General features: G+C 54.0%; 114 protein-coding genes, 2 tRNA genes and 1 pseudogene (2 of these 117 cut by a window edge). 47 read left to right on the top strand and 70 right to left on the bottom strand.

Annotated features, from left to right (window positions below; genetic code table 11):
- The 5 genes from treR to KGP16_RS02905 form a co-directional block, all read left to right on the top strand.
- Positions 1-163, top strand: partial view of a trehalose operon repressor TreR gene (gene treR / locus KGP16_RS02925; protein ID WP_223500797.1) — the end only. The gene continues 785 nt to the left of window position 1, outside the view; the window shows 163 of its 948 coding nt (coding positions 786-948); the start codon falls outside the window, past its left edge; its stop codon occupies positions 161-163.
- Positions 164-353: 190 nt separating this feature from the next.
- The gene (gene treB / locus KGP16_RS02920; RefSeq protein ID WP_021179093.1) at positions 354-1,769 is read left to right on the top strand and encodes a PTS trehalose transporter subunit IIBC; all 1,416 of its coding nucleotides are present in this window, start codon (positions 354-356) and stop codon (positions 1,767-1,769) included.
- An 18-nt stretch (positions 1,770-1,787) separates the two neighbouring features.
- Entirely contained in the window at positions 1,788-3,452 is a 1,665-nt protein-coding gene (gene treC / locus KGP16_RS02915) for an alpha,alpha-phosphotrehalase (RefSeq protein ID WP_223500796.1), read from the top strand.
- Between the two features lie 492 nt (positions 3,453-3,944).
- Entirely contained in the window at positions 3,945-5,978 is a 2,034-nt protein-coding gene (locus tag KGP16_RS02910; protein ID WP_223500795.1) for a glycoside hydrolase family 3 N-terminal domain-containing protein, read from the top strand.
- 248 nt (positions 5,979-6,226) lie between these two features.
- The gene (locus KGP16_RS02905) at positions 6,227-7,186 is read left to right on the top strand and encodes an IS110 family transposase (protein ID WP_223500794.1); all 960 of its coding nucleotides are present in this window, start codon (positions 6,227-6,229) and stop codon (positions 7,184-7,186) included.
- 188 nt (positions 7,187-7,374) lie between these two features.
- Here KGP16_RS02905 and KGP16_RS02900 read toward each other — a convergent pair whose 3' ends face one another.
- Positions 7,375-7,899 carry an NAD(P)H-dependent oxidoreductase gene (locus KGP16_RS02900; RefSeq protein WP_223500793.1) on the bottom strand — a complete coding sequence of 175 codons (525 nt, stop codon included), beginning with the start codon at positions 7,897-7,899 and terminating at the stop codon, positions 7,375-7,377.
- 104 nt (positions 7,900-8,003) lie between these two features.
- On the opposite strand from KGP16_RS02900, the gene KGP16_RS02895 reads away from it, so the two are divergent.
- From KGP16_RS02895 to nrdG, 3 genes are all read left to right on the top strand, one after another.
- The gene (locus KGP16_RS02895) at positions 8,004-8,891 is read left to right on the top strand and encodes a LysR family transcriptional regulator (protein ID WP_037376526.1); all 888 of its coding nucleotides are present in this window, start codon (positions 8,004-8,006) and stop codon (positions 8,889-8,891) included.
- Between the two features lie 311 nt (positions 8,892-9,202).
- Positions 9,203-11,341 (top strand): anaerobic ribonucleoside-triphosphate reductase, encoded by a 2,139-nt coding sequence (gene nrdD, locus KGP16_RS02890; protein WP_166733970.1) that lies wholly within the window; start codon positions 9,203-9,205, stop codon positions 11,339-11,341.
- Positions 11,342-11,851: 510 nt separating this feature from the next.
- On the top strand, positions 11,852-12,316 hold the full coding sequence (nrdG, locus tag KGP16_RS02885) for an anaerobic ribonucleoside-triphosphate reductase-activating protein (RefSeq protein WP_186486545.1): 465 nt from the start codon (positions 11,852-11,854) through the stop codon (positions 12,314-12,316).
- Here nrdG and KGP16_RS02880 read toward each other — a convergent pair.
- A pseudogene (locus KGP16_RS02880) lies at positions 12,317-12,608 on the bottom strand (resolvase); the annotation flags it as partial.
- A 465-nt stretch (positions 12,609-13,073) separates the two neighbouring features.
- Between KGP16_RS02880 and KGP16_RS02875 the strand changes: the two are divergent.
- A complete protein-coding gene (locus KGP16_RS02875) occupies positions 13,074-13,781 on the top strand; it encodes a hypothetical protein (protein ID WP_209529923.1) in 708 nt (235 codons plus the stop codon).
- Between the two features lie 255 nt (positions 13,782-14,036).
- Here the strand turns inward: KGP16_RS02875 and KGP16_RS02870 are convergent, their stop codons facing one another.
- The 3 genes from KGP16_RS02870 to KGP16_RS02860 all read right to left on the bottom strand — a co-directional run bounded on the left by KGP16_RS02870 (position 14,037) and on the right by KGP16_RS02860 (position 15,143).
- Entirely contained in the window at positions 14,037-14,513 is a 477-nt protein-coding gene (locus KGP16_RS02870; protein ID WP_094981869.1) for an Hcp family type VI secretion system effector, read from the bottom strand.
- A 136-nt stretch (positions 14,514-14,649) separates the two neighbouring features.
- Positions 14,650-14,847: a type II toxin-antitoxin system RelE/ParE family toxin gene (locus KGP16_RS02865; RefSeq protein WP_223500791.1), complete on the bottom strand. Its 198-nt coding sequence runs from the start codon at positions 14,845-14,847 to the stop codon at positions 14,650-14,652.
- An 8-nt stretch (positions 14,848-14,855) separates the two neighbouring features.
- Positions 14,856-15,143 carry a type II toxin-antitoxin system RelB/DinJ family antitoxin gene (locus KGP16_RS02860; RefSeq protein WP_021179086.1) on the bottom strand — a complete coding sequence of 96 codons (288 nt, stop codon included), beginning with the start codon at positions 15,141-15,143 and terminating at the stop codon, positions 14,856-14,858.
- Positions 15,144-15,440: 297 nt separating this feature from the next.
- On the opposite strand from KGP16_RS02860, the gene phnF reads away from it, so the two are divergent.
- Genes phnF through phnP form a run of 10 tightly spaced genes read left to right on the top strand, consistent with a single transcriptional unit; the run spans position 15,441 to position 23,087 of the window.
- Positions 15,441-16,169 carry a phosphonate metabolism transcriptional regulator PhnF gene (gene phnF, locus KGP16_RS02855; RefSeq protein WP_021807487.1) on the top strand — a complete coding sequence of 243 codons (729 nt, stop codon included), beginning with the start codon at positions 15,441-15,443 and terminating at the stop codon, positions 16,167-16,169.
- Entirely contained in the window at positions 16,170-16,613 is a 444-nt protein-coding gene (gene phnG / locus KGP16_RS02850; protein ID WP_179248704.1) for a phosphonate C-P lyase system protein PhnG, read from the top strand.
- 3 nt (positions 16,614-16,616) lie between these two features.
- On the top strand, positions 16,617-17,213 hold the full coding sequence (gene phnH, locus KGP16_RS02845) for a phosphonate C-P lyase system protein PhnH (protein WP_223498789.1): 597 nt from the start codon (positions 16,617-16,619) through the stop codon (positions 17,211-17,213).
- The gene (locus KGP16_RS02840) at positions 17,198-18,283 is read left to right on the top strand and encodes a carbon-phosphorus lyase complex subunit PhnI (protein WP_094981873.1); all 1,086 of its coding nucleotides are present in this window, start codon (positions 17,198-17,200) and stop codon (positions 18,281-18,283) included. The genes phnH and KGP16_RS02840 overlap by 16 nt, the downstream gene beginning before the upstream one ends.
- A complete protein-coding gene (locus tag KGP16_RS02835; protein ID WP_021807491.1) occupies positions 18,276-19,127 on the top strand; it encodes an alpha-D-ribose 1-methylphosphonate 5-phosphate C-P-lyase PhnJ in 852 nt (283 codons plus the stop codon). The genes KGP16_RS02840 and KGP16_RS02835 overlap by 8 nt, the downstream gene beginning before the upstream one ends.
- Positions 19,127-19,915, top strand: coding sequence for a phosphonate C-P lyase system protein PhnK (gene phnK / locus KGP16_RS02830; RefSeq protein WP_024483394.1), 789 nt, complete (start codon positions 19,127-19,129; stop codon positions 19,913-19,915). Before KGP16_RS02835 ends, phnK begins: the two co-directional genes overlap by 1 nt.
- A 13-nt stretch (positions 19,916-19,928) precedes the next feature.
- Positions 19,929-20,633 carry a phosphonate C-P lyase system protein PhnL gene (gene phnL, locus KGP16_RS02825; RefSeq protein WP_021807493.1) on the top strand — a complete coding sequence of 235 codons (705 nt, stop codon included), beginning with the start codon at positions 19,929-19,931 and terminating at the stop codon, positions 20,631-20,633.
- Positions 20,630-21,766, top strand: a complete 1,137-nt coding sequence (phnM, locus tag KGP16_RS02820) for an alpha-D-ribose 1-methylphosphonate 5-triphosphate diphosphatase (protein WP_115159481.1) — start codon at positions 20,630-20,632, stop codon at positions 21,764-21,766. Before phnL ends, phnM begins: the two co-directional genes overlap by 4 nt.
- The gene (phnN, locus tag KGP16_RS02815) at positions 21,766-22,320 is read left to right on the top strand and encodes a ribose 1,5-bisphosphokinase (protein ID WP_223500789.1); all 555 of its coding nucleotides are present in this window, start codon (positions 21,766-21,768) and stop codon (positions 22,318-22,320) included. The genes phnM and phnN overlap by 1 nt, the downstream gene beginning before the upstream one ends.
- Positions 22,321-22,337: 17 nt before the next feature.
- On the top strand, positions 22,338-23,087 hold the full coding sequence (gene phnP / locus KGP16_RS02810) for a phosphonate metabolism protein PhnP (protein ID WP_059199557.1): 750 nt from the start codon (positions 22,338-22,340) through the stop codon (positions 23,085-23,087).
- Here phnP and KGP16_RS02805 read toward each other — a convergent pair.
- From KGP16_RS02805 to KGP16_RS02795, 3 genes are all read right to left on the bottom strand, one after another.
- Positions 23,082-23,717 (bottom strand): NAD(P)H-binding protein, encoded by a 636-nt coding sequence (locus KGP16_RS02805; RefSeq protein ID WP_223498788.1) that lies wholly within the window; start codon positions 23,715-23,717, stop codon positions 23,082-23,084. The two genes, phnP and KGP16_RS02805, sit on opposite strands and share 6 nt — an antisense overlap.
- Before the next feature lie 67 nt (positions 23,718-23,784).
- The gene (locus tag KGP16_RS02800) at positions 23,785-24,840 is read right to left on the bottom strand and encodes a DUF1176 domain-containing protein (protein WP_223500787.1); all 1,056 of its coding nucleotides are present in this window, start codon (positions 24,838-24,840) and stop codon (positions 23,785-23,787) included.
- A gap of 30 nt (positions 24,841-24,870) precedes the next feature.
- Complete coding sequence (locus KGP16_RS02795; protein WP_021807499.1) at positions 24,871-25,302, bottom strand: YhbP family protein; 432 nt, start codon at positions 25,300-25,302, stop codon at positions 24,871-24,873.
- A gap of 429 nt (positions 25,303-25,731) precedes the next feature.
- Between KGP16_RS02795 and speFL the strand changes: the two genes are divergently transcribed.
- From speFL to potE, 3 genes are all read left to right on the top strand, one after another.
- Positions 25,732-25,836, top strand: a complete 105-nt coding sequence (speFL, locus tag KGP16_RS02790) for a leader peptide SpeFL (RefSeq protein WP_112363015.1) — start codon at positions 25,732-25,734, stop codon at positions 25,834-25,836.
- 286 nt (positions 25,837-26,122) lie between these two features.
- The gene (gene speF, locus KGP16_RS02785; protein WP_094981876.1) at positions 26,123-28,285 is read left to right on the top strand and encodes an ornithine decarboxylase SpeF; all 2,163 of its coding nucleotides are present in this window, start codon (positions 26,123-26,125) and stop codon (positions 28,283-28,285) included.
- A gap of 116 nt (positions 28,286-28,401) precedes the next feature.
- The gene (potE, locus tag KGP16_RS02780) at positions 28,402-29,718 is read left to right on the top strand and encodes a putrescine-ornithine antiporter (protein WP_021807501.1); all 1,317 of its coding nucleotides are present in this window, start codon (positions 28,402-28,404) and stop codon (positions 29,716-29,718) included.
- Positions 29,719-29,793: 75 nt separating this feature from the next.
- Here the strand turns inward: potE and KGP16_RS02775 are convergent, their stop codons facing one another.
- Both KGP16_RS02775 and ascF read right to left on the bottom strand, forming a co-directional pair.
- The gene (locus KGP16_RS02775) at positions 29,794-31,224 is read right to left on the bottom strand and encodes a 6-phospho-beta-glucosidase (protein ID WP_223500786.1); all 1,431 of its coding nucleotides are present in this window, start codon (positions 31,222-31,224) and stop codon (positions 29,794-29,796) included.
- A 37-nt stretch (positions 31,225-31,261) separates the two neighbouring features.
- Complete coding sequence (gene ascF / locus KGP16_RS02770) at positions 31,262-32,701, bottom strand: PTS cellobiose/arbutin/salicin transporter subunit IIBC (protein WP_059199551.1); 1,440 nt, start codon at positions 32,699-32,701, stop codon at positions 31,262-31,264.
- A 198-nt stretch (positions 32,702-32,899) separates the two neighbouring features.
- Between ascF and KGP16_RS02765 the strand changes: the two genes are divergently transcribed.
- Positions 32,900-33,919, top strand: coding sequence for a LacI family DNA-binding transcriptional regulator (locus KGP16_RS02765; RefSeq protein WP_223500783.1), 1,020 nt, complete (start codon positions 32,900-32,902; stop codon positions 33,917-33,919).
- Between the two features lie 26 nt (positions 33,920-33,945).
- Positions 33,946-34,242 (top strand): GIY-YIG nuclease family protein, encoded by a 297-nt coding sequence (locus KGP16_RS02760; RefSeq protein WP_218519941.1) that lies wholly within the window; start codon positions 33,946-33,948, stop codon positions 34,240-34,242.
- Here KGP16_RS02760 and KGP16_RS02755 read toward each other — a convergent pair.
- The gene (locus tag KGP16_RS02755; RefSeq protein WP_223500781.1) at positions 34,229-34,732 is read right to left on the bottom strand and encodes a GNAT family N-acetyltransferase; all 504 of its coding nucleotides are present in this window, start codon (positions 34,730-34,732) and stop codon (positions 34,229-34,231) included. The genes KGP16_RS02760 and KGP16_RS02755 overlap by 14 nt on opposite strands.
- Positions 34,726-35,247 carry an SCP2 domain-containing protein gene (locus KGP16_RS02750; RefSeq protein ID WP_024483381.1) on the bottom strand — a complete coding sequence of 174 codons (522 nt, stop codon included), beginning with the start codon at positions 35,245-35,247 and terminating at the stop codon, positions 34,726-34,728. Before KGP16_RS02750 ends, KGP16_RS02755 begins: the two co-directional genes overlap by 7 nt.
- Positions 35,248-35,535: 288 nt before the next feature.
- On the opposite strand from KGP16_RS02750, the gene KGP16_RS02745 reads away from it, so the two are divergent.
- Both KGP16_RS02745 and KGP16_RS02740 read left to right on the top strand, forming a co-directional pair.
- On the top strand, positions 35,536-36,531 hold the full coding sequence (locus KGP16_RS02745; protein ID WP_021179065.1) for a peptidase U32 family protein: 996 nt from the start codon (positions 35,536-35,538) through the stop codon (positions 36,529-36,531).
- Positions 36,532-36,539: 8 nt separating this feature from the next.
- A complete protein-coding gene (locus KGP16_RS02740) occupies positions 36,540-37,418 on the top strand; it encodes a U32 family peptidase (protein ID WP_223498767.1) in 879 nt (292 codons plus the stop codon).
- Positions 37,419-37,453: 35 nt separating this feature from the next.
- Here KGP16_RS02740 and KGP16_RS02735 read toward each other — a convergent pair whose 3' ends face one another.
- The 3 genes from KGP16_RS02735 to KGP16_RS02725 are packed head-to-tail and all read right to left on the bottom strand — an operon-like array spanning position 37,454 to position 40,700.
- Entirely contained in the window at positions 37,454-38,596 is a 1,143-nt protein-coding gene (locus KGP16_RS02735) for an ABC transporter permease (protein WP_021179063.1), read from the bottom strand.
- Positions 38,593-39,747, bottom strand: a complete 1,155-nt coding sequence (locus KGP16_RS02730) for an ABC transporter permease (RefSeq protein WP_021807510.1) — start codon at positions 39,745-39,747, stop codon at positions 38,593-38,595. Before KGP16_RS02730 ends, KGP16_RS02735 begins: the two co-directional genes overlap by 4 nt.
- Positions 39,729-40,700: an HlyD family secretion protein gene (locus KGP16_RS02725; RefSeq protein WP_021179061.1), complete on the bottom strand. Its 972-nt coding sequence runs from the start codon at positions 40,698-40,700 to the stop codon at positions 39,729-39,731. Before KGP16_RS02725 ends, KGP16_RS02730 begins: the two co-directional genes overlap by 19 nt.
- A 203-nt stretch (positions 40,701-40,903) precedes the next feature.
- Here KGP16_RS02725 and KGP16_RS02720 point away from each other — a divergent pair, with 203 nt between their 5' ends.
- Positions 40,904-41,929, top strand: coding sequence for an LLM class flavin-dependent oxidoreductase (locus KGP16_RS02720; RefSeq protein ID WP_059199546.1), 1,026 nt, complete (start codon positions 40,904-40,906; stop codon positions 41,927-41,929).
- A 34-nt stretch (positions 41,930-41,963) separates the two neighbouring features.
- Here the strand turns inward: KGP16_RS02720 and yedF are convergent, their stop codons facing one another.
- From yedF to rlmE, 19 genes are all read right to left on the bottom strand, one after another.
- Positions 41,964-42,203 (bottom strand): sulfurtransferase-like selenium metabolism protein YedF, encoded by a 240-nt coding sequence (gene yedF, locus KGP16_RS02715; protein ID WP_021179059.1) that lies wholly within the window; start codon positions 42,201-42,203, stop codon positions 41,964-41,966.
- Entirely contained in the window at positions 42,200-43,414 is a 1,215-nt protein-coding gene (gene yedE / locus KGP16_RS02710) for a selenium metabolism membrane protein YedE/FdhT (RefSeq protein WP_021807513.1), read from the bottom strand. The genes yedF and yedE overlap by 4 nt, the downstream gene beginning before the upstream one ends.
- A 139-nt stretch (positions 43,415-43,553) precedes the next feature.
- The gene (locus KGP16_RS02705) at positions 43,554-45,512 is read right to left on the bottom strand and encodes a DEAD/DEAH family ATP-dependent RNA helicase (RefSeq protein ID WP_021807514.1); all 1,959 of its coding nucleotides are present in this window, start codon (positions 45,510-45,512) and stop codon (positions 43,554-43,556) included.
- Positions 45,502-45,576, bottom strand: coding sequence for a protein YrbN (gene yrbN, locus KGP16_RS27635; protein ID WP_223499600.1), 75 nt, complete (start codon positions 45,574-45,576; stop codon positions 45,502-45,504). The genes KGP16_RS02705 and yrbN overlap by 11 nt, the downstream gene beginning before the upstream one ends.
- A 123-nt stretch (positions 45,577-45,699) precedes the next feature.
- The gene (nlpI, locus tag KGP16_RS02695) at positions 45,700-46,584 is read right to left on the bottom strand and encodes a lipoprotein NlpI (protein WP_021179056.1); all 885 of its coding nucleotides are present in this window, start codon (positions 46,582-46,584) and stop codon (positions 45,700-45,702) included.
- 129 nt (positions 46,585-46,713) lie between these two features.
- Positions 46,714-48,834, bottom strand: coding sequence for a polyribonucleotide nucleotidyltransferase (pnp, locus tag KGP16_RS02690; protein ID WP_021179055.1), 2,121 nt, complete (start codon positions 48,832-48,834; stop codon positions 46,714-46,716).
- 240 nt (positions 48,835-49,074) lie between these two features.
- Positions 49,075-49,344 (bottom strand): 30S ribosomal protein S15, encoded by a 270-nt coding sequence (gene rpsO, locus KGP16_RS02685; protein ID WP_010279698.1) that lies wholly within the window; start codon positions 49,342-49,344, stop codon positions 49,075-49,077.
- A 115-nt stretch (positions 49,345-49,459) separates the two neighbouring features.
- The gene (gene truB / locus KGP16_RS02680; protein ID WP_021807515.1) at positions 49,460-50,404 is read right to left on the bottom strand and encodes a tRNA pseudouridine(55) synthase TruB; all 945 of its coding nucleotides are present in this window, start codon (positions 50,402-50,404) and stop codon (positions 49,460-49,462) included.
- Positions 50,404-50,814, bottom strand: a complete 411-nt coding sequence (rbfA, locus tag KGP16_RS02675; protein WP_021179053.1) for a 30S ribosome-binding factor RbfA — start codon at positions 50,812-50,814, stop codon at positions 50,404-50,406. Before rbfA ends, truB begins: the two co-directional genes overlap by 1 nt.
- Before the next feature lie 70 nt (positions 50,815-50,884).
- Complete coding sequence (gene infB / locus KGP16_RS02670; protein ID WP_021807516.1) at positions 50,885-53,572, bottom strand: translation initiation factor IF-2; 2,688 nt, start codon at positions 53,570-53,572, stop codon at positions 50,885-50,887.
- Positions 53,573-53,595: 23 nt separating this feature from the next.
- Positions 53,596-55,104, bottom strand: coding sequence for a transcription termination factor NusA (nusA, locus tag KGP16_RS02665; RefSeq protein ID WP_021179051.1), 1,509 nt, complete (start codon positions 55,102-55,104; stop codon positions 53,596-53,598).
- A gap of 21 nt (positions 55,105-55,125) precedes the next feature.
- Entirely contained in the window at positions 55,126-55,578 is a 453-nt protein-coding gene (rimP, locus tag KGP16_RS02660) for a ribosome maturation factor RimP (RefSeq protein ID WP_024529072.1), read from the bottom strand.
- A gap of 217 nt (positions 55,579-55,795) precedes the next feature.
- Positions 55,796-55,872, bottom strand: a tRNA-Met gene (locus KGP16_RS02655).
- 60 nt (positions 55,873-55,932) lie between these two features.
- Positions 55,933-56,019, bottom strand: a tRNA-Leu gene (locus tag KGP16_RS02650).
- Positions 56,020-56,088: 69 nt separating this feature from the next.
- Positions 56,089-56,424 (bottom strand): preprotein translocase subunit SecG, encoded by a 336-nt coding sequence (gene secG / locus KGP16_RS02645; RefSeq protein ID WP_024483369.1) that lies wholly within the window; start codon positions 56,422-56,424, stop codon positions 56,089-56,091.
- Positions 56,425-56,673: 249 nt separating this feature from the next.
- Positions 56,674-58,011, bottom strand: coding sequence for a phosphoglucosamine mutase (gene glmM, locus KGP16_RS02640; RefSeq protein WP_024483368.1), 1,338 nt, complete (start codon positions 58,009-58,011; stop codon positions 56,674-56,676).
- A 7-nt stretch (positions 58,012-58,018) separates the two neighbouring features.
- Positions 58,019-58,852, bottom strand: a complete 834-nt coding sequence (gene folP, locus KGP16_RS02635) for a dihydropteroate synthase (protein ID WP_021807519.1) — start codon at positions 58,850-58,852, stop codon at positions 58,019-58,021.
- Between the two features lie 139 nt (positions 58,853-58,991).
- Positions 58,992-60,923, bottom strand: coding sequence for an ATP-dependent zinc metalloprotease FtsH (gene ftsH / locus KGP16_RS02630; RefSeq protein WP_037376529.1), 1,932 nt, complete (start codon positions 60,921-60,923; stop codon positions 58,992-58,994).
- A 56-nt stretch (positions 60,924-60,979) separates the two neighbouring features.
- Complete coding sequence (gene rlmE / locus KGP16_RS02625; protein ID WP_021179046.1) at positions 60,980-61,609, bottom strand: 23S rRNA (uridine(2552)-2'-O)-methyltransferase RlmE; 630 nt, start codon at positions 61,607-61,609, stop codon at positions 60,980-60,982.
- A gap of 143 nt (positions 61,610-61,752) precedes the next feature.
- On the opposite strand from rlmE, the gene yhbY reads away from it, so the two are divergent.
- The gene (yhbY, locus tag KGP16_RS02620; RefSeq protein ID WP_021179045.1) at positions 61,753-62,046 is read left to right on the top strand and encodes a ribosome assembly RNA-binding protein YhbY; all 294 of its coding nucleotides are present in this window, start codon (positions 61,753-61,755) and stop codon (positions 62,044-62,046) included.
- A 115-nt stretch (positions 62,047-62,161) separates the two neighbouring features.
- On the opposite strand, the gene greA is transcribed toward yhbY, so the two are convergent.
- Positions 62,162-62,638 (bottom strand): transcription elongation factor GreA, encoded by a 477-nt coding sequence (greA, locus tag KGP16_RS02615; protein WP_021807521.1) that lies wholly within the window; start codon positions 62,636-62,638, stop codon positions 62,162-62,164.
- 304 nt (positions 62,639-62,942) lie between these two features.
- Here greA and dacB point away from each other — a divergent pair, with 304 nt between their 5' ends.
- Genes dacB through pmrB form a run of 3 tightly spaced genes read left to right on the top strand, consistent with a single transcriptional unit; the run spans position 62,943 to position 66,111 of the window.
- Positions 62,943-64,376, top strand: a complete 1,434-nt coding sequence (gene dacB / locus KGP16_RS02610; RefSeq protein WP_059199541.1) for a serine-type D-Ala-D-Ala carboxypeptidase — start codon at positions 62,943-62,945, stop codon at positions 64,374-64,376.
- An 11-nt stretch (positions 64,377-64,387) separates the two neighbouring features.
- A complete protein-coding gene (pmrA, locus tag KGP16_RS02605; protein WP_021179042.1) occupies positions 64,388-65,050 on the top strand; it encodes a two-component system response regulator PmrA in 663 nt (220 codons plus the stop codon).
- Positions 65,047-66,111, top strand: coding sequence for a two-component system sensor histidine kinase PmrB (gene pmrB, locus KGP16_RS02600; protein WP_223500779.1), 1,065 nt, complete (start codon positions 65,047-65,049; stop codon positions 66,109-66,111). Before pmrA ends, pmrB begins: the two co-directional genes overlap by 4 nt.
- An 88-nt stretch (positions 66,112-66,199) precedes the next feature.
- On the opposite strand, the gene cgtA is transcribed toward pmrB, so the two are convergent.
- The 4 genes from cgtA to rplU form a co-directional block, all read right to left on the bottom strand.
- The gene (cgtA, locus tag KGP16_RS02595; protein ID WP_021179040.1) at positions 66,200-67,372 is read right to left on the bottom strand and encodes an Obg family GTPase CgtA; all 1,173 of its coding nucleotides are present in this window, start codon (positions 67,370-67,372) and stop codon (positions 66,200-66,202) included.
- Between the two features lie 16 nt (positions 67,373-67,388).
- Positions 67,389-68,360 (bottom strand): DMT family transporter, encoded by a 972-nt coding sequence (locus KGP16_RS02590; protein WP_021807524.1) that lies wholly within the window; start codon positions 68,358-68,360, stop codon positions 67,389-67,391.
- 107 nt (positions 68,361-68,467) lie between these two features.
- Positions 68,468-68,725: a 50S ribosomal protein L27 gene (rpmA, locus tag KGP16_RS02585; RefSeq protein WP_004933559.1), complete on the bottom strand. Its 258-nt coding sequence runs from the start codon at positions 68,723-68,725 to the stop codon at positions 68,468-68,470.
- Positions 68,726-68,742: 17 nt separating this feature from the next.
- Entirely contained in the window at positions 68,743-69,054 is a 312-nt protein-coding gene (gene rplU, locus KGP16_RS02580) for a 50S ribosomal protein L21 (RefSeq protein ID WP_004955927.1), read from the bottom strand.
- A gap of 269 nt (positions 69,055-69,323) precedes the next feature.
- Here rplU and ispB point away from each other — a divergent pair, with 269 nt between their 5' ends.
- On the top strand, positions 69,324-70,295 hold the full coding sequence (ispB, locus tag KGP16_RS02575; RefSeq protein ID WP_021807527.1) for an octaprenyl diphosphate synthase: 972 nt from the start codon (positions 69,324-69,326) through the stop codon (positions 70,293-70,295).
- Between the two features lie 44 nt (positions 70,296-70,339).
- Here ispB and KGP16_RS02570 read toward each other — a convergent pair whose 3' ends face one another.
- A complete protein-coding gene (locus KGP16_RS02570) occupies positions 70,340-70,714 on the bottom strand; it encodes a DNA-binding protein (RefSeq protein ID WP_094981886.1) in 375 nt (124 codons plus the stop codon).
- Between the two features lie 241 nt (positions 70,715-70,955).
- Entirely contained in the window at positions 70,956-71,312 is a 357-nt protein-coding gene (locus KGP16_RS02565) for a DNA-binding protein (protein ID WP_039995487.1), read from the bottom strand.
- A 181-nt stretch (positions 71,313-71,493) separates the two neighbouring features.
- Between KGP16_RS02565 and KGP16_RS02560 the strand changes: the two genes are divergently transcribed.
- Positions 71,494-71,754 (top strand): helix-turn-helix transcriptional regulator, encoded by a 261-nt coding sequence (locus tag KGP16_RS02560; RefSeq protein ID WP_071783710.1) that lies wholly within the window; start codon positions 71,494-71,496, stop codon positions 71,752-71,754.
- Between the two features lie 62 nt (positions 71,755-71,816).
- On the opposite strand, the gene mdh is transcribed toward KGP16_RS02560, so the two are convergent.
- Entirely contained in the window at positions 71,817-72,755 is a 939-nt protein-coding gene (gene mdh, locus KGP16_RS02555) for a malate dehydrogenase (protein WP_021179035.1), read from the bottom strand.
- Positions 72,756-73,220: 465 nt separating this feature from the next.
- On the opposite strand from mdh, the gene argR reads away from it, so the two are divergent.
- The 3 genes from argR (at position 73,221) to yhcN (KGP16_RS02540) (ending at position 74,755) form a co-directional block, all read left to right on the top strand.
- Complete coding sequence (gene argR / locus KGP16_RS02550) at positions 73,221-73,691, top strand: transcriptional regulator ArgR (protein ID WP_021179033.1); 471 nt, start codon at positions 73,221-73,223, stop codon at positions 73,689-73,691.
- A 403-nt stretch (positions 73,692-74,094) separates the two neighbouring features.
- Positions 74,095-74,358 (top strand): peroxide/acid stress response protein YhcN, encoded by a 264-nt coding sequence (gene yhcN / locus KGP16_RS02545; RefSeq protein WP_021807531.1) that lies wholly within the window; start codon positions 74,095-74,097, stop codon positions 74,356-74,358.
- A 133-nt stretch (positions 74,359-74,491) separates the two neighbouring features.
- Positions 74,492-74,755: a peroxide/acid stress response protein YhcN gene (gene yhcN / locus KGP16_RS02540; protein ID WP_021179031.1), complete on the top strand. Its 264-nt coding sequence runs from the start codon at positions 74,492-74,494 to the stop codon at positions 74,753-74,755.
- Between the two features lie 212 nt (positions 74,756-74,967).
- Here the strand turns inward: yhcN (KGP16_RS02540) and mpl are convergent, their stop codons facing one another.
- Positions 74,968-76,347, bottom strand: a complete 1,380-nt coding sequence (gene mpl, locus KGP16_RS02535; protein WP_024483358.1) for a UDP-N-acetylmuramate:L-alanyl-gamma-D-glutamyl-meso-diaminopimelate ligase — start codon at positions 76,345-76,347, stop codon at positions 74,968-74,970.
- A 170-nt stretch (positions 76,348-76,517) separates the two neighbouring features.
- On the opposite strand from mpl, the gene fbp reads away from it, so the two are divergent.
- The gene (gene fbp, locus KGP16_RS02530) at positions 76,518-77,522 is read left to right on the top strand and encodes a class 1 fructose-bisphosphatase (protein ID WP_021179030.1); all 1,005 of its coding nucleotides are present in this window, start codon (positions 76,518-76,520) and stop codon (positions 77,520-77,522) included.
- Positions 77,523-77,556: 34 nt separating this feature from the next.
- On the opposite strand, the gene KGP16_RS02525 is transcribed toward fbp, so the two are convergent.
- The 3 genes from KGP16_RS02525 to KGP16_RS02515 all read right to left on the bottom strand — a co-directional run bounded on the left by KGP16_RS02525 (position 77,557) and on the right by KGP16_RS02515 (position 79,835).
- Positions 77,557-79,110, bottom strand: coding sequence for a methyl-accepting chemotaxis protein (locus KGP16_RS02525; protein ID WP_059199539.1), 1,554 nt, complete (start codon positions 79,108-79,110; stop codon positions 77,557-77,559).
- 177 nt (positions 79,111-79,287) lie between these two features.
- Positions 79,288-79,569, bottom strand: a complete 282-nt coding sequence (locus KGP16_RS02520; protein ID WP_059199538.1) for a type II toxin-antitoxin system mRNA interferase toxin, RelE/StbE family — start codon at positions 79,567-79,569, stop codon at positions 79,288-79,290.
- Positions 79,566-79,835, bottom strand: coding sequence for a CopG family ribbon-helix-helix protein (locus KGP16_RS02515; RefSeq protein WP_059201942.1), 270 nt, complete (start codon positions 79,833-79,835; stop codon positions 79,566-79,568). Before KGP16_RS02515 ends, KGP16_RS02520 begins: the two co-directional genes overlap by 4 nt.
- A 188-nt stretch (positions 79,836-80,023) precedes the next feature.
- Between KGP16_RS02515 and ppa the strand changes: the two genes are divergently transcribed.
- On the top strand, positions 80,024-80,551 hold the full coding sequence (ppa, locus tag KGP16_RS02510; protein WP_021179028.1) for an inorganic diphosphatase: 528 nt from the start codon (positions 80,024-80,026) through the stop codon (positions 80,549-80,551).
- Positions 80,552-80,601: 50 nt separating this feature from the next.
- Here ppa and KGP16_RS02505 read toward each other — a convergent pair whose 3' ends face one another.
- From KGP16_RS02505 to KGP16_RS02495, 3 genes are read right to left on the bottom strand one after another with little or no spacing between them, the layout of a single operon-like run.
- On the bottom strand, positions 80,602-80,952 hold the full coding sequence (locus KGP16_RS02505; RefSeq protein ID WP_024483355.1) for a gamma-glutamylcyclotransferase: 351 nt from the start codon (positions 80,950-80,952) through the stop codon (positions 80,602-80,604).
- Between the two features lie 2 nt (positions 80,953-80,954).
- A complete protein-coding gene (locus KGP16_RS02500) occupies positions 80,955-84,779 on the bottom strand; it encodes a translocation/assembly module TamB domain-containing protein (protein ID WP_218519944.1) in 3,825 nt (1,274 codons plus the stop codon).
- Entirely contained in the window at positions 84,776-86,512 is a 1,737-nt protein-coding gene (locus KGP16_RS02495) for an autotransporter assembly complex family protein (protein ID WP_071682908.1), read from the bottom strand. The genes KGP16_RS02500 and KGP16_RS02495 overlap by 4 nt, the downstream gene beginning before the upstream one ends.
- Before the next feature lie 284 nt (positions 86,513-86,796).
- On the opposite strand from KGP16_RS02495, the gene msrA reads away from it, so the two are divergent.
- Both msrA and KGP16_RS02485 read left to right on the top strand, forming a co-directional pair.
- Entirely contained in the window at positions 86,797-87,435 is a 639-nt protein-coding gene (gene msrA, locus KGP16_RS02490) for a peptide-methionine (S)-S-oxide reductase MsrA (RefSeq protein WP_094981894.1), read from the top strand.
- A 175-nt stretch (positions 87,436-87,610) separates the two neighbouring features.
- On the top strand, positions 87,611-88,942 hold the full coding sequence (locus KGP16_RS02485) for a hemolysin family protein (RefSeq protein WP_021179023.1): 1,332 nt from the start codon (positions 87,611-87,613) through the stop codon (positions 88,940-88,942).
- A gap of 65 nt (positions 88,943-89,007) precedes the next feature.
- Here KGP16_RS02485 and KGP16_RS02480 read toward each other — a convergent pair whose 3' ends face one another.
- The gene (locus KGP16_RS02480) at positions 89,008-89,214 is read right to left on the bottom strand and encodes a DUF1107 domain-containing protein (protein WP_021179022.1); all 207 of its coding nucleotides are present in this window, start codon (positions 89,212-89,214) and stop codon (positions 89,008-89,010) included.
- A gap of 330 nt (positions 89,215-89,544) precedes the next feature.
- Between KGP16_RS02480 and KGP16_RS02475 the strand changes: the two genes are divergently transcribed.
- Complete coding sequence (locus KGP16_RS02475; protein ID WP_223500777.1) at positions 89,545-90,096, top strand: YtfJ family protein; 552 nt, start codon at positions 89,545-89,547, stop codon at positions 90,094-90,096.
- A 41-nt stretch (positions 90,097-90,137) separates the two neighbouring features.
- Here the strand turns inward: KGP16_RS02475 and cysQ are convergent, their stop codons facing one another.
- On the bottom strand, positions 90,138-90,878 hold the full coding sequence (cysQ, locus tag KGP16_RS02470; protein ID WP_021807539.1) for a 3'(2'),5'-bisphosphate nucleotidase CysQ: 741 nt from the start codon (positions 90,876-90,878) through the stop codon (positions 90,138-90,140).
- Positions 90,879-91,132: 254 nt separating this feature from the next.
- Here cysQ and KGP16_RS02465 point away from each other — a divergent pair, with 254 nt between their 5' ends.
- Both KGP16_RS02465 and KGP16_RS02460 read left to right on the top strand, forming a co-directional pair.
- Positions 91,133-93,085, top strand: a complete 1,953-nt coding sequence (locus tag KGP16_RS02465; protein WP_223500775.1) for a bifunctional 2',3'-cyclic-nucleotide 2'-phosphodiesterase/3'-nucleotidase — start codon at positions 91,133-91,135, stop codon at positions 93,083-93,085.
- Between the two features lie 136 nt (positions 93,086-93,221).
- A complete protein-coding gene (locus KGP16_RS02460; protein ID WP_037376531.1) occupies positions 93,222-94,052 on the top strand; it encodes a hypothetical protein in 831 nt (276 codons plus the stop codon).
- Positions 94,053-94,313: 261 nt separating this feature from the next.
- On the opposite strand, the gene KGP16_RS02455 is transcribed toward KGP16_RS02460, so the two are convergent.
- Positions 94,314-94,793, bottom strand: a complete 480-nt coding sequence (locus KGP16_RS02455; protein WP_179248721.1) for an Hcp family type VI secretion system effector — start codon at positions 94,791-94,793, stop codon at positions 94,314-94,316.
- 328 nt (positions 94,794-95,121) lie between these two features.
- On the opposite strand from KGP16_RS02455, the gene ytfE reads away from it, so the two are divergent.
- A complete protein-coding gene (gene ytfE / locus KGP16_RS02450; protein ID WP_021807542.1) occupies positions 95,122-95,787 on the top strand; it encodes an iron-sulfur cluster repair protein YtfE in 666 nt (221 codons plus the stop codon).
- A gap of 48 nt (positions 95,788-95,835) precedes the next feature.
- Here ytfE and KGP16_RS02445 read toward each other — a convergent pair whose 3' ends face one another.
- Positions 95,836-96,456 carry a peptidylprolyl isomerase gene (locus tag KGP16_RS02445; protein WP_021179017.1) on the bottom strand — a complete coding sequence of 207 codons (621 nt, stop codon included), beginning with the start codon at positions 96,454-96,456 and terminating at the stop codon, positions 95,836-95,838.
- Between the two features lie 341 nt (positions 96,457-96,797).
- On the opposite strand from KGP16_RS02445, the gene KGP16_RS02440 reads away from it, so the two are divergent.
- Positions 96,798-97,466 carry an OapA family protein gene (locus tag KGP16_RS02440; protein ID WP_037376533.1) on the top strand — a complete coding sequence of 223 codons (669 nt, stop codon included), beginning with the start codon at positions 96,798-96,800 and terminating at the stop codon, positions 97,464-97,466.
- Here KGP16_RS02440 and KGP16_RS02435 read toward each other — a convergent pair.
- From KGP16_RS02435 to KGP16_RS02410, 6 genes are all read right to left on the bottom strand, one after another.
- Positions 97,463-97,822: a DUF488 domain-containing protein gene (locus tag KGP16_RS02435; RefSeq protein ID WP_021807544.1), complete on the bottom strand. Its 360-nt coding sequence runs from the start codon at positions 97,820-97,822 to the stop codon at positions 97,463-97,465. The two genes, KGP16_RS02440 and KGP16_RS02435, sit on opposite strands and share 4 nt — an antisense overlap.
- Before the next feature lie 110 nt (positions 97,823-97,932).
- Positions 97,933-98,385 carry a 50S ribosomal protein L9 gene (rplI, locus tag KGP16_RS02430; RefSeq protein ID WP_004933629.1) on the bottom strand — a complete coding sequence of 151 codons (453 nt, stop codon included), beginning with the start codon at positions 98,383-98,385 and terminating at the stop codon, positions 97,933-97,935.
- Positions 98,386-98,424: 39 nt separating this feature from the next.
- Positions 98,425-98,652 carry a 30S ribosomal protein S18 gene (gene rpsR, locus KGP16_RS02425; RefSeq protein ID WP_000135199.1) on the bottom strand — a complete coding sequence of 76 codons (228 nt, stop codon included), beginning with the start codon at positions 98,650-98,652 and terminating at the stop codon, positions 98,425-98,427.
- 4 nt (positions 98,653-98,656) lie between these two features.
- Positions 98,657-98,974, bottom strand: coding sequence for a primosomal replication protein N (gene priB / locus KGP16_RS02420; RefSeq protein ID WP_065684090.1), 318 nt, complete (start codon positions 98,972-98,974; stop codon positions 98,657-98,659).
- 8 nt (positions 98,975-98,982) lie between these two features.
- Positions 98,983-99,381: a 30S ribosomal protein S6 gene (rpsF, locus tag KGP16_RS02415; protein WP_004933634.1), complete on the bottom strand. Its 399-nt coding sequence runs from the start codon at positions 99,379-99,381 to the stop codon at positions 98,983-98,985.
- A gap of 143 nt (positions 99,382-99,524) precedes the next feature.
- The gene (locus KGP16_RS02410; protein WP_218519946.1) at positions 99,525-99,671 is read right to left on the bottom strand and encodes a hypothetical protein; all 147 of its coding nucleotides are present in this window, start codon (positions 99,669-99,671) and stop codon (positions 99,525-99,527) included.
- A gap of 181 nt (positions 99,672-99,852) precedes the next feature.
- Between KGP16_RS02410 and KGP16_RS02405 the strand changes: the two genes are divergently transcribed.
- Positions 99,853-100,119 (top strand): DUF1471 domain-containing protein, encoded by a 267-nt coding sequence (locus tag KGP16_RS02405; RefSeq protein WP_071682913.1) that lies wholly within the window; start codon positions 99,853-99,855, stop codon positions 100,117-100,119.
- Positions 100,120-100,206: 87 nt separating this feature from the next.
- Here the strand turns inward: KGP16_RS02405 and yjfP are convergent, their stop codons facing one another.
- Positions 100,207-100,959 carry an esterase gene (yjfP, locus tag KGP16_RS02400; RefSeq protein ID WP_223500773.1) on the bottom strand — a complete coding sequence of 251 codons (753 nt, stop codon included), beginning with the start codon at positions 100,957-100,959 and terminating at the stop codon, positions 100,207-100,209.
- A 100-nt stretch (positions 100,960-101,059) separates the two neighbouring features.
- On the opposite strand from yjfP, the gene bsmA reads away from it, so the two are divergent.
- Complete coding sequence (gene bsmA / locus KGP16_RS02395; protein ID WP_223500772.1) at positions 101,060-101,368, top strand: biofilm peroxide resistance protein BsmA; 309 nt, start codon at positions 101,060-101,062, stop codon at positions 101,366-101,368.
- A gap of 66 nt (positions 101,369-101,434) precedes the next feature.
- Here the strand turns inward: bsmA and KGP16_RS02390 are convergent, their stop codons facing one another.
- The 10 genes from KGP16_RS02390 to hflX form a co-directional block, all read right to left on the bottom strand.
- A complete protein-coding gene (locus tag KGP16_RS02390; RefSeq protein WP_223500770.1) occupies positions 101,435-103,966 on the bottom strand; it encodes a filamentous hemagglutinin N-terminal domain-containing protein in 2,532 nt (843 codons plus the stop codon).
- Between the two features lie 394 nt (positions 103,967-104,360).
- Positions 104,361-105,989: an isovaleryl-CoA dehydrogenase gene (locus KGP16_RS02385; protein WP_223500768.1), complete on the bottom strand. Its 1,629-nt coding sequence runs from the start codon at positions 105,987-105,989 to the stop codon at positions 104,361-104,363.
- A 123-nt stretch (positions 105,990-106,112) separates the two neighbouring features.
- A complete protein-coding gene (rlmB, locus tag KGP16_RS02380) occupies positions 106,113-106,844 on the bottom strand; it encodes a 23S rRNA (guanosine(2251)-2'-O)-methyltransferase RlmB (RefSeq protein ID WP_021179009.1) in 732 nt (243 codons plus the stop codon).
- A gap of 59 nt (positions 106,845-106,903) precedes the next feature.
- Positions 106,904-109,423, bottom strand: a complete 2,520-nt coding sequence (rnr, locus tag KGP16_RS02375; RefSeq protein ID WP_021807551.1) for a ribonuclease R — start codon at positions 109,421-109,423, stop codon at positions 106,904-106,906.
- Positions 109,424-109,482: 59 nt separating this feature from the next.
- Positions 109,483-109,908, bottom strand: coding sequence for a nitric oxide-sensing transcriptional repressor NsrR (nsrR, locus tag KGP16_RS02370; protein ID WP_024483339.1), 426 nt, complete (start codon positions 109,906-109,908; stop codon positions 109,483-109,485).
- A 219-nt stretch (positions 109,909-110,127) separates the two neighbouring features.
- On the bottom strand, positions 110,128-111,426 hold the full coding sequence (locus tag KGP16_RS02365; RefSeq protein ID WP_218519951.1) for an adenylosuccinate synthase: 1,299 nt from the start codon (positions 111,424-111,426) through the stop codon (positions 110,128-110,130).
- A gap of 97 nt (positions 111,427-111,523) precedes the next feature.
- Positions 111,524-111,724 carry a DUF2065 domain-containing protein gene (locus KGP16_RS02360; RefSeq protein ID WP_021179005.1) on the bottom strand — a complete coding sequence of 67 codons (201 nt, stop codon included), beginning with the start codon at positions 111,722-111,724 and terminating at the stop codon, positions 111,524-111,526.
- Positions 111,725-111,830: 106 nt separating this feature from the next.
- Complete coding sequence (hflC, locus tag KGP16_RS02355; protein ID WP_021807553.1) at positions 111,831-112,841, bottom strand: protease modulator HflC; 1,011 nt, start codon at positions 112,839-112,841, stop codon at positions 111,831-111,833.
- A gap of 3 nt (positions 112,842-112,844) precedes the next feature.
- Entirely contained in the window at positions 112,845-114,113 is a 1,269-nt protein-coding gene (hflK, locus tag KGP16_RS02350) for an FtsH protease activity modulator HflK (RefSeq protein WP_059199522.1), read from the bottom strand.
- 92 nt (positions 114,114-114,205) lie between these two features.
- On the bottom strand, positions 114,206-114,996 hold the 3' portion of the coding sequence (gene hflX / locus KGP16_RS02345) for a ribosome rescue GTPase HflX (RefSeq protein WP_021807555.1). The gene runs 490 nt beyond the window's last position; 791 of the gene's 1,281 nt are visible here — the last part of the coding sequence; the start codon falls outside the window, past its right edge — the gene reads right to left on this strand; the stop codon is at positions 114,206-114,208.

Below are 114,996 nucleotides of genomic sequence, written 5' to 3'. Positions count from 1 at the left end.
CGCCATCGGTAACACTCCGATGCTCAACTTCTTGTTCCCAGAGACATTTTCCGTTGAATTAGGTTATGGCACCGCTGGGCAGCAGGCGGCCCTTCAACTGCTGGGCCAGTTGAGTGGTGAACTGAGCATCCGCCAAATCATTATCCCCTGCAAACTTGCCTGACAACGGGCGCACCATGCGGCGCCCCCTTCGTATCGTAGCCAGCATTCGTTGTGACGCTACCTGAGGCTTTCTTGTTCGTTTTGTGATCCTTACCGCAAGTTGGGAACGTTCCCATTTAATAACCACGGCCAAGTGACTAAGCTTAAAAACATCAATACCTCTGAGCCTCACTGATAACAAAGGTGCCATAATGAGCAAAGTTCAGCAGCAGGACATCGATCGCCTGATCGTGCTGGTGGGTGGCCGCGAGAATATCGCCACCGTCAGCCACTGCATTACCCGCCTGCGTTTCGTCCTTAACGATCCCGCCAAGGCCAAGCCGAAAGAGATTGAGCAGTTGCGCATGGTCAAAGGCTGCTTCACCAACGCCGGGCAGTTCCAGGTGGTGATCGGCCCCGAAGTCGGTGATTACTATCAGGCGTTAATCGCTGCCACCGGCATCAACGAAGCCGATAAAGAACAGGCCAAGCTGGCCGCCCGCCAGAATATGACCTGGTTTGAACGTGGCATCTCCCACTTCGCCGAGATCTTCTTCCCGCTGCTGCCAGCCCTGATCAGCGGCGGTTTGATCCTGGGTTTCCGCAACGTGATCGGCGATATCCCGATGTCCGGCGGCCAAACGCTGGCCCAGATGCACCCCGCCTGGAAAACCATTTACGACTTCCTGTGGCTCTTGGGCGAGGCCATCTTTATGTTCCTGCCGGTGGCCATCTGTTGGTCAACGGTGAAGAAGATGGGCGGTACCCCGGTGCTAGGCATCGTGATGGGGATCACCCTGGTCTCCCCACAGCTGATGAACTCCTACCTGCTCGGCCAGCAAGTGCCGGAAGTGTGGAACTTTGGCTGGTTCACCATTGAGAAAGTGGGCTATCAGGCGCAGGTGATCCCGTCGATCCTCGCCGGTATGGCGCTGGGCTGGATCGAAACCCGTCTGAAAAAGATCGTGCCGGATTATCTGTATCTGGTGGTGGTACCGGTAGTTTCTCTGCTGCTGGCCGTGTTCTTGGCACACACGCTGATCGGTCCGTTTGGCCGCATGATCGGTGATGGCGTAGCCTGGGCGGTGAAGTGGGTGATGACCGGTAGTTTTGCCCCAATCGGCGCGGCACTGTTTGGCTTCCTGTATGCACCGTTGGTGATCACCGGGGTGCATCAGACCACGCTGGCCATCGATATGCAGATGATCCAAAGCATGGGCGGCACGCCAGTCTGGCCACTGATTGCCCTGTCCAATATCGCGCAAGCCTCGGCGGTGCTGGGCATCATCATCGTCAGCCGCAAGGCCAACGAACGTGAAATTTCCGTACCGGCCGCTATCTCCGCCTATCTCGGCGTTACCGAACCGGCCATGTACGGTATCAACCTGAAATATCGCTTCCCTATGCTGTGCGCGATGATCGGCTCCGCCTTCGCAGGCTTGATTTGTGGCCTGACCGGCGTGATGGCTAACGGCATCGGCGTGGGCGGCCTGCCGGGCATCCTGTCTATCCAACCGCAGTTCTGGCTGATCTACTCGGTAGCCATCCTGGTGGCCGTGGTGATCCCGCTGCTGTTGACCATGATGGTTTACAAACGCAAAGCCAGCCGCGGCGAGTTGCCGGTTTAAACTGAAAGGTATTTTTTTATGAGCAATATCATCCCTTGGTGGCAGAACGGCGTTATTTATCAAATCTATCCGAAGAGCTTCCAGGACAGCACCGGTAACGGCTATGGCGATCTGGCTGGGGTGACACAACGGCTGGACTACTTGCAGGAACTGGGCGTCGATGCCATTTGGCTGACGCCGGTCTATGTCTCGCCCCAGGTCGATAATGGCTACGACGTCGCCGATTACTGCGCCATCGATCCGGCCTACGGCACCATGGCCGACTTCGAACACCTGGTGGCACAGGCCCACCAGCGCAGCATCCGTATCGTGATGGATATGGTGTTTAACCACACCTCCACCGAGCATCCGTGGTTTAAGGCTTCGCAGGATCCTGCCAGCCCGCTACGCCAGTTCTACATCTGGCGCGATGGCGAAGGTGACGCCCTGCCCAACAACTGGCGTTCCAAGTTTGGCGGTAACGCCTGGCAATGGCATGCCGACAGCGGCCAATATTACCTGCACCTGTTTGCTACCGAGCAGGCCGACCTGAACTGGGAACACCCGCCGGTGCGCGAAGAGCTGAAGAAAGTGTGCCAGTTCTGGGCAGATAAAGGCGTGGATGGGCTGCGCCTTGACGTAATCAACCTGGTGTCCAAGCAGCAGGACTTCCCAAGCGATAGCCAGGGCGATGGCCGCCGTTTCTACACCGACGGCCCGCGCATTCACGAGTTTTTGCAGGAGATGAGCCGCGACGTGTTCCAGCCACGCGGCCTGATGACCGTGGGCGAGATGTCTTCAACCTCGCTGGAGCATTGCCAACAGTATGCGGCGCAAAGCGGTGCCGAGCTGTCGATGACCTTCAACTTCCACCATCTGAAAGTAGACTATGCCAATGGGCAGAAATGGACGCTGGCCGCGCCGGATTACGTCGAGTTGAAGCAGATTTTCCACCACTGGCAGCAAGGCATGCATAACCGCGCCTGGAACGCTTTGTTCTGGTGCAATCACGACCAGCCGCGCATCGTTTCGCGCTTTGGCGACGAGGGCGAACTGCGAGTCACCGCAGCCAAGATGCTGGCAATGGTGCTGCACGGTATGCAGGGCACGCCGTATATCTATCAGGGTGAAGAGATCGGCATGACCAATCCGGGCTTCCAGCAAATCGAAAGCTATCGCGATGTGGAAAGCCTGAATATGTACGCCGAACTGCTGGCTCAGGGAAGAAACGAAGATGAACTGTTGGCTATTCTGGCCAGCAAATCACGGGACAATGGTCGCACGCCGATGCAGTGGGACGCAACAGCCCACGCTGGCTTCACCACCGGTACGCCTTGGATTGCCTGTGCAGAGAACTACCCGCAGATTAATGCCACGGCAGCACTGGCCGATCGGGATTCGGTGTTTTACGCTTATCGCCATCTGATCGCCCTGCGCAAGCAGTATCCGCTGCTGACTCGCGGCGACTATCAGGATCTGGCCCCGGCTCACCCGGCATTGTGGTGTTATCAACGGAGTTGGAATGGGCAACGGTTGCTGGTCGTTGCGAACCTGAGCCGCGAACCGTTGGCATGGGATGCCGCCGGCGTTGAGTTTTCTGAACTGTGGCGACCGCTGATAAGCAACTATATGGATGCTGCAGAGCAGCCACGGGCCGGAGTTTTGCGGCCTTTCGAAGCAAGTTGGTGGCTGCTGGAGTCCTGATTGGCCACCGGGAGTTGTTTGCTACAACCTATACATAATCGTTTGAAAAATAATGATTTTGCAGGGCTTGAACAATGAAATTGGCGCTGAGAACACTTCCTCTGTTACTCAGCGCCAGGCAGAGGCCAAAAGGCAGCGGATCTAACCGCAACGCCCTGCCGTTGAATCATATATTTAACACTGAGTAATTGACCTTTATTATTCCCCGTATAAATAAGTCACCCGGCACAATTACACTTAACTCCCCTATATTTCTTCCCAAATCATTATTACGCTATTTCAGGCGTAAAAAGATCTGTATCCAAGATTAAAATGTGAAGGATATCCCAAATTGTAAATAGATTTATTTCACGCTGTAAAAAAAACATGCAATAATAGGTAAAAACCAGATTAAAAACATAACTCAATAATAAATATAAGCATTTTAATTAAACCACCAGACTGATTTTTCCCATCGGCCTTTTTTACCTCTCGTGAAATGGAGCACTCTTTATGACCATCAAAAGGAAGTCGATATTTATAGTCAGTGGTTTATTCGCCGCCGGATTGACCGGCTGTGACAATAATGACACCCAGATTACTCCGAGTAAGCAGGCGGAGCTGGAGAGCAGAAATATTCCCACGCTTACCGTCGATGGGCTGAAATTTAAAGATCTGAATAAAAACGGCCAGCTAGACCCTTATGAAGACTGGCGTCTTGATAGCGCCACCCGCGCCCGCGATTTGACCGCCCGCATGAACGTGGAAGAAAAAGCCGGTGCCATGATGCATGGTACCATTGGCCTCGATGGTGCTGGCCGCGTCGATATCAGCGCCGCCGAAGAAGACGTGAACCAACGCTTCGTCAACACCTTCATTACCCGCATGGCGGGCGATCCACAGCATATTTCCGCCGATAACAATGCGCTGCAGGAAATGGCCGAGAAGTCTCGCCTCGGTATTCCAGTGACCATCAGTACCGACCCACGCAACCACTTCGTTAACGATCCGAATGCCACCAGCGTCGCGGCAGGCAGTTTCTCACAATGGCCAGAGCCGCTCGGCCTGGCGGCAATCGATGATACGGCACTGTCCAAAACCTTTGGTGATATCGCCCGTCAGGAGTATCGGGCCGTTGGGATCCATATGGCGTTATCACCGCAGGCCGACCTTGCCACCGAACCGCGCTGGGGCCGCATCAACGGTACCTTCGGCGAGGATAACCAACTCGCCAAACGCCAAGTGCAAGCCTATATCGAAGGCTTCCAGCATGGTGACAAAGGCCTGACCCAAGACAGCGTCATCACCGTAGTAAAACACTTTGCCGGTGGCGGTCCACAGCTTGGCGGGTTGGATCCGCATAATATCTTTGGTAAAGAGCAGGTCTATCCGGGGGACAATCTGGAATACCATCTGGTCCCGTTCGAAGGGGCATTTGCCGCCAATGTGGCCTCGGTGATGCCCTATTACGGCCAACCGATCAACCTGTGGTACAAGGATCAGCTGATTGAAGAAGTAGGCTTTGGCTTTAATAAGCAGGTGTTAACCGAGATGCTGCGTGGCCGCTTTGGCTTCACCGGCGTAGTGCTGAGTGACTGGGGCATCCTGGAAAGCTGCGAAGGTAAATGCGCCACCGGCATCAGCGATGCCGACATCGCCGCCGGAGTCTCACCTTGGGCTGCCGGGATCGGCATGTCGTGGGGCGTTGAGAATCTCACCCGCCAGGAACGCGTAGTGAAAGCGGTGGAAGCCGGCATCGATCAGTTCGGCGGTACCAGCGATCCTAGCGATCTGATAGAAGCCATCAACCAGCAACAGCTGCCGATCGCCACCATCGATGCTTCCGTCACACGTATTTTGCAGCAGAAGTTTGAGCTGGGGCTGTTTGAGAAACCTTACGTGGACGAAGCCAAAGCGGTGAAAATCGTCGGCAACGCGGAATTCCAACAGCAAGGGGATGACGCACAGCGCCGTGCGCAGATCCTGTTGCAGAATAATAATTCCCTGCTGCCATTGGCGCTGAGCGGCAAAAAGGTGTTCCTGCATAACGTCAACGCTACCGTGGCGGCACGCTATGGGTTGGAAGTCGTCGCTACGCCGCAAGAGGCGGAGATCGCCATCCTGCGAGTAGATACGCCGCATCAGAACGATCCGCACTACCCGTTTGGCGTTTCGGTCAACTTTGGTCAGCTGGGCTTTGACGATGCCGAAACCGTGGTGCTGGATGAGAAAGCTGGCACTTACAGCGGCAGTGAAGACTATAGACTGATCAAACAGGTGAAGGCGCTCAACCTGCCAACGGTGATTTCCGTTTACCTCGATCGTCCGGCGATCCTGACCAACATCGTGGATAAAACCGACGTACTGCTGGCCAACTTTGGCGCATCCGATGAGGCGGTGCTGGATGTGATCACCGGCAAGAGCAAGGCACAGGGTAAGTTACCGTTTGAGCTGCCATCCAGCTGGCAGGCGGTGCTGGATCAGAAAGAGGACGTGGCGCACGATTCTGTCGATCCTCTGTTCCCAATCGGCGCGGGTATTCTGTAATACGGCCCTCACCCCAACCCTTATGTCTTGATCTTCTCCGCCTTAGCGGAGAAGATCCCCGACTGATCATCGGGAGATAGCCGGTGAGCTCCCCCTAACCCTAGTGCCTATGAGCCCGTGGGAGAGATTGTGCCCCGGCTGTCTATTTCCCTGTCGCCTTGTAGACCGAACGGTATCCTGTGCCTATGAGCACCTACATATAAGGATGGTCCGGCGATAAATTTCAGACATGGTTATGGAGTGCCATAATGCGTAGAACCCCTGTCGGCGTTGATATCGCTAAACACAAATTTGATGTCGCCGTACTGCTGGACAATCAGAAGTATAAAACCAAAAAGTTTGCCAATACCCCTTCTGGATGCCGCGAGTTCGCAGCCTGGTTGAGCCGCTTTGGCGACTGTCATGTCTGTATGGAAGCCACCGGGAGCTACAGCACGGAACTGGCCACTTATCTGGCAGACAACAACTACCACGTCAGTCTGATGAACCCGGCGTGTATCCATTCCTTCGGCAATACAGAACTGGCCCGGAACAAAACGGACAAAAGCGATGCAGCGATGATAGCCCGCTACTGCGCACTGCATCAGCCTGCCCCGTGGTTCCCAGCCCCGTTGAGCGAGCGCCAGTTGACCGCGTTGGTCAGGCATCTTAAGAACCTGGAAGAGATGCGTCAGATGGAAGAAAATCGCCTGGAGGTGGCCGAAGCAGTCATCGTCCCTTCACTCAATGAGCACATCGCCACGTTGGATGAACTGATACGAGAAACGAAAAAGAAAATCAGTCAGCACATCGATGATAACCCTGACCTGAAACGGGACAGCGAGTTGCTAAAAAGTATCCCTGGAGTGGGAGAGATGCTGAGCTCCAGCCTGCTGGCCTTCGCAGGAAACCTGCGTCGGTTCACCAGCAGCAAGGCCCTGGTAGCGTACGCAGGACTGAATCCACAGCGATGTGAGTCGGGGATGTTTAAAGGGAAAAGCCGGTTATCGAAAGTGGGGCACGGTGAGCTGCGAAGTGCGTTATACATGCCCGCGGTAGCGGCAGGCCAATACAATGTTGTGGTTAAAGACTTAACAGAAAGGCTGAAGTTGCGTGGGAAGTCGGGCAAAGAAAGAGTGTGTGCGGCGATGCGAAAGTTGCTGCAACTGGCCTATGGTGTGGTGAAATCAGGAAAGACATTTAATGCGGAAATACCGCTTGCCGGATAGCCGACAAGACGGTATCTCTCCCAAAGGGAGAGGGAGCTGATAGCCCCTGCTCGTTTGGTAGTAAAGCGATAACCTCAGCAAACACGCTCGATCGGTCCCCTCCCACAGGGAGACGGGTTATCAAACAGTTGCCACACTTAACACCGAACAGCAAACTTCGGTGTTAAGTGTTCAGGATGTCCCCGAACTTAAAAACTTTTCACCAGCTTCACTACTTCCGCCGCTTCCTCTGCCAGCTTCTCATCGCTCATATCAAATACGCCCTGCACCAGATGCGGCGGCAAATAATCCATACCGGTCAGATTGGCGACGGCGTTAAACGGCCGCAGCAGGTCGGCTACCGGATAGCGGTTATAGCCAGCCGGTGAATAGGCCTGCGCGTTGCCCCCGGTGCTAACCACCAGTTGCAAAGGCTTACCCTGCAGCTGATTACCTTCGCTACCATAGGCGAAACCGTGGGTTAATACCGCATCCTGCCATTCGCTGAGGATCGCCGGTGAGCTGTACCAATAAAACGGAAACAGCATCACTACCACATCGTGCGCTTGCAGCAGTTCCTGCTCGCGGGCCACATCAATCTGGTAGTCCGGGTAAACGCGCATCAGTTCATGCACGGTGACGTTAGGTAAAGGACGCAGCGCCTCGATCAGCGCCTTATTGATGCGGGATTCGTCGGGGAAACGGTGGGCGGCCAACACTAAAATACGCGACATGGGGAAATCCTTGTTTATCGAAAGTAAGCCATTTTTTCATTTCCTCCGTTTCCGGTGTAGTCTGTAAACAGTCACATTAACTTCAACCTAAAGTATCAACCACTATGTCGCTGCCCATTGACGTGCACCGCCTGTTACCGGCGTTTCTCAGCGCTGCTCAAACAGAGAACTTCTCCGCCGCTGCACGCCAGTTGGGCGTGACGCCAGCGGCGATCAGCAAGAATATCCGCGTGCTGGAAGAGAAGCTGGCGCTGCGGCTGTTCCAACGTAACACTCACAGCGTGGTGCTGACTGACGAAGGCAAAGCCCTGCTGGAACAGGTAGCACCGCTATGGCAAGCGCTGACCGCCACGTTAGAGCTGGCAGGAGGCACACAACTCCCCCCCGCCGGTAGCGTGCGCGTCAGCATGATCCCAGGCTTTGGCCGCCAGGTACTGATGCCGCTGATCCCTGAGTTTTTACAACGCTACCCGATGATCGATCTGGATCTGTCACTGGATGCACGCGTGGTGAACCTGGTCGGTGAAGGTTTTGATGTGGGCATCGGCAGCCAGGTCGATCCCGATAGCCGGCTGGTAGCACGCCCGCTCTACCCGATGCAGATGCTATTGGTCGCTGCCCCCGGTTACCTTGCCCAACATGGCACACCGCAGGTGCCGGAAGATCTGCTGCAACATAGCTGCCTGCTGCACCGCAATCCGGCCACCGGGCGTAATGTAAAGTGGCCTCTGGCACACAAAACGCTGGATTTGCATGGCCGCCTGACGGCCAGCAGCCCGGAGATGTTGCTAGATTCCGCGCTGGCCGGGCTGGGCATTGCTTGCCTATCGCGCTGGTATGTGGAACAGCACTTTGCCCAGGGAACATTGCTACCGGTGCTGCCAGATCACTGGCCTAAACCCACGCAAATCTGGCTTTACTATGCCTCGGCAGATCTGCCGCCACGGGTGCGCGTCTGGGTCGATTTTTTACTGGCGCATTTTCGCCGCTAATCGGCATGATGCGATCGCAATCACGCTTTAACGATCTTTCAGATAATCGACATTTTCCATTCAAGCCGCTGATAGCAAGGGTTACAAATATTCCTGTAACGGGTAACTGTACAGCGTTCAAACTGCTCCCCCCATTCTTTGACCCACGTCAAAAAAAGCGGCACCACACCCATATATAGTGCCCCTAGAGATTCAATCACCTATATGTAGTAGTTATCCACAATATCATCCACACCCTCCGCAGCCCTTGCGCCCTGCGGTTTTGCCCTGTGGATAAGCCGACGCTCCCCCATGGGGACAGGAGTTACAACGTGAAACCAGTAGTGATTAAACGGGACGGTTGCCAGGTATCTTTTGACGAGATGCTGATCAAGCAGGCCATCGAGCGGGCCGCTTTGGCCGCTGAAGTTGTCGATGCCGACTACTGTGCTACCGTCGCCCGCGTAGTCGCTCAACAGATGGAAAACCGACCGCGAGTCGATATCCACGAAATCCAGCAGGCGGTAGAAAACCAGCTGATGTCTGGCCCGTATAAGCAACTGGCACGTACCTACATCGAATATCGCCACGATCGTGACGTCTCGCGTGAGCTGCGCGGGCGGCTGAACCAGGAAATTCGTGGCCTGGTGGAACAAAGCAACGTTGCGCTGCTCAATGAGAACGCCAATAAAGACAGCAAGGTGATCCCTACCCAACGCGATCTGCTGGCCGGTATCGTTGCCAAGCACTACGCCAAACAGCATATCCTGCCGCGCGATGTGGTGCTGGCGCATGAGCGCGGCGAAATCCACTATCACGATCTCGACTACTCACCGTTCTTCCCGATGTTCAACTGTATGCTGATCGATCTGAAAGGCATGCTGACCAACGGCTTCAAGATGGGTAACGCCGAGATCGAGCCGCCGAAGTCGATCTCCACCGCCACCGCCGTAACCGCGCAGATCATCGCTCAGGTTGCCAGCCATATTTATGGCGGCACTACCATCAACCGCATCGATGAGATCCTGGCCCCCTTCGTTACCGAGAGCTTCCACAAGCATCAGCAGGTAGCGCAGCAGTGGCAGATCCCAGACGTGGCAGGCTATGCGATGACCCGCACCGAGAAAGAGTGTTACGACGCCTTCCAGTCGCTGGAATATGAAGTCAACACTTTGCATACCGCCAACGGCCAGACGCCGTTTGTCACCTTCGGTTTCGGCCTGGGCACCAGTTGGGAATCGCGCATGATCCAGCAGTCGATCCTGAAAAATCGTATCGCCGGGCTGGGTAAAAATCGTAAAACCGCCGTGTTCCCGAAACTGGTCTTCGCCATCCGCGACGGCCTGAACCACAAATTTGGTGACGCCAACTACGACATCAAACAGCTGGCGTTGGAATGTGCCAGCAAACGCATGTATCCGGACATTCTCAATTACGATCAGGTGGTCAAGGTCACCGGTTCGTTTAAAACACCGATGGGTTGCCGCAGCTTCCTCGGCACCTATGAAGAAAACGGCGAGCAAATCCACGATGGCCGCAACAATATCGGCGTGATCAGCCTGAACCTGCCACGTATTGCTCTGGAAGCCCAGGGTAACGAAGACCGCTTCTGGCAGTTGCTGGATGAGCGCCTGCTGCTGGCCAAGAAAGCCCTGATGACCCGCATTGCCCGCCTGGAAGGTATCAAGGCCCGCGTGGCACCGATCCTGTATATGGAGGGAGCCTGCGGCGTGCGGTTGAAAGCCGACGACAATATCGCGGAGATCTTCAAGAACGGCCGCGCCTCGATTTCGCTGGGCTACATCGGCGTGCATGAAACCATCAACGCGCTGTTTGGCGCAGAAAAACACGTCTACGACGACGAGCAACTGCGCGCCAAAGCCATTGCCATCGTTGAGCGCCTGAAAAACGCCACCGAAAGCTGGAAAGAAGAAACCGGCTACGGCTTCAGCCTGTACAGTACGCCAAGTGAGAACCTGTGCGATCGCTTCTGCCGCCTGGATACCAGCGAGTTTGGCGTGGTCGCCGGGGTAACTGACAAGGGTTATTACACCAACAGTTTCCACCTCGACGTGGAGAAAAAGGTTAATCCGTACGACAAGCTGGACTTCGAAGCGCCATACCCACCTTTGGCCAACGGCGGTTTTATCTGTTACGGCGAATACCCGAACCTGCAGCACAACCTGAAGGCGCTGGAAGACGTGTGGGATTACAGCTACACCCGCGTGCCTTATTACGGCACCAACACGCCGATCGATGAGTGCTACGAGTGTGGCTACACCGGTGAGTTCTCCTGTACCAGCAAGGGCTTCACCTGCCCGAAATGTGGCAACCATGACTCGGCAAAAGTGTCGGTGACCCGCCGCGTATGTGGCTATCTGGGCAGCCCGGATGCCCGGCCGTTCAACGCCGGTAAGCAGGAAGAAGTGAAACGCCGGGTGAAACATCTGGGCAACGGGCAGATCGGTTAATTTCAGCCAGCGGCCCCTCACCCTAACCCTCTCCCACAGGGAGAGGGGACCGAATGTGCCACAACTTAACGACGGCATTCGTCCTCAACATAGCTTCTGGGCACAACATCGGGTCAGCTCCCTCTGACTAAAGGAGAGGCTTGAGATGAGAGGATGGGGCCAAATACGTCACGGGTGACTTCCATACCTGACTGCCGCACCGTACCTGCTCCTTCTCCCACAGAGGAGGGGACAGAAAGTGCCACAACTTAATTACTGCACTCGCCCTTGGTAACAAGTGAGAGGATGGGGCCATATACGTCACAGGTGACTTCCATACCTGACTGCCGCACCGTACCTGCTCCTTCTCCCACAGAGAGGGGGACAGAAAGTGTCACAACTTAATTACTGCACTCGCCCTTGGTAACAATGTTGCAGAGTAACTTCTGCACCTGAGCACAACGCCGGACCAGCTCCCTCTCCCTATGGGAGAGGGTTGGGGTGAGGGGCCATATAAAAGAACGCAACATTATGAATTTTCACCAGTATTATCCTATCGACGTGGTCAACGGCCCCGGCACCCGCTGCACGCTGTTTGTCGCAGGCTGCGTGCACCAATGCCCCGGTTGCTATAACAAAAGCACCTGGCGGCTGAACTCTGGCCTGCCGTTTACCCAGCAGATGGAAGATCAGGTCATAGCCGATCTCAACGACAAGCGTATTCCACGCCAAGGGCTGTCGCTGTCTGGTGGCGATCCGCTGCACCCGGCCAACGTCGCCGCCGTATTGCAGTTAGTCAAGCGAGTACACGCCGAATGCCCCGGCAAAGATATCTGGCTGTGGACCGGCTATAAGCTGGATGAACTGAATAGCGAGCAGATGCAGATCGTCGATCGGATTAACGTATTGATAGACGGCAAGTTTGTGCAGGATTTAAAAGACCCGTCGCTGATCTGGCGCGGCAGCGCTAACCAGGTGCTACATAAACTGCGCTAATGTTGATGTCCGTCCGGGGTTCCGACTGGCTTCGATTTGACGCTGTTTCCATGTCCCTAATAGCCACAACCAGCTGCGGGTATTTTCGCGATGGCTCCAGTTCAAAATCCCCTGGTCTTAGTGCAAGTGCTTCATTCAATCTTGCGCTGGTGTTCCATAGAGTATCAAAAAACATGCGCCGAGTTAGACCGTCAAAGTAGCTCAGCAATACGGCCACCTCTGGAGCTAGTAGATATTTCGGTAATCCTGCGCCCAACTGTGCGGCGTAATCACGCATCGATCGGACGATATCAAGCAACAGGTATCCCAGCCCCTGGGAGGTGTCGCTACATGAATTCTGTAAAAGTTCGCGGAGCGGCCACCGGCACAGAACGGGAAAGGAAAGAAGAAGAGGGCCAGCCCGATACACTACATATTGTGCGCTGGTCAGCTGCGATCGAAACCAGATGTTAATTTTTTGGGGATGGCCAAGAACGAAATGATCAACAAAGGATGTGAGCAAGTAAGCCGTACAAGGCGACATTTTAAGGCAGACAAAGAGCCTCAATTTAGAGGACTAAATTTTTGGTTTGCCGATGACATATAAATAACTAATAAATTAAAATCAAAAAATACATCATGTGAATGAAAATTTCGATCTTATCCATGCATATCAAACTATAACCTCATTTTTTCGTAAGGCTAGCTTTGAGGAATGCATTAGAGATATAATGTTTTTTTAGTACCAAATGCCGTATAAATAAAAGGAGCTTGTTAAATGGACTATAGTTACTTTCTTAGACAACAAATGCAGGCTGAAAGAAAAATGGCATTATCCCTTGATAAAGGTGTTGAGGGTGTCTATGAGAAAGCAATTGATACAACCGAGGCAATATATGATGGATTTGAAAGGCTATCATGGAGAACATCATGTTTCATAGATAAATATGAAGATGTTTGTCAAGAAATAAAAATAGAAGACGAACGGTATTTTTATGGTATTTTGGAGTTATTTGGAAAGAGAGATATACTTCTGCATATGCTGATTTTATATGTTGAGTTTGTTTTAGATGATGAGGATAGAACCCAAAGAGAAGCTAAATCAAGAACAAGAGGGACAAGTAAATTATTTGCTGCGTTTACTTCTGGAGTGCTAACTAAGAAAGCTATTGCTTATACAATAGGTAAATCTTTATCTGGATCGCCTGAAATTTTAGCCTCAATCAGGAAACAAACATATAAGAAAGGGCCATGGGCTTTAACAGGTGTTGCATTGTATGGGCAAGTTCAAAGAGCTGCTATGGCAGCAAGAAAACTAAGAACGCTTGAACCTCGCTATTATAACATACTATATAATAATAGAATTGAGATGCTATATATATATGTAGATCCAATTATAACGGCGTTAATAATGAAGCTTAAAAGTAAACATAACGCTACGCTTGAAGAAAAAATTGAAATTTTAGAAGAGGTAATTGGCTTATGATTATCGAAATATTAGAAATAATAAAAATCATGATTGGTTTTGTTTTAAAATACGTCAAACTAATTATATTTACTATATTTTTTAATTTCCTTCCAACTGCTGTCGTTATTTTATTGTATTTGCTGTATTTGGCATTCATACCAGAATATAGCGGGAGGTTATTAATAATATCAATTATTGTAGTCTTCTATTTATCTTGGAAGTATATCCCAGACAAGTATACATAAAAAGGCCGTTTAAAACGGCCTTCAATAACTAGAATACGCGCTCATCCCATATGCTGTATCCTGACGTGCCAGCTACATGAGTCCAGTCAATACTTTTATATGCTATGGATATGATTTCATAAGGCTGAACATCACTCTGTAATAGTGAGTTTGGACAGTGCTGACTAATGCTAACAATATATGCATCCTTTAGCTTTATAGTGTAAAATTTTTCAATCCTTCCAGTTGAATCTATTCGGTGCATATAAATTATAATTTGAAGTCTTTCATTTCCATCTAATGCAACCCCCAAAAGAGGCGATGACTTGTCAATAGGCTTGTTTATTACAATCGGATGGTGACAGACGTTTTGATCTCTTGTAAGGTCATGATCAAAAGAATAGATAAAAGCTTGGTCTTCATGCCCTTTTTGACTCCTATTGCCAATGGATGGTACTGATGAACAACCTGCGGAAATATGCCCTTGCTTTTCACCTTGAATATCTGCATAAATAGTTGTGGCCATTTAAATCTCCATTTTAATTAAGCGATTTAATAAAATCGAAGTTCCAGAGTAACAATCCACTCTGTGTATAATACTAGAAAGCCCAACAGTATACTTAGAGATTTACAAATGGATTTCATGAATGAAAGCTTTTTAATTATATGTTTTTATTATTGAATAATTGTGCGCTAACAAAGCTTGTGAGCCTAACCATTTCTGGGTTTTCTAGCAGAGACTCAACGGCAAGTTCAATCTCATCATCAACTTGTTCCGCGGCCAATGAATTGGGTGGATAAAGAAATTCAAAAATGCGTTCCCGATCTTGCAACGCAACGTCGTCCCATTCGATGCGCATAATAATCCTTATTTGGTTGCGTATTTCGCCCTGACTTTGGCTTTAAAGTCGCTCATTCTCTCCTCAGCTTGCCGCTGGGTAAGATAAACAGCCTCTCCTTCATGCAAACGGGCAAAGGCTGCATCAACCTTATCTTTCAACCAGTTTTCGTGTTCTTCAGCAGCACGTTGATCGTCCGCCATTTGTTGCGCTAAACGCCGACAGGCTTCACTTAAGGTCGTCCCTTTCGCTTCAGCAGCTTTCTGTGCCAACAGTTTAGTTTCATTTTCAATGCGAAACTGGATACGGCTTTCCATCTTCAAAACTCCTACATACTCCGTATTCAACATCCATAAACGTTAGCACGTTTGTGACAACAAAATAAGCCTTGTTGGTGTTTTTTCACTCAACCCAGCAAGTCAGCATCCACTCTTTACATTAATCTAAGCCATCATCTCCCTGTCCCAAATTGTTCATCAGTTCGCCACCTGCGCGTCACCTGATTGTCATCTGCCCCCGGCAACATTAGCCCAACTTTGTTACCGAGTGCCGATCATGAATGCTATCGCCGCTTTTTCGCTTTCTCCCCCAACCGAAGTGCCGAGGTATTGGCTATGACGCACTTATCTAGACATCCGACCAGTTACCCTACCCGATATCAACAGATTGCCGCCCAACTGGAGCAGGAACTGTGCAGCCAATACCGTTGCGGAGATTATCTACCTTCAGAACAACAGCTTGCCGAACGTTTTGAGGTCAATCGCCACACGCTGCGCCGCGCCGTAGACGAGCTGGTAGAGCGCGGTTGGCTGCAGCGCCGCCACGGCATCGGCATTCTGGTATTGCTACGCCCGTATAACTATCCGCTGCACGCCAACACCCGCTTCAGCCAGAACCTGTTCGAGCAGGGCAGTCACCCCACCAGTGAGCGCTTACTTGCTGTTTTACGCCCGTGTAATGGGCATATCGCCAGCGCCCTCAGCCGCGAAGAGGGGGAAACCATTATCCACTTACGCACCCTGCGCCGGGTGAACGGCGTTCCCCTCAGCGTGATCGACCACTATCTGCCCGATCTGGACTGGTGGCCCGCACTGCAACAGTTCCACAGCGGCTCGCTGCATGAGTTTATCCAACAACAGATCCACCAGCCGCTGACCCGCCGCCAGACCCGCATCAGCGCACGGCGTGCCCAGGCCAAAGAGAGCCGCCTGCTGGAGATAGCAACCCATGCCCCTTTGCTATGCGTGCGCACCCTAAATACCTGTATCGGCAGCGATTTGGTGGCGGAATACTCCGTCAGCCTGGCGCGCGCCGACATGATCGAACTGACGATGGAGCACTGAATGCAATCCTTACAGCAGAGACAACGCTGGATGTCGGTCCTGGCGCATAGCCAACCCGCCCAGTTGCGCAGCCACTGGCAGGCGCTGAACCTCAACCCAAGCTACCAGCGCCTGCGCGCCCCTGAGATTGGCCTGACACAGCTGCTAGGGCGGATGGGAGCGACCGGCCGCCGCTTTGTACTGGGCGACATGACCGTCACCCGTGCCGTGGTGCAGTTGGAAAACGGTGGCCAGGGCTACAGCTACATAACCGGGCGTGACAAGGAACATGCCGAACTCTGTGCGCTGATCGACGCCCTGCTACAACAACCCGCCAACCATGAATTGCTACAGCTTCAGCTGATTGAGCCCCTGGCCGCACTGCAGCAGGAGCAGCGTCAACTGCGCGCCCGTGCCGTAGCAGCCAGCCGGGTAGACTTCTTTACGCTGGTGCGAGGGGATTAAGCCATGACGTTATTAGCCGGTTTTGACCAGCCGATTGAGCAATCCCAGTCTGCTTTCCGTTTGATTTTAAAGGCGTTGAGTGAGCCTGGCGTGATTGTTGAACTGCCAAATTGCCCGGCATGGGGTGCGCTGAACGCCGCCAGCACTGCCGTGATACTGACGCTGGCAGATCAGGAAACCCCGCTCCAGCTCTGTGCCGACCTTAAAAGTGAGCAAGTGCTAACTAACATTCGTTTTCATACCGGTGCTCCGCTGGCGACCCGGCAGGAAGATATCCATCTGGCGGTATGGGATGACCAATTACGGCCTGCCGAGCTGAGCGCATTACCCCACGGCAATGAAGTCTCACCGGAGTTCGGTGCCACGCTGGTGGTACAGGTTACCGCATTGGCAGGCAGCCACACACTGCGCCTTTCCGGCCCCGGTATTGAAAAAAAACGGGAAATTGCCCCGCCGTTGCCAGCTGCCCTACGGGCTTATCTACTCGAACGGCCTCAGCGCTTCCCGCTAGGTCTGGACATTATCTTGACCTGCGGTGAGCGTCTGATGGCGCTGCCAAGAACCACCCGCGTGGAGGAGTGCTTATGTACGTTGCGGTGAAAGGGGGCGAAAAGGCCATCGAGGCTGCCCATCAACTACAGGAAAATCTGCGCCGGGGTGACGAAGCTGTCCCAGCACTTAGCGCGGAGCAAATCGGTGAACAGCTTGGCTTGGCGGTTGACCGGGTGATGACGGAGGGCGGTATTTACGATCGCCAACTGGCCGCGTTAGCGATAAAACAGGCCAGTGGCGACCTGGTAGAGGCTATTTTCCTGCTGCGTGCCTATCGCACTACTCTGCCGCGCCTGGCCGTCAGCGAACCGCTAGCTAGCGAGAACATGCGGTTGGAGCGGCGCATCTCAGCGGTTTACAAAGACTTGCCCGGTGGCCAGGTGCTTGGCCCGACCTACGACTATACCCACCGCCTGCTGGATTTTGCGCTGTTGGCCAACGGTGAAACACCTCCGGCACCACAGGCCGATGAGCCACTACCAGAGAACTGCGCCCACGTGTTCGACCTTCTCAACCAGCAACGGCTGGCGCTGGCAGAAGAGGATGACGGCAGCACTCCGGACGATATTACCCGTAACCCGCCGGTTTACCCCTGCTCCCGCTCGGCGCGCTTACAGCAGCTAGTGCGTGGAGATGAGGGCTTTCTGCTGGCATTAAGCTATTCCACCCAACGCGGGTATGGCCGTAACCATCCGTTCGCCGGAGAGATCCGCAGCGGTTACGTTACCGTGGAGATCGTGCCGGAAGAGTTGGGTTTCGCCGTCGATATCGGCGAGATCCTGCTGACTGAGTGCGAGATGGTGAACGGCTTTGTCGACCCGCAGGACCGGCCACCGCACTTTACCCGTGGCTATGGGCTGGTATTTGGCCGCTCGGAACGTAAAGCCATGGCGATGGCGCTGGTGGATCGCGCCCTGCAAACCGCCGAGTACGGCGAGGACGTGGCAGGCCCGGCGCAGGACGAAGAGTTTGTGCTGGCGCACGCCGATAACGTGGAGGCCGCCGGTTTTGTCTCCCACCTCAAGCTGCCGCACTACGTCGATTTCCAGGCCGAACTGGAGCTGCTCAAACGCCTGCAGCAGGAATTTGCCGCCCTTCAGGAGACCCGCCATGAGTGAAGTATTGACCGGCTATAACCTCGGTTATCTGGATGAACAAACCAAGCGTATGATCCGCCGCGCCCTGCTCAAAGCGGTGGCGATCCCCGGCTATCAGGTGCCGTTTGGTGGCCGTGAGATGCCGATGCCTTATGGCTGGGGCACCGGCGGCATTCAGATCACTGCCAGCATCATTGGCCGTGCCGACGTGCTGAAGGTCATCGATCAGGGCGCAGACGACACCACCAACGCGGTCTCCATCCGCCGCTTCTTCCAGCGCGTAGCCGGTGTTGCTACCACTGAGCGTACGCCAGAAGCCACGCTGATCCAGACCCGTCACCGTATTCCGGAAACGCCATTGCAGGCGGATCAAATCCTGATTTATCAGGTGCCCATCCCGGAGCCGCTGCGCTTTATCGAACCGCGCGAGACCGAAACGCGCAAGATGCACGCGCTGGAAGAGTACGGCGTGATGCAGGTGAAGCTGTATGAAGATATCGCCCGCTACGGCCATATCGCCACCACCTATGCCTATCCGGTGAAGGTTAACGATCGCTATGTGATGGACCCATCACCGATCCCTAAATTCGATAATCCGAAGATGCACATGATGCCCGCGTTGCAACTGTTCGGCGCCGGGCGTGAAAAACGCATCTACGCCCTGCCGCCGTTTACCAAGGTGGAAAGCCTGGACTTTGACGACCATCCGTTCAGCGTACAGCAATGGGAAGAACCTTGCGCCCTGTGCGGCTCGCGCCACAGCTATCTGGATGAGGTGGTGCTCGACGACCAGGGCAACCGGATGTTCGTCTGCTCAGACACCGATTTCTGCCAGCAACAACTCAACCAAGAGGTACCGCACTGATGACTTCCGCTCCATTGAGTGCCACGCCGTTGCTGACGGTCGACAACCTCACCCACCTTTACGCGCCGGGCAAGGGTTTCAGCAACGTGTCATTCGATATCTATCCTGGTGAAGTGCTGGGCATCGTCGGCGAATCCGGCTCGGGTAAAACCACGTTGCTCAAGTCGATCTCCGCCCGGCTGGCCCCACAACAGGGGCAGATCCTCTACCGCCCACAACCGGGGCAACAACAGGATCTGTACGCCATGGCAGAAAGCGATCGCCGCCGCCTGCTGCGCACCGACTGGGGCGTGGTCCATCAGCATCCGCTCGACGGTCTGCGGCCACAGGTGTCTGCCGGTGGCAACATCGGTGAGCGCCTGATGGCTATCGGCCAGCGTCATTACGGTGATATTCGCCAGCAGGCTAAACAATGGCTGGAAGACGTGGAGATCCCGGTTTCTCGTCTGGATGACCTGCCCACCACCTTCTCCGGCGGTATGCAGCAGCGTTTGCAGATCGCCCGCAATCTGGTGACCCACCCCAAGCTGGTGTTTATGGATGAGCCGACCGGCGGGCTGGACGTTTCCGTGCAGGCGCGCCTACTGGATCTGCTGCGCAATCTGGTGGTGGAAATGCAGCTGGCGGCGGTGATCGTCACTCACGATCTGGGGGTTGCACGCCTGCTGGCCCACCGTTTGCTGGTGATGAAGGAAGGTGAAGTGGTGGAAAGCGGTCTGACCGATCGGGTGCTGGACGACCCGCACCATCCGTACACCCAACTGCTGGTCTCTTCGGTTCTTTCGTAACACAGGTGAGATAATGACAATTAAAATCCGGGTTGAACACCTGAGCAAAACCTTTGTCCTGCACCAACAACACGGCACCCGCCTGCCGGTGTTGCAGGATGCCAACCTGACCGTCAGCAGCGGCGAATGCGTGGTGCTGCACGGCCACTCGGGCAGTGGGAAATCCACCCTGCTGCGCTCGCTGTATGCCAACTATCTGCCAGACAGCGGCAAGATCTGGATCCATCACCAAAACGACTGGCTGGAGCTGGTTCAGGCCGAGGCTCGTCAGATCCTGGCGGTGCGCCGCCACACCATCGGCTGGGTCAGCCAGTTTCTACGGGTGATACCCCGCATCAGCGCGCTGGAAGTGGTGATGCAGCCGTTGCTGGAATCCGGCGTTGAGCGTAGCGAATGCCGTGAACGTGCCGAAGCCCTACTTAACCAGCTCAACGTGCCGCAGCGCCTATGGCAGTTGGCCCCTTCGACCTTTTCCGGTGGTGAGCAACAGCGGGTGAATATCGCCCGTGGCTTTATCAAGGATTACCCCATTCTGCTGCTGGACGAGCCGACCGCCTCCCTCGACAGCCGCAATAGCGCGGCGGTGGTGAACCTGATCGAACAGGCCAAACAGCGTGGCGCTGCCATCGTCGGTATTTTCCACGACGCAGGCACCCGTCAGCAGGTGGCAGACCGTTTACATACCATGCAGGCCCCACAGGTTCTGGAGACGCCATGATTATCAATAACGTCAAGCTGGTGCTGGAACACCAGATCGTTGCAGGTTCACTGGAAATGACCGACGGCGTGATCCGCAGCTTTGCCGATACCCCAAGCCAGTTACCGCAGGCGCTGGATGGCGAAGGCGGCTGGTTGCTACCCGGGTTGATCGAGCTGCATACCGACAATCTGGACAAGTTTTTCACCCCGCGCCCCAACGTGGACTGGCCAGCGCATTCGGCCATGAGCAGCCACGACGCGCTGATGGTCGCCAACGGCATCACCACGGTGCTGGATGCGGTGGCGATCGGTGACGTGCGCGACGGCGGGCATCGGCTGGAAAACCTGCAAAAAATGATCGACGCGGTGATCTACAGCCAGCGAGCCGGAGTGAACCGGGCCGAACACCGGTTGCACCTGCGCTGCGAGTTACCCCATAGCAGTACCCTGCCGCTGTTCGAACAGTTGATGGATAAACCGGGCGTGTCTTTGGTGTCGCTGATGGACCATTCGCCGGGCCAGCGCCAGTTCGCCTCACGGGAGAAATATCGTGAATACTACCAGGGCAAATATCACCTCAATGACCAGCAGATGAGCGAGTTCGAGATAGAGCAGATGAGCCTGTCCGAACGCTGGGCCACACCGAACCGCGAGGCGATCGCCGCCCACTGCCGGGCGCGTAATATCGCCCTGGCCAGCCACGACGATGCCACCGCCGAACACGTCAGCGAATCCAGTGCGCTGGGCAGCGTGATTGCCGAATTCCCGACCACCGAAGCGGCAGCCCGGGCCTCACATCAGCAAGGTTTGCAGGTGCTGATGGGCGCACCGAATATCGTGCGCGGGGGTTCACACTCCGGCAATGTGGCGGCTCATCATCTGGCGGCCCTTGGCGTGCTGGATATTCTCTCTTCCGATTATTACCCTGCCAGCCTGTTGGATGCGGCGTTTCGTCTGGCAAACGACGATCGCAACGCTTTCAGCCTGCCGCAGGCGGTACAGTTGATCACCCGCAACCCGGCACGAGCGTTGGGTTTGCAGGATCGTGGCCTGATCGCTGAGGGGCTGCGCGCAGATCTGGTATTGGCCAGGCCGCACGGCGAGCATATCTACGTGCAAAACGTCTGGCGTCAGGGCAAACAGGTGTTCTGATGGCTTATCTCATCTATCTGATGGGCCCGTCTGGGGCAGGCAAGGACAGCCTGCTCGAGCGGCTGCGGGCAGCCACCGGTGCCGGGCCGCTGGTGGCGCACCGTTACATCACCCGCCCGGCCAATGCTGGCTGCGAGAACCATATCGCCCTGAGCGAACAGGAGTTTCTGTGCCGCCGTGCCAAGGGGTTATTCGCCCTGGACTGGCAGGCGCATGAGCACCGATACGCCTTTGGTATTGAGGTCGATCTGTGGCTATTGCAAGGGATCGACGTGGTGGTCAACGGATCCCGCGCTCATTTGCCACAGGCGCTGCAACGCTATGGCGCTCAACTGTTGCCGGTCTGTCTGCAGGTTTCCCCGACGGTGCTGCGCCAAAGGTTGGAACAACGCGGGCGGGAGAACGCGATACAGATCGAGCAACGGCTGGCGCGGGCGGCCGACTATCAGCAGACTCTGCCGGTTGGCTGCCACCTGCTGGATAACAACGGCGATCTCGGACATACCCTCAACGCACTGCTGGCCTTAACCACCGGGCAGCCTGCAATGCAGTAAGAAAAGAGGAAACCAACATGCAACTGACCTTTCTTGGTACCGGCGGCGCTCAGCAGGTGCCCGCCTTTGGCTGCGAATGCCTAGTGTGCCAACGGGCGCGGCGTGAACCAGCATTTCGGCGGCGAGCGTGCAGCGCGATGATCACATTTCAAGGGGAAACAACGTTACTGGATGCGGGATTGAGCTCATTGGAAAGGCGTTTTGCGGCGGGGGAAATTCAACGTTTTTTACTGACACATTACCACATGGATCACGTTCAGGGGTTATTTCCTTTGCGCTGGGGGTGCGGAAATGCGATCCCGGTCTACGGCCCAGCCGATGAGCAAGGCTGTGACGACCTGTTCAAACACCCCGGTATTCTGGCGTTCCAACCCCCGTTGCCCCCCTTTGAAACGGTTAAACTAGGCGGGCTGCACATCACGCCGTTACCGTTGATCCATTCCAAACTCACCCACGGCTATCTGATCCAGGCCGCAGGCAAAGCCCTGGCCTATCTGACCGACACCGTCGGCCTACCGCCAGAAACCACACGCTACCTGCAACAGGTCACTCTCGATTTACTGGTGTTGGATTGCAGCCTGCCGCCGCAGCCACAGACACCGCGTAATCACAACGATCTGCCCCGCGCGCAGGAGATCCAACAACGCTTGCAGCCACGGCGTACTCTGCTGACGCACATCAGCCATCACCTCGATTTGTGGTTGATGACCAACGAACTGCCGCCAGGCATGGAGCTGGCATTCGATAATCTGTGCGTTGAGCTATAAACGGTGCGAGCAGTGCAACTGGTCGGATTCTAAAATCTTGACGCCGCTGCCAGGGCTGAAGGCCTGTGTCAGCAGCGTTTGCGCCACATCTTTGGCAGCAACGCCCTTCCATTTGCCAGGCAGCAGGCCGAACAACGGTTGACTGAGCCGTTCCAGCAAACGCGGTTCAGCACGGGAACCGAACAACATTGAAGGACGTACCAACGTCAGGCGCGGCCAGTTCTGCTCACGCAGCGCCTGCTCCATCTGCCCTTTGGTGCGGTTGTACAGAAATAAGGATTTCGAGTTGGCCCCAATTGCGCTCACCACCAGGCAATGCTGCGCGCCGAGGCGCTGCCCGGTAAGGGCCGTTTCAACCACCAACTGATAGTCGACATGGCGGAATGCCTCCGCGCTCCCGGCCTGACTGCGCGTGGTGCCCAGGCAGCAGAATACCTCATCCACCGGCTGTGCCAGTTGCGTCAACAACTCGTGCAGATCGCCCCCGACCGGATTGTGCAATTTGGCGTGTGGTGGCAACGCCTTACGCGTGGGAGCAATGACCGAAGTGACCTGCCTATCTGCCAACAACAGACGCAGCAGTTCACTTCCCACCAGCCCGCTGGCGCCTGTGATCAGTACCCGTGCCATATGTTTTCCTCCTCACCCTCTGTTTGCCCAAGGCACAGAACCGCCCGTGGAGACTCTCTAGTTCTTTTTACTGCGCCGCTTTCACCTCGGCGACGTACGTCGGTAAATCCCAGGTTCCGCCCGCATGGATTAAACGGCACAGGCCGGTGGTGGCCTCGTTGCTTTGACGGAACGCCGTGCCATCCCATACCCAACTGGCAGTGGCCCAGCAATCACCCAATCCACGCCCCTTTTGCCCCATTGAGATTATCCCTTCATCATAGCCAGAGCCGGAATTGGTCACCAATACCGGGGCCTGCTTCAGGGCGCTGTCGATCACCCAATAACCGTAACCTTCGTTATAGGCCGCCCGCCAACACACGGCGGTGATCAGGGCATGCCCATTACCGAGCGGGGTCAGCGTGATGCCATCCTCGCTTGCGCCATCGTTATCCTCTGGGGACTGCATGCGGTCGCAATCATCCGGTTGCAGCGTCGCCAGCAGTTTAGGTGTCAGCGCGGCGATCTCGGGTGCCGTAAGCGGGCGCTCTTCCGCCTTGGGCACCTTCACTGCCTGGATCACCGGGGCAGGAATGGCTGCTGGCACGCTGCTTTCCGGCTTGTCGCCTTTTTTAGTCAAAGCACCAGGCGTGCCGATACGCCCCTGCACATCATCCATCTTCAATAAGGTGGCCGAAGCCCCCTCGCCTGACAGCACGAAAGGTGCGGGGCCGCCTTTAAATTCAACCGTGCCGCTGCCTTTGATTGCGCCGATCAGTGCCAGAGTCTGGCTTGCTGACAGGTTCCAGTTTCCCTCCTTGGTCGGTTTGAGCGCACCAGCCGACTTGCCGTTGATCCACAGCGTCAGCTTTGCCACCGCGGCTGAATCACCCTCTTCGTAGTCCGCCAAGGTCACTTCCCCCGTTGGGACAGTGCCAGGGCCAGCAATGCGCGTGATCAGCACCGAACCGTTCGAAGCGCTTGGCTCATCTTCATTAGCGTAGCCCGCCGCACGACAGGTATTGGTGTTGTCACAGGCCAATTCCCAGTTCTTATGGCTAAAGGAAACTCCGCTGTCTTGCGCCATCGCCGGGGAAACCAATGCCGCCAATAACGATAAAGCAGCTATCTCGGTATTTTTCATGCCATCGATCCTTAATATTCAGCTCGATTATCAACGTGCCCAGTGCAGCTTTTTGCCAAAGCCCAGGGTGTTATCGGTCATCTTCACTTCCTGCAACGCGATCTGCCAAATAGGCGCTTTCATCACCTTGGCCACCGGGAAGCGTTTGCAGTAACGCGTTCGGGCCAGTTCGGCCTCGTCCCCGGCCAACAGCGTGATTTCCCCCGCGTATTGTACCCCTTTGATCAGCGCAACGGTCTTGGGCTGCGGCGCAATAGTGCCCACAATCCGGTTGTTGCGTTGCATCAGTTCGCCATGGCGAGTGTGCGGTTCGGTCATCAGCCATAGCGCCATGCGCTCGGCATCGAATACGTAAAAGCAGTTGGCGCACCACATCGCCGTGCCATCACCGGCACAAAGCGTGAGCACATGCTGCTTACTGAGAAAACGGATAATGTGCAGCCGATCTTCGATCTGATCCAACGTAAGTTCTCCTTATCACCTCCGCCATCTTACCTGCAGATTTGAAGACAGTCACAATTAGCGACAAATTATGCTCAACATAAAACTAGCATATTAATTAGCAATTCATGCATCTTTATGCAAGATAAGCCTGACTACAGTAATAACAAATAAAAAACATCCTAGCTTTATTTCTGCTATTACCCGCTTTTATTGAGGGTGATTTACAGGAGCTTGGTTAGCCTAAACCAAATTTATCCAGTCCGTTGGTTCCATTTGTAGCAATTACTTCACATATACCCTCACGGTAGATTTCATAGCTATTCACTCCGGTGCATAGAAAATGAATAGTTAAGTATAAATCGCATGATTAACGTGATCTGCATCACTTTATTTCCGTATTTAGGGGATAAAATAGCGCCAAGTCCGAAACCCATAGGTAGATGGAAAATGGAAAACAACAACAGAAAGATGGCTCATATCCGACGAACTACACATATTATGATGATGGCTCACCGCAGCTGCTTTAGCTTTGCCTTTTTTAACTTCAGATAAACTCCCTCCTCTGCGTTCTTATTACGTCTTGCAGCCAGACCTATGCCAACGATCATTCCCTGCGCCTGATGGCGATGGTATCGCTTTGTTTTGCTTAAAAACAGAGTGGATCCGGCATCATTGCAACCTCGTTTAAGAACCCAAAAAATTTCGTCAAAATAAACTCGTAACCTAATTATGTTTTATGAACATGATTACGCTCACGCATACCTTTATTTTAACGAAAATACTTTCTGGCAAAGACCTTATTTGCCGGCGGGATATTTTCGCCTGAAGAATGACAAAAATGAACAAACTAAAAATTGCAGCGAACCCAAAAACTCTCTCTTGCTTTGAAACCACACGTGAAATTAGCGATGTGCACCACAGCGACTTTAATGACGTAGCCGCCATCGTGCTTTCCGTGGAAGACGTACAGCAAGGCCTGGTGGCACAGTTGGAAGAAACCGGTTTACACATTCCGATCTTTGTCGCCGTCTGCTGTGAAGAAGAACTGGATAACGCCGTATTACCGGCGCTGAACGGCGTATTTGAACTCTGTGGCAAGAACACTCAGTTCTACGGCAAGCAGCTGGAAGCCGCAGCGGTAAAATATGAAAGCGAGCTGCTACCACCGTTCTTTAATACCCTGACCCAATATGTCGAGATGGGTAACGCCACCTTCGCCTGCCCAGGCCATCAGGGCGGTGAGTTCTTCCGCAAACACCCCGCAGGCCGCCAGTTCTTTGATTTCTATGGTGAAACGCTGTTCCGCTCCGATATGTGCAACGCCGACGTTAAGCTGGGCGATCTGCTGATCCACGAAGGCGCGCCTTGCGATGCACAAAAACACGCCGCCAAGGTGTTCAACGCCGATAAAACCTATTTCGTGCTGAACGGGACTTCGGCTTCCAATAAAGTGGTAACCAACGCCCTGCTGAGCCGTGGCGATCTGGTCCTGTTCGACCGTAACAACCATAAGTCCAACCACCATGGCGCGCTGATCCAGGCCGGGGCAACGCCGGTATATCTGGAAACGGCACGTAACCCGTTCGGCTTTATCGGCGGCATCGATGCTCACTGCTTTGAAGAAGGCTATCTGCGCCAGCAAATCCGCGAGACCGCACCGGAACGCGCCAACGACGCGCGGCCATTCCGCCTGGCGATTATCCAACTGGGGACTTACGACGGCACGATCTATAACGCTCGCCAGGTCGTCGACAAAATTGGCCACCTGTGTGATTACATCCTGTTTGACTCTGCCTGGGTCGGCTATGAGCAGTTCATCCCAATGATGAAAGACTGCTCGCCGCTGCTGCTGGAACTGAACGAAAACGATCCGGGGATCATCGTTACCCAGTCGGTACATAAACAGCAGGCCGGTTTCTCACAGACCTCGCAGATCCATAAAAAAGACAGGCACATCAAAGGGCAAGATCGTTACTGCAACCATAAGCGTTTCAATAACGCCTTTATGCTGCACGCGTCCACCAGCCCGTTCTACCCGCTGTTTGCCGCACTGGATGTGAACGCTAAAATGCATGAAGGCAAGAGCGGCCAACGCCTTTGGAAAGAGTGTGTGCGCATCGGCATTGAGTCACGCAAAATGCTGTTGGACACCTGCACCATGATCAAACCTTTTGTCCCAGAGCAAATCGACGGTAAACCTTGGCAGTCCTACAGCACCGAAGCCATGGCCAACGATCTGCGCTTCTTCAACTTTGTCCCTGGCGAAAAATGGCATGCCTTCGAGGGTTATGAGGAATCACAATACTTTGTGGATCCCTGCAAGCTGCTGTTGACCACGCCGGGCATCGATACCGCCAGCGGCGAATACAGCAGCTTTGGTATCCCGGCGACCATTCTGGCTAACTACCTGCGTGAAAACGGTATTGTGCCGGAGAAATGTGACCTGAACTCTATCCTGTTCCTGCTCACCCCGGCGGAAGATATCGCCAAAATGCAGCATCTGGTGGCGCTGATTGCCCGCTTCGAAAAACACGTCGAACAGGACTCCTTGCTGAGTGAAGTCCTGCCAACCGTGTACAAGAACAACGAAAAACGTTACCAGAACTACACCCTGCGCCAGCTGTGCCAAGAGATGCACGATCTGTACGTCAGCTACAATGTGAAAGAATTGCAGAAGGAAATGTTCCGTAAAAGCCATTTCCCACGCGTCGCCATGGATCCACAAACCGCCAATACCGAATTCGTACGTGGCAAGGTGGAGCTGGTTTCTCTCGCTAAAGCCGAAGGCCGCATTGCCGCCGAAGGTGCGTTGCCTTACCCACCGGGCGTGCTGTGCGTAGTCCCAGGGGAAATCTGGGGGGGATCTGCTCAACGCTATTTCCTGGCGTTGGAAGAAGGGATTAATTTATTACCCGGATTTGCTCCAGAATTACAAGGCGTTTATATCCAGCAGGATGAAGATGGCTGGAACCGGGCTTACGGTTATGTCATGAAAGCATAATTAACTCCAGGGAGGCGGCATATTTTTGCCGCCAGACATACAGAGATATTCCTCGAATTTGAAGCGGAATGGATATGGCTGGAAAAAATTCGAGAAATATAAGAGCGAGAATAATCATGAGCAAATCCAATAATAAGATGGGGGTTGTGCAATTAACGATCCTGACAGCGGTCAATATGATGGGATCCGGCATAATTATGCTGCCAACCAAGCTGGCCGAAGTGGGGACGATTTCTATCGTTTCCTGGCTGGTGACCGCCGTAGGCTCGATGGCCCTGGCCTATGCGTTTGCCAAATGCGGCATGTTCAGCCGTAAATCCGGCGGGATGGGCGGCTATGCCGAGTATGCCTTCGGTAAATCCGGCAACTTTATGGCCAACTACACCTACGGCGTTTCACTGCTGATCGCCAATATCGCCATCGCCATTTCTGCCGTGGGTTATGGCACCGAACTGTTCGGCGTTGCCCTGACACCATTGGGCATCTGTATAGCCACTATCGCCGTGCTGTGGCTGGCTACGGTTGCCAACTTTGGTGGCGCACGCATCACCGGGCAGATCAGCGGGATCACCGTCTGGGGGGTGATTATCCCGGTGGTCGGCATCTCGATTATCGGTTGGTATTGGTTCAGCGGTACCGCTTATCTAGCCGCCTGGAACCCGCATGCGGTGCCTACCTTTGAAGCCATCGGGTCTTCTATCTCGATGACCCTGTGGGCCTTCCTGGGTCTTGAATCTGCCTGCGCCAATACCGACGTGGTAGAAAACCCGGAACGTAACGTGCCTATCGCCGTACTCGGGGGCACATTGGGTGCCGCAGTGATCTACATTGTTTCCACCAACGTGATCGCCGGTATCGTGCCGAATATGGAACTGGCTAACTCCACCGCTCCGTTTGGCCTGGCGTTCTCACATATGTTCAACCCAACGGTCGGTAAAATCATCATGGCATTGATGATCATGTCCTGCGTGGGTTCGCTGCTGGGCTGGCAGTTCACTATCGCGCAGGTATTCAAATCCTCTGCCGACAGCGGCTTCTTCCCGAAAATTTTCTCTAAAGTCAGTAAATCTGATGCGCCAGTGAAAGGCATGCTGACCATCGTGATTATTCAGAGCGTGATGTCGCTGATGACCATCAGCCCGTCGCTGAATAAGCAGTTTAACGTGCTGGTTAACCTGGCCGTAGTGACCAATATTATTCCGTACATTCTGTCGATGGCCGCACTGATTATTATCCAGAAAGTGGCCAAAGTACCGGAGAACAAGGCGCGTATTGCCAACGTGATTGCCGTGATTGGGGCGCTGTATAGCTTCTATGCGCTTTATAGTTCCGGTGAAGAGGCGATGATGTGGGGCGCTATTGCTACCTTCTTCGGCTGGACGTTGTATGGGTTGGTTTCACCTCGCTTTGAGATGACTGAGAAGAAGGTATGAGTTTTGATTACAAAGGGCGCTGCATGCAGCGCCCATAAAGTTGATGTCTAAATGGGCACTTCGGTGCCCATTTTGCTAACTCAAATCCGCCCCATTGCTGGCAATCACCTTCTTATACCAGTAAAAGGATTTCTTTCTGGTTCTGGCCAAGGTGCCATTGCCCTGATCATCGCGGTCCACATAGACAAAACCATAGCGCTTACTCATTTCCCCGGTAGAAGCAGAAACCAAATCGATGCAGCCCCAGGAGGTATAACCCATCACCGGAATACCATCCTCGATAGCGTCCGCCATGGCTTTGATATGCTCACGCAAATAGCTGATGCGGTATTCGTCGTCGATCTCGCCCTGCGGGTTGATTTCGTCCTTCGCTCCCAGTCCGTTCTCCACCAGGAACAGCGGCTTCTGGTAACGATCATACATCATGTTCATGGTGATGCGCAGGCCCAACGGATCGATACCCCAGCCCCACTCACTGGCTTGGATATGCGGGTTTTTCAGCGATTTGACGATATTGGCCGCACTGCTGTTATGCTCGTTCATATCAGCCGAGGCGCAGCGGGAGGCGTAATAGCTAAAGGAGACAAAGTCGATGCTGTTTTTCAGGATCTCACTGTCGCCTGGCTCCATTGTTATAGTGATACCCTTTTCCTTAAACAGGCGCTTGGTGTATGACGGGTAAGCGCCTCGAGCCTGAACGTCGATGAAGAACAGGTTCTCGCGGTCTTTCTCTAACGCAGCCCAAACGTCTTCGGGTTTACAGGACCACGGGTAGAAATTGCCCCCAGCCAGCATGCAGCCAACCTGATTGTGCGGGTTAATCTCATGGGCGATTTTGGTCGCTAACGCGCTGGCCAACAGTTCATGATGCGCAGCCTGATATTTCACCTGCTCCTGATTATCGCCTGGCTCGAACACCAGCCCCGCACCGGAGAACGGGCTATGCAGCAGGATATTGATTTCATTAAACGTCAGCCAGTATTTCACTAGCCCGTCAAAGGCCTCAAAACAGGTACGAGCATAGTGGGTGAAGAACTCCACCATTTTCCGATTGCGCCAAGAACCGTATTCCCGCACCAGATGCATCGGCACATCAAAGTGGCATAGCGTGACCAGCGGTTCGATGCCGTGCTTTTTGCATTCGGTAAACACGTCACGGTAGAAAGCGATCCCTTCCGCGTTCGGCACCCTTTCATCCCCGTTAGGGAAAATGCGGCTCCAGGCGATCGAAGTACGGAATACGCTGAATCCCATCTCTGCCATCAGGGCAATGTCATCTTTATAGCGATGATAAAAATCTATGCCGACATGGCTAGGGTAGAACTCGTCTTCACGCAGCTCAAAGCGTTTTTCCTGGCCCAGCTTTACCGCCAGCCGATCTTTGCCATGAGGGATCATATCCACCGTGGTCAGCCCTTTGCCGCCCTCAAGATAAGCGCCTTCGGCCTGGTTAGCCGCTAGTGCACCACCCCATAAAAAGTCTGCGGGGAAAACAGATGCTGGCATAAGATACCTCTTCTCAAATATGCATTTTTACAACAGGTTATACGGATAACGCGGGCGCCGATTTGGCTTTTTCGCTTTCCGCCTCTTCAGTCACCGGGATATCTTCAAAGCCCAGCAACAGCGTGAGGATAAAGGAAAGCACCACCGCCAAAATCATCACGCCAAACACCCAGACAATGGTCATTGGGTTGGCCGGATCAAAGAACTGCACGCTGGTAAATAGACCCGGAGAGGCCATCGAGTGGCTCGCCAACCCGGCAATTCCGGCCACGCCGCCGCAGACAAAACCACTGATCAGCGCGGCGATAAGCGGGCGCTTCAAGCGTATTGCCACCCCGTAGAGCGCGGGTTCGGAAATCCCGGCCACAATCGCCGATGCCGCAGCGGCCAGCGCCGTCTGACGCAGCTCCGGGTTTTTGGTCCGCCAGGCTACCGCCAACGATGAACCGCCCAGCGAGAGGTTGGCACCAATTTCAGAGGGCATCACCATGCCTTCTTTGCCGGTTTCCGCGATGGTTTGAATGATGGTTGGCGTAAATACGCGGTGCATCCCGGTCATCACCAGCAGCGGCCATAGCCCGCCCATAATCGCTACGGATAACCACCCCAGATAGCTGTGAATGGTGTACACCAGCGCGGAAATGCCGCTACCAATCCAGATGCCCAGTGGGCCAATCAATAGGATGGCGATTGGCGCAGAGATCAGCACGATCAGCATCGGTTTGAGGAAGTTTTTCGTCACGGCTGGCGTGATGCGATCGACCCATCTTTCAATGTAGGAGAGCAACCAGGTCATGAACAACGCCGGGATCACCGTGTAGGTGTATTTTACCGCCGTGACCGGTATGCCCATAAATTCAACCTGTTGGCCCTGAGCGGCTTTCGCCATCAGATCGATAAATGCGGGATGAACCAGTACCCCGGCGATGGCGATCGCCAGCGACATATTGGTTTTGAATTTCACCGCTGCGGAAGCGGCAACCATCACCGGCAGGAAGAAGAACGCCCCGTCGCCAATGACGTTGAGGATAATCAGCGTCGAGGAGCCTTTGCCGAACACGCCGGTCATATCGAGGATCATGGCGAGCAGTTTCACCATCGAGCCGCCGATAATGGCCGGGATCAGCGGTGACATGGTGCCAATCAGCGCGTCCAGGATCCCCGCACCGATACGTTTGAGAGTGATCTTGTTCTTTTCCGGCGCCGGTGGCTGGGCTACCGACCCTTCGGGCAACAGTTTCAACACCTCGGCATAGGCCTGTGAAACGGTGTTGCCAATGATCACCTGGCACTGATTTTCGCTTCTTACCACGCCCAGTACGCCGCCAATTGCCTTCAGCCTGGCGGCATCAACAAGGGTGTCGTCGTTGAGCACAAAGCGTAAACGCGTCATGCAATGAGTCACCGCCGCGACGTTACTCGCTCCCCCAACTGCATCCACTATCGATCTTGATACTGCCGCATAATTCTTAGACATGAGGACAACTCTCATAGATAGGTAACCGGTTTCACATAAGAGTGTTGATATTAAGATTGCAGATCAACCTATAAATTTTTTTATTGTCTATTTTGTGATTGTGATCGACATGAATGGATTCGAGAAGCTGCAAAGGCTCTGCTCTAATGCGGCGGAATGTGTAGAATGGGGATAATTGTTAAAAGCCGGGAAAACCCTATGTCTACCATGCAGGAAGTGGCAAAAAAGGCAGGCGTCTCAAAAGCCACTGTTTCACGCGTTCTTTCCGGCAAAGGGTACGTCAGCGAAGCCACCAAAGATCAGGTGTTTAAAGCCATCGAAGAGGCGGGTTATCGTCCCAATCTGCTGGCGAGAAATCTGGCCACCAATAAATCCCAGTGCATTGGTCTGGTGGTCACCAACACCCTCTATAACGGCAGTTATTTCAGTGAAATACTTTCCCAGGCGGCGCAAAAGCTGGAGGACAACGGCCGCCAGTTGATCCTGGTGGACGGTAAACACAGTGCCGCAGAAGAGCAAGAGGCGATCCGATTCCTGCTCGATTTACGCTGCGACGCCATCATCATCTACCCGCGTTTCTTAACCATCGAAGCGATGGACGACATCATCGAGCAACACAAGCAACCTATCATGGTGGTTAACCGCAGGCTGAGAAAACACCAAAGCCACTGCATCTGCTGCGACCACAAAGGGGCCAGTTTTAACGCGACAAAGCATCTGATTGAGCAGGGCCACAAGAATATCGCCTTTATTACCGGTTCACTGGATTCACCAACGGCGATTGAGCGACTATCCGGCTATAAAGAGGCTTTAAATCAATACGATATCGAACTGGATGATAAGCTCATCATCAAAGGAAAGTGGACGCCAGCCAGCGGTGCCACGGCGATGGCATCCTTGCTCATGGATAAAATCACCTTTAGCGCGGTACTCTCCAGCAACGATGATATGGCCGTTGGTGCCATCAAGAAATTGAACGAGGCGGGCATTGCCGTGCCCAATGACGTCTCGGTTATCGGCTTCGATAATATCCCTACGGCTCCCTATCTCTCCCCGGCGTTATCCAGCGTTAAAGACCCGGTGAGCGATATGATGAGCGAAGTGATCGACCGGCTGATCGCCATGCTCGACGGCGGCTATCTGTCGAAGGACAACGTTTTTACTTCTGAGCTGCTGGTTAGGGATTCTGTAGCCGTTGGGCCTTTTTGGCATAAGTAACTCTTTGAACCATTACGCAGGCCGTTATGACTGAAACAACCTGGCATCTCTATATGCTGCGAATGCCAAGCGGGATGCTGTACACCGGCATCACGACAGACGTCGCCCGGCGAGCAGCCCAGCACCAGGCTGGTAAAGGGGCTAAAGCCCTGCGCGGCAAAGGGGAGCTGAAACTGGTTTTTCACTGCCAGGTGGGGGATCGCTCGATGGCGTTGCGGCTGGAATATCGGGTGAAGCAGTTGAGCAAAAAACAAAAAGAGGAGCTGATAGTGAATCCGCCCCTCTCATTGGAATACCTGCTACCGGTAGTTAAAAGCGACTAAAGGGAGCCGAATACTCCACCAGCCCATTCACACCGCTCAGTGCATCTTCCGCCAACGGATAAACCTGGAATGCGGCTTCCGTTCCTGGCCAGCGGCAATGCAGATCGAACTGGGCAGCCGTTTTAAAGCCGAAGCGCCCGTAGTAACCCGGTTCGCCCAGCACCACTACGGCGGCATAGCCGAACTCATTCAGCGCATCCAACCCTTCGTAAACCAGCTTTTCGGCCAGCCCTTGGCGACGCAGGCTTTCCTCTACCGCCAACGGCGCAAGGCCAACCCATTGGCGATCCTCGCCCGCAACGTCAACCGGACTGAATGCGGCATAACCGACCACGCCACCCTCTTCGTCGGTGGCAACGATGCCCAGCGTCAACAACCCGTCTTCACGCAGTTGTTGCACCAGCTCGGCTTCGTCATCACGGCCAAAGGCGTTACGCAGCAGCGCATCAATGCCTGCGGCATCCACCGGAATTTCAACGCGGATCAGCATGGCTGCGGCACACGGGAAGTTTGCGCCGTGCCCTCCTGCAAACCGGCTTCCACAAAGTCCGCTAACCGCAGCAGCCCAACGCGTAACGGCGTAGGCATCGCATCCAGATCGATAGCGTCCATCAGATTTTTTACATACAGGCCCAATTCGGTATCTCCTTCAATCTGCAACCGACGCTGGAAAAACAGCGTGTCGGGATCTTGCTTACGTGCCGCAATCAAGATCAGATCGTTGGCTTCGCCGCTGAAGCTGACGTCCGCCTCAGCCTGTTGGCTCACCACCAGCCTATCGTTTTCTACCGTCATAAACCATTGCAGTGCCAGATCGCGCACTTCAATCTTCAGCCAGCGCGATTCGAGAAATTCTAAATCTCCCTCAGCCAGCGCCTGACGGAACTGCCAGCTCAGCACCTGTTGCAAAACCTGACGCTGCAGAGCAAACGGCGTGAATTTTAACGGTACGCGCAACAGCGACGGCCCTTGACGCACAATGCGTGCTCGTAGTTTTTCCAACACTGTTATTCACTCCTTTCTACTCAGTCTGAGGTTATTTTGCCACATTGCGGCTACGCGTAACCGGTCTATATCAACAAATGGTGCAATTAACGCTCATCTTTCCCTACAGATTTCAAGTTACCGCTTGAATATCAATACGCCAGAAGCTGCCTCAAATCAAAGCTTGTTAACCTCGGGTTCACTAAAATTGTCTCCCCTTTTACATCATTGCCAGGCGAATCAATGGCCCGGCAACGTTTATCACAGCATATACCTGGCCAGGTATATGGCTGGGATCAGGATAGATCTATGGAGCTGCTTTGCCCCGCTGGCAACCTGCCGGCCTTGAAAGCCGCGGTAGATAATGGCGCAGACGCCGTTTACATCGGCCTGAAAGACGATACCAATGCGCGCCACTTTGCCGGGCTGAACTTTACCGAGAAGAAGCTGCAGGAAGCGGCTGACTATGTGCACCGGCATGGCCGCAAGCTGCATATCGCCATCAACACCTTTGCTCACCCCGATGGCTACGCACGCTGGCAGAGAGCCGTGGATATGGCCGCCCAGTTGGGTGCCGACGCGCTGATCCTGGCTGATTTGGCAATGCTGGAGTACGCAGCGGAACGTTATCCGCAGGTGGAGCGCCATGTTTCGGTGCAAGCCTCTGCGACCAATGAAGAAGCCATCCGTTTTTATCAACGCCACTTTGATGTGGCCCGCGTGGTGCTGCCTCGTGTGCTGTCGATGCACCAAGTGAAGCAATTATCACGCACCAGCCCAGTACCGTTGGAAGTGTTCGCCTTTGGCAGCCTGTGCATCATGGCCGAAGGGCGGTGTTACCTCTCCTCTTATCTGACCGGGGAATCACCTAACACCGTGGGCGCCTGCTCACCTGCCCGCTTTGTACGCTGGCAACAAACACCGCAGGGGATGGAATCGCGCCTGAATGACGTGCTGATCGACCGTTATCAGGACGGCGAAAACGCCGGTTACCCAACGCTGTGCAAAGGCCGCTATCTGGTGGATAACGTGCTCTATCACCCGCTGGAAGAGCCCACCAGCCTGAATACGCTGGAGCTGCTGCCAGAGCTACTGGCCGCCAATATTGCCTCGGTGAAGATTGAAGGCCGCCAACGCAGCCCTGCCTATGTCAGCCAGGTTGCGCGCGTCTGGCGCCAGGCCATAGATCGCTGTATGGCCAACCCGGCTGGCTATCAAGCCGACGCAGCCTGGATGGAAACGCTCGGCGCAATGTCCGAAGGCACCCAGACCACGCTTGGCGCGTACCACCGCAAATGGCAGTAGGAGAAACCATGAAATATGCATTAGGCCCGGTGCTCTACTACTGGCCAAACAGCGAGATAGAAGCCTTTTATCAGCAGGCGATAAGCAGCAGCGCCGATATTATCTATCTTGGCGAGAGCGTCTGCACCAAACGGCGTGAAATGAAAGTAGGTGACTGGCTGGCGCTAGCGCAGGAGATCGCCAAATCGGGTAAGCAGGTGGTGATCTCTACCTTGGCTTTGCTACAGGCACCCTCAGAGCTGAATGAGCTGAAGCGTTATGTGGAGAACGGCGAATTCCTGATCGAAGCCAACGATCTTGGTACGGTGAATATGGCCGCCGATCGCGGTTTGCCGTTTGTCGCCGGGCATGCCCTCAATTGCTACAACGCCTACACTCTGCGCCTGCTGCACAAGCAGGGCATGATGCGCTGGTGCATGCCGGTAGAGCTTTCACGCGACTGGCTGGTCAATTTATTGCAGCAATGTGATGAGTTAGGGTTCCGCCAGGGGTTTGAAGTGGAAGTGTTGAGTTACGGGCACTTGCCACTGGCCTATTCGGCGCGCTGTTTTACTGCACGCTCGGAAAACCGGGGCAAGGATGAATGCGAAACCTGCTGCATCAAATATCCGCAGGGGCGCATCGTCAATTCTCAAGAGAACCAACAGGTGTTTGTGCTCAACGGTATCCAGACCATGAGTGGCTACTGCTACAACCTGGGCAACGAACTGACCAGCATGCAGGGGTTGGTGGATATTGTACGCCTGTCACCACAGGGCGTAGAAACACTGGCGATGCTTGATAATTTCCGGGCTAATGAGCAAGGCACGGAGCCGCTGACGTTAACCGACCATACCGAATGCAACGGTTACTGGCGGCGCGTAGCCGGGTTGGAGCTGGTGCAGTAATAACTCATGGGGCCAGCATTCTGGCCCCATGGTTATCAGGAAGTCCGACGTTTACGAAATAGATTGCGCAGCCCCACGCGGTTACGCACGGCTCCAACGCCAATACCAATCAGCGTATAAATCGCCCCCAATAGCAGCAGCATGGCCACGTCCCCGCCGACATCACGCAGCGATAGCCCCATCTGATTCACGCCAGCAATGGCTTTGGTCGCCCAGGTTGAAGGGATCATCGATGAAATCGCCCTGACCCACTGCGGCATCGCTTGCAGCGGCCAGATGGTGCCAGAAAGGTAAAACACCGGGGTGGTGATAAACGACAGCGTCAGGTAGATCATTTCCACGCTGCGCAAGCATTCGGTTACCAGCTTGCCTAGCCCAAGCACCGCAAGCAGGAACGGGAAGGTCAGCAGCAAGATCTCGGGGATCGTCGCAGTCTGTCGATAGCCCAAAACCCAGGGCCACAGCACAAATAACACAATCGACAGGAACAGCCAGATCGGCAACAGGGCCGATAGCCCCCCCAGATAAACAGGAAGCGACGGCTTGCCGCCCGGCGTTCCTTTCAACACAATGCTGACGCGCACGCAGGCAATCAACAGCGAGTGCTGCAATAACATCACTAACAACCCTGGGAAGATAATCGCCGCAAAACTGATACCGGGGTTGAATACGTCCAGCGTTTGGCTCTGGATCGGCATCATGATCACCTGAGCCTGCCGTTCGCTGAACCCACTTCGCATCAACAGTGAGGTGTTGTACTGGCCGAGCAACTGCTGGTAAGCCGCCACCACGTCCTGCTGGATCTGGCCGTTTGCCAGCCGGTTGGTGGCATCACCGAACACCGGGATCTCAATGTTTTTGCCATTGAGGATCTTCTTCTCCAGATCCACCGGCATGATGATCACTGCAAACAGTTTGCGCCAACCCAGATCGCGTTTTGCCTCGTCCAGGCTGTCGTAAGTTTGGATGGCGATCTTCGGGGTGGCATCCAACTGGCGGATAAGCTGGCGGCTGGCGGTGCTGTGATCCTGATCGATCACTGCCACCGGTAGATCCCACACCGTGCGGTTGGCATAAACCGTGCTCATGATGCACAACGACAGGATCAACATTAGCCACATCGGCCGTTCCAACATGCTCGTCAATACTTTGCGGAAGGTGAGCCAATAGCTTTTCATCCCACCGTCTCCTCTTTTGCCAGCCGCTTCAGCAGCCGGTTACGCACCAACAGTGCGGTCACCAACGGGTAGACAATCAGCAGCGCACATACGCTGAGGATGGCGCTGGCGGGCACCTGACGCAGGAAGACGTCGAACATGGCGTACAGTGCGTGGGTAAGAGGCTCGATATTGGAGATGATGCGTGCGGGTAGCGGCATGGAAAGCTCGGGTACTGCCATGCCAGAGAAAGTCAGTGCAATACTCACCAACATGCCAATCAGGGTGTAGGCGGTAATGGCGCTGCCGGTAAAGGTGTACAGCAACAGGCCGATGCTTTGTGCCGCCATCACGTAGAAGAAGCCAATCATCAGCATAAACAGCGGGTTGCCGCTGACGCGAGCGTCAAAAATGCCCACCAGCGCAGCAATCTCAACCATCAGCAAAGTGGTAAAGCACAGGGTGTAAGGGGCCAGTTTCCCCAGCAGGGCCAGGCTAAAGGGCTTGGCTTTCAGCAAGGACTTACTGCGCGCCATCACGTAAATCATGCAGGTAACCACAAACAGCTGCAGCATATGAATGGTAGCGGCAAACTGCTGATAATAGATATAGCTGCCACTGGCATTGAACAGGCTGCCGTAGTTGAGGGTGACATCCGCCAGCGGCGGCAGCGACTTGCCCATGGCCCCGGCAATGATCGAGCGGTAATTGGCGTTGGCCTCGGCCATCAGGCCGCTGAAATCTTGAGTAGAATACAGCCCGGCACCGTAAAACAGCGCGTTGTAATACAGCACCACGCTCGGCTGATTGCCCGCCAGCGCGTCCGCCTCAAAATCGGCCGGGATAGACAGCAAAGCATAATCCTGCGCGCTACGCAGACGGCGCAACGACTCATCAAGACCGCCGTCATAGGCTTGCACATGGGCATGAGAACCCGCATCCAGCTTGCGGATCAGATTTTTGGATAGCGGGCTGTGATCGTTATCCACCACCGAGACCGGCAGATCGAGCAAGGTCCCTTCCGAGAAGTTACTGCTGATCAGGCCAAACAGGATCAACGGGAAGATCCATCCCAGCCAGTGCACCACCGGCCGGCGAAAAGCGATGCGGCACTCGTTGCTGAACGCGTGGCTGAAGCAGCGCCAACCTGCCCTTACTCTTTCCATTGCCATAAGGTGCTCATCCCTGGGCGCAGGCCATCTATCGGCTGCGACGGATACAAACGAACTTCAAAGGTTTTCAGATCAAAGTCACCGGTGGCTCGCGTGGCACGCTTGGTAGCGTAATCCCCCAACGGGGCGATATAGCGCACTTCTGCCTCGATCGTTTGGTCTTTCAACGCTGGGACGCGCAACTGGACCTTATCCCCCTTGCGGACATGCGCCAGAATATCTTCCCGCAGGTTAAACACGAAATAGGCATCCGGTACGCGGATCAACGTCATCAACGGGCTGGAGGCGTTGAGCAGCTCACCGACTTCAGCCGGGATCGGCCCCACTTCGCCATCAACCGGAGCTTTAACCAGTAGATCGTCGGTCTGGGCCTGAATTTCTAGCAGGTCTTGCTCGGAGGCCCGCAGGGCTGCTTCATATTTCTGCCGCAGTTCAATGCGATCGCCATTGATGCCTTCGTCCAAATTGGCTTTGGCGGCCTGCACCTGTTGATAGGCGGTATCACGCGCACGGCGTGAGCTGTCCAATTCAGATTTGGATACATAACCCTTGCTGGCAACGCTCAGGTTACGGTCGTAATCGTGTTGGGCATTCTGGTATTGCGCCTCGGCCTGTGCCAGGTTGGCCCGCAGGTTACGGATGCTTTCTTCACGGGTGCCATGCAGCGATTGGTCCAACTGCGCTTGGGCCTCATCCCGCGAAGCCTGCGCCGAACGTAGCTGGGCCATCAGTTCCGGGCTTTCCAGCCGCAGCAGCAGTTGCCCGGTTTTCACATCGTCCCCGCGCTCTACCAGGCGCTCGATCACCCGGCCCTTGGCTTTGGAAGCGACGATCACTTCGGGGGCATCCACTTCGCCCTGCAACAACAAATCCTGATTATGCGCGCGGAATAGCACCGCCATGGCGATAGCTATCCCCATCAGCAGCAGGGTAAACAGCGTCTTCTTCTTCATTACTTCAGCCCCTTGAACATCAGCGTGCAAACAAAAACCATCATAGCTGTAAAAAAACCATTATTCTCATAAGGATATTGCGAGCACATATATCCCCTTTTATAACCGTATTTTCGATTATGCTTTTAACACAAAAAGCATAATCGCTTTTTTAGTTGCAGAACCCTGCAATCGCCCTTTAAGCGATCAACCTGATAAGCACAATGGACGATGAAATGACTGAACACACACGGGTACCGCTTTCGGTACTGGATTTATCCCCGATCCCTCAGGGAGCCAAGGCACGCGATGCGTTTCACTGCTCGCTGGATTTGGCGCAACATGCCGAAAAGTGGGGCTATCAGCGCTACTGGCTAGCGGAACACCACAATATGACCGGCATCGGCAGTGCCGCGACATCGGTATTACTGGGTTATTTAGCCTCCGGTACGCAGAGCATTCGCCTCGGTTCAGGTGGCGTGATGTTGCCAAACCATGCGCCGCTGGTGATCGCCGAACAGTTCGGCACCTTGGAATCTCTCTATCCTGGGCGTATCGATCTGGGGCTTGGCCGGGCACCGGGTACCGACCAACGCACCATGATGGCGCTGCGTCGCCACCTCTCTGGCGAGGTAGATAACTTCCCGCGTGACGTGCAGGAACTGCAACATTACTTTGGCGAAGTACAGCCGGGGCAAGCAGTGCAGGCCGTACCGGGCCAAGGGTTACATGTGCCAATCTGGCTGTTGGGTTCCAGCCTGTACAGTGCGCAGTTGGCGGCACAGCTCGGCTTGCCGTTTGCCTTCGCCTCGCACTTTGCGCCAGATATGCTGTTCCAGGCACTGAATGTGTACCGCGAGAACTTTACGCCGTCTGAGCAGTGCCAGCAGCCGCACGCGATGGTGTGTGTCAACGTGGTCGCCGCAGACAGCGATCAAAACGCCCGTTTCCTGTTCACTTCCATGCAGCAGCAGTTTATCAACCTGCGCCGTGGCTCACCAGGCCCACTGCCACCGCCGGTCGATAATATCCACGCGTTGTGGACAGCAGGCGAGCAGTATGGTGTCGATCAGGCACTGCGCATGTCGATCGTCGGTAGCGAAAGCACCATCCGCCATGGCCTGCAAAGCCTGCTGCGTGAAACCGGTGCGGATGAGATCATGGTTAACGGCCAGATTTTCGATCATCAGGCGCGTTTACGGTCGTTTGAGATTGTTGCCGGGGTGAAAGGCGACTTAGTGAAGGGATGAATGATAAGGGCACCGTAATGGTGCCCTTGTTCGATTAACGCTGGATGAGGTAACGAATGGTTGGCCCATCCTGCTGAATATCCAGCACCTTGTAGCCGTGGTTACGGGCATCGAGTGGAATATTATTGATTGACTGCGGGCAGTCGCTGATCACTTCCAGTATTTCGCCCGGTTTCAACTGCGGCATAGCCTCTAACGTAGCCACCGCCGGATAAGGACAAGGCTCTCCCACCATATCCAACCGGTAATCCGGCACGATCTCGGTCTGTTTCATGCTTCACTCCTTAAATTCACCACCTGCGCATCTGGCTTGGCGCGGAAAAAGCGTTTCTCCCACCACAGCATAGCGGCAAAGGCTATGGCCAGTAGCAGATAGGTCACCAGCAGGCCGCCGATCGGCCCGAAGGTATCCAGCAGGTTAATCTTGTCGTAGTTGGTCGCCAAAGCTGGCGCCAGATCGTCCCAGTAGTAGGCTAACAGCGTGGCGCCGATAATGTTGCCCAACCCCACCCACCAGTAATGGACCTGGCCTTCTACCGCACGATACATCCAGCCGGTTTCGCAGCCGCCCGCCAGCACAATACCGAAGCCAAACAGCAGGCCGCCCAGTACCGCATTGGGCCCGGCCCACATGATCTTCGGCGAGACGCCCAATTGCACATAGCTGAAGATGCCGATGGCGCTGACCGCCATGCCGATAATAATCGCTTTGGCCATATGCGTACGGCCAGTGATCCACAGATCGCGGAACGCTGAGGTAAAGCAGATCTGTGCCCGTTCAATCAGCAGACCAAAACCGATACCAAACAGCATGGCAATGCCGAGTTTCGGCGCATCAAATAACGTCCATAATGACCAAGCCACCGTGAGGCAGAAAATCACCATTCCCAAACGGAAACGGCGGCGTGCCTGCTCAGGTTTTTGCGTCAACGGTGAGGCCGCTTTCACTCTTTGCAGCTTGACCGGAATACGGAACATCGGCAGCAAGGTGAATTTGGCACCGAAGTAAGAACCCGCCGCCGTTGCCAGCGCAAAAAACCAGGCATGCAGCGAGAACTGTGGAATACCGGTAAAGAAGGCCGCCAGGTTACACCCCATCGCCAAACGCGCACCAAAACCGGCGATGATGCCGCCAAGCAACGCCTGTGCAATGCGGATGCGGTGCTGTGGCATACGTAATTTGATGTTGTTGGCCCACAGCGCGGCGGCGATACAACCCGCAAACATACCGATTATCATGCGCCCATCGATACGATCGAGTGGTGTGCCCTGTAGGCCGATCACCTTAAAGTAGCCCCACTGCTCGGGGTGGAAACCCAACCACTGCAAGATATGGCCGCCCCAGCGGGTAAATTCACCGGTTACCGCCCAGAAGGTGCCGGTCATGCCGAAATAGTAGGTCGAGAGGATCCCGGCTGCGATCACCGCCGGTAAAGGCGCCCAAAAGCGCACCAGGTATTGAGATTTGAATTGTTGCCAGTTCACGGCAGCTCCTGTGCATCCGTAAGATAAACCTTGCGAATGATACGCCCTTTAGCGGTATTAACTGAGATGCCAGGCAAAAAAAAACCAGTCCGAAGACTGGTTTCTTAAGCTGATTAACCGTATACGGTCAAATCAACGATTATGCATCACCGAAACGGCGACGTGGTGCGGCAGGAGCTGCTGCATCGTCACGGCGTGGTGCTGGCTTGTCACGGTTGAAGTTACCGCCACGGCGTTCGCCACCGGCAGCATTACCGCCTTCACGACGCTCACCGAAAGAACGGCGTGGTGCTGGTGCACCTTCGCGACGCTCGCCGTTGAATGGACGGGCACCGCCACGGCGCTCACCACTGTTACCACCGGCAGGACGCTCACGACGTTCATGCGGCTGTGCGTCGCCCAGCAGTTGCATGTTCATCGGCTTGTTCAGAATGCGGGTGCGAGTGAAGTGATTCAGGATCTCGCCCGGCATGCCTTTTGGCAGCTCGATGGTGGAGTGGGAAGCAAACAGCTTGATGTTACCGATGTAACGGCTGCTGATGTCACCTTCGTTAGCGATCGCGCCAACGATATGACGAACTTCCACGCCGTCATCACGGCCAACTTCAATGCGGTACAGCTGCATTTCACCCACGTCACGGCGTTCGCGACGTGGACGCTCAGCGCCACCATCACGGCTGTCTGGACGTGCATCACGACGACGGTCGTTGCTACGCTCGCCACCGCGATCATCACGGTCGTTGAACTCACGACGTTGACGCGGTTTGAACACTGGATCGGGTGGCAGGATCAGAGGGCGCTCGCCCTGTGCCATTTTCAGCAGTGCAGCGGCCAACGTTTCCATATCCAGATCTTCACCCGGTTGCAGCTTAGCCAGCAGCGCACGGTACATATCCAGATCGCTGCTTTCCAGCTGCTGCTGAACTTTAGCGGCAAACTTGGCCAGGCGGCGCTCACCCAGCAGATCTGCGTTTGGCAGCTCGACTTCAGGGATGGTCAGCTTCATGGTGCGTTCGATGTTGCGCAGCAGGCGGCGTTCGCGGTTTTCTACGAACAGCAGCGCGCGGCCAGCACGGCCCGCACGACCGGTACGGCCGATACGGTGAACGTAAGACTCTGAATCCATAGGGATATCATAGTTTACTACCAGACTGATACGCTCAACGTCCAGACCACGAGCGGCAACGTCGGTGGCGATCAGAATATCCAGACGGCCACTTTTCAGACGCTCCAGGGTCTGCTCACGCAGCGCCTGGTTCATATCACCGTTCAGTGCGGCGCTGTTGTAACCGCTGCGCTCCAGCGCTTCAGCCACTTCCAGGGTCGCATTTTTGGTACGTACGAAGATGATCGCCGCGTCAAAATCTTCCGCTTCCAGGAAACGCACCAGCGCTTCGTTTTTACGCATGCCCTGCACGGTCCAGTAGCTCTGGCTGATGTCTGGACGAGTAGTGATGCTGGACTGAATGCGCACTTCCTGTGGATCTTTCATGAAGCGACGGGTAATACGACGGATCGCTTCCGGCATGGTCGCAGAGAACAGCGCGGTCTGATGTTCAGCCGGGATCTCCGCCATGATGGTTTCTACGTCTTCGATAAAGCCCATGCGCAGCATTTCGTCGGCTTCGTCCAGAACCAGGCCTTTCAGGCCAGAAAGGTTCAGGGTGCCACGTTTCAGGTGATCCAACAGACGGCCTGGGGTCCCTACTACGATTTGCGGGCCCTGGCGCAGAGCGCGCAGCTGCACGTCATAACGTTGGCCACCGTACAGGGCCACCACGTTAACGCCATGCATGTGCTTGGAGAAATCGGTCATGGCTTCAGCTACCTGAACCGCCAGTTCGCGGGTTGGAGCCAGTACCAGGATTTGTGGTGCTTTCAGGGCTGCATCGAGGTTGTGCAGCAGGGGCAGCGAGAACGCCGCAGTTTTACCACTACCGGTCTGCGCCATGCCCAGCACGTCGCGACCGTTCAACAGGTGAGGAATACACTCAGCCTGGATCGGTGATGGTTTTTCGTAGCCCAGATCGGTCAGGGCAGCAATGATCGGAGCAGACAGCCCCAGGTCAGCAAAAGAGGTTTCAAGCTCAGTAGTCATGTACACGTGCCTCATTAATAATGGCAGCCAGTCTACATAACTCGTCGAGAAAATTTTCAGTCATTTTCATTGAAAAGTGTGAACCGGCTCAAATTAGATTATAAAACAGACAAAAAAGCCCTCGCCCGTCAAGGCGATTACTTTGGTCAAAAAACCAATGTAAATCAGGCTGATAAGTGTCCGTCAGCTATTGCTGGTCCGATTCCGATAGGTCGTCTTGTTCTTGGCCCAACAGCGCCAATTCCAACAATGCATAGCGGTGCTCAACAAAGTTATGAACGTTGTTAGCCACCGTCAGTTTGAACAGCGCCGAAGCGGTGTCCTTGTCCCCCAGACTTAGGTAGTGCTTACCTAAATAGAAGTCAGTTTCACTGAGATGCTCAGCGAGCGAAGTGTTATCCGTTGCATCTGCCTTGAGGCGTTCCATCAGCGTTTTTTCGCTGATTTTGCCCAGGTAGAATTCGACAATATTCCATCCCCATTGCCCTCTGTCCGATTTGTCATAACGCTGCTGGAGCGATACGGTAGCCATCTTGGGATCGATTTCTCTCTCCACCAGATAAAGCCACAGCGAACGGAAGGGATCGTTTGGGTCGTCTTGATAAAACGCCTGCAGATCATCCTGCGCCAACGGGAAGCGGCCGCCATAATACAGTGCGATGCCCCGGTTTAAACGCGCGTAATTGTAAGTTGGATCAAGCTCTAGTACAGAATCAAACGCTTCATAGGCAGCATCAAAATTGCCTGCCTGCGTTAAGTAAATGCCCAGGTAGTTGAAAACTTCTGGCATATCAGGACGTATCGCTAGCGCTTGTGAAAAATCATTGCGCGCTAGAGCACGTAAACCAAGGCTATCATACAGCACACCGCGCTCATATAAAAGCTGTGCTCGCTCATCGTCCGTTAATGCCCGGCTGGCAAGGATTTGTTCCATGCGCGCCAGGATCACTTCCTGCTGCAGCGTAGGCTGCAACGGAATAGCCAGAACTTCGTCTTTACGCCAATCATGGTTGCTGCATCCTGCCAGCAATAGTGCTGTCGCAACGTAACACCAGCGCAAGAAAGGCTTCATTTCCCACTCCCGAAGACAAACATTGGATGAACGTCCTGTCCTCCGCTTGCTAATACGCGAGTATCCTACCCACGCGATAAGGACAGCCCCCAACCCTAACGGCAGGGAGCTGTAAAACTGCTGATACAGTTATTCTGCTTCTGGTGCAGGAGCCGCAGCGGATTCTGGCGCTGTGGCTTCTTTGATGCTCAGGCGCACACGGCCCTGGCGATCAACTTCCATTACCTTAACCGGGACTTCCTGACCCATCTGCAGATAGTCGGTCACTTTCTCAACGCGCTTGTCAGCGATTTGAGAGATGTGCACCAGGCCTTCTTTACCGCCGCCGATGGCCACGAAGGCACCAAAATCAACGATACGGGTCACTTTACCCTGATACACACGGCCAACTTCGATCTCAGCGGTGATCTCTTCGATGCGGCGGATAGCGAACTTCGCTTTGTCGCCGTCGGTTGCAGCAATCTTCACTGTACCGTCATCTTCAATTTCGATGGTGGTGCCAGTTTCTTCGGTCAACGCACGGATGACTGAGCCACCTTTACCGATCACATCTTTGATCTTGTCTGGATTGATCTTGATGGTGTGAATACGCGGTGCAAACTCAGAGATATCGCCACGCGGCGTGCTGATAGCCTGTTCCATCACGCCCAGAATGTGCAGACGCGCACCCTTGGCCTGGTTCAGAGCCACCTGCATGATTTCGCGGGTGATACCTTCAATTTTAATGTCCATCTGCAGCGCGGTGATACCCTCGCGGCTACCGGCCACTTTGAAGTCCATGTCGCCCAGGTGATCTTCGTCACCCAGAATATCAGACAGTACGACAAAGTTTTCTTCTTCTTTCACCAGGCCCATTGCGATACCCGCAACGGCGGCCTTGATTGGCACACCTGCGTCCATCAGTGCCAGAGAAGCACCACAAACGGAAGCCATTGAAGAAGAACCGTTGGATTCGGTGATTTCAGACACCACACGTACGGTGTACGGGAAATCTTCTGGTTTAGGCATCATAGCTAAAACGCCACGTTTTGCCAGACGACCATGGCCGATTTCACGACGCTTCGGTGAACCTACCATGCCGGTTTCACCAACAGAGTACGGAGGGAAGTTGTAGTGGAACAGGAAGCTGTCGGTTTTCTCGCCCATCAGCTCGTCGATGTTCTGTGCGTCACGCGCGGTACCCAGAGTGGCGGTAACCAGCGCCTGGGTTTCACCACGGGTGAACAGTGCGGAACCGTGGGTACGTGGCAGAACGCCAGTGCGCACGTCCAGACCACGGATCATGTCTTTCTCACGGCCATCGATACGCGGCTCGCCACGCAGCACACGGCTACGTACGACGTTTTTCTCAACGGTGCCGAGGATGTCCTGAATTTCAGACGCGTCCAGAGTTTCGTCTTGCGCCAGCAGAGTTTCCACTACGCTGTCTTTGATCGCATCAACCTGAGCGTAACGCTCTTGTTTTTCGGTGATGTGGTAAGCATCGCCCAGACGGCTTTCAGCCAGCTCAGCTACGCGCGCATGCAGCGCTTCGTTAACTGCAGGTGCCTGCCAATCCCACTTCGGCTTGCCAGCTTCGGCAACCAGAGCGTTAATGTTTTCGATAACGATTTGCTGTTGGTCATGGCCAAACACGACTGCGCCCAGCATCTGATCTTCGCTCAGCACGTCAGCTTCGGATTCCACCATCAGTACTGCACCAGCGGTACCGGCAACCACCAGGTCCAGACGGCTTTCTTTCAGCTCATCGGTAGTTGGGTTCAGTACGTACTGATCGTTGATGTAACCCACGCGTGCAGCACCGATTGGGCCATTGAACGGAATACCGGACAGGCTCAGGGCAGCAGAGGCACCGATCATCGCTACGATGTCTGGGTTAACCTGTGGGTTCACGGAAACCACGGTAGCGATCACTTGCACTTCGTTCAGGAAGCTATCTGGGAACAGTGGGCGGATCGGACGGTCGATCAGACGGGAAGTCAGGGTTTCGCCTTCGCTCGGACGGCCTTCACGACGGAAGAAGCTACCCGGGATACGGCCAGCAGCGTAGGTACGCTCCTGATAGTTCACGGTCAGAGGGAAGAAGCTCTGGCCTGGTTTGGCTTTCTTCTGGCCTACTACGGTGACGAATACTGCGGTGTCATCCATGCTCACCATCACAGCGGCAGTGGCTTGACGTGCCATCATACCGGTCTCAAGCGTCACGGTGTGTTGGCCATACTGGAATTTGCGAATAATCGGAGTCAGCAAAATTTAATCCTTAATTGGGGGCGCGCAATCGTTCTTCGACTCGACACGCCTGTGGTTCACTGACCTTCTCACTACATCCTCGCGACTAATGACAATCCTTATCTCTCATGAGATAAAGCCTCTCATTAGCCGCGCGAACCTCTGTAACGGAAGATCCTCAGTAATACATTAACCTGATTTGCTTATGCTTCCTAGAAGAAAGGGGCCACATTTGGCCCCTTTCTCCTGAAACTTGCTCGATTAGCGACGCAGACCCAGACGCTCGATCAGGCTGGTGTAACGTGCTACATCTTTACGCTTCAGGTAGTCCAGCAGCTTACGACGCTGAGAAACCATACGCAGCAGACCACGACGGCTGTGGTGATCTTTTTTGTGCTCTGAGAAGTGGCCTTGCAGATGGTTGATCTGCGCAGTCAACAGGGCAACCTGAACTTCGGTAGAACCGCTGTCGTTAGTACCACGACCGAAGTCAGCTACGATTTTAGCTTTAGCTTCAACACTTAGAGACATTGTCATACTCCAAAATTATAGATAATAAATACAGGCGCCGATCTCTAATTCAGCAACCCAATGCATAAGCTGCGCCATTCTACTCTTAGCGCAGGGCGATCGCAAGGCGGGCAGGTCAGTCGAAATATTCGACAACCAGGCGGCGCGGCGCGACTCGGCCATCATCGGCAATCTCACCAATGCCGATAAATTTACGTTCTTCGCCTTCGGTAATGCGCACCAGACCCGAGGCCGGGGCCCCTGCGGCCTGCACCGGCTGCCCCTGTTTGACGTAACCCGCTACCGCTGGCAGCAGGTTCACCTCAGGGAAGTCTTCAGCCGGGCTATCCATCGGCATCAGCAACGGATCGAGCAGTTCGCTCGGCGCGATACTCTGCTCCTGTGCCTGCTCCACTAACGCGTTCAGCTGTTCCAGCGTGACCATACGGGCGATCGGATACTTCGCCACTTGCAGGCGGCGCAGATAAATCACGTGTGCGCCACAGCCCAGCAACTCACCGAGGTCATCCGTGATAGTGCGGATGTAGGTGCCTTTTGAGCAGTGAATTTCCAGCTCAAGCTCATCCCCTTCCCAGCGGATAAACTGCAACTCATACACGGTGATGCTGCGTGCTTCACGCGGGACTTCGATACCCTGGCGAGCATATTCATACAGCTTTTTGCCCTGGTATTTCAGTGCGGAATACATCGAAGGCACCTGCTGGATGTTACCCCTGAAGGTGTCCAGCGCGGTATCGAGCTGCGCTTGGGTGAAGTTTACCGGGCGCTCCTGCACGATCTGACCATCGGCATCCGAGGTGTCCGTGCGCTGGCCCAAACGGGCAATCACACGGTAACGCTTGTCGGAATCGAGCAGATATTGGGAGAATTTGGTGGCCTCACCCAGACAGATTGGCAGCATACCGGTCGCCAGTGGATCGAGCGCGCCGGTGTGGCCCGCGCGGTTGGCATTGTAGATACGCTTTACTTTTTGCAGGGCATCGTTAGACGACAGGCCCTGCGGTTTGTCCAGCAGCAGTACACCGTGAATGTCACGGCCGCGACGGCGAGGGCGACTCATTAAGCCTCCTCTTCATCGCCTGATGCATTGCGACGTTCGGCATCGTTCTTCACTACGTTGGTCACCAGGTTGGACATACGCATGCCTTCAACCAGTGAGTTGTCGTAGGAGAAGGTCAGTTCCGGCACTACGCGCAGGCGCATCGCTTTGCCCAGCAGCGTACGGATATAGCCAGAGGCATCCTGCAACGCTTTAATGCCGTTGGTCACCAGATCCGGATCGTGGTTTTCGGTCAGCACGTTCAGGAAAGTGACGTAAACTTTGGCGTAAGCCAGATCGCGAGACACTTCAACACCTGAAACGGTAGCCATGCCGACACGCGGATCTTTGACTTCACGCTGCAAGATCATCGCAATCTCTTTTTGCATTTCTTGTGCCACGCGTTGACCGCGGCTGAATTCTTTTGCCATTTGGAAACCCTCCAGACAAATCGGGGGGCACAAGGCCCCCCTAAAAACAGATTTAAGCGTTTTTCGAGGCTTAAGCGATAGTACGCTGGATCTCGATGATTTCGAACACTTCGATCATGTCGCCAACGCGCACGTCGTTGTAGTTCTTAACGCCGATACCACATTCCATACCGTTACGGACTTCGTTAACGTCATCTTTGAAGCGGCGCAGGGATTCCAGCTCGCCTTCATAGATAACCACGTTGTCACGCAGCACGCGGATTGGGTTGTGACGCTTGATGTTGCCTTCGGTCACCATACAGCCGGCAACAGCGCCGAACTTAGGTGATTTGAACACATCACGTACTTCAGCCAGACCGATGATCTGCTGTTTGTACTCAGGCGCCAACATACCGCTCATCGCCTGCTTCACTTCGTCGATCAGGTTATAGATCACGGAGTAGTAACGCAGATCCAGGCTTTCTGACTCAATCACGCGGCGAGCAGAAGCATCCGCACGCACGTTGAAGCCCAGGATGATGGCGTTGGATGCCGCAGCCAGGGTCGCGTCGGTTTCGGTGATACCACCTACGCCAGAACCCACAATCTTCACCTTCACTTCATCGGTGGAGAGTTTCTGCAGTGAATCGGAAATCGCTTCACAGGTACCCTGTACGTCGGTTTTCAGCACGATGTTCAGTTCAGAAACTTCACCTTCGGTCATGTTCGCGAACATGTTCTCCAGTTTAGATTTCTGCTGGCGAGCCAGTTTGACTTCGCGGAACTTGCCTTGACGGTACAGCGCAACTTCACGCGCTTTCTTCTCGTCACGCACTACGGTCGCTTCGTCACCCGCAGCAGGAACGCTGGACAGGCCCAGGATCTCAACTGGGATAGAAGGACCCGCAGAGGTCACTTCACGGCCCAATTCGTCACGCATCGCACGAACACGGCCATACTCGAAGCCACATAGGACGATATCGCCCTTGTTCAGCGTCCCTTCCTGTACCAGTACGGTAGCCACTGGGCCACGGCCTTTATCCAGGAAGGATTCGATTACCACACCGCTCGCCATGCCGCTACGAACCGCTTTCAGTTCGAGAACTTCGGCCTGCAGCAGGATAGCGTTCAACAGTTCGTCGATACCGGTACCGGCTTTCGCAGATACGTGGACGAACTGAGCTTCACCGCCCCACTCTTCTGGCATAACGCCATACTGAGACAGCTCTTGCTTAACGCGATCTGGATCGGCTTCTGGCTTGTCAATTTTGTTAACCGCAACCACCAATGGCACTTTAGCCGCCTGAGCATGCTGAATGGCTTCGATGGTTTGTGGCATCACGCCGTCGTCTGCTGCTACTACCAGAACCACGATATCGGTCGCCTGAGCACCACGAGCACGCATTGAGGTAAACGCTGCGTGACCTGGGGTATCCAGGAAGGTGATCATGCCGTTTTCGGTTTCTACGTGGTAAGCACCGATGTGCTGGGTAATACCACCGGCTTCGCCAACTGCCACCTTGGTGGAGCGGATGTAGTCGAGCAGAGAGGTTTTACCATGGTCAACGTGGCCCATGATGGTCACGACTGGTGCACGAGACTCGGCACCTGCGCCGGTGTCACGGTCGCTCATCAGCGCTTCTTCCAGCTCGTTCTCACGACGCAGGATAACTTTGTGGCCCATCTCTTCGGCAACCAGCTGTGCGGTTTCCTGGTCGATGACCTGGTTGATGGTGGCCATGGCGCCCAGCTTCATCATCGCTTTGATGACCTGAGACCCTTTTACCGCCATCTTGTTAGCCAGTTCGGCAACGGTGATAGTCTCGCCAATCACCACGTCACGGTTCACTACCTGAGCTGGCTTGTTAAAGCCCTGCTGCAGGGTGCTTGGCTTACGCTTGCCTTTACCGCCACGGGTCATGGTGCGAGCTTCTTCGCGGTCTGCTTTAGACTCGGAGAGCTTGTTGCCTTTCTTCTGTTTGGTCGCTTTGCCACCGCGAGTACGGCTACGGCGCTCGCCTTCAACTTTGGCGTCGTTTTCGTCTTCGGCAGCACGAGCGTGCTCGGAGGTGGTTACGTGGTAGTCGGCTGTTTCAACCGCAGCACTTGCTGCTTCGGCTTCGGCCCACTTCTCACCGTTTTCTTCGGCCATACGGCGCGCTTCTTCCGCTACGCGTTTGGCGTCTTCTTCCACCTTACGGCGTACTTCTTCTTCCGCTTTACGTTTCAGTTCGGCGGCTTCGGCTTCACGGCGTGCTTTTTCTGCCTGAGCTGGCTTGGTCATTTCGTCGGTATGTTGATTGGTCACTTTTTCTTTTTCCGCTGAATTACGCTTAGCAATCTCCGCGGCCTCACGTTTGGCTTGCTCTTCGGCTGCGCGCTTAGCTTCTGCTTCGCGTTTCGCTAGCTCTTCCGCTTCGCGCCTTGCCTGCTCTTCCGCTTCACGCTGTGCCTGCTCAGCCGCTTCAGCCTGTTGGGCTTCCTGCGGATCGCGATTTACATAAGTGCGTTTCTTGCGGACCTCAATTTGCACCGATTTACTCTTACCGCCGGTGCTCGGAATATTCAAGGTGCTGCGCGTTTTGCGCTGCAACGTGAGTTTGCTTGGCGCACTACCGTGTTCACGGTTCAGGTGCGCCAATAAGGTTTCTTTCTCGTGCTGTGTCACAGAGTCGGTCTCAGACTTGTTGATCCCTGCATCAGCAAACTGCTGTACCAGGCGATCAACCGGTGTCTGTATCTCTGCTGCCAGCGATTTTACGGTTACATCTGTCGTCATGCTGTTCCTTCCTGCTACAGTTATTACGCGTTGTCGCCAAACCAACAGATATTACGTGCGGCCATAATCAGCTCGCCGGCTTGCTCATCGCTAAGCCCTTCAATATCAGCCAGATCGTCAACACCCTGCTCGGCAAGATCTTCCAGCGTACAAACCCCACGCGCGGCCAGTTTAAAGGCCATGCTGCGCTCAAGACCTGGAAGGTTGAGCAAATCATCAGCAGGTTTTTGGTCGCCCAGGCTTTCTTCCTGTGCCAGGGCCAGCGTGGTCAATGCAGCTTTGGCGCGATCGCGCAACGCTTCAACCATATCTTCATCCAGACCGTCGATTTCCAGCAGCTCTTTGATTGGCACGTAAGCCAGTTCTTCCAGCGTAGAGAAGCCTTCTTCGACCAGAACGGTGGCGAAATCTTCGTCGATATCAAGATACTTGGTGAAGGTATCAATGGCGGCATGAGCCTCGGCCTGATGCTTGGCCTGCAGATCGTCCGCCGTCATCACGTTCAGTTCCCAGCGATCATCATCACGATGCTGTTTCAACAGTTGGGAAGCTAAACGCACGTTTTGGCCATTACGGCCGATCGCCTGTGCCAGGTTGCTGGCTTCAACGGCGATATCCATCGTGCACCGATCTTCATCCACCACGATCGAGGCAACATCTGCCGGGGCCATGGCGTTAATGACGAACTGTGCAGGGTTATCATCCCACAGGATGATATCAATACGTTCCCCGCCAAGCTCGCTCGAAACGGCCTGGACGCGGGCACCGCGCATACCGACACAGGCACCGACCGGGTCGATACGCTTGTCGTTGGTTTTCACGGCAATTTTTGCACGGGAGCCAGGATCGCGGGCTGCCGCTTTAATCTCAATCACTTCTTCGCCAATTTCCGGCACTTCGATGCGGAACAGCTCTTTGAGCATATCCGGGCTGGAACGGCTGACGAACAGTTGCGCACCGCGCGCTTCCGGACGTACTGCGTACAGTACACCGCGGATACGGTCACCTGGGCGGAAGTTTTCGCGTGGTAGCATGTCTTCACGGCCAATGACCGCTTCGGCGTTGCTACCCAGATCCAGCGCAATGCTGTCACGGTTAACTTTTTTCACCACGCCGGTGACGATCTCACCTTCGTGTTGGCGGAAGGCGTCAACCACCATCGCGCGCTCGGCTTCACGCACTTTCTGTACGATAACCTGCTTAGCGGTCTGAGTGGTGATACGGTCGAAGGTCACAGATTCGATCTGATCTTCGATATAACCGCCCAGTTCTATGGACGGATCTTCATACTGTGCAGCTTCCAGCGTGATCTCACGCGTTGGCTGGGTCACTTCATCAACGGCAACCCAACGGCGGAAGGTATCGAAATCGCCAGTCTTACGGTCAATGCTGACACGGACCTCGATTTCCTGCTCATATTTTTTCTTGGTGGCGGTGGCTAAAGCGGTTTCCAGGGCTTCGAAAATCTTCTCACGTGGTAGGGATTTTTCATTGGAAACTGCTTCAACAACAGCCAGAATCTCTTTGTTCATCCTAGTTGCCTCATCCAAACTTTAAAAGTGGGGTACCAGGTTCGCTTTCTGAATATTGCTCAGCGCGAACACTTCATCTTTCCCATCCACAGTAACCGTGATCATCTCGCCTTCTACAGACTTGATGATGCCCTGCCATTTGCGGCGGTTTTGTATCGCCATACGCAGAACAACGCTGACTTCTTCACCGAGAAAACGTTGATAGTGTTCCGCGGTGAACATAGGGCGCTCAAGGCCAGGAGAGGAAACTTCCAGGTTGTAAGCGACCGTAATCGGATCTTCGACGTCCAGCACAGCGCTGACCTGGTGGCTGACATCAGCGCAATCATCAACATTGATTCCGTTGTCACTATCAATATAGATGCGTAGTGTCGATTGGCGCGCCCGAATAAATTCGATGCCTACGAGCTCAAAGCCCAACGCCTCTACCGGTGCGGAAAGCATCTCTGTTAATTTTTGCTCTAATGTGGACAAGCCCACCCCCAAGACATAAAAAAAGGGCCTAATAGCCCAGTGATTCTGTTGCCAAATAACAAAAAACCCCGAAAATTCGGGGCTTTATGCAACTGGACCCTGTTTGCCGCAAAGCGGCTTCGGTGCAACTTTCTAGCAAGTGTCATTTTCAAATGTTGATCGAGAAAAGCGGAATTCAATCGAAAAGTGTATTTGAAAATAGACACTTAAAGGAAAGTGGTTGCGGGGGCCGGATTTGAACCGACGACCTTCGGGTTATGAGCCCGACGAGCTACCAGGCTGCTCCACCCCGCGTCCGAAAACGTGGCAAATATTACGCTGATAATTGCAAAAACGCAAGTTATCTCTGGGATTTGGTACCGAGGATGGGACTCGAACCCACAAGCCCGTTAGGGCACTACCACCTCAAGGTAGCGTGTCTACCAATTCCACCACCTCGGTACTGATTTTTACTGCTAACGGCTGTTTCTATTGAGGTCGAAAACAACCGTGTTCAAACTTTTCAGCGGCTTATTGCGGGATATCACTGACCGGTTTAGCGGGTGCTGCCGGAGTGCTGGTCTGCTCAGTTTGCGCTGGCTGACCCAGGTTTTCCCACTCGCTGCCTTTCTTGCCCTGATTGGTGCTCAGGTTGCCCAGGATCAGACTGATGACGAAGAACAGCGTCGCCAGAACAGCCGTCATGCGGGTCATAAAGTTGCCTGAACCGGTCGATCCGAAGAACGTGCCAGAAGCACCTGCTCCGAATGAGGCTCCCATATCAGCGCCTTTACCTTGCTGTAGCATGATCAGAGCGACTAGCCCGATCGATATCAGCAAGAAAATTACCAGAAGAGCTTCGTACATAGTGGTACCTGTATCCTTGCGGGTTCACCGCGTGCCAAATGCTTCTCACCCCAGATGCTTCCAAACTAAAGAAGGCGTGGCGTGTCACTAAAACAGCCCACTGAAGCGGGTGTGAATACTAACCAAAGCCATCAAAGCGCGCAAGGGCAATTTGCAACCGCCGATGCGTTTGCGGAAAAAAACAGCAAAAGCAGGGCTAATCGGGAAATTACGCAGGCACTGACAGCGTACCTGCGTAAAAACAGCGTGTTAACCTGCCAGCTTGACCGCATCGGCGATACGGTGCGCCAGCGCGATTACCTGCTGTTCATCTTCACCTTCCACCATCACGCGGATCAGTGGCTCAGTGCCCGATTTACGCAGCAGCACGCGGCCACGACCGGCCAACTCGGCTTCGACCTGCTCAGCGACCTTCAACACCGCCTCTGACTCCAGCGGGTTATGCTCACCGACAAAGCGCACGTTGACCAGGATCTGTGGCAGTAACTTCATGCCGCTGCACAGGTCGTGCAGGCTCATGTTATTACGCACGATCGCCGTCAACACTTGCAGGCCTGCGACGATACCGTCCCCGGTGGTGGTTTTGTCCAGCAGGATCACGTGGCCGGAGTTTTCCGCCCCAATGCGCCAGCCCAGCTCTTGCAGTTTTTCCAGTACGTAGCGGTCACCCACCTTGGCACGGGCAAACGGGATGCCGAGCTGTTTCAGTGCCAGCTCCAGGCCCATGTTGCTCATCAGGGTGCCCACGGCACCGCCGCGCAGCTGCCCTTGGCGCAGGCCTTCACGAGCGATGATGTAGAGGATCTGATCGCCGTCGACCTTGTTACCCAGGTGATCCACCATCATCACGCGATCGCCATCGCCATCAAAGGCCAGGCCAACGTGTGCCTGTTCTTCCAGCACGCGCGCCTGCAGTTGACGTACATCGGTAGCGCCACACTCTTCGTTGATGTTCATGCCATCCGGCTCGCAGCCGATAGCGATCACCGTGGCGCCCAGTTCACGCAAAACGCTTGGGGCAATGTGATAGGTAGCGCCGTTGGCGCAGTCCACCACGATCTTCAGCCCGTTCAGGCTCAGTTCGCTCGGGAAGGTGCCTTTACAGAATTCGATATAGCGCCCTGCGGCATCGACAATGCGGCTGGCTTTACCCAACTCGGCAGATTCAACGCAGGTCAGCGGTTTTTCCATTTCCGCTTCAATCGCTTCTTCCACATCGTCTGGCAGTTTGGCGCCATCGATGGAGAAGAACTTGATGCCGTTATCGTAAAACGGGTTATGTGAGGCAGAAATTACGATCCCGGCTTCCGCACGGAACGTTCTGGTCAGATAAGCCACTGCCGGGGTTGGCATCGGGCCGGTAAACGAAGCAGACAGCCCCGCCGCCGCTAAACCGGCCTCCAGCGCTGACTCCAGCATATAGCCTGAGATACGGGTATCTTTACCGATGATGATTTTACGGGAACCATGGCGCGCCAATACCTTACCGGCCGCCCAGCCCAACTTGAGGACGAACTCTGGGGTTATCGGGCTGTCACCCACCTTGCCACGAATGCCGTCGGTACCAAAGTATTTGCGTTCGCTCATGTTTCTACTATCCCTTAGCTGAAAGTGTTGCCTCGACGACACGCATCGCCTCGACGGTTTCTTTGACATCATGCACTCTGACTATCTGCGCCCCCTGCATCGCGGCAATCACCGCACAGGCCACGCTGCCGATAACCCGCTGTTCGGGTGGGACATTCAATAGCTGCCCAATCATCGATTTACGCGACATCCCCACCAACAGTGGCAAGCCAAAGTGATGAAATTCCGCCAATCGGGCCAGAAGCTGATAATTATGCGCTAAATTCTTACCGAAACCGAAGCCTGGGTCGAGCAACAATTTCTGTTTTGCTATGCCACCAGCAATACAGCGGTCGATATGGTGCTGGAAAAACGCATTTACGTCCGCCATCAGGTCATCGTAATGCGGTGCCTGTTGCATGGTACGCGGCTCGCCTTGCATGTGCATCAGGCAGACTGGCAGACCGCTTTCGGCGGCTGCCTGCAGCGCGCCAGGCTCCTGCAATGAGCGAACGTCGTTGATCAGGTGAGCGCCCGCTTTGGCGGATTCGCGGATCACTCCGGCTTTTGAAGTATCCACCGAGATAAAAATCTCAAACCGCTGCGCCAAGGCTTCCACTACCGGCACAACGCGCTCTATCTCTTCCTCTTCACTGACCTCGGCAGCACCCGGGCGCGTGGACTCGCCCCCCACGTCGATCATCGTTGCCCCCGCCGAAATCAGCGCATGTGCATGCAGCAGGGCATCATTCAGCGAATTATGCCGCCCGCCGTCAGAGAAGGAGTCTGGGGTAACGTTGAGGATCCCCATCACCCGAGGATGGTTGAGATCGAGGATTTGGTCGCGCACGGTTAACTGCATGATTAATCTACCTTGGAGTCAATACAACTGTGTTGCCTGGAGTGGATCCCGCCCCTCTCATCCAAGGAGAGGCAGCAATTTTCAGCCAGCAATAAAAAACCCCGGCTGGCCGGGGTTTTATTTTACGCTACAGCCGATGTTACTTGTCGAGCTGTTCAGACATGGTGTTGCCTGGGTTTGGCGTACGCGGCTCATCTACCGGCGTTGGCGCTTGTGGTTTGCCACCGTTGTCAGAGTTGTTGCTTTTCGCCACGTCGTCCCAACCGGCTGGCGGACGCACATCTTTACGGTTCATCAGGTCGTCGATCTGCGGTGCATCGATGGTTTCATATTTCATCAGCGCATCTTTCATCGAATGCAGGATGTCCATGTTTTCCATCAGCAACGAACGAGCGCGAATGTAGTTGCGCTCAATCAGGGATTTGACTTCCTGGTCGATGATACGCGCGGTTTCGTCCGACATGTGTTTCGCCTTGGCCACGGAACGGCCCAGGAACACCTCGCCCTCTTCTTCAGCATACAGCAATGGCCCCAGCTTCTCAGAGAAGCCCCATTGGGTCACCATGTTGCGGGCGATCGAGGTAGCAACTTTAATGTCGTTCGATGCACCGGTAGAGACTTTTTCCGGCCCGTAAATAATTTCTTCTGCCAAACGGCCACCGTACAGGGTAGAGATTTGGCTTTCCAGCTTCTGACGGCTGGCGCTGATCGCATCCCCTTCCGGCAGGAAGAAGGTCACGCCGAGCGCACGGCCACGAGGAATAATCGTGACTTTATGCACCGGGTCATGCTCAGGAACCAGGCGGCCAATGATGGCGTGGCCCGCTTCGTGATAGGCGGTCGATTCTTTCTGTGCTTCCGTCATCACCATGGAGCGACGTTCCGCCCCCATCATGATCTTGTCTTTGGCCTTTTCGAACTCCACCATCGACACCACGCGCTTGTTGCCACGTGCTGCGAACAGGGCCGCTTCGTTGACCAGGTTGGCCAAGTCCGCACCGGAGAAGCCCGGAGTACCACGTGCAAGCACAGAAGCATCAACATCTGGCGCCAACGGCACACGACGTGAGTGCACCTTCAGGATTTGCTCACGGCCACGTACGTCTGGCAGCCCAACCACCACTTGGCGGTCAAAACGGCCTGGACGCAGTAACGCAGGGTCCAGTACGTCAGGACGGTTGGTTGCCGCGATGACGATAATGCCTTCGTTGCCTTCAAAGCCGTCCATCTCAACCAGCATCTGGTTCAGCGTTTGCTCACGTTCATCGTGACCGCCGCCCAGACCTGCACCACGTTGGCGACCTACGGCGTCGATTTCATCGATAAAGATGATGCACGGTGCCGCTTTCTTGGCCTGTTCGAACATGTCACGGACGCGGGATGCACCCACACCGACGAACATTTCGACGAAGTCGGAACCGGAAATGGTGAAGAACGGGACTTTCGCCTCGCCGGCAATCGCTTTCGCCAGCAGGGTTTTACCGGTACCCGGAGGGCCAACCATCAGCACGCCTTTCGGGATCTTACCGCCCAGCTTCTGGAAACGGCTCGGTTCGCGCAGGTAGTCTACCAGCTCACTCACTTCTTCTTTTGCTTCGTCACAGCCTGCAACGTCGGCAAAAGTGGTTTTAATCTGGTCTTCCGTCAGCATACGGGCCTTGCTCTTGCCGAAGGACATCGCGCCCTTTCCGCCACCGCCCTGCATTTGCCGCATGAAGAAGATCCAGACCCCAATCAACAACAGCATTGGGAACCAGGAAATAAAGATGGAAGCCAGCAAACTTGGCTCTTCCGGTGGCTCACCAACAACTTTCACGTTTTTGGTTAACAACGTATCCAGCAACTTCGGATCGTTGACCGGGATGTAAGTGGTGTACTTGTTGCTGTCTTTACGGACAACGTTGATTTCACGCCCATTAATGCGCGCTTCACGGATCTGATCTTGGGTCAGTTCGGTCATGAAGGTAGAGTAATCTACCCTTCGGCCATTAGACTCGCTGGGCCCAAAGCTCTGGAATACCGACATCAAAACGACCGCGATGACTAGCCAGAGAATTAGGTTTTTCGCCATGTCACTCAAGGGATTAACCTCATATTACAACTGTGTTAACAAACAGCGTTAGGGTACTACAGTTTCCGCCCTGTCGCTACAATGTACACTTCACGCGAACGTGCGCGAGAAGCGTCTGGCTTACGAATCTTAACCTTCGTAAACAGGGAGCGAATTTCCCGTAGGTACTCGTCAAAACCATCTCCCTGGAACACCTTCACCAGGAAACTACCGCCTGGTGCGAGAACATCACGACACATTTCCAGTGCTAATTCCACCAGATACATCGATTTTGGGATATCGACCGCCGGGGTGCCGCTCATATTCGGGGCCATGTCAGACATGACTACCTGAACCTTACTATCACCTACACGTTCCAACAGTGCCTTGAGGACCAGTTCATCACGAAAATCGCCCTGAAGGAAATCGACGCCAACGATAGGATCCATTGGCAAAATATCACAGGCAATGATACGCCCGTTACCACCAATCTGGGTTACCACATATTGCGACCAACCGCCCGGCGCAGCCCCCAAATCAACGACCGTCATACCCGGTTTGAACAGTTTGTCACTTTGCTGTATTTCATCAAGTTTAAACCAGGCGCGCGAGCGCAGCCCTTTTTTCTGCGCTTGCAGTACATATTTATCGCTAAAGTGTTCTTGGAGCCAGCGACTGGAACTGGCCGAACGCTTTTTATTTGCCATCGAGTATTCCAACTATCCTAAAAAGAGTCTCATGCCAGGTTCGCTTCTCACGTAAACTCAATTCGGTGCAGACCGATTTGGTGATACACATGAGATGGCGGTAGAATGTACCGTTTTCAATCCCAACTTAAGCAAAAAAGACAATGAATCTGAATAATAAACAAAAACAACACCTGAAAGGCCTGGCACATCCGTTAAAACCGGTGGTCATGCTGGGTAATAACGGTCTCACCGAAGGGGTGTTGGCTGAAATTGAGCTGGCTCTGGAGCATCACGAGCTGATCAAAGTAAAAATTGCAGCTGAAGATCGCGAAACCAAAACCCTGATCGCCGACGCTATTGTGCGTGAAACGGGTGCCAGCAATGTGCAAGTGATCGGCAGTACGCTTATTCTTTACCGCCCGTCGAAAGAGCGCAAGATCACTTTGCCGCGCTAATCCGTAATCTGTTTGCTGAGACGGTGCCATGCGCCGGGCTCAGATAAAAGGCCGCTTGCGGCCTTTTTCCTTTCTTTACAAAACCCTGCTGAACTTTTAACCAACTCGGGCGAAATTAAAGATATTCTACTTTCAGGATTTCGTATTCTACATCACCACCCGGGGTTTTGATGACAACAACATCATCCTGCTCTTTGCCAATCAGGCCACGAGCCATCGGTGAGTTGACAGAAATAAGATTTTTCTTAAAGTCTGCTTCATCATCACCCACGATGCGGTAAGTCACCTGATCTTCGGTATCCAGGTTCATCACCGAGACGGTTGCGCCAAAAATCACGCGGCCAGTCTGAGGCATTTTGGTGATGTCGATCACCTGCGCATTGGACAGTTTGGCCTCGATTTCCTGGATACGCCCTTCACAGAAACCCTGCTGTTCACGAGCGGCATGGTACTCGGCGTTTTCTTTCAGGTCACCGTGTTCGCGTGCGGTGGCGATGTCGGCAATGATTTTCGGGCGACGCACACCTTTCAAATATTCTAGTTCTTCACGCAGCTGTTCTGCGCCAAACAAGGTCATCGGGATCTGTTTCATCGTTAAATACCTCTAAATCTATCCTGTTCAAATATACCCGTGGTGTTGCAAGCTAACCGCAGCTCGACATCCCCAGGGCATTAGCGTCATCCTGACGTGTTCGTATGAAATTACGGCAGACGTTGCGCCTTCCGTCTCCAGGCGATAAACAAAAGAAACCGAGCTCGGAGGTTTGCTCCAAGTCAGCGTCGATTTTGCATTTTGATACGCATTTTAGCCTAGAGTTCCTTAAGGGTCATCGTTTACTTTATCCCTTGATGCACCGTAGTATGACAGCACGTTATCCAGCTGTTACCCCGAGATTATGCGTTTTTCACGAATTGTCAGTGTATTGGCCTGCGCATTTGCTGTTAATGCCCATGCGGCCCCGGTTGAAGATTACACCCAATATTTGCCTGATGGGGCGAACCTGGCCCTGATAGTTCAGAAGATTGGCGCGACCACGCCAACCATCGACTATCACTCACAGCAAATGGCACTCCCGGCCAGCACCCAGAAGGTGCTTACCGCGCTGGCGGCTTTGTTGCAGCTCGGGCCGGACTATCGCTTCACCACGACACTGGAAAGTCAGGGCAACATCACGGATGGCGTGTTGCGTGGCAACCTTATCGCCCGTTTCAGCGGAGATCCCACCTTCAAGCGGCAGAATCTGCGCAATATGGTGGCGGAACTGAAAAAACAGGGAGTGCGCGAAATCAGCGGCGATGTGCTGGTCGATACCTCGGTATTTGCCAGCCATGACAAAGCGCCCGGCTGGCCCTGGAACGATATGACCCAATGTTTCAGCGCCCCGCCAGCGGCAGCGATTGTCGATCGCAACTGTTTCTCGGTTTCCCTTTATAGCGCCCCTAACCCCGGTGAGATGGCGTTTATTCGCGTAGCCTCGTTCTACCCGGTCAATATGTTCAGCCAGGTAAGAACGCTGGCGAAAGGCTCTGCGGATGCCCAATATTGTGAACTGGATGTGGTGCCGGGCGAATTGAACCGCTTTACACTGACGGGATGCCTGACCCAGCGCAGTGAACCACTGCCGTTGGCATTCGCCATTCAAGACGGAGCCAGCTATGCCGGTGCCATCCTGAAAGATGAGCTGGTCAAGTCAGGGATCCAGATTGGCGGCCATTTGAAACGCCAAACCCAGCCAGGCATGACGGGCACGGTGATTGCCCAGACGCAGTCTGCACCGTTGCATGACCTGCTGAAAATCATGCTGAAGAAGTCGGACAACATGATTGCCGATACCGTGTTTCGCACTATCGGCCATGAACGCTTTGGCGTACCGGGCACCTGGCGCGCGGGGGCAGATGCAGTACGCCAGGTTCTGCGCCAGAAGGCAGGGGTAGATCTGGGTAACAGCATCGTGGTGGACGGCTCTGGCCTGTCACGCCACAACCTGCTGGCACCCGCTACCATGATGCAGGCGTTACAATATATTGCTCAGCACGACAGCGAGCTCAACTTTATCTCGATGTTGCCGCTGTCCGGTTATGACGGCACGCTGCGCTATCGCGGTGGCCTGCACGAAGCCGGGGTCGACGGTAAGGTTTCTGCCAAAACCGGGGCGCTGCAAGGGGTCTATAACCTGGCAGGCTTTATCACCACGGCCAGCGGTCAGCGCCTTGCCTTCGTTCAATATCTATCAGGTTACGCAGTACCGCCAGAAGATCAGAAACAGCGCCGAGCGCCTCTGGTGCGGTTCGAAAGCCGGCTGTATCGGGATATCTATCAGAACAATTGAGGCCCAAGGGCATGAAGCTACTGATTGTTGAGGATGATGAGTTATTGCAGCAAGGCGTGGCGTTGGCAATGTCCAACGAAGGCTACGCCTGCGATTGTGCGGCCAGTGCTGCGCAGGCCAATAGCCTGATCGTCACCAGCCAGTACAGTATGGTGATCCTCGACCTCGGCCTGCCAGATATCGACGGTGCCACCCTGCTGCGGCAGTGGCGCCGTCAGCACATCAGCATCCCGGTGTTGATCCTCACCGCACGCGACGCGTTGCAAGACCGTGTCGATGGCCTGGACGCCGGTGCCGATGACTATCTGGTCAAACCCTTTGCGCTAATTGAGCTGCAAGCCCGGGTCCGGGCGTTGATCCGCCGCTATCAGGGCCACAGCGATAACCTGCTGCAACAGGACGATCTGACACTCAACCTGTCCAGCCAGCAGGTGTATCTGCAACAGCAGGCGATAGACGTCACGCCGAAAGAGTTTGCCATTCTGTCGCGTCTGATGATGCGGGCCGGGCAAACCGTCAACCGTGAGCTGTTGCAACAGGATCTCTATACCTGGAACGACGATCTGGGCTCGAATACCCTCGAAGTCCATATGCACAACTTGCGCCGTAAACTGGGCAAAGATCGTATCCGTACCGTTCGTGGCATCGGTTACCGACTGGAGCCAGCATCTTGATCAGCATGCGCCGTCGTTTGCTGCTGATGTTGGCCCTGATCCTGCTGGTCACCCAGCTCATCAGCGCGTTTTGGTTATGGCACGAAAGCCAGGAGCAAATCAGTTTCCTGGTAGATGAAACCCTGTCGGCCAAAGTCCGCAACGAACGGGTCGATACCGAGATTGCCGAAGCGATCGCTTCCCTGCTAGCCCCTTCGCTGATCATGATGGTGGTGACCCTGCTGGCCTCCTTCTGGGCCATCAGCTGGATTATCCGGCCGCTGAATCAACTGCAGGAAAAGCTGGAGAAACGTTCGGCAGATAATCTTACGCCGTTGCCGATAACCAGCGACAGTCTGGAGATGGTGGCGGTCACCAAGGCATTGAATCAGCTATTTTCGCGCCTTGATCATACCATCCAGCAAGAGCGGCTGTTCACTGCCGATGCTGCCCACGAATTACGCACGCCGCTGGCGGGGATCCGGCTGCATCTGGAACTGATGGAGCAACAGGGGGTTGCGGGCAGTAAACAGTTGATCGCCCGCATTGACCAACTGATGCACGTGGTTGAGCAATTGCTGATGCTATCGCGCGCCGGGCAGGATTTCGCCAGCGGCCATTACCAGCAGTTTGACTGGGTGGCCAACGTTATCAAGCCGTTGCAGGGTGAGCTGGAGGAGCTTGCCGCTCTACGCGGGCAAAAGATTGTCTGGCAACTGCCAGCCAATGCCCCGACCCATGGCGATCCGGTGCTGCTACGCCTGATGCTGCGTAATCTGGTTGAAAATGCGCACCGCTATGGCCCCGAGAAGAGTGTCATTCGTGTTCAGCTCACTCCCGAGAATAATGGGCAACGCTTACAGGTGATCGACGAGGGACCGGGTATCAAGCAAGAAATGGCGGGAGAGTTGACTCAGGCCTTCCGCCGGATGGATCAGCGTTATGGCGGCAGCGGGCTAGGATTGAATATCGTGATCCGTATCGTACAACTACACCGCGGCTGTCTACGTCTGGAAAACCGCACCGATGCCAGCGGCCTGGATGCACAGTGCTGGTTACCCGATAATATTTTGAATCACTAGCGTCGCATCATCGATTGAGGTTTCAGCAACCGCAACAAACAACAAGGGCCCGGTTCATCGAACCGAGCCCTTACTTTATTACGCAGAATTACTTCTGGTAGACGATTTCGACGCCTTCGTCGTCATCTTCATCCCAATCATCATCCCAATCGTCATCCGCTTCAGCTTCCACTTCAGCAATTTGCTCACGGTGGTAATCATCCCACATGAACTCGACTTTTTCTGGCGCGCTTTCTTCGATCGCCATGGCTTTAGGTTGCGTATTGATGAAGTTCATCACGTCCCAGCACAGCGCGTTAACGCCTTCGCGGTTCGCAGCGGAGATCATGTAGTACTTACCTTCCCAACCCATGCCTTCTACGATCGCCTTGGCGCGCTCGGCGGCCTCTTCCTCGTCCAGCAGGTCAACTTTGTTGAACACCAGCCAGCGTGGCTTGTGCGACAGATTCTCGCTGTACTGGTTGAGCTCGTTGATGATGACCTTGGCATTCTCTACCGGATCGGACTCGTCGATCGGCGCAATGTCCACCAGGTGCAGCAACACGCGGCAACGCTCCAGGTGTTTCAGGAAACGGATCCCCAGGCCAGCACCTTCATGTGCGCCTTCGATCAGGCCAGGAATGTCCGCCACCACGAAGCTTTGTTCATGGTCCATACGTACCACGCCCAGGCTCGGCACCAGCGTGGTGAACGGGTAGTCCGCCACTTTTGGCTTGGCAGCAGAAACCGCGCGAATGAAGGTCGACTTACCGGCGTTCGGCAGGCCCAACATGCCCACATCCGCCAGCAGCAGCAGCTCCAACAGGATATCGCGCATCTCGCCTTTGGTACCCAGCGTTTTTTGGCGCGGGGCACGGTTTACCGAGGATTTGAAACGGGTGTTGCCCAGGCCGTGCCAGCCGCCCTTCGCCACCATCAGACGCTGCTGATGACGGGTCATATCACCGAGGATCTCACCGGTGCCCTGATCCTGCACACGGGTACCGACCGGTACCTTGATTTCAACGTCTTTACCGCGTTTACCGGTACAGTCACGGCTCTGACCATTCTGGCCACGTTCGGCCCGGAAAGATTTTTCAAAGCGGTAATCGATCAGGGTATTCAGGTTTTCGTCTGCCACCAGGTAAACGTCACCGCCGTCACCGCCGTCACCGCCATCTGGCCCACCGTTCGGGATGTATTTTTCGCGGCGGAAGCTGACGCAACCATTACCGCCATCACCTGCCACGACCAGGATCGCTGCTTCATCTACAAACTTCATTTACCGTCTCCGTAACTCATTCACCGGGCCGCTTCAAAGAAGCAACCAGGTTGGTTTCTGCCCGTCGCGGCCACCAACGGTGACCAATTGCGGAAAACATGGCGCCTGCAACCACCACAAAAGCACCTACATAGCCAACGACATTCAATGCCGGGGCGGTAAATACCTGTGGCCAGGCCAGCGCCAATAAATCTGAAAACAGCAGGGTAAACAGGGGAGTCAGCGTGATTAACGCACTCACCTGGGCCGCCTGCCAGCGCGCCATCGCTTCCGCCAGCGCACCATAACCAATCAGCGTGTTAGCACCACAGAACAACAGACAGGCCAATTGCCAGCCGCTGAGCTGGAAAATCACCGCTGGCTTCGCAAGCGGGAATAACGCGATCGCACATAAAGTGTACAACAAGACCAGGATCTGCGGTGAGGCCAATCGACGCAGTAATACTTTCTGCGCCACGCCATAGGTCACCCAAACCATGGCTGCACACACGCCCAACAACACACCGAGCGTGTAGTCTGTGAACTGAGTGAAGATCTCGATCAGGCTGACGTTGAAAAACAGCATCAGCCCGCAGATCAGCATCAGAGCGCCAATCACCTGAGTGATACGCATCCTTTCTTTCAGGATCAATACGCTGGCGAACATCATGCCCACCGGCGAGAGTTGGCCGATAACCTGCGAGGCCGTCGGACTCAAATATTGCAGCGAAGAGCTGAAGAAGACAAAGTTGCCCAACAACCCGGCAGTGGCGATCGCCAGCAACAGCAACCAGCGGGGTTGACGGAACATTTTCACCGGAGGTAAGCGCCCGCGCACTGCCAGGATCATCCCCAGGCCGATGGCGGCAATCGTAAAGCGATACCAGACGATGGTAAACGGCTCCATCACTTCCAGCACTTCTTTCATTGCGATAGGCAGTGCGCCCCAGCAAACCGCTGTGGTGACCGCCAGAAAAATACCAACGCCAGCCTGCTGTTTTTTTTCCATCTTCTCACTGTCTGTGCGTTGTGCCGTCTGGCACAAGCAATCTATAAATGTAAAAAGCCCCGCAACGAATTGCGGGGCTTAACATCTATTTCGTAAGGCTCGAAAAATTATTCAGCTTCGATGCTGATAAATTTACGATTGCTCGGGCCTTTAACTTCGAATTTGACTTTACCGTCTTTCAAAGCAAACAGAGTGTGGTCTTTGCCGCAACCCACGTTGGTACCAGCGTGGAATTTGGTGCCGCGCTGACGAACGATGATGCTGCCTGCCAGTACTGCTTCGCCGCCAAAGCGTTTTACGCCCAGACGTTTAGCTTCTGAATCGCGACCGTTACGAGTCGAGCCGCCAGCCTTTTTGTGTGCCATTAATCCGCTCTCCTAACTTAAGCGCTGATGCCGGTGATTTTAACATCAGTGAACCACTGACGGTGACCTTGCTGCTTACGATAGTGCTTACGACGACGAAACTTAACAATCTTGATCTTTTCGCCACGACCGTGAGCAACCACTTCAGCTTTGATCTTACCGCCATCGACGAAAGGAACGCCGATTTTGATATCTTCGCCATTAGCGATCATCAGAATCTGGTCAAACTCAACCGCTTCACCAGTTGCGATGTCCAGCTTTTCCAAGCGAACGGTCTGACCTTCGCTTACTCGGTGTTGTTTACCACCACTTTGGAAAACCGCGTACATATAAAACTCCGCTTTCCGCGTGCCCAACTGTTCAGTACAGAGCGCGCTATAAATATTCACAATAGGGCGCGAATTCTACGCAATAATCCCGCATATGACAAGAGCAGATTAGGGCCAGAAGGTGAAAAAAGAAGAAAAAAAACACAGTTTCTCTCACAACGTTTATCTGGGCCGATTTTCAAGTACAATCAACAGGACAGTTACCGCCATGTACCGATGTGAGCAGCGTTCTCATCGCGGTCAACAGAAACACAGCTGAAAAAAATACAATGAACCTAGAACAAATTACTGAGTTAACCGCGCAAGATATGGCGGCCGTGAACGCAACAATTCTCGAACAGTTGAATTCCGATGTCACGCTCATCAATCAACTTGGCTATTACATTATCAGCGGTGGCGGTAAGCGCATTCGCCCGATGATCGCCGTTCTGGCGGCACGGGCCTTGCACTATCAAGGCGATAAACACATTGCCGTCGCTGCTCTGATAGAGTTCATCCATACCGCTACCCTGTTGCATGATGACGTGGTGGATGAGTCCGACATGCGCCGTGGCAAGGCAACCGCCAACGCGGCGTTTGGCAATGCCGCCAGCGTGTTGGTGGGTGATTTCATTTATACGCGTGCTTTCCAGATGATGACCAGCCTGGAATCGCTGCGCGTGCTGGCAGTGATGTCCGAAGCGGTCAACGTAATCGCCGAAGGTGAAGTGCTGCAGTTGATGAACGTCAACGATCCGAATATCAGTGAAGAAAACTATATGCGGGTCATCTACAGCAAAACCGCTCGTCTGTTTGAAGCGGCAGCCCAATCATCAGCCATCCTCTCCGAGGCTAACCCGGCCGAAGAGCAGGCGCTGCAAGACTATGGCCGCTATCTTGGCACCGCATTCCAACTGATCGACGATCTGCTGGACTACAGTGCAGACGGCGTGACCCTGGGTAAAAATACCGGCGATGACTTGAACGAGGGCAAGCCGACGCTGCCGTTGTTGCATGCGATGCATAATGGCAATGCCGAGCAGTCTGCGATGATCCGTGGCGCGATTGAACAGGGGAATGGCCGCCATCTGCTGGAGCCGGTTCTGGCTACCATGCAGGAGTGTGGTTCACTCACCTATACACGTCAGCGCGCAGAAGAAGAAGCGGACAAGGCGATCGCCGCATTGCAGATTTTGCCCGACTCGCCTTATCGAACCGCACTGGAAGGATTAGCGCATCTGGCGGTTCAACGAGACTTTTAAGAAATTTAAGTTTCTTAATATTCAAATAGGCCTGCAATGCGGGCCTATTTATTTGCCTTGCTAATGAGATCCAGTAGCCCCGCAGCCCCATTCTCCGCCAGAAAACTCACTAAAACCGCGTATTCGTCAGGTTTCATACCTGCCAGATAGCTCTGCAAACGCACCCAAGGATCGCCATCACGTAAGACGGTATAAGCCGCCGATTCCTCTGCGGCAAGGGGATACCGCTGGGGATACAACTCGTTTTGAGTCGAGAGGGGCAGGCTGCTGATATGATACTCCTTAGTCACCCCCTGCTTGCCAAAACGCCGCTGCCATAGCCAATTTTGCTCACGTGCTCGCTTATTGATCCCTTGTGGGGAGCTGCCCAATTCACCCTTCTCTTTCAGTTCATTGGCGGTAAACCACTCCTGGTCCATTCCCCCTCCTTGCTCTCGGCGTTGCCCCTAACTGACTTATCAGATCTTCCAGTTGCATGAACCACTAATGCCAATAAGTTAGTTATAACATTAACCAGGCCATTGCCAATAACCAAAAAATTGGCGAAATACTCAAGAAATACTTACTAAACAGGAGAGGGAAACACAGAGGCGACGCAGAAAGGAGCCTGGTGGGAGCAGCATGCGGCCCCCTTACTAAGTGCACATCGGCCGAGGAGATTTACTGTTTGTTCTTTTCAGCAATCCAGGCCAGCAGGCTATCCATACCTTCACGCATCAAAAACGCCATCACTTGGCCACGTTCACTGTCTGAAAGCTGGTAATAGTATTCGACCCACACCGCCAGCGGGTCCTGACGCCCGGCCTCATAGATCGCAGGCTCTTCGCGCAATACCAGCAGGTTTTTGACGCCGGTAGGCAAGCTGTCGATATGGTATTCCAGCGCCTTGCCTTGTACGCCTTTGCGGCGACGGCTGAGCCAATTTTCGCGCCGGGCCATTAGGTTGATTCCCTGTGTAGAGGACGGTAATCCTGCGATGCCTATCAGCTCCTTGGCAGCAAACCACTCGTTTTTCATAGCCATGATCTCGGGACAATAGTGTGGCAAGACAAATTTTTCAGAAACCATAAGGTATTTTTGGGAAACTTGGTGGTATTCTAGTTTCTGAATAAACGCTTCACGTTGTTCAAACGATTAATACTGACCTGTTAGTTATACCACTAACAGAACTTTCTCTAATCAAAAAAGGAATGAAAATATGAATTCACGGGACCCAGATTGGCATCCAGCAGACGTCATCGCGGCTTTGAAGAAGAGAGGTACCACTCTGGCAGCGGTTTCTCGGGGGGCAGGGCTAAGTTCATCGACGTTGGCCAACGCGTTGTCACGTCCTTGGCCCAAGGGAGAGTGGTTGATTGCTGATGCACTGAACGTACATCCGGCAGAGATCTGGCCGAGCAGGTATTTTGATCCGCTTACCCATCATCTGCGAGATCGGAAAAGTCGAATCAAATCATGATAAACATAAGAAAGCCGCCGGATTTGGCCCGGCGGCTTATCAAAACATCACATACTGAGGGATCAGTTGTTGATAAACTTCTCGCCCAGTTCGATATCTTTGTGCAGTACGTCCAGCATTTCGCTCAGCGCTTTTTGCTCGAAGGCACTCAGGGTACCGATGTCTTTACGCTCTTCGATACCGTTTTTACCCAGTAGCAGCGGCTGTGCAAAGAAGCGGGCATATTTGCCATCCCCTTCAACATAGGCGCATTCCACTACGCCTTTCTCACCGCTCAGCGCACGCACCAGAGACAGACCAAAACGTGCAGCAGCCTGGCCCATAGACAGGGTTGCAGAACCGCCACCGGCTTTGGCTTCAACCACTTCGGTACCCGCATTCTGGATACGTTTGGTCAAATCAGCCACTTCCTGATCGCTAAAGCTTACGCCAGGGATCTGCGACAGCAGAGGCAGGATGGTCACGCCTGAGTGGCCGCCAATCACCGGTACGTTCAGTTCTTCCGGTTGTTTGCCTTTCAGTTCCGCGACGAAGGTGTTGGAACGGATGATATCCAGCGATGTGATGCCAAACAGTTTGTTTTTGTCGTAAACACCCGCTTTCTTCAACACTTCTGCCGCAATGGCTACCGTGGTATTCACCGGGTTGGTGATGATACCGATGCAGGCTTTCGGGCAGGTTTTGGCCACTTGCTCAATCAGGTTGCGTACGATGCCAGCGTTTACGTTGAACAGATCGGAACGATCCATCCCTGGTTTACGCGCAACGCCAGCAGAAATCAGCACCACGTCCGCACCGTGCAGCGCAGGGGTTGCATCTTCGCCACTGAAGCCTTTGATTTTAACTGCGGTTGGGATGTGGCTTAAGTCAACGGCAACGCCTGGGGTAACAGGGGCAATGTCGTAGAGGGAGAGTTCAGAACCTGAAGGAAGCTGGGTCTTGAGTAGAAGGGCGAGGGCCTGGCCGATACCGCCAGCAGCACCGAGAACTGCAACTTTCATCCTATACTCCTTTATTGTCTTAAATATAAAAGCGCCGTGAATTCTTTGGTCACGGACCTTAATTTATCACGCCTTTAAAAACAACCTCTTAACAGTCGGTTTTAGATCTGGCGCAATAAAATGGCCGATGTTGCGAGCATTTTAAAGTAAATAGCTTATGCATTAAGGGCATAGCGCACACTAATCGAAAATAGTGCCAAGCTTTTCACGATCGCGTTAACCGGCGGTTACATTACACCCTTACGTAACATCAGAACAACATCATTTTAATAACATTTTCGTTACCGGAGAGCTGACTCGCTTCCCGCACCGAAAGGGCATATTCATGAGCATCGGATTTTGTTAAAATCGCGCTCTTGCCTTTCTGTCTGGGCATTTTTGATTTTCCAGACGGCCCCCATATTGCATAAAAATGCATTTATATGCATAATAATCAGCTCTATTACCAACATTCCACGGTGCAAAATGCGTAATCCCGCAAAGCAGGAAGATCTGATCAAGGCGTTTAAGGCGTTATTGAAAGAAGAAAAATTCAGTTCTCAAGGCGAGATCGTTTTGGCGCTGCAAGAAGAAGGCTTCGAGAACATTAACCAGTCCAAGGTATCACGCATGCTGACCAAGTTCGGGGCGGTACGCACGCGTAATGCAAAAATGGAGATGGTGTACTGCCTCCCGGCTGAACTCGGTGTCCCTACCACCACCAGCCCGCTCAAGAATCTGGTGCTGGACGTGGACCATAACGATGCGGTGGTGGTGATCCATACCAGCCCAGGTGCAGCGCAGCTGATTGCCCGCCTGTTGGACTCACTGGGCAAATCCGAAGGGATCCTGGGCACCATTGCCGGTGACGATACTATTTTTGTCACTCCGGCCAGCTCCTTTACCGCACGTCAACTGTTTGAAGCCATTCTCTCCTTGTTCGAACAGGAACTTTGATGCATTCAGCACAGCCTGCGGCTTTCCGTCGCGGGCGGTGCACCCTTTATTAACCCCTCGTTTACTTCTCCAGCGCTGCCTACCACGTTTAAAACTGCCAATAAGCCGACCTGCAGCACATTTCAATGACATTTCTTGGTGACTAGTGATAGTGACTGGAAGCTTCCGCACTTTTAGTCAAAAGCACTTAGCTCATTGAAATTACATAAATTTAACATCATAAGTGCATTTTATCGCCGTTTTTTATTCCATTAGGTTATTAAAAGTAACGGCTACCCCAATAAAGTTTCACTAGAAACTGTTAGTCAGCTATTAATTTTTGCCGTTACTAGATGTATACTCATTTTCGTGACGTAAATCACAGTTCATTGGAACTGATAAAAGAATACGAAGAGGATAAATCATGAAAATTAAAACTACTGTAGCGACAATTAGCCTGCTGTCCATGCTGTCTTTCGGTGCATTCGCAGCACAATCCATTGATGCTTCGCAGGCTGAAAAGCTGCAGTCTGCCGGTACCATCACCGTGAGCGGCGTCGGTGCAGCACCTTCTGATATCCGTCAGGCACTGTCTGCCAAAGCCGATGCTCAAGGCGCGACCGCTTACCGCGTGATCGAAGCTCGTAATGAAGGCAACTACCACGCTACCGCCGAAATTTACAAATAAGTACAAGATGTTATCGGAGCATTGCACGACAACTCTCTGGTAAAAAACCAAGTAGATAACCGCCTTCAAGTATAAAAAACGCTGTAAAGCCCTTCCAGGCCGTTATCTCTGAACGATTAAGGATCCAAGTACCATGAACATGAAAACTACTCTCGTTGCACTTAGCCTGCTGTCTGCCGTTTCTTTCGGTGCTTCTGCGGCTAACCTGGTCACTGATGCCCAAGCCAGCAATCTGCAGTCTGTCGGCACCATCACCGCTAGCGGCGTGGGTGGCGCACCTTCTGATATCCGTCAGGCGCTGTCTGATAAAGCGGACCAGCAAGGGGCCAAAGCCTACCGTGTGATCGAAGCCTATGAAAATGGCAACTGGCACGCAACGGCTGAAATCTACAAGTAAAAATCCAAGGTCGCGCTTACTGAACTGACTACCCTCGTCACTGCCACTGCCGAGTTCTCAGGTAAACGCCAGTATCTTGGAAATTATCGTCGTCCTATCCGACGAACCCCATTGCCCTCGCTCGCGAGGGCTTTTTTATGGGGGCAAAAAAGGCCGCATCAGCGGCCTCATAGTGGTAGGGTCGCCGCATGCGGCGCCCGTTTAACTAAACGTCAGTACGTTTCTTTCGGTTCGGCCTTGTTAGCCAGCCCTGCCAGCAGTTTGTCATGAATGCCGCCAAACCCGCCGTTGCTCATCACCAGAATATGGTCACCCGGCTGCGCGGTTTTCACAATCATCTCCACCAACGTATCCAGATCGGCACTCCAGTGCGCGGGCTGAACGCAAGCTTCGGCAACTTCCGCTACCTGCCACGGGATGTGGTGAGGCTGGAACAGGAACACTTCGTCGGCACGGCCCAGTGAGGGGGCCAGATCGTTTTTGCTGATCCCCATTTTCATGGTGTTTGAGCGCGGCTCCAGCACGGCCAGGATGCGTGCGGTGCCGCCCACTTTGCCACGCAGCGCCGCCAAGGTAGCCAGAATGGCGGTGGGATGATGGGCAAAGTCGTCATACACCGTGACACCATTGGCTTCACCACGCAATTCCAGACGGCGGCGGGCATTGATAAAGTCTCCCAGCGCACGGCAGGCATCGGCTGGCTGTACGCCAACATGGCGGGTAGCGGCGATCGCCATCAGGCCGTTATGCATGTTGTGTTCGCCCACCAGTGCCCAGTTAACCTCGCCCACCTTCTCGCCGTTGAGGAACACTTCGTAATGGCTGGCATCCGTCGTCAGTTTGTGTGCACGCCACGCGCCCCCTTCCCCGACCCATTCCTGTTCGCTCCAGCATCCCATTGCCATCACCTGTTTCAGATGGGTGTCGTTTTCCGGCAGGATAATCTTGCCTTGGCCCGGCACCAGGCGCACCAGGTGGTGGAACTGTTTCTGGATGGCTTTCAGATCGTCAAAAATATCGGCGTGATCGAACTCGAGGTTGTTCATGATCAACGTGCGCGGGCAGTAATGAACGAACTTGGAGCGTTTGTCGAAGAAGGCACAGTCATACTCATCGGCTTCTATGACAAAGAACGGGCTGCCGCCAAGACGGGCCGAGACATCAAAATTGCCCGGTACGCCGCCGATCACAAAGCCCGGCTGATAGCCGCAGGCTTCCAGGATCCAGGTCGCCATCCCGGCGGTGGTGGTTTTACCATGTGTTCCCGCTACCGCCAGTACCCAGCGATCGCGCAGGACATAATCATGCAGCCACTGAGGGCCAGACATGTAAGGAATGCTCTGTTCCAGCACCGCTTCTACGCAAGGATTACCACGGCTCATGGCATTGCCGATAATTACCAGATCAGGAGCCGGATCCAACTGGGCAGGATCGTAACCCTGGATCAGATCGATCCCCTGCTTTTCCAGTAAGGTACTCATCGGAGGATAGACGTTGGCATCTGAACCGGTCACCTCATGCCCCAGTGAACGAGCCAACATGGCTAGCCCACCCATAAAGGTGCCGCAGATCCCAAGAATATGTATGCGCATTAGGTTTCTCATTTTAGTGCATCGATTTACTGCCTATTCTAGCGCTCAGAATCGCTCAGAAGAAATGGATTTGCCTATGAATCGCAAGTTGCTTTGGGCTACACTGCTGACGAAAACGTTGGCGGTATGTTAACAAGCCGCTATCCATCCGTAGATTCAGGGATTGTGTCATGAAAACGTTAGGCGAATTTATCGTCGAGAAACAACACGACTTCTCTCACGCCACCGGTGAGCTGACCTCATTACTTTCTGCCATCAAACTGGGTGCCAAGATCATTCACCGTGATATCAACAAGGCGGGTTTAGTTGATATCTTGGGGACTAATGGCATTTCCAACGTTCAGGGCGAAGTTCAGATGAAGCTGGACCTGTTCGCGAACGAAAAGCTGAAAGCAGCTTTGAAGGCTCGTGGTGAAGTTGCAGGCATCGCTTCGGAAGAAGAAGACGAGATCGTGATTTTCGACGGCGAGCGAGCTGAGAATGGCAAGTATGTGGTGCTAATGGATCCGTTGGACGGCTCGTCCAACATTGATGTGAACGTCTCTGTCGGGACGATCTTCTCTATCTATCGCCGCATCACCCCGATTGGCACGCCAGTCACCGAAGAAGATTTCCTGCAGCCTGGTCATGCCCAGGTAGCGGCCGGTTATGTGGTTTATGGCTCCTCCACCATGCTGGTATACACCACCGGTTATGGCGTACATGCCTTCACCTACGATCCGTCTCTGGGGGTGTTCTGCCTCTCCCACGAGAAAGTGCGCTTCCCGGAAAAAGCCAATATGTATTCCATCAACGAAGGTAACTACATCAAGTTCCCGCTCGGGGTGAAGAAATACATCAAATACTGCCAAGAGCAGGATGAAGCCACCCAGCGCCCTTATACCTCACGCTATATCGGTTCACTGGTTGCCGATTTCCACCGTAACCTGCTCAAAGGCGGCATCTATATCTACCCAAGCACCGCCAGCCACCCACAGGGCAAGCTGCGTCTGCTGTATGAATGCAACCCGATGGCGTTCCTGGCTGAACAGGCCGGGGGGAAAGCCAGCGATGGCAAAAACCGCATTCTGGATATCGTGCCGCAACAACTGCACCAGCGTGCGCCATTCTTCGTCGGAACCAAATCGATGGTAGAAGACGCCGAACGCTTTATTGCTGAGTTCCCGGACCAGTAACGAGTTAAAAGGGGCGGCATGCCGCCCCTTCATATCATAGTTTGAACACAGCCATACTCTGTGCCAATAGCTGCGCCTGCTCTTCCAAAGAGCGCGTTGCCGCCGCAGACTCTTCCACCAGCGCCGCATTCTGCTGTGCCACCTGATCCATTTGCACTACCGCCAGGTTAACCTGCTCGATACCACTGCTTTGTTCGCGAGTGGCCGCCGAGATTTCACGCATCAGCGCCGTGACGCGCCCCACTTCCCCGGTTATTCCGTTCATGGTCTTCGCCGCCGTAGCCGCCATCTGTTCACCTTCCCGCACGCGGTGTTGTGAAACCTCGATCAGCCCTTTGATCTCTTTGGCCGATTGCGCACTGCGTTGGGCCAGGCTGCGTACCTCACCGGCCACCACGGCAAAACCACGGCCTTGCTCACCGGCGCGTGCTGCCTCTACCGCCGCGTTGAGCGCCAGGATATTGGTCTGGAAGGAGATACCATCCATCACGCTGATGATGTCGGCGATGCGTCGTGAGCTGTCGGTAATGGCCTGCATCTTGCTCATCACCTGGCTGACCACGTCACTGCCCTGTTCGGCAATATCGGAGACGCTCAGTGCCAACTGGTTGGCCTGTTCGCAGTTTTCAGCATTCATTTTCACCGTAGAGGTCAACTGCTCCATACTGGCGGCGGTTTGCTCCAGCGAAGCGGCCGATTCCTCCGTACGCTGCGCCAGATGAACGTTACCCGCAGCCAACTCGCGGGAGCCGGTATCGATCTGGCTGCTGGCATCGCGGACTTTACTGACCGACATCACCAGCGATTGCTGCATACGCTGCATGGCGTGCACCAAGCGCCCCATTTCGGTATCACCTTCACCGCTAATTTCGTGGGTCAGATCCCCTGCGGCGATATGCTCCAATTGGACGATCGACTCATCTAACGGGCGCAGCAAGATCACACGCATAGCAAACCAGGCCAGCACCGCCAGTAACACGCTGAGCAGCCCAGCCGCAACGATCAGGATAATCTTGGTGCTGGCATTTCTTTCTGCCTCATGCGCATGCTGCTGGCCAATCTCCATGGCAAACGCGCGGAACTCACTGAGGTCGGCTTCAAAAGCAATGCTCAGCTTAGAGATATGATTTTCTTGAATGGCGTAATAGTCATCCAACTTCCCCGCCTTTATCGCCGCCGCCATGGGCGCAATGCCTTGTTCCAGATAGGCTCGATAGCTCGCCTGCATGCGCATTGAGAATTGACGACCCCGTTCGGTCACCGTGCCCACGTCGACAAAGCGCGCCATTTCCTTTTTCGACTGTTCCAGATAGCCATAAATGCGCCCCACCGAGGCGTCAGCAACCTCAATCTGACCAATCTCGCGCTGGCGTACTGCAAGCGAGGCAGCCGTTCTGGCCCGTAGCGCCAGGTTGGAGCTGTTGGCCAACGAACCCAGCTCTTCCCCCAGGATCTGGTTCAGAGTCTGTAGCGAACGTGTTCCGTCGTTAATGGCTTTAACCCCGATGATGCTGACAACAATCAACAGCAACGTCATCAGGCTCAACAGGGCAATCAGCCCGGCCTTAACGGTGATCTTCTTTAACATGAGTGTTTCCCGGCTTTAGAAAAAAGTAGCTTCAGATGTAGAGGAGGCCAGAAGGCAGGGTCAGCTAGCGGCTGGACCGTTATTATTTGAGGAAGTTATCGGCAGGAGGGAAGGAAACTTCACTGCTTAGGGGATTATTCTGAAAGTGCTAAGACAATCAGCAAGATATTTGTGCGGCTAAGGCCATTGCTGCGCGGTATGAAGTACGCGGATGATCTCAATCCTCTCCCATTCATTGACGACACGATAAACCTCAATGAAGTGAGGATGGATAACCAGTTCTCTTGTTTCTTTAACACGGCCCTCACGCCCCTTCAACGGATGCTCGGCCAGGCTGTTTGCCATTGAGCCGATCCGCTCGTCTAGCTCAATGGCAGCACGCAGGTTGTTTTCAGCAATGTACTCCCGGATTTTGCGCCTGTCCTCGCTGGCTAATTGCGTCCAAACAATTTCCATCAGCTACCCGCCAGTTTCTTCGCTGCCGCCTCACGCCAGGCTACTGCAGAGGCTTCGACGGACTCTCCTGAAAGAACTTCGCCACGATTTGCCTGGGCAATTCCAGCCTGTACCTGATCACGGAACCATATATCATGTTGGCGCTGAACCGTCTCACGCATGAAGTCACGAATGAGCTGCGAACCATTACGATCCATCGCTTTTGCTGCCTCCAAAAAGTCAGTTTTCAGTTCGGTGTCGATGCGTAAATTCAGAGTTGTCTGTGTCATATCCAGCCTACAATTGTCATTACTGTGTATATACAGCGTAGCACGATGCAAGAGGTTATAAAAGCCAGACATCCAATATGTCTTGCAGCGCTGGTGCCGCTTCATGCCCCGAAAAATGGGAGTACTTTGAGGACGTTTTGGCTATAATAGCCGCCACTCCATTTCTGGTTTGATTAAAGGAAACCGACATGAGCTTGAACCTGGTCCCTGCTGGCAAAGACCTGCCAGAAGACATCTACGTAGTTATCGAAATCCCGGCTAACGCCGATCCAATCAAATACGAAATCGACAAGGAAACCGGCTCGCTGTTCGTTGACCGTTTCATGTCCACAGCGATGTTCTACCCGTGCAACTACGGTTACATCAACCACACTCTGTCACTGGACGGTGACCCGGTAGACGTGTTGGTGCCAACCCCATACCCACTGCAACCAGGCTCAGTGATCCGCTGCCGCCCAGTTGGCGTGCTGAAAATGACCGACGAAGCCGGTGAAGACGCAAAACTGATTGCCGTACCGCACAGCAAACTGACCAAAGAGTACGATCACATCAAAGATGTGAACGACCTGCCAGAACTGCTGAAAGCACAGATCAGCCACTTCTTTGAACACTACAAAGATCTGGAAAAAGGCAAATGGGTGAAAGTGGAAGGTTGGGCAGACGCTGCCGCAGCCAAAGCTGAGATCGTTGCCTCTTTCGAGCGCGCCAAGAAGTAATTCTCGCCCGAACTGATAAAAAAACACCGCCCAGATGAGCGGTGTTTTTTTTACTGCTTTTCGTCAAGACGCTTCAGCCAGTCACCGCTTTCAATCCGCGGGAAACCGTCCACACTGTGTCTATACAGGTAGATCCACGCACTGCCATAAGGCGTGCGGATCAGCTCGCGCTTGTAGTCTTTGGTATTGCTTTTCAACTCGTCCAGCTCGGCCAGAATCGATGAGTTAATACGATACACTTCGCAGTGTACCGTGCCCTCTCCAGGGATCGCCGCCGGGTAGTGCCCCAGATTATAAAGCTGGTAGCCTTCTAACTCATGTTCACCCAACCATTGGGCGTTGGTCATCCAATGGCTGTTTCCCTGTTTGCGTCGTAAACTGCCGTAGACAATTATTCGCATAGCTAAAACTCAAACTGATAGAGCACATCCAGTGCCTGGTCGAGACCAGACACCGCTTCCAGATACAACCTAGGCATCAGGCGGTATCGCAACGTCAGCGTGGCCAATGAGTCGAAGATCCCCACCCCATATTTTACTTGTAAGCCAGGGAGGACATAGCCGCTCACCACTACCTGAGAGCTGTCGCCAACTCCCTCGGTATCAAGGGCCAGATTACTTACGCCAAACGCCTCGCCGATTTTACCCACAAGTTGACCACTTTGTGCAACCCCCATACCAATTAACATTGAGGTCATGGCGTTGCCGTCGGCGCCGCCAGCCCCTAATCCCTGGCCGCGCAGCAGGTAGGACAGTGCTTCTTGCTGAGACTTGGCCGGATCGGAGAACACTTCCAGCCTTGGTGCATCGGCCATGCCGGTCACGCGAACACCTGCGACCACGTCATCTTCCGTCGCATCCGGATTACGGATCGCTTCGATATTCAGCAACGGTTGATCCGGTGGCCCAGAGAAGATCAGTTGGCCTTTGCGCACGAGCAGATCCTGGCCATAAGCATGGAAACGCCCCGATGGAATATTAATCTGGCCATGCACCCCCAGACCATTCTGGTCCTGTGCCACACGCAGATCGCCACGCAGTCTGGCTTTCAGGCCGAACGCATCCAGGCGCACGTCGTTACCCACGCGGATCGTCAGATTGCTGTTGATTGGGATCCCTGCCGTCGCCGGTTGGATCGGCTTGAGCTGGTTATTCAACATCACTTCATCAGGAGAAACACCGACAGCGCTTTCCGGTAGCTCTTGCACCGTGATACGAGCCCAAGGGATATCTACGCTACCGTTGAGTGAGAACAGCTGCGGCGTGGCTTCAAACACCACATCCGGTGAAACATCAATACGGACCATTGGCGGCAGGGTCACCCGCAACCGATCGCCCTTGGCTGCAATACGTGCACGCCAGGCATTGATATCCCGCCAGTCGGCATCCCCAGACAGATTGAGCTGCCCATGCGTAGTCGCCAGCAATCCTTCCAGGGTCGAAGTCATCCCGTTGAAGTTCAGCGCCAGGCGGCCTTCGGTCATATCGAACGGCATCCAGTGGCCAACGATCGCCACCTTATCCAGCGCCAGACGGCCAAACACCAGTGGGTTCTGCGCGTTGCCGCCTAATTGCAGGTTGGCATTCAGCATCCCCGCGGCTTTCTCGCCCTGCGTCAGTATCGGATTAAGCAGCGCCAGCGACACATTGGTGATATTGACGTTGCCGCTGATGGTACGGCGTACCTGCGGATCGGCGATCTGAACGTTACCGTTAAACTGGCCGTTATTGGTCAGCTTGATCAGCCAGTCTGCCTGTGCCCGTCCATTGTTCAGGCCCGCATTGAGGTTTAGCGTGTCAAAGGCGATCGGCAATGCGGCACCCTGCACCTGCTGCACCACTTTCACCCCCTTGCCCACCAGGGAAACCTTCGCCTGTGGCAATGCGCCACCCGGTTGCCAACTCACGTCAGCTCGGCCAGTAAAGACCCCGTTCATGGCGGTATCCGGCCCCAGGAACGGTTTGATCATTGCCAGGTCAAAGCGGTTGAGTACTACGCTAGCCTGGCCGCTGGCCCCTGCCTCGATGGTTCTAGGTACGCACAGCTCGGCATTCGGGTTCACCCAGCAATGCGGTCCTACGCTGATCTTCTGTTGCGTATTCAGGTAATCCAACGCGATGGCACGGCTCAGACGCCATTCACCCACCGGTGTATCAAAACGAGTGTTGTTCAGGTTGCCTCGCCAGCGCTGTTGCTGACGATCAAAGCTACCCTCCAGGGCCAATTGCCCGGAAACCGGCTTACCGTCGATATTCACTTGCAGCCGATGTTGGCGCTCGCTGCCTCTGGCATCCAACGTCAACAGATTGACCTGCAGCGCATCCTGTTTGAGCTGTTCAACCCGTACCGCCAGTTGCCCCTGGATCTGATCGCTGGAACGGACATCGCCGTTGACCTTCACCCGATTGATGTGCAGCGCCTGCCATTGCAAGCCCGTCGCGGTCAGATCTGCCAACAGCTGCGGTGCCTGCAAATTCCCACGCAGCTTCAACTGCCCGCGGACATTGCCTGCAAGCCCCGGTAAAGCACCGTCGAGATGCGCTGCATCAACATTGGCATCCAGCACCCAGCTTTTCTCATCCAACTGGCCTTTAACGTTGAGCGTATTGCGCCCTAACGCCAGATCGATACCCGGGATCGTCCACTGCCCGGCCGCATTGCCACGCAGGGAACCGCGCGCTGATACCTTGTTTTGTTTCACATTGCCGTCGAGCTGCAACACCGGCACCTGTAATTGCCAACTACCGCCGTGCAGGCTGCCACGGGTGGTGATTTTCCCTTCCAAGCGCGCTGGCCATTCCGGCCATTGCTTGGCGGTATTAATGCCCGACAGCGTCAGCTGTGACGTCCAGCTGATCGCTTTGCTCCAGTCCACCAGCGCCGTCAGATCGGTATTCCCCTCCAGCGCAACCAACCGCAGGCGCTCGAGTCTGAACTGTTCAAGATTACCTTTACCATCCAGCTGTAGCACTGCCGGTGGCAGATCCTGGCCTTTGAAATTAGCGCGGGTAGAAAGCGCATAATCAGCGGCCTCGCCGTTAAAGCGCAGGCGGAAATCATTAACCTGATACTGTGCCTCGCCGGTCAGCGGCCATTTCAGCTGTTTGCTTTGCAGCGTCAGCGCCAAGGGTAAACCCGCCTCTGCCAACTGGGTTTGCACATCCAGTTGCGCACCAACGGGGCCCGACAGGTTAAGCGCGACTTTCAGCTCTTCACGCAGCCCACCAGACACATTCAGCTTCACCTTCTCGCCTTTCAGCGGATCGATATTCAGCGTGCTGTTGGCCACCATTTCCACCGGCCAATTGCCGGTCAGCGTTGCCTGCCCTTTGGCGAAAAGCATGCCCTGCGGCGATCTCACGTCAAAGCGATCCAGCTGAATATGCTGATCTTTGGTGCTGGCCTGCAGCTGCAAGCGGGTGATCGACACCTCAGTGTCCCCGGTCAGATGTAGCTGCTCACCGTTGATTTCCTCAACGGTAATATCCAACGGCAGGCGAATTTCTGGCAGGTCCGGCAGCAGCGGTTTGGCAAACAGCGCTTTCAGGGTTTCGCCCAACGGTTTCTCTTCCGCTGGCGGTGGCACCAATGCTGGCGCAACCGTCGTTTTCTCTGCAACCTTGTCCGCCACTTTCTCCGCTGCGGGCTGCAGCGCTTCCGGTAAAGGATTCACCGGCGTTTTTGGCAGCGCGATCAGCAAAGCGCGCACCGTAGTTGGCATCAACGTCAATGCACGTTCCTGCCACTGTGCGCCAGTGCTGAATTCCCCCAGCGAGATCGCCGTATCGTCCACGGTAACCTTGACGTTATTCAACGCCAGCTTACGCAGGGTAATAGGATAAGGTGTGCTGAGATCGCCGATCGGCTCGTTGCTTTCCTCAACCGGCGCAGAAGGTGTCATTTCGGCGGTTTTCACCACCACATCAACATCCTGAGCGGTCAGCGCATTGACGCACAATGAACTGCGTTTCAAACAGGAGAGATCGAGCGAGAGATGGAACTGCCCAGCGTTAACGGCCACACCCGGCATCTGATACTTCACGCCTTTCAGGGTCAGATCGCGCCAGCCACCGCTGACCGCTGCAATTTCCAACCCGGGTACCCAGCGGGCGGCCCCGTTGATCACCATATGCAAGCCGGTCGTGGTGCCAAGCAGAAACGCCAACGTGCCGATCAGCAGCAACAGCAGGATCAAAAATCCCAGACAAATCTTTTTTATCAGGCTCATAGTTCAGGCCCCAAACCGATATAAAACTGTAGGCCGTGGGTCTCTTGATCCCCAACCGGCGCGGCGATATCCAGTTTCACCGGCCCTACCGGCGATTGCCAGCGCACGCCAACGCCCGCACCGGTCTTGAAATTGCTGTCTGAGAATTTATTGACCGCCTGCCCGGAATCCACAAACATCGCCCCCCACCAGCGGCCAGTGACGTTATATTGGTACTCCAGCGACCCCGTCACCATTTTAGAGGCACCGGTCAGCTTGCCATCATCGCCACGCGGGGAAATGCCCTGGAATTTATAACCACGGATACTGCGATCGCCACCGGCGAAGAAGCGCAAATCCGGCGGCACCTTGTCAAAATCGTTGGTTTCGATCCAGCCAACCTGGCCACGGATCACAAAGCGGTTTTTCTCCCCCAAGCTACGGATCCAGACGTTTTGTGCCTGCAATAGCGCAAAGTCCACCCCGGAGCCCCAGGTAGTATCCGACACGTCGATGGAATAGCGCTGGCTGTCGCCCCACACGGGCATCAGGCCTCCCCGTGAACGAGTTCGATTCACGGTCACCCCAGGATAAAGCAGCATGGTAGTATTGGTGACGGAACCCTGGGTAAAGTGGTCCAGACGCCAACTGAGGTTCACCGCATGCTGCCAGCCGCTGGAGAGATCCCAGTTACGCGAAGCCACGACCTTGGTACTGTCAGATTGAGTGTCGTTCAGATCGGTACGTTTGAAACCGCCCTGTAACAGGTAATACTGTTCTAGTGGGTTGCGTAGCAATGGGATTCTATAGGTCAGATCCAGCTGCTGCTGCGGCTGAGAGATACTGGCGGCGGTTACCAGGCTGTGGCCGCGATCGTTAAGCCAGGGTTTTCTCCAGGTTCCTAGCACACGTGGACCAATGTCGGTAGAAAAACCACCGCCTAGCTCCACGATATTGCTGCTACGCGGCGTCAACACCGCATCTAGCGGCAGGATCTTGCTCTCTTTGGAGTCGGTAAAGTCTGGGGACACCACCACAGAGTTGAACCAGTTGGTGGCGGATAAACGGCGGTTCAGCTCGGCAAGATCGTTCGAACTGTAATAATCACCCTGATGGAAGGGAAGCAGATTTTGCAAATAGTCCTCGCGGATTTGCGAGCCCTTGAAAATCACTTTGCCGAAGTGATAACGCTCACCACTGTCGAAATCAATGTCCCAGAACGCCTTATGCAACTCTTCCGCCACGCCAAGCTGGCTCTTGAGCATTTGAGCGTCAAAATAGCCTTTACGCAGCGCAAGGTTGGTCAGCGAACTTTTAAAACTGTCGAACTGCCCATGGTTGAGGATTTCACCTATCGTTGGCCGATCGGTTCGGACCAGATTCAGGTAATCTTCGTCGGTTCTGGCCCCGCCTTGCAGTTGGATATCCACACCTGCAATACGCACCGGTTCACCCGGATCGACCTTGGCGGTCAATACCGGCCGCGAAAGCTTCGGGTTATCATCAAAGGTGAATTCAATCGTAGGCTGATAATAGCCCAACGGCCGCAGCCCCAGGCGGATGGCAGCGTCCACCCGAGCGCGAAAACGCCCCTCGGCATTGACCTCTTCCGGCGTGATCGCTGAAAGGCGCACACGAACGTTGCGCTCCAAATCCCCACTCAGGCCGTCAACCTGCAGCCGCACATTCGCCGCTAACACCGACGGCATAACGAATAGCGCACATAACACGCAAAGGACACGATATCGTGGCACTGGTGCTCCTTAATTGATTTTTCTGTCCTGTCAGTACCTTTGCTCTGGTGCTGGGGCAGCGCTATCAGACTGCCCCCCTTACCTTTAGATCCCGGACGTTGCCCATACGGCATCAACCGTTACCGAAAACAAGACGCATTCTTAGCTTTTGGCGCTCAAAATACTGCGTTAAGCTGATACATAAACCTTAGATAGGGCTTATTGTGGGCAAAGAAGCGGCCAGTTACAACTGACACGCGTTCCTATTAGGCTAATTCTTATTATGGCAACAGGAGTCAAACGTGGTGCAATCTTTTGATAAGTCTCAAAACATCGATAAGGCGAGTGCGCTTCCTGGCCGTACTACGCCGATGCCCGTCGCTACGCTTAACGAGGTGACCGGCCATTCCATGACCTTCGTGCCCGAGGGGATGGCAACGGCCATCTTTGGCATGGGCTGTTTTTGGGGCGTTGAACGCCTGTTTTGGCAGCAGCCGGGGATTTATAGCACTGCCGCAGGCTATAGCGGTGGCTATACGCCAAATCCAACCTATCGCGAGGTATGCAGCGGCCAGACTGGTCATGCCGAAGTGGTACGCGTAGTGTTTGACCCGCAGGTCATCAGCTACCGCAAGCTGTTACAGGTATTCTGGGAAAACCACGATCCTGCACAGGGCATGCGTCAGGGCGGAGATATCGGCACCCAATACCGCTCTGCTATTTACTATCTGGATGCAGAGCAACAGGCCGAAGCGGAGCAAAGCCTGCAAGCTTTCCAGCAGGCAATGGATAAAGCGGGCGATCAGCGCACCATCACCACCGAAATCGCACCGGCACTGCCTTTCTACTATGCAGAAGATGATCACCAGCAATACCTGCATAAGAATCCGGGCGGCTATTGTGGCCTGGGCGGCATTGGGGTGTGTCTGCCTCCACAGGGTTAAGCTGTTAATTTTTAACCACTGGCGGCCCTCACGGGGCAACTGCTATACTGTGTTGGGCCGCGTTTGCGGCCCGCTTTTGTGGGCACGTGATATAACGGCCCTTGGATCCACCTTTTTTTACGGTATTACCCCTCCGAAAGATCGCCGACATCCCGTCGGTACGAATGGATAGACTATGTTAAACAGTATTTTACTGATTCTTTTTCTGATCGCAGTGAGTGCGTTTTTCTCGCTTTCAGAAATCTCTCTGGCCGCGTCACGCAAGATCAAACTCAAACTGATGGCTGACGAAGGCAACATCAATGCCGCCAGGGTCCTTAAGCTGCAGGAAACCCCGGGTATTTTCTTTACCGTGGTGCAAATCGGCCTCAACGCCGTGGCCATCCTCGGCGGTATCGTCGGCGATGCAGCCTTCTCCCCCAGTTTCAAATTGATTTTCGACCGTTTCCTGTCACCCGAAATTTCCGAGCAGGTAAGCTTTATGTGCTCGTTCGTGATGGTGACCAGCATGTTCATCCTGTTCGCGGATTTAACCCCGAAGCGCATCGGTATGATTGCACCAGAGACGGTTGCCGTCCGGATCATCAACCCGATGCGTTTCTCGATCATGCTGTTCCGCCCGCTGGTCTGGTTCTTCAACGGCATGGCCAACCTGATTTTCCGCATGTTCAAGCTGCCGATGATGCGTAAAGACGACATCACCTCCGAAGATATTTACGCGGTGGTGGAAGCCGGCGCGCTAGCCGGGGTACTGCGCAAACAGGAACATGAGCTGATTGAAAACGTTTTCGAGTTGGAATCGCGCACCGTGCCCTCGTCGATGACGTCCCGCGAAAGCGTGATTTACTTCGACCTGCGGGAAAGTGAAGACAGTATTAAAGAAAAGATCTCCACTCATCCGCATTCCAAGTTCCTGGTGTGCGACGGTCATATCGATCAGGTCGTTGGCTATGTTGACTCCAAAGACCTGCTGAACCGCGTTTTGGGCAACCAGAGCCTGGTACTGAGCAGCGGCGTGCAGATCCGCTCGGCGCTGATCGTGCCAGATACCTTGACCCTGTCAGAAGCGCTGGAAAGCTTTAAAACCGCCGGTGAAGACTTTGCGGTGATCCTCAATGAATATGCTTTGGTGGTCGGGATTATTACGCTGAACGATGTGATGACCACGCTGATGGGTGACCTGGTAGGCCAAGGTCAGGAAGAGCAGATCGTGACGCGTGATGAGAACTCGTGGCTGATTGAAGGCGGGACGCCAATCGAAGACGTGATGCGTGTACTGCATATCGATGAGTTCCCACAGGCTGGCAACTATGAAACCATCGGCGGTTTCATGATGTACATGCTGCGCAAAATCCCGAAACGTACCGACTTTGTGAAATATGCCGGCTACAAGTTTGAAGTGGTCGATATCGACAGCTACAAAATTGATCAGCTATTGGTAACAAGGCTGGTCGACAAACCGATCACGGTGCTACCAAAAGCCCCGGACGAAACACCTCAGGCATAAACATTAGCGGCCCCTTCGGGGGCCGCAATTATTTTTACTTTGCAGGGTACTCCATAAATCGCGCTTTATCCCATCTCTGCCTGTAGTAACAACACCTGCCGGTTGACCTCTGACATCACGTTGAAATGGCGCTTGTCACGAACCTTCGGCAACAGGATTTTCCCCTTGTCGAATTCGAACGCCCCCACATCCTTGATGTACAGCCGCCCCCGGAACAGGGTTTTTACATACGTAGCCACTTTCAGTGGGTTATAACGCTGGAAGATTCTCATAGTTGTTACTCTCCTCCCGTTGGATCCATGCGCTCAGCGAGCGGCCAAAGTGGCCACCTCGACATTCGGAGCGCAACTTGATTGCTTTCTAGTAGACTGAGTAAAGACCATTTTGTTCAACTCCGCCTGGATTTCTATCCTGGATTTACACTTACTGACAGAATTGTGTATACCTATTTATAACCTTTGCAGTATATCCATTCAAAAACCGCGTGATTGCCCCCAGAAGGAAAAACTGCGATCCGGTTAACAGGACAGACCTCGGATGAGCACCTATGCTTTAATCACCTTGAGTCATATTGAGACTTATTTCCCTCTGCAGGAGAACGCATGAAAAATTGCATGCTGATAATATCGCTGCTGTTGGCCCCGATGTTGGCCTCTGCTCACAACCTTCAACTCCACCAACGCGTGGCACCGATCGGCGTCAGCGATAAAGGCGAGTTGGACTATGTTGATAATAAGTTTAGCTACAAAGGTTGGAATAGCGCGCAGCTCGGTGGAAAAGTGCGAGTGGTGCAGCATATTGCTGGCCGCACTTCGGCCAAAGAACTCAACGATCCGCTGATTGAAGCCATCAAGACCGCCAAGCTACCGCACGATCGTTACCAAACGACGACCATCGTCAATACCGACGATGCCATCATCGGTACCGCCATCTTTGTGCGTAACAGTATTGAAGACAGCAAGAAAGAGTTCCCTTGGTCGCAGTTTATTGTCGACAGTAATGGCAACGTCAAAAAAGCTTGGGACCTGCAACCAAAAGGCTCGGCAATTGTGGTGCTCGATAAAGAAGGCAACATCCAGTTTGCCAAAGATGGCGCACTGACGCCGCAAGAGGTGCAGCAGGTGATGGAGATGCTGCACCAGTTGCTGAAATAGCGCTTAAACGGCGTCCCGCACGGCAATGAGCGGGGCGCTGCCTAAAACAGAGAAACCCTAAAGCCAGGGTTCAGGAAAGACTCACGCGGGGTATATAACAGCGGCTTGCCCTGCCAATCGTGGATCTGAGCCCCGGCCGCTACCGCTACCGCGTGCCCTGCCGCCGTATCCCAGATATTGGTTGGCCCAAACCGTGGGTAAAGCTGCGCCCGCCCTTCCGCCACCAGGCAAAACTTCAGTGATGAGCCTACCGAGATGGTTTGGTGTTCGCCCAACTGTTGCAGGTAATCCTGTAACTCCTCATCGCTATGAGAGCGGCTGACCACCACCAACGGTAGCTCGGCATTACTCACGCTAATCTCACGACGCCGGCCCCCTTCTTCCTTCCAGGCCTTGCCGCGTTCGGCCAGATACAGCACGTCCATCGCCGGGGCATAGACCACGCCCATTACCGCCTCACCCTCTTCGATCAACGCGATATTGACCGTGAACTCACCGTTACGGTTTAAAAACTCTTTGGTACCGTCCAGCGGGTCGACCAGCCAGTAACGCGTCCAGTTGCGGCGGATTTCCCAGGCAGGAGGGTCTTCCTCTGACAGCAGTGGGATCTCCGGCGTCAGTGCCGCCAGACCCCGTTTGATGATATGGTGTGCGGCCAAATCCGCGGCGGTCACCGGTGAATCATCTTTTTTCTGTGCCACATCAAGCGGTTGTTCACCATGATATACCGCCATGATCGCCGTACCCGCCTCGCGGGACAGCTGGCAAATCTGCTCCAACATAGTGCACCTCAGACATTCAGTTGCGTGGGACATTTCCCCTTTCTATAGCTTGCAGCCTAGTTTTTTTTGGGCGGAATATCCATCTCAACTCGCTAAGCTGCGGTATTTATTCAAGTCTTCTCCGTCACAACTTTGCATATCTGTCCGTTACATTCGGCCAATTTATGCCAGACTTCACAGTTTGCTGAGAGAGGTAGTGGTAATTACATACCCCCTTGAGATGCCCCTCGAAGAATAATCCAATGGAGATAACCATGATCAAGCGCCCTTTGGGACTATCTGCCCTGGCCCTGCTGGTCTGCGCCTCAACGCAGGCAGCCACGGTTGACCTGCGCGTGCTGGAAACCAGCGACCTGCACGGCAATATGATGGACTTCGACTATTACAAGGATAAGCCCACCGATAAATTCGGCCTGGTGCGTACCGCCAGCCTGATCCAACACGCTCGCCAGCAGGTGACCAACAGCGTACTGGTCGATAACGGTGACATCATCCAGGGCAGCCCAATGGCTGACTATATGGCTGCCAAGGGCTTGAAACCCGGCGACATGCACCCGGTCTACAAGGCGATGAATACCCTGGATTATGTGGTGGGCAATATCGGTAATCACGAGTTCAACTACGGGCTCGACTATCTGAAGAATGCCCTGGCGGGGGCCAAATTCCCCTACGTCAACGCCAACGTTATTGATGCCATCACGCAAAAACCGTTGTTCACTCCCTACATTATTGTCGATACCCCGGTAAAAGACCGTGATGGCAAAGCTCATACTTTACGTATCGGCTATATCGGCTTTGTGCCGCCGCAGATCCTGGTGTGGGACAAAGCCAATCTACAGGGGAAAGTAACCGTAAACGACATCACCGAAACCGCCAAACGCTACGTACCGGAAATGCGCAAACAAGGGGCCGACCTAGTCGTCGCGATCCCCCACTCTGGCCTTTCCAGCGACCCCTATAAGGCTATGGCTGAAAACTCGGTGTACTACCTCAGCCAGGTTCCAGGCATCGACGCCATCATGTTCGGCCATGCGCACGCGGTGTTCCCCAGCAAGGACTTCGCCAATATCAAAGGCGCGGATATCGATAAAGGCCTGCTGAACGGGGTGCCTGCGGTGATGCCCGGCCAATGGGGAGATCATCTCGGCATTGTGGATCTGCAGTTGAATAACGATGGGGGAAATTGGAAGGTTACCGCAGCGAAGGCGCAGGCCAGACCGGTTTATGACAAAGAGAACAAGCGTTCGTTGGCAGTGGAAGATCCCGCGCTGGTCAAGGTGTTAGAGGAAGATCATAACGGAACGCGTGAGTTCGTCAGCAAGCCTATCGGCAAGTCCGACGGCAATATGTACAGCTATCTGGCCCTGATCAAGGACGATCCTACCGTGCAGATCGTCAACAATGCGCAAAGAGCCTACGTTGAGCGCTATATTCAAGGCGATCCGGATCTGGCCGATCTGCCGGTATTGGCCGCTGCTGCACCGTTCAAAGTGGGTGGCCGCAAGAACGATCCCGCCAGCTTTGTCGAGGTGGAAAAAGGCCAGCTCACCTTCCGCAATGCCGCCGATCTCTATCTCTATCCCAATACCTTGGTGGTGGTCAAAGCCAGCGGCAAGGAAGTAAAAGAGTGGCTGGAATGCTCCGCCGGGCAGTTCAACCAAATTGACGTTAACAGCAGCAAACCGCAGGGGCTGATCAATTGGGACGGTTTCCGCACCTATAATTTCGACGTGATCGACGGCGTCAATTATCAAATCGACGTCAGCCAACCGGCACGTTACGACGGAGAGTGTACGCTGATCAATGACCAGGCGGAGCGTATCAAGCAGCTGACCTTCAAGGGCAAGCCGATCGATCCTGACGCCCAGTTCCTGGTGGCGACCAACAACTACCGCGCCTACGGCGGCAAGTTTGCCGGAACGGGCGATAAGCATATTGCCTTTGCTTCACCGGATGAGAACCGCGCGGTATTGGCGGCCTACATCAGCGAAGAAACCCAGAAGCACGGCGCGGTGCATCCACAGGCGGACAATAACTGGCGTTTGGCCAGCTTCCACAGCCCACAGCCGTTGGATATCCGCTTTGAGACCTCCCCTAGCGAGAAGGCTGCCGCGTTTATTAAAGATAACGCGCAGTATCCGATGAAGTCTGTAGGTAACGACAGCATCGGCTTTGAGCTGTATAAGATCGACCTACAAGCAAAATAATTGTGCGTTAGGCGCGTTACGGCGCGCCGTTACCATTTTATGCCTCAATACAGGGCCGACGAGTAGAAAATTTAACAACAATCTGGCTACATGGGATTTTGCTTGATAGTATGCCTATACAGCCGGAAACATAGGAATGAGCTTTTGGCAGGACGATGAGGATTACCCAATGGTTAACCTGCTTGGTAACTATATAGGGATTAAAAAGGAATTTATTGACATGATTTATAGCAAACAATCCGCAGATGCCGTATTAGAAAGATATTTTGATGCGTTTGTCAAAAAGTCATCGACCGTGATTATTGATACAGTTGAAACTATGGGGTTAGGTGCTGAGAGAACGTTTATGACCGTTGCACCTGAGCTTGTGCCTGAACTAACAATGTTTCCCCAGTATAACCGGGTCATTAAAAGTCATTTATCAGCCAACCGAGATCTCATTCTTGTAGAAAATAAAAGAATGGTTATGGCAATAATGATGCTGTCAAGGGATCCACTCACGATCTCAGAGATGATAAAAGTAACCATACATACGATTTTCATATCAATGCCAGCGGAATTACAAGATAGAGTTATTGAAAAACTACCTAGCTTAATTGCTCCGAAAGGATCTTCGCTTGTCGCTAACACAGCAACAAAAATGGCAACAAAAATAGCGCTAACAGAAGCGATAATACGTATCGTCTCATATACGATATCCTCAGACCCTGATGTGTTAAAACAAGCCGGAAGAATAACCACTATCACCCTCACAGCCTTTCAAATCTATGCCATAGTAGAAAAGGCATCAAGGTCTGCACGAAAATTGAGACGTGAGAACACTGCTATTTACAATCAATTATACCAGATGAAAATAGAGATGCTTTATTTCTTAATCGAGAAAAAAGTGGATACACTCATCAATGCTGTCAAGGAGAAGTCAGCCGATGATGTAATCCAAGCGTTGAGTGAAATTTTACAACAATGAGGACTCTATGAAGCTCTTAATTAGTATACTGGCAGGGTGGTCATTTATTGCCTTAGCTCTCTTGTTTTTCGCATTCTTCATATTCCTATCTTGGCAAGTACCTGAGTCCTTTATGATGTACATTGTGTATGGTGGCTTCTTTTTATCATTTTACTTATCCTATCTTTTGCAGGACTATTTGAAGAAAAAATTTAAACGCTAATTCCCATTATATCGCCTGTTCATTGCATCTTGAATGCACGGGCGATATAATGGACCACATCAATAAACTCTATCGTCCCATATACTATAACCCGAGGTTCCAGCTATTTTATGTTGACATGAGATTGATTCATATCTAAGTGATATTTTCTCAAATGGCATTGCACCCTGATTATTAACAACATGTGGAAAGCTAGGGCTAATATCTATTATTGTGGCTTTGCTTAGCTTCATTTCATAAAACACTTCCAATGCACCAAATTGATTCAGTCGGTATATTGAAAAAACAGGAGTCAATATCTCATTATTTGATACAGCCATAAGCAACAATGGCGATGATTTATCAATAGGCTTGATAAATTCTATAGGATGATGAGTACAGTGTTGCTCTCTTGTAATGGCACCGTTTAATGATAACACTTGGATTTCGTCTTCATGACCACTCTGATGGCGATTCCCAATTGAATCAAAAGAACTACACCCGGCAGAAATCAAGCCTTGTGTGCTTCCTGCTAAACTTAAATAAGTATTAAAGCTCATAAAAATATCCTTATCGTCTTAGTGGCATAGCTACAGGTTTTCATGGTATATCTATTTTCACCGGAGGAAAAGTAAAATACCTTCTCAAAGTTAGAGGTAATTATATCGACTCATTCGCGAGCTCACTCTTAAATCTCTGCGCTTCTTCTGACGATTCGAATGCCACAATCACGATTTTATCCTCATCGAGCCTTATGCTTACCATACTCATTCATGGTTGTCAGTTCGCCCATCACAACACTGTTCTACCCCTTTTTAACCATGGCGCGCCCTTTAAATTGCATTTAAAATGCATGTTATAGTTTTCTTCCTTTAAAGGGGCATCATCATGGATTACCGTAACCAATCCCTAGGCGCACTCGCCATTGCAATCCCACGTGCCAGCAAGCTGTTCCGCGACTACGATCTGGACTTCTGCTGCGGGGGTAAACAAACCCTGGAGCGCGCTGCCAGCCGCAAAGAACTGGATCTGGATAAGTTGGAAAGTGAGCTGGCCGCGCTGGCGGCAGACCCCGTGGATACCCGCGATTGGCGTCTGGCTCCGCTGGCTGAGATCATCGATTACATCCTGCCACGCTTCCACCAGCGCCATCGTGAACAGCTGTCAGAACTGGTATTGATGGCGGAAAAGGTTGAACGCGTCCACGGCGACAAGCCCACCTGCCCACGCGGGCTGGCCAAGCAGCTAAACCTGATCCGGCTCGATCTGGAAAATCACATGATGAAGGAGGAACAGATCCTGTTTCCGCTGATTAAACAGGGCATGGGGCAACAGGCGGCAGGGCCGATTTCGGTGATGGAGCATGAACATGATGAGGCTGGCGAACAGTTGGAAGTGGTGAAATTCCTCACCAACAACGTCACGCCACCGGAAGGGGCCTGCAATACCTGGCAGGCGCTGTATAACGGTATCAATACGTTTATCAGCGATCTGATGGAGCATATCCATCTGGAGAACAACCTGCTGTTCCCACGCGCACTGAGCGGCAAATAGCCCCCTCACCCGAACCCTCTCCCAAAGGGAGAGGGAACATAACGCGGATTACAGAATTTCGAGCAACTCAACGTCAAACACCAGCGCGCTGAATGGCGGGATGGATGCGCCTGCACCACGCTCGCCATAGGCCAGGTTGTGAGGGATATACAGCTGCCACTTGGAGCCAACCGGCATCAGCGTCAGGGCTTCGATCCAGCCAGGGATCACACCGCTGACCGGGAACTCGGCAGGTTGACCACGTTCAACGGAGCTATCGAACACATCACCGTTGATCAGGCGGCCGGTGTAATGCACGCGCACGCGATCCTGACGAGATGGGATTGGGCCATTGCCCTGCTCCAGCACGGAGAACTGCAGGCCAGACTCGGTCAGCGTCACTTCATCACGCTTGGCGTTATCTTCCAGGAACTTCTGGCCTTCAACGGCCATCGCCTGCTGGCGCTCAAGGCGTACAGCATCCGCACGTTCGTGGATTTCGCGCAGCGCACGATGAACCACATCTACCGGAACCGCCGGGGCATTCCCTTCCAGCGCGTCACGCAGGCCAGCCAGCAGAGCTTCTGGTTGTAAACCTTGCAGGCCGGACTCTTGCAGTTGCTGACCGACCTGTAAACCAATCCCGTAACTTGCTTGCGCTTCAACGCTATCAAAAGAAGGGGTTGTCATGGGGTTTTCCTTTAGTCTGTAAAAAGTCGAAAGCGCAGCATAACAGCGCGGCAAAGCCGGGTAAAATCTTGTGTGGAGAATGATGACTTTTGTCGTAGAAAAAGAAACAATAACCTGCTGTTAACGTTTGGTGTCATTATTCTCTCGGCTACCAATCGTTTCAAACAGTTAGCGATATAGACCCGGTATGGCTCAAGGCCGGCACCGAAGTGGCGCAGTACAGAGACTATTCGGCCCTCAAGGTGCACAAGTGCACTGTGGTTTGAAACCATAGGGTATACTGGGGTCAGCGATACACTTTTTGTAAAGTGACAAATTTACGCAGTTGAAGAGAGGTCACCATGGGCAGAATCGCGCCCAGGAGAAGGAAAACCACCCGTGTCTACCAGCCATTGCTGCGCACCTGGCTGAACCTGAGCCAACGCCTGAAGCCTGGCCCGGCACCGGAAACGCCAGCAACCACCGATGAGCCGGACTCACCACCGCCGCAACAGAGCGGTAAGGGGCAAAGGCTGAAAGCATTGCTGCTGAAAGTATGGCACCTGCCGGACAGCCTCCACTGGATGGAACCGCTGCCCTATTTTCACCGCCGTTGGGTGATTATTTTTGGTGCTATCCTGCTGCTGTCGCTGCTTTGGCCGTATTCCGACGATAACGCGCGCCCGTTCCCGGTCACCAGCCAGGAAAACCAGATCCCTTTGCAGGCTCAATTGCAAAACGATAGTCAGCAAACGGCAGGCGAAAGTGATAACTGGCAGCGTTATCAGATCCAGGCTGGCCAAACTCTGGCGCAGCTGTTCCGTGACAACAACCTGCCGGTGAACGAGGTGTTTGCTATGGCGCGGGTTGAGGGGAACGATAAGCCGCTCAGCAATCTGAAGGCCGGGCAAGAAGTGCGTATTGAACGTAATGCTAACGGCGTGATCACCGCGCTCTCCGTCACCACCGTGGATAACAGTGAAGCCCTGTTCCGTCGCCAGAGCGATGGCAGCTACCTGCGTGTTCGCTAATCTTTAAGCTGATCCAGCAGAAAATCACGCAGTACAACCCCCTGGTTGTGCTGTGTGTCCTTACTGCCATACAGCAGGGTCAACGGCTCACCTTGCTTTAACAACGCCACCAGCGGCTGCCAGGCCTCATTGGCGACCAGTTGTTGGCGATAAAGCGCAACAAACTCATCCCACTGGTCGGTATGCTGATGAAACCACTGGCGTAACGCCGTATCCGGTGCCACCTGCTTAAGCCAGATGACGCCCTGCAATCTCTCCTTACTCACACCGCGCGGCCATAGCCGGTCGGTCAGATAGCAGTGCTCCGGTGCCGGGCCGCTGAAATCGTAGACTCGCTGTAAGATAATTTCTGCCATTTTCGCCTCTCCTTGCCAACAGATGGCCTCAGAGTAGCGCGTTTTACCCGGCGCTGAAAAGCAAAACGCCAGCACTAGGCTGGCGTTTTAACTTGGTGTACTAAAGCCGATTAAGCTTCAGCAACCACAACTACATTCAGCTGTGCGAACACGTCGCTGTGTACCTGGAAGTGCACTTCGTGCTCACCAGTGGTACGCAGAACGCCGTTCGGCAGACGAACTTCGCTCTTGGCAACTTCAACGCCTGCCGCAGTCACTGCGTCAGCGATGTCGCGGGTGCCGATAGAGCCGAACAGTTTACCTTCGTCGCCTGATTTAGACGCGATGGTGACTGAACCCAGTTCGTTGATCTTGGTTGCGCGAGCTTCAGCAGCAGCCAGAACGTCAGCCAGTTTGGCTTCCAGTTCAGCACGGCGTGCTTCGAAGAACTCTACGTTTTTCTTGGTAGCAGGAACAGCTTTGCCCTGTGGTACCAGGAAGTTACGGGCATAACCCGCTTTAACGTTAACCTGATCACCCAGGCTGCCCAGGTTTGCTACTTTATCAAGCAGAATAACTTGCATTACCTTATCCTCTCAAAGTCGTTAATGGACAGTGGCCGATTACTGATGACGATCAGTGTACGGCAACAAAGACAGGTAGCGCGCGCGCTTGATAGCACGGGCCAGCTGGCGCTGATATTTTGCACGAGTACCGGTGATACGGCTCGGGACAATTTTACCACTTTCAGTGATGTAGTTTTTCAGCGTAGCGATGTCTTTATAGTCAATCTCTTGAACGCCTTCCGCGGTGAAACGGCAGAACTTGCGACGACGGAAATAACGTGCCATTTGGCTAGTCTCCAGAATCTATCAATTCAATCTGCTCGGCATGCAGGACCAATTTGTTCAGCCCGTTGCGCCCTTGATGGCAGCTAACGAAGCCTTGAACGGTAACCTGACTGCCGACCGTTAATCTTTGAGTTAAAGCTTGTGACTGTTGTCCGCTGACAACCACGGGCATTCGGCACCATGCTTGCCTGCTGAATCCGGCTTCCATCTGCGACGATCGGTGCTCAAGCACAAACTGGCAGTGGGGTATCCCGGAAGGACTCACTTTTCGCACCGGCGTCTTGCACACTGTGCCAGACAACACCAGACGATTAGCCGTCACGACAGCAATTACTCTTCAGAATCCCCAGCATCTGCATCATCTGCGGTTTCGTTAGCGAAGTCTTCGCGGCGATCGCCACGACGTTCGTCTTTCGCTTTAACCATCGGAGATGCTTCAGTTACCGCGTGCTTAACGCGCATAACCATGCTACGGATAACGGCGTCGTTGAAGCGGAAGTTAGTTTCCAGCTCATCGATCGCTTCCTGCGGAGCTTCAACGTTCAGCAGAACGTAGTGGGCTTTGTGCAGTTTATTGATCGGGTAAGCCAGTTGACGGCGGCCCCAGTCTTCCAGACGGTGAATCTGACCTTGCGCGTTAGTGATGGTAGCACTGTAACGCTCGATCATGCCCGGAACCTGTTCGCTTTGGTCAGGATGGACCATAAAAACGATTTCGTAATGACGCATCGAATTGCTCCTTACGGATTATTCAGCCTCCTGTCAGGGTCAACCGCGGCCCATGGAAGCAAGGAACGTGTGTATGTGTGCGGCTGAAAAATGACGCGTAATCATACCGGCGCAAGGGGGGGAACTCAAGGACTGAGTAGGATTTATTGAGGTTTATGCGTAAGGCCGCGAGAAATAGCACGATTTGCTGGCAGAGAAAGCGATGTATGCCGATCCCTAGGTTTTAAAAATCCTGCAACAAAATCATCAGCCCACTGGAAATCATTATCATTTTTTTTGAATAAGGCCATCAAAATCTCCCCCTTTTTAATCCTGACTATCGGACTAAAGTTAAATTATCCGCCGCAGAAAGCGCAGCGATAAAGGGTTGCAGTTATTCAATACTGATAAATAACTTTTTGCTTAATGGGCAGTATATCGGAGGCGGACCCAGCGACACGCCGCTGTAGCAAAGAGTTAAGAGAGGTGCCTATGAAACGTATCACCATCGCTACCGCTATCGCGTTGCTGTTTTCCGCCAACGCCATGGCCGCCACTGAAATCACCGCACACCAGGCCGCAGAACGCCAAAGCATTGGCTTCGTCAGCCTGACTCAGGAAGTGGTTTCACCCGACGATGCGACGTCACAAATCAACAAGATTGCCGATCAACGCGGTGCCACAGCTTACCGGATTGTTGCGCTACATGAGCCAGGCAGTACCGCGTCTATCCACGTCAGCGCAGAGCTTTATCGCTAACCGAAAATGCAGCGCCAGGGAGCCCAGCCGCACCAAGAGGCGGTCAATCAGTAACAGCCATACCTTGCCCCCTCCCTCGGGGGCTTTTTACAGTGAATCCTGGAAGAAAGCGGCGGTAGCGTTCAACGCGCCAGGAGTAATGCGATGGCGTACTTCCACTTCAGTGAGGTAGGTCAACCTCCGATCCAGGCCGCGCTGGCGTAACTCACCGGCCAAGCGCTCACTCTCCAACGCTGGCACCACATCATCGGTTTCACCATGCCATAACAGCAGTGGCCGCCCGGCAAAACTCTCCCAATGCCGTTCAACCTCATAAGAGGCCAGGGGTGCAAGACGTGCCTTGAGCGCGGACGGTTCCAGCGGCTGGCCCTGCGCATCCAATGGCGGATACAGCGTCTGCGCCAGCGAGGTAAAGTAGCCCGACCCCATCAGGCTGGCGGCCGCTTTCACCCAAGGGTAACGGATAAAGGCACCCAAAGTGGTCATGCCCCCCATAGAAGCGCCCGTCACGCCAATGCGATCCCCGGCAATTAGCCCACGCTGCTCAAAGTGCGTTTTGAGCGCGGGTAACTCATCGACGTTACTTTTGAGGATTTCCCAGAAATGCGCCAGCCGCCGTGCTTCATCACCATCAAACCGCTCACCGTGCATCGCACAATCGGGCAGCACCACCCGGAAACCGACCTTGGCCAGCGCATAGGCAAAATAGGCGTACACCTCTTTCGATGAGGTATAGCCGTGATAGAAAAAGATCGTGGGTAACGGCTGTTCATAGCGCCCGGCCGGTACCGCATGGATCACCGCAACGTCACCCACCCGCTCATCATGGATCTCGATCATGTATTCCCCCTGTGGCTAATCTTCACTATGATGGCAAAAATCGGCCCGTAACCTTAGTTCAACCCATTCTACTCTATGCTAAATAGTAATGAGGCCAGCCATGACTCTTTCTCGTCCCTTGATCACCCTATTACTGTCTAGCTTGCTGTCTGGATGCAGCGTATTTAAAACCACGCCCAAGCCCCCGCCGCCGCCTACCACTCAGGCACAGGAGATCACTCGTGCCCAAACCACCGAGTTGGAGAAGATGGCAACGATCAGCGCGCTGGTGCATGGCAGCCCGATGAACGTGGAAGCCGAGATCCAGCGCAAGGCTAACGCCAGCGGGGCACGCTATTACATGATCATCATGAACAGCGAAACCATCGTGCCTGGCCAGTGGTATTCACAGGCGATACTTTATCGGTAGCGCTGGCTCTGAGAGATAAGTAAAAACGGGTGCCTGAATAAGCACCCGTAAAAGAGATTTTCGCGATTACTCTTTGATTACCGGCCCTGTTACATCACCGTTATTGGTGTATCTGCCCGTCAGGTTCAGTTTCACACCTTCCAGGCCGCCGATCACCGCGCCACGCCGGTTAGTAAGATTCTGGCTGTTGATCGTGGTGATCTTGTCGGACCATAATTGACCGCTGTTGGTCAATGCCCCGTTGACGCGAATACCCAGCCCTTCTTTACCATGGACCAAGCCGCCGTTGGTAAAGGCTGAAGTCACTTCTACGCTACTGCTACCTGTAGAAGATATCGTGCCATTGCCGTTATCCAGGCGGTTAGCCAGCAGTGACAGAGAAGCCACACTTGAAAGGGTGCCGCGGTTGTTATCCACGTTGCCAGCATACTGCATGTTCAAGTTGCCGCCGCTGGCAGCAATCAGACCCCGACTGTTATACACCCGGTTACCGGCCATGCTCAGATCGCCCATGCTGATAATGCCCCCCTGAGTATCTTCCGGCATATCGATATGCACGCCCATCACTCGACCAAAATTCTCACCATTACGGTTATAGAGAGTCACCGCCTTTATTTCTGCCGTCTTATCGGCAAAAATCAGACCTTCGTCATTGCGCAATGTGTCGGTATGCACATGAACTTCCTGCCCCGCCAACAAGCCCGCATTGTTGTTGACCGTGCTGGCGTACACCTCTGTGCTACCCAGCGCGCTACGGATCACGCCATAGTTGTTATTAAGGGCATTGTTGACGCGAACGTCATTGCCCTTGTCCAGGGTTAACCCACCCGTGCGGTTATCCAGGCTGTTTGCTCGCAGCAGCAGCTTACCCTCACCGCTAACACTGCCATCCCGGTTGTCCATGGCGTTGATATTGGCGAGCTGGATATCCCCCATTGCAGAGATCTGCCCACTCTCGTTGAGCAGGTTACTGCCGTTGGTGTTTACGTTCAGCATCTTGGTCGCTTGCAGACTACCGGTTCTATTGGTCAGTAGCCCACTGTTTATATCCAACACCCCAGCCGACTCAATCAAGCCGTTGGTGTTATTGAGCGCAGCTTTGTTTGTCGTCAGCTTAAAATCGTCACCCGCGCTCATTTTGCCGTTAGCGCTATTGTTCAACGTACTGCTGGTAGACAGATTGACGTGATGTTGAGCCGCTATTTCGCCGCCACGGTTATCAAGCGTGCCGCCAACGGTCATCGACAGATCGGACAACGAAGAGCCAAAGGCAAAAATCTGCCCATTACGGTTATCCAGCGCACCGCTGATGATAGTGGAGTTACCACTGGTGGTGATCAGGCCATTGTTATTGTTCAACTGACCCGTTTTCAGGGTCATACCCAAGGTGCTGTAAATGCCGGTATCGTTATTGCGGCCAGTATTGGTCAGCAACTGCCCATGGGTATCGATAGTGACCTGTGAACTGGATTGCACCCTACCGTTGGTATTGTTCAATTGCCCACTATTGATGCTCACAGAGCCGATAGCGGCTATGTTGCCGTTGGTATTGGTAAGGCGGTTTTTATGAGTATCGATAGTGATACCGCCGTTCCCTCCGGTGATTTTCCCCCTGGTATTATTAATAGTGCCTGCGGTGTTCAGTTTGTTGGCGTGTGCGGCGGATAGGGTCCCTGAACGGTTATCCAGCACACCATTAACGTCCATCACCAGGTCTGAGGTGGAAGCCGCGATGGTACCGGCATTACGAACGCCCACTCCGCTTTCTGTCCCCACCAGGGTGATCTTGCCGGCATACATTCCCCCCAAAGCAGCAACGTCAATCCCGACACCAGGTCTGCCCAACGCCGAGGCCAGCGCAGTCGCCTGGGTATTGTCCGCATTGACGTTATTACGGCCAGTGGTCACTTTCAAATCCTTGGCCCAGACACCGGCATTAATCGCCACCGAGCGGGCAATCAGATCGGTATAATTACTGTCGCCGCTGTTCAGGCCATTGCCATTAATAACAATGCTGCCCTTCTCCGTTTTATATCCCTGTATGGCACCATCGACAATCTGGGCAGTACCGGTGGTCAGCGTTGCTCTGCCAGCATTAATAAACCCGCATCCGCTACAGGTAATACCTGCCGGGTTGGCAATAATGACCTGAGCCTGCTGGCCTGCAACCTCCACCATGCCATTTAACACGCTGGCCCGATTAGAGTTGACCTCATTAAGGATCACCGAGGCTGCCCCACCGCTTAAATTCGCATTACCCACAAGACTCCCCGCCAGTTGGCTATTCGCCCCGTCGACGCTGTTATTCAGCACAACGCCGTTTTTATCAACATTGAACTGGTTGAAGATATTATGTGAAACACCCCCTTTACCCGCAGCGTTGATATTCACCACGGTCGAACCATTCGCCCCGGCATTAACCGCAGGGCTAGAGGCCTGCCCGGCATCGGCAACGATTGCCGCATTAGCCACGGAAACGCAGCCAAAAGCCAGCAGCCCGGCAAAGTAGAGTGGCGAAAGGGTCATCCGCAAAGATGAATTGCTCTTTTCTTTACGTGCCGATAAATCGGTTGTGGATGAATGATAACTATATGTCATGCTGTTAATTCCTTTTAAACAATAGGAAAGCCAGTGGATTGACCTGAACAAGCCGCCATAAAAAAAGACTTTCCCAAATAAATAATTAGCGCAGATTGGCACTCACGAGCCGTGCTTAATCTCCATTACATTAAAAATGTAACATACAACCCGTTACCCACTCAGCCAATTAGTTAAGCAGAACCCAAAAAAGGGTATATCCCATGCATTAACGAGAATCATCCTTAAAATTACAGCAAAATACATCTTGGGCGCTTACACGAAATTAATATCACGCGAGATATTTCTATAATTAATCACTCGAGCTGAAATCAGGCAGGAAATTATACATCCAATGCCATCAGCCTATTATCTGATGGCATTTCCCTCTAGGCTATAAGCCCCGAGTTCCTGTTTATCCCCCCATAGCCCGCTGGAGCAGCGTATTGCACACCTCAACAGGCAGCACTCTATCTCCACGATAATCCAGCGTTAAGTGACACCAGGCTTCTCCAATGGGCGGGCTGGCATGCTGCAGCAGTTGGGCGGCACAACACAGATCGAATAACTGCTGGGTTAACAAGCGCCCCATTTCTTCACGCGGCTGGCGCATACGCTGTTGCCATTGCCGCCAGGCGCGATCGAACAACCGGTTCTGCCCGCGCACCGGCAACAGTTCTTGCTGCAGCAACTCTAACGCACCAGGCAACTTATGCAGGCTGCGCATCACATCCAGGCACATGATGTTGCCCGAGCCTTCCCAAATGCTGTTTACCGGTGCTTCTCGATACAGACGCGGCAGCTCGCTGTCTTCGCAATAGCCGATCCCTCCCAGCACCTCCATGGCTTCCCCAATAAATGGCGCGCCTTGATGACAGATACTGTATTTTGCCGCCGGGGTCAGTAGGCGGCTGTAGACCACTTCGCCTTCATCCCCCCGGCTTTCCCAGGCTCGCGCCAAACGGAGCAGCAAAGCGGTATGCCCCTCAAGCCGTAATGCCATACGGGCCAACACCTGCCGCATCAACGGCTGTTCAATAAGGCATTTACCAAACGCCTGCCGTTGCAGAGCATGGTACAGCGCCACCGAAAGGCCACGGCGCATCAGCCCATGGCTACCCAAAGCGCAATCGAAGCGGGTCATCCCCCCCATCTTGAGGATTTGCCTGACGCCATCCCCTTCATCGCCCAATAACCAGGCCGTTGCGTCCTGAAACTCGGCTTCGCTACTGGCATTGGAACGGTTGCCCAGTTTGTCTTTAAGCCTCTCCAGGCGGATGGCATTGCGCGTGCCGTCAGGTAGGAGTCGAGGCAGGAAGAAACAGGAAAGCCCTCCCTCCGCCTGTGCCAATATCAGATGGGCATCGCTTTGTGGCACCGAAAAGAACCATTTATGGCCCACCAGGCGATAGGCCTCACCATTACCTCGACTAGCGAGCGGTACGGCGGAGGTGGTATTACTCAGCACGTCCGAGCCGCCCTGCTTTTCCGTCATCCCCATGCCGATCAACAGCCCGCGCTTTTGCGCACCGGGCAGCAGATGAGGATCATAACGATCGGAAAGTAACGGGGATAACCAGGATTGATATTCTTTTGGCAGGGAACGCTGTAGCAGTGGGATAGCACCAAAGGTCATAGTGATTGGGCAGAGCGTGCCGGCCTCCACCTGAGCATGCAACACAAAGCGGGCGGCACGGGCCACCAAGGAGCCAATGCGGGCATCTTCCTGCCACGGCAGGTTATGCACCCGGTTAGCGACCAACCCCTGCATCAGGATGTGCCAGGCTGGATGAAAGCGCACGTCGTCCAGGCGTTGCCCGGTGGCGTCATAGCGCAGCAACTCCGGTGGGTTGGTATTGGCCAGCCGCCCCAACTCCAGTGACTCCTGTGTGCCTAACTGTTGCCCAAGCGAGGCCAGAACATCGCTATCCCAACCCGCCAACTCGCGCTGCAACGCTTCACGCAGCGGCGTATCTGACAGGAAAAGGTTGCTGTTCCCCAAGGGCTTGGGTTGGTTAAAGACGGTATGCGTAGTCCAGACCATGAGCTTGCTCCCTGATTAACGCTTCAGGGGTAATTATGGTCATTAGCCGGATTTCTGCCGCTGGCGGGATCACAAGATAGGAGATTAGAGGTAGGGGTGACAGGTTTCACCCCTATTAAATCATCAGCTGCGCTGACGCACCGCTTCAAACAGACAGACACCGGTCGCTACCGAGACGTTCAACGAGGAAACCGTACCGGCCATCGGAATGCTGATCAGTTCGTCGCAATGTTCACGGGTCAAACGACGCATACCTTCACCTTCCGCGCCCATCACCAGCGCCATCGGGCCGGTCATTTTGCTTTGATACAGCGTGTGGTCGGCTTCACCCGCCGTGCCCACGATCCAGATATTCATCTCTTGCAGCAAACGCAGGGTACGAGCCAGGTTGGTGACGGTGATCAGTGGGACGTTCTCGGCCGCACCACAGGCCACTTTCTTCGCCGTTGCGTTCAGTTGAGCTGAGCGATCGCGTGGGACGATCACCGCATGGACACCGGCAGCATCGGCACTACGCAGACAAGCCCCCAGGTTATGGGGATCGGTAACGCCGTCCAGCACCAGCAGGAATGGTGTTTCAACGCTTTCCAGCAGCCCAGGCAGATCGTTCTCCTGATATTTCCGCCCTTCACGCACCCGCGCAATAATGCCCTGGTGGACGGCCCCTTCGACCTTCTCATCCAGCCATTGGCGGTTAGCCACCTGGATCACAATACCGGTCGCTTCCAGCTCGGCAATCAAAGGCTGCAAGCGACGATCGTCACGCCCCTTGAGAATAAACACTTCCAGGAAACGTTGTGGATCGTTGTCTAGCAGGGCTTTGACAGCGTGAATACCGTAGATAATTTCGCTCATGATGCTCTTTTAACTGTGCGGCCGGGGGTGCCCGGCCGGGGATAATAACGTGCGGCAGGTTAACCCTGCTCGGCACCTTTCTTCTTGCTGGCACGCTTGGCTTTGGTCGCGGCCGCTATCTTTTTGGTTTTGTCAGACGCTTTTTTGGCTTTCGCCTTCGGATCGGTTTTCGCTTTCGCCTTCGGGTCTGGCTTCACCTTGTCTGCGGGTTTGGCCTTGGCCCCCTCTTTTTTACGGAAGGCGCTGTCTGGCTCAAAGTTGGCAGGCGTCTTGCCGCCACGGCGTTTACGTTGAGCCTGACTACGGCCCGCTCCGGCACCGTCGCGCAGCGTACGCTGGCCGCCATTCTTGGCACGTTCGCGCTCGGTTTTGCCTTCACCACGCGGTTTGCGGGTGCTGGAAACCAGGGCGAAGTCGATCTTGCGTTCGTCCATATGCACGGCCTCAACGCGGATCTCCACCGTATCCCCCAGGCGATAAACCATGCCGGAAGATTCGCCGATCAGACGCTGGCCGATATTATCGTAGCGATAGTAATCGTTATCCAGCGTGGACACGTGTACCAGACCATCGATAAACAGATCGCTCAGGCGGACGAAGAAACCAAAGCCGGTGACGCTGGCAATAACGCCGCTAAACACTTCACCGACGTGATCCTGCATAAAGTCGCACTTCAGCCAGTCCGCCACGTTACGCGTAGCTTCATCGGCACGGCGCTCGGTCATCGAGCAGTGCATACCCAGTTGCAGCATCTCTTCCAGATCGCTGTGCCAGCCTCCGGTTGGCGTCCAACGCTCTTTCTGTTCACCTTGCTCTTTCGCCAGCACGTACTTGATGGCGCGATGCAACGACAGATCCGGGTAACGACGGATCGGCGAAGTAAAGTGACCATAAGAGGCCAACGCCAGGCCGAAGTGACCACGGTTTTCCGGATCGTAGATCGCCTGTTTCATCGAACGCAGTAGCATGGTTTGCAGCATTTCGCGGTCCGGGCGTTCCGATACTTCGTCCATCAAAGTGGCGTAATCTTTTGGCTGCGGCTTCAGGCCTCCACCCAGGGTCAGGCCCAGTTCGCTCAACACGCTGCGCAATGCGGAAATGTGATCGTCGCTTGGGCGATCGTGCACGCGGAACAGCGCAGGTTCGTTATGCTTCTCAACAAAGCGTGCCGCCGCAACGTTCGCCATGATCATGCACTCTTCGATCAGTTTGTGCGCGTCATTACGTACCGTTGGCTCTACGCGCTCAATACGGCGCTCGGCGTTGAAGATAAACTTGGCTTCTTCGGTTTCGAAGGCAATACCACCGCGTTCGGCACGAGCCTGATCCAGCACTTTATACAACGCATGCAGCTCCTGCAGGTGTTTGACCAACGGATGATACTGCTCGCGCAGCTCCTGATCGCCCTGCAAGATATGCCAGACCTTAGTGTAGGTTAAGCGCGCATGGGAGCTCATTACCGCTTCGTAGAATTTAAACGAAGACAGACGGCCCGATGCGGAGATCGTCATCTCACTCACCATACACAGGCGGTCTACCTGCGGGTTGAGCGAGCACAGGCCGTTGGAAAGCACTTCCGGCAGCATTGGTACCACTTCCGACGGGAAGTAGACTGAGGTGCCACGGCTACGGGCTTCGTCATCCAACGCCGTGCGAGGGCGCACATAGTAGCTGACATCTGCAATCGCGACCCACAGGCGCCAGCCGCCACCGCGTTTCTTCTCGCAGTACACGGCATCATCGAAATCGCGGGCATCTTCGCCATCAATGGTGACCAGCGGCAGGTGACGCAGATCCACACGCCCTTTCTTGGCGGCCTCCGGCACCTGCTCACTGAGGTCGGCAACCTGCTTCTCCACCTGAGGTGGCCAGGTATGCGGGATCTCATGGGTACGCAATGCGATATCCACCGCCATGCTGGTGCCCATTTTATCGCCCAGGATCTCGACGATTTTGCCCACGGCTTTGGTGCGGCGCGTTGGGCGCTGGGTCAGCTCGACCACCACCATAAAGCCCATCCGCGCTCCGCTGACCGAGTCGGCAGGGATCAGAATATCGAAGCTCAGGCGGCCGTCATCCGGCACCACGAAGCCGGTACCGGCATCGGTGAAGTAGCGACCAACAATCTGGCTGGTTTTAGGCACCAGGACGCGCACGATACGCGCTTCGCGGCGGCCTTTGCGGTCTTCGCCCAGCGGTTGAGCCAACACCACATCACCGTGGATGGCCATTTTCATTTGCTCGGCGGAGAGATAAAGGTCGTCTTTACGCCCTTCAACCCGCAAGAAGCCGAAGCCATCGCGGTGGCCGATCACCGTGCCACGCAGCAGGTCCAGACGTTCCGGCAGGGCATAGCACTGGCGGCGGGTAAAGACCAACTGGCCATCACGCTCCATCGCACGCAGGCGACGGCGCAGGGCTTCCAGCGCTTCTTCGCCGGATAAGTTCAGTTCATTGCCCAACTCTTCGCGGCTGGCTGGCGTTTCACGTTTCGCCAAATGGGCCAGAATAAATTCGCGGCTAGGAATTGGGGATTCATATTTTTCTGCTTCTCGTTCCAGGAATGGATCTTGTGACATTGAGGTTCCTCCGTTGTCATCAGCAGGGTGTCGCTGAGCCTTGTCTTCTCAGTAACGCTTTATTCGACAAGCAAAAGCTTGTAGAGCGGTGAATTGTCTTCGACCATGTCGGCCAATGTGTGACTATCCAGCTCCTCAAGGAAATTCTTTACCGCCTGCTGGAGCACTTGCTTCAAACGGCAGGCTGGGGTGATATGACAAAAATCGCTGCTGCAGTTAACCAACGAAAGCGGCTCCAGCGCCCGCACCACGTCGCCAATACGGATGCTTTCAGCCGGTTTACCCAAGCGTATACCGCCGTTTTTACCCCGCACGGCGGTGACAAAGCCTTCACGGCTCAGCTGATTGATAATTTTTACCATATGGTTACGGGAAACCCCGTACACCTCCGTAACTTCAGAGATGCTGGTCATTTTGTCCGCAGGCAATGATGCCATGTAGATCAATGCCCGTAGGCCATAGTCAGTAAAACTTGTTAACTGCACGTTTACCTCTGGGTATCTGCCGATTTTCGGCGATTTTCTTTACTATCTTATTGGATGATAAACCAGCCGGAGAGTTCGCAGCTAATTATTTAGCGCATAGGTGACTCTCAACCGGAGCAACGAAGGGATTTTGTGAGGTGAAAACGCCATCGGGGAGGATACATGAGGCAAACAAACCGGGACTTGGCCCGGTTTGTTTGATGACAGTAGGTAAACAGATTATGCGTCGAACGGATCGCGCAGGATCATGGTTTCGCTACGGTCTGGGCCAGTAGAGATGATATCTACCGGTACATCAGTCAGCTCTTCGATGCGTTTGATGTAGTTCAGCGCTGCCTGTGGCAGTTTGCTGTAGTCTTTCACACCAAACGTCGTTTCGCTCCAGCCCGGCATGCTTTCGTAGATTGGCTCGATACCTTCCCAACCTTCAGCAGCCAGCGGCGTGGTGGTCATTTCGCGGCCGTCCGGCATGCGATAGCCCACACAGATCTTCACTTCTTTCAGGCCGTCCAGCACGTCCAGCTTGGTCAGGCAGAAGCCAGACAGGGAGTTGATCTGCACGGCACGGCGAACGGCAACCGCATCCAGCCAGCCGGTACGACGGCGACGGCCAGTGGTAGCACCAAACTCATTACCCTGTTTGCACAGGTATTCGCCGGTTTCGTCGAACAGTTCGGTTGGGAACGGACCTGCACCTACACGGGTAGAATAGGCTTTCACGATGCCCAGCACGTAGTCCACGTAACGTGGGCCAATGCCAGAACCGGTTGCTACGCCACCCGCGGTGGTGTTGGAAGAAGTCACGTACGGATAAGTACCGTGGTCGATATCCAGCAGCGTACCCTGTGCACCTTCGAACATGATCAGATCGCCACGCTTGCGCGCACCGTCCAGCAGTTCGGAGACGTCTACTACCATCCCGGTCAGGATATCGGCAATCGACAGCACATAGTCAAGGGTGGTCTGGTAATCGACGGCTTCTACTTTGTAGTAGTTAACCAGTTGGAAGTTATGGTAATCGATGATGTCTTTCAGCTTGGTAGCGAAGGTGGCTTTATCGAACAGGTCACCAACGCGCAGACCGCGACGGGCAACTTTGTCTTCGTAAGCCGGGCCGATACCACGGCCGGTGGTGCCGATGGCTTTGGCACCACGCGCTTTCTCACGCGCATTATCCAGAGCGACGTGATAAGGCAGGATCAGCGGGCAGGCTTCAGACAGTAACAGACGTTCGCGTACCGGGATGCCGCGCGCTTCGAGTTCACCCATTTCCTTCATCAACGCGTCTGGGGCCAGAACCACACCGTTGCCGATGACGCTGGTCACGTTTTCACGCAGGATACCTGAAGGAATTAAATGAAGAACGGTTTTTTCACCGTTGATAACCAGAGTGTGGCCAGCGTTATGGCCACCTTGGTAGCGCACAACATATTGAGCCCGTTCAGTCAGCAGGTCTACGACCTTACCCTTACCTTCGTCACCCCATTGGGTGCCCAGTACGACGACGTTCTTACCCATTTTAAAATCACCAGGTTGCTTAAAAATGGATTCTACCACCCTAATTCTTCAGTTTCAGCACTTTTAGCATACGATTGCGTACTTTTTCGGCTAAACTTTAAACCCCCGTGTGTGCACGCAACATGTAGTAGATCACACAGCCTGCAACCACTAATCCCCCACCAAAACGCCGCAGCGTAGCATCGGGTAGTTGCGACATTGTCTGAACCATTTTACGCCAAGCCTGTGGGAACAACATCGGCCCCAGCCCTTCCAGCACCAAAACCAACCCAAGCGCCAGCCAGATTGTCGAATTCATCCTTCCCCCAAAAAAAGAAAGGCCCGCGTTTAAACGGGCCTTGGTTCTACCCCTGCTGTTTCAAACCATGGCCTGAAAGCTATCGGGGATCGCCATCATGCTGACGTTATCTGTTGCGCGTAGCAACCGGCGACTTCATGTAGCGGAAGAAATCGCTGTCCGGGCTCAGCACCAACACGTCCTGGTTGCCAGGGCCGAAGCTGGTTTCATAAGCACGCAGGCTACGGATGAAAGCATAGAAATCCGGATCCTGACTAAAGGCATCAGCAAACAGTTTAGCTGCTTCCGCATCGCCCGCACCGCGGGTGATACGCGCCTGACGCTCGGCTTCCGCGATGGTACGGGTCACTTCGTAGTCGGCGGTGGCTTTGAGCTTCTCAGCCTCTTCCTTACCTTGTGAACGGTGACGACGGGCTACCGCCTCACGCTCTGCACGCATACGCTGGAAGATCGCATCGGACACTTCCGCAGGCAGGTTGATCTGCTTGATACGCACGTCCACCACTTCAATACCCAGTGCCGCCATGCTGTTCGGGTTAACCGCTGGCTGTTTGCCATTGGTTTCACGCTCAACACGGGCTGCAGCAGAAGCAATAGCGTCATCGGCTTCGGTAGCGGCGGCTTCTTCGCCGTCACCCACGGTACCGGTGTTCAACGCATCACGCACGTCTGCCATCAGACGGCCACGGGAGTCGGTCACGATATCACGCACGTCCAAACGGCCAATCTCGGAACGCAGACGGTCGTTGAACTTGCGTTTCAGCAGCAGTTCCGCCTGAGAAACGTCACCACCACCGGTGGCCAGGTAGTAGCGGCTGAAATCACTGATACGCCATTTCAGATAGGAGTCGACGATCAGGTCTTTCTTCTCGCTGGTCACGAAGCGATCGGCCTGGTTGTCCATGGTCTGGATACGAGCATCCAGCATTTTCACGGTTTCAATAAACGGGATCTTGAAGTGCAGACCCGGTGCATAAACCAGCGGTTTGTTTTCGCTGTCGCGCAGGACTTTACTGAAACGCAGCACGATGCCGCGCTCGCCTTCCTGAACCACAAACATTGAGGCGTAAAGGGCTACCAACACCACCGCGAGGATAACTATGAAAGACTTACGCATTGATTATTCTCTCCCTACGCGTGTGTTGTCGCTACGCTGCGCATTAGCCCGGCGTTGGTCCATGATGGAACCACTGCTGGAACTGCTGGTGCTCGCCTCCGATGAAGGAGCCGAGGCTGGCGCAGGGGCGAGAAGGTTCTGCCCGGCATCTTTGCTGCCTTCGGTAGCCGACTTACCGGCACCGCGCAGCATCTGATCCAGTGGCAGCACCATCAGATTGTTATTGCCTTTATTGTCTGCCACCAACACCTTACGGGTGTGGCTCAGCACTTTTTCCATGGTTTCGAGGTACAGACGCTCACGGGTAATTTCCGGTGCGGCTTTGTACTCCGGCAACAGCTTGGCGAAACGAGCAACCTCACCCTGGGCTTCCAGAACGGTCTGGGCCTGGTAGGCGCGCGCATTTTCCAGCAGGCGCTGTGCAGCACCGTTGGCACGCGGCTGGACTTCGTTGGCGTAAGCTTCTGCTTCACGAATGGATTGCTGCTCGTTCTCACGTGCGGCGATCGCATCATCAAACGCGGCTTTCACCTCTTCCGGCGGACGTGCAGCCTGGAAGTTGACGTCCAGCAGAGTGATACCCATTTTGTACGGACGGATGGTATCTTCCAGTACACGCTGAGTGTCGCTACGGACGATGGTACGGCCTTCGGTCAGGATCTTGTCCATGGTGTATTTACCGATAACACCACGCAATGCGCTGTCTGTAGCCTGTCTCAGGCTGTCGTTGGCATCGGTTACGCTGAACAGATAGGCTGCCGGATCGGAAACGCGGTACTGCACGTTCATCTCGACACGCACCACGTTCTCATCGGAAGTCAGCATCACACCGGACGCGGACAGGTCACGGACCGACTCCACGTTAACCGGGCGAACCTGATCGATAAACGTCGGTTTCCAGTTCAGACCTGGCTGCACCAGATGGCTAAATTTACCAAAGCGAGTGACTACACCACGCTCGGCTTCTTTGATGGTATAGAAACCGCTGGCGGCCCAGATCACCACCACCGCAACCGCAGCGATGCCGACAATCTTGCCACTGAAGCCCGGCCCGATTGAACCCGTGCCACCGCCGTTATTGCCGTTGGAACCTTTGCCACCGCCGGTCAGGCTGCTCAATTTCTTGCTCAGCTTGCGGAAGATATCGTCTAAATCCGGTGGCCCTTGATCGCGACCGCCTTTATTGTTACCGCCAGAGTTGCCGCCATTATTATTGCTGCTCCCCCACGGGTCGCGGTCCTGTCCGTTATTACCGGGCTGATTCCACGCCATGTTTTAGCTCCATTATTCTGTGATTGGGTACTTCAGGCTAATGCTTAGCCCACTCTTCTATTGAGCGGGCACACAAATGTAACAGGATATGATCATACGATAAAGTTAATCAGTTCCTGTTCCTGCTTGCAGAGGCGACGCCACTCCACGATCGGCATACGCACCACCACGCCGATACTGCCGTCCTCTTCATTCCACTCTTTTTCGATCGCCTGAAGCTGGTAGAAACGGCTACGAAGACGGCCTGCCTGTGGCGGTAAGCGCAGCTCAAAATGCGCGATTTCCCCCGATAAGCGCTCCGTCAACGCCTGAAATAGCAACGGGATACCTTCACCGCTGGCGGCGGACAGCCACACTCGGATCGGTAAATTTTCCTCGTTGCGATCGATACGCGGGACAAAATCATCCAGCATATCTATTTTGTTCATCACTAACAGTGTAGGGATCTCATCCGACTCAATCTCTGCCAACACGGAGTTCACCGCTTCAATGTTTTCATCCACCCGGGTATCCGCAGCGTCGATCACATGTAACAACAGAGAGGCCTGGCGCGTCTCTTGCAGTGTCGCTTTGAACGCGGCAACAAGATCGTGCGGCAAGTGCCGGATAAAGCCTACGGTATCCGCCAACACGGTATCGCCTACGTCCGCCACGTCAATACGCCGCAGGGTAGGATCCAGGGTGGCAAATAGCTGGTCCGCCACATACACTCCGGCAGACGTAATTCGGTTAAACAGGGTTGATTTGCCTGCGTTGGTGTAACCCACCAGCGATACGGTTGGCACATCGGCACGGGTACGCGCTCGTCGCCCTTGATCGCGCTGCTTCTCTACGCGCTCAAGGCGGCGCAGAATCAGACTGATGCGATCGCGTAGCAGACGAC

Origin of the sequence: Serratia sp. JSRIV006 (genome assembly GCF_019968685.1) — a bacterium.
Lineage (GTDB): Bacteria > Pseudomonadota > Gammaproteobacteria > Enterobacterales > Enterobacteriaceae > Chania > Chania fonticola_B.
This window is presented reverse-complemented; position numbering and strand designations above follow the sequence as displayed.

Coding starts and splice junctions, on each gene's coding strand:
- folP (WP_021807519.1), bottom strand. CDS start 58,852: ATGCAGTTAACCGTGCGCGACCAAATCCTCGATCTCAACCATCCTCGG.
- nrdG (WP_186486545.1), top strand. CDS start 11,852: ATGAATTTTCACCAGTATTATCCTATCGACGTGGTCAACGGCCCCGGC.
- phnP (WP_059199557.1), top strand. CDS start 22,338: ATGCAACTGACCTTTCTTGGTACCGGCGGCGCTCAGCAGGTGCCCGCC.
- rplI (WP_004933629.1), bottom strand. CDS start 98,385: ATGCAAGTTATTCTGCTTGATAAAGTAGCAAACCTGGGCAGCCTGGGT.
- KGP16_RS02735 (WP_021179063.1), bottom strand. CDS start 38,596: ATGAAAAGCTATTGGCTCACCTTCCGCAAAGTATTGACGAGCATGTTG.
- KGP16_RS02460 (WP_037376531.1), top strand. CDS start 93,222: ATGAGCTTTTGGCAGGACGATGAGGATTACCCAATGGTTAACCTGCTT.
- yjfP (WP_223500773.1), bottom strand. CDS start 100,959: ATGATCGAGATCCATGATGAGCGGGTGGGTGACGTTGCGGTGATCCAT.
- cysQ (WP_021807539.1), bottom strand. CDS start 90,878: ATGTTGGAGCAGATTTGCCAGCTGTCCCGCGAGGCGGGTACGGCGATC.
- ytfE (WP_021807542.1), top strand. CDS start 95,122: ATGGATTACCGTAACCAATCCCTAGGCGCACTCGCCATTGCAATCCCA.
- KGP16_RS02440 (WP_037376533.1), top strand. CDS start 96,798: ATGGGCAGAATCGCGCCCAGGAGAAGGAAAACCACCCGTGTCTACCAG.
- KGP16_RS02840 (WP_094981873.1), top strand. CDS start 17,198: ATGTACGTTGCGGTGAAAGGGGGCGAAAAGGCCATCGAGGCTGCCCAT.
- yhcN (WP_021179031.1), top strand. CDS start 74,492: ATGAACATGAAAACTACTCTCGTTGCACTTAGCCTGCTGTCTGCCGTT.
- treC (WP_223500796.1), top strand. CDS start 1,788: ATGAGCAATATCATCCCTTGGTGGCAGAACGGCGTTATTTATCAAATC.
- KGP16_RS02800 (WP_223500787.1), bottom strand. CDS start 24,840: ATGAAAAATACCGAGATAGCTGCTTTATCGTTATTGGCGGCATTGGTT.
- ispB (WP_021807527.1), top strand. CDS start 69,324: ATGAACCTAGAACAAATTACTGAGTTAACCGCGCAAGATATGGCGGCC.
- rbfA (WP_021179053.1), bottom strand. CDS start 50,814: ATGGCAAAAGAATTCAGCCGCGGTCAACGCGTGGCACAAGAAATGCAA.
- KGP16_RS02390 (WP_223500770.1), bottom strand. CDS start 103,966: ATGACATATAGTTATCATTCATCCACAACCGATTTATCGGCACGTAAA.
- KGP16_RS02895 (WP_037376526.1), top strand. CDS start 8,004: ATGTCGCTGCCCATTGACGTGCACCGCCTGTTACCGGCGTTTCTCAGC.
- KGP16_RS02475 (WP_223500777.1), top strand. CDS start 89,545: ATGAAAAATTGCATGCTGATAATATCGCTGCTGTTGGCCCCGATGTTG.
- greA (WP_021807521.1), bottom strand. CDS start 62,638: ATGAAACAGATCCCGATGACCTTGTTTGGCGCAGAACAGCTGCGTGAA.
- KGP16_RS02765 (WP_223500783.1), top strand. CDS start 32,900: ATGTCTACCATGCAGGAAGTGGCAAAAAAGGCAGGCGTCTCAAAAGCC.
- KGP16_RS02465 (WP_223500775.1), top strand. CDS start 91,133: ATGATCAAGCGCCCTTTGGGACTATCTGCCCTGGCCCTGCTGGTCTGC.
- KGP16_RS02480 (WP_021179022.1), bottom strand. CDS start 89,214: ATGAGAATCTTCCAGCGTTATAACCCACTGAAAGTGGCTACGTATGTA.
- infB (WP_021807516.1), bottom strand. CDS start 53,572: ATGACGACAGATGTAACCGTAAAATCGCTGGCAGCAGAGATACAGACA.
- phnN (WP_223500789.1), top strand. CDS start 21,766: ATGGCTTATCTCATCTATCTGATGGGCCCGTCTGGGGCAGGCAAGGAC.
- rlmE (WP_021179046.1), bottom strand. CDS start 61,609: ATGGCAAATAAAAAGCGTTCGGCCAGTTCCAGTCGCTGGCTCCAAGAA.
- KGP16_RS02720 (WP_059199546.1), top strand. CDS start 40,904: ATGGACGATGAAATGACTGAACACACACGGGTACCGCTTTCGGTACTG.
- ascF (WP_059199551.1), bottom strand. CDS start 32,701: ATGTCTAAGAATTATGCGGCAGTATCAAGATCGATAGTGGATGCAGTT.
- KGP16_RS02500 (WP_218519944.1), bottom strand. CDS start 84,779: ATGAGCCTGATAAAAAAGATTTGTCTGGGATTTTTGATCCTGCTGTTG.
- KGP16_RS02760 (WP_218519941.1), top strand. CDS start 33,946: ATGACTGAAACAACCTGGCATCTCTATATGCTGCGAATGCCAAGCGGG.
- rpsF (WP_004933634.1), bottom strand. CDS start 99,381: ATGCGTCATTACGAAATCGTTTTTATGGTCCATCCTGACCAAAGCGAA.
- KGP16_RS02365 (WP_218519951.1), bottom strand. CDS start 111,426: ATGGGTAAGAACGTCGTCGTACTGGGCACCCAATGGGGTGACGAAGGT.
- ftsH (WP_037376529.1), bottom strand. CDS start 60,923: ATGGCGAAAAACCTAATTCTCTGGCTAGTCATCGCGGTCGTTTTGATG.
- KGP16_RS02565 (WP_039995487.1), bottom strand. CDS start 71,312: ATGAAAAACGAGTGGTTTGCTGCCAAGGAGCTGATAGGCATCGCAGGA.
- yhbY (WP_021179045.1), top strand. CDS start 61,753: ATGAATCTGAATAATAAACAAAAACAACACCTGAAAGGCCTGGCACAT.
- KGP16_RS02560 (WP_071783710.1), top strand. CDS start 71,494: ATGAATTCACGGGACCCAGATTGGCATCCAGCAGACGTCATCGCGGCT.
- phnL (WP_021807493.1), top strand. CDS start 19,929: ATGACAATTAAAATCCGGGTTGAACACCTGAGCAAAACCTTTGTCCTG.
- KGP16_RS02900 (WP_223500793.1), bottom strand. CDS start 7,899: ATGTCGCGTATTTTAGTGTTGGCCGCCCACCGTTTCCCCGACGAATCC.
- hflK (WP_059199522.1), bottom strand. CDS start 114,113: ATGGCGTGGAATCAGCCCGGTAATAACGGACAGGACCGCGACCCGTGG.
- KGP16_RS02740 (WP_223498767.1), top strand. CDS start 36,540: ATGAAATATGCATTAGGCCCGGTGCTCTACTACTGGCCAAACAGCGAG.
- argR (WP_021179033.1), top strand. CDS start 73,221: ATGCGTAATCCCGCAAAGCAGGAAGATCTGATCAAGGCGTTTAAGGCG.
- KGP16_RS02360 (WP_021179005.1), bottom strand. CDS start 111,724: ATGAATTCGACAATCTGGCTGGCGCTTGGGTTGGTTTTGGTGCTGGAA.
- KGP16_RS02570 (WP_094981886.1), bottom strand. CDS start 70,714: ATGGACCAGGAGTGGTTTACCGCCAATGAACTGAAAGAGAAGGGTGAA.
- potE (WP_021807501.1), top strand. CDS start 28,402: ATGAGCAAATCCAATAATAAGATGGGGGTTGTGCAATTAACGATCCTG.
- truB (WP_021807515.1), bottom strand. CDS start 50,404: ATGAGTCGCCCTCGCCGTCGCGGCCGTGACATTCACGGTGTACTGCTG.
- fbp (WP_021179030.1), top strand. CDS start 76,518: ATGAAAACGTTAGGCGAATTTATCGTCGAGAAACAACACGACTTCTCT.
- KGP16_RS02455 (WP_179248721.1), bottom strand. CDS start 94,793: ATGAGCTTTAATACTTATTTAAGTTTAGCAGGAAGCACACAAGGCTTG.
- KGP16_RS02590 (WP_021807524.1), bottom strand. CDS start 68,360: ATGGAAAAAAAACAGCAGGCTGGCGTTGGTATTTTTCTGGCGGTCACC.
- KGP16_RS02410 (WP_218519946.1), bottom strand. CDS start 99,671: ATGGCCTTATTCAAAAAAAATGATAATGATTTCCAGTGGGCTGATGAT.
- phnK (WP_024483394.1), top strand. CDS start 19,127: ATGACTTCCGCTCCATTGAGTGCCACGCCGTTGCTGACGGTCGACAAC.
- speFL (WP_112363015.1), top strand. CDS start 25,732: ATGGAAAACAACAACAGAAAGATGGCTCATATCCGACGAACTACACAT.
- KGP16_RS02870 (WP_094981869.1), bottom strand. CDS start 14,513: ATGGCCACAACTATTTATGCAGATATTCAAGGTGAAAAGCAAGGGCAT.
- KGP16_RS02385 (WP_223500768.1), bottom strand. CDS start 105,989: ATGGTCTGGACTACGCATACCGTCTTTAACCAACCCAAGCCCTTGGGG.
- phnM (WP_115159481.1), top strand. CDS start 20,630: ATGATTATCAATAACGTCAAGCTGGTGCTGGAACACCAGATCGTTGCA.
- rplU (WP_004955927.1), bottom strand. CDS start 69,054: ATGTACGCGGTTTTCCAAAGTGGTGGTAAACAACACCGAGTAAGCGAA.
- yedF (WP_021179059.1), bottom strand. CDS start 42,203: ATGAAACAGACCGAGATCGTGCCGGATTACCGGTTGGATATGGTGGGA.
- KGP16_RS02860 (WP_021179086.1), bottom strand. CDS start 15,143: ATGGAAAGCCGTATCCAGTTTCGCATTGAAAATGAAACTAAACTGTTG.
- treB (WP_021179093.1), top strand. CDS start 354: ATGAGCAAAGTTCAGCAGCAGGACATCGATCGCCTGATCGTGCTGGTG.
- phnG (WP_179248704.1), top strand. CDS start 16,170: ATGCAATCCTTACAGCAGAGACAACGCTGGATGTCGGTCCTGGCGCAT.
- phnH (WP_223498789.1), top strand. CDS start 16,617: ATGACGTTATTAGCCGGTTTTGACCAGCCGATTGAGCAATCCCAGTCT.
- phnF (WP_021807487.1), top strand. CDS start 15,441: ATGACGCACTTATCTAGACATCCGACCAGTTACCCTACCCGATATCAA.
- KGP16_RS02835 (WP_021807491.1), top strand. CDS start 18,276: ATGAGTGAAGTATTGACCGGCTATAACCTCGGTTATCTGGATGAACAA.
- rlmB (WP_021179009.1), bottom strand. CDS start 106,844: ATGAGCGAAATTATCTACGGTATTCACGCTGTCAAAGCCCTGCTAGAC.
- KGP16_RS02435 (WP_021807544.1), bottom strand. CDS start 97,822: ATGGCAGAAATTATCTTACAGCGAGTCTACGATTTCAGCGGCCCGGCA.
- KGP16_RS02725 (WP_021179061.1), bottom strand. CDS start 40,700: ATGAAGAAGAAGACGCTGTTTACCCTGCTGCTGATGGGGATAGCTATC.
- KGP16_RS02775 (WP_223500786.1), bottom strand. CDS start 31,224: ATGCCAGCATCTGTTTTCCCCGCAGACTTTTTATGGGGTGGTGCACTA.
- pmrA (WP_021179042.1), top strand. CDS start 64,388: ATGAAGCTACTGATTGTTGAGGATGATGAGTTATTGCAGCAAGGCGTG.
- KGP16_RS02505 (WP_024483355.1), bottom strand. CDS start 80,952: ATGCGAATAATTGTCTACGGCAGTTTACGACGCAAACAGGGAAACAGC.
- KGP16_RS02805 (WP_223498788.1), bottom strand. CDS start 23,717: ATGGCACGGGTACTGATCACAGGCGCCAGCGGGCTGGTGGGAAGTGAA.
- KGP16_RS02445 (WP_021179017.1), bottom strand. CDS start 96,456: ATGACAACCCCTTCTTTTGATAGCGTTGAAGCGCAAGCAAGTTACGGG.
- rpsR (WP_000135199.1), bottom strand. CDS start 98,652: ATGGCACGTTATTTCCGTCGTCGCAAGTTCTGCCGTTTCACCGCGGAA.
- ppa (WP_021179028.1), top strand. CDS start 80,024: ATGAGCTTGAACCTGGTCCCTGCTGGCAAAGACCTGCCAGAAGACATC.
- rpsO (WP_010279698.1), bottom strand. CDS start 49,344: ATGTCTCTAAGTGTTGAAGCTAAAGCTAAAATCGTAGCTGACTTCGGT.
- mdh (WP_021179035.1), bottom strand. CDS start 72,755: ATGAAAGTTGCAGTTCTCGGTGCTGCTGGCGGTATCGGCCAGGCCCTC.
- nlpI (WP_021179056.1), bottom strand. CDS start 46,584: ATGAAGCCTTTCTTGCGCTGGTGTTACGTTGCGACAGCACTATTGCTG.
- KGP16_RS02875 (WP_209529923.1), top strand. CDS start 13,074: ATGGACTATAGTTACTTTCTTAGACAACAAATGCAGGCTGAAAGAAAA.
- glmM (WP_024483368.1), bottom strand. CDS start 58,011: ATGAGCGAACGCAAATACTTTGGTACCGACGGCATTCGTGGCAAGGTG.
- hflC (WP_021807553.1), bottom strand. CDS start 112,841: ATGCGTAAGTCTTTCATAGTTATCCTCGCGGTGGTGTTGGTAGCCCTT.
- bsmA (WP_223500772.1), top strand. CDS start 101,060: ATGACTCTTTCTCGTCCCTTGATCACCCTATTACTGTCTAGCTTGCTG.
- mpl (WP_024483358.1), bottom strand. CDS start 76,347: ATGCGCATACATATTCTTGGGATCTGCGGCACCTTTATGGGTGGGCTA.
- KGP16_RS02705 (WP_021807514.1), bottom strand. CDS start 45,512: ATGACTACTGAGCTTGAAACCTCTTTTGCTGACCTGGGGCTGTCTGCT.
- KGP16_RS02910 (WP_223500795.1), top strand. CDS start 3,945: ATGACCATCAAAAGGAAGTCGATATTTATAGTCAGTGGTTTATTCGCC.
- rnr (WP_021807551.1), bottom strand. CDS start 109,423: ATGTCACAAGATCCATTCCTGGAACGAGAAGCAGAAAAATATGAATCC.
- KGP16_RS02485 (WP_021179023.1), top strand. CDS start 87,611: ATGTTAAACAGTATTTTACTGATTCTTTTTCTGATCGCAGTGAGTGCG.
- rpmA (WP_004933559.1), bottom strand. CDS start 68,725: ATGGCACACAAAAAGGCTGGCGGCTCGACTCGTAACGGTCGCGATTCA.
- secG (WP_024483369.1), bottom strand. CDS start 56,424: ATGTACGAAGCTCTTCTGGTAATTTTCTTGCTGATATCGATCGGGCTA.
- KGP16_RS02730 (WP_021807510.1), bottom strand. CDS start 39,747: ATGGCAATGGAAAGAGTAAGGGCAGGTTGGCGCTGCTTCAGCCACGCG.
- KGP16_RS02745 (WP_021179065.1), top strand. CDS start 35,536: ATGGAGCTGCTTTGCCCCGCTGGCAACCTGCCGGCCTTGAAAGCCGCG.
- KGP16_RS02865 (WP_223500791.1), bottom strand. CDS start 14,847: ATGCGCATCGAATGGGACGACGTTGCGTTGCAAGATCGGGAACGCATT.
- KGP16_RS02755 (WP_223500781.1), bottom strand. CDS start 34,732: ATGCTGATCCGCGTTGAAATTCCGGTGGATGCCGCAGGCATTGATGCG.
- KGP16_RS02515 (WP_059201942.1), bottom strand. CDS start 79,835: ATGACACAGACAACTCTGAATTTACGCATCGACACCGAACTGAAAACT.
- speF (WP_094981876.1), top strand. CDS start 26,123: ATGAACAAACTAAAAATTGCAGCGAACCCAAAAACTCTCTCTTGCTTT.
- KGP16_RS02525 (WP_059199539.1), bottom strand. CDS start 79,110: ATGTTAAAGAAGATCACCGTTAAGGCCGGGCTGATTGCCCTGTTGAGC.
- KGP16_RS02405 (WP_071682913.1), top strand. CDS start 99,853: ATGAAACGTATCACCATCGCTACCGCTATCGCGTTGCTGTTTTCCGCC.
- nusA (WP_021179051.1), bottom strand. CDS start 55,104: ATGAACAAAGAGATTCTGGCTGTTGTTGAAGCAGTTTCCAATGAAAAA.
- cgtA (WP_021179040.1), bottom strand. CDS start 67,372: ATGAAGTTTGTAGATGAAGCAGCGATCCTGGTCGTGGCAGGTGATGGC.
- dacB (WP_059199541.1), top strand. CDS start 62,943: ATGCGTTTTTCACGAATTGTCAGTGTATTGGCCTGCGCATTTGCTGTT.
- KGP16_RS02905 (WP_223500794.1), top strand. CDS start 6,227: ATGCGTAGAACCCCTGTCGGCGTTGATATCGCTAAACACAAATTTGAT.
- yhcN (WP_021807531.1), top strand. CDS start 74,095: ATGAAAATTAAAACTACTGTAGCGACAATTAGCCTGCTGTCCATGCTG.